This window comes from Blautia sp. AM29-29, assembly GCF_003480555.1.
Taxonomy (GTDB): domain Bacteria; phylum Bacillota; class Clostridia; order Lachnospirales; family Lachnospiraceae; genus Fusicatenibacter; species Fusicatenibacter saccharivorans.
The window spans coordinates 56,532-167,662 of the sequence record NZ_QUJD01000009.1 but is presented as its reverse complement, the minus strand read 5'-3'; the positions used below and the strand labels follow the sequence as shown (position 1 = coordinate 167,662).

The following is a 111,131-nucleotide window of genomic DNA, read 5'->3' as shown; positions in this document are numbered from 1 at the left end:
ACAGGTTCGGTCAGCGCCGAACAGTTTAATTACGCGACCTCGTGTCGCGCATAGGCCAGCGGATTGTAGTGCATGGATTTTGAAAAGTCGATACTGTTGAACACCCGCACCCTGTATTTCTCCCGTTGCAGAAACCGCCCGCACTGGTCGAGGGTGCCGCCCTTCGGGTCTACCACCACATACGAGGAATGGGCTTGAAGGAGCTGCGGGGTCAACCAGAACCTTGTCTTTCCCGAGCCGGACGAGCCGATGACACAGGTGTTTAGGTTCCGGGCATTGGCAGGTATCTTCGGACGGGTGTTCATGGTAAGGAACTCCGTCCCGGTCAGAATGACATTGTTCTGAAATTTAGGGTCTACAAACGGCTTTATATCCTCCTTTGTTCCAAAGCGGGCGGTGCCGTATTCCGCATCCCGCCGGAATTTTTTCGCCTGCCTGATCTTTGACTGTATCAGCAGATACACCCCAGCCGCACCGGCAAGGCCCACCAGCAGGTCAATACCGCCAAGCCCCGGCCAGTAGGTTTCAAAGGCTTTGGGGAAGGTATCGAGCATCCCCATGAGCTTTGTCCCGAAGTCTGTGCCGGGGGCGATCCGGTAGGCCGTCCCGATTTTGGAGAAAAACCAGAACACAAAGAGGTACGGCAGGTTTGGGAGCACATATTTTCTGATCTTGTCACTCAACGTCCGTCCTTCACCGCCTCTCTGGTCCGCTGCTTTTCCTTTGCCTGCGTCCTAATCTGCTCCGTGAATTTCCGAAGCTGACCGAGGATGGAAGCCTTGTCCTGCTCTTTGTTCAGCACCTTTGCGCTGTACTTCTGGAAGGCCGCCGTGATAGCGTCCGCCTGATTGGCTTTGAAAAACAGCAGGTAATGACCGGGGCTCACTTTATGGAAAGCGTAGTCCACATGGAACTCCTTCGCGATCCGGTCAAAATCCTTTGGAGCTCCCACATAGGGCATGGCACTTTTGCCGCCATAGTGGTTCATCAGCTTTTTCACGCTCTGACGTCCCTGCGGGGTCAGCGCCTTCTGGTGGTGCTTTTGCAGCGCCCGAACCACCTTGCCAAGAGCGGCAGCCAGCACTTTTCCTGTGAGCTTCGTTGTCCTGATCGAAAGGGCAACCGTTTTTTGGTTTACTTCTTCCTGCATAAAACCTCCTTTCCGTCGGGGTTCCCGCTATCCGGGAGGCCCCCGTACAATCTCGGGGAACAGAAATCCTCGGGCCAATGTGGCCCGAGGTTTACCGCTCGGCATCCCTGCCGGACGGAGCTTTCTTTTCCGGCTCCGTCTGGACTTTTTCGCCCTGTTCCCGCATGGTCTGCAAGATAGAGGGCTTCTTTTGAAGCTGGGAGGGCTTTTCGCCGGACAGCGGCTTGATACATTCCAGTCGGTCAGCCGCCCGGATGGCGTTGTCCGTGAGCTGCCTCTGCCATGCGCCTACGCTGGGAGCCCAACGAAAGCCGCTGCTTTTCAGCTCGGCCCGGGTGTCCGCGTCAGGCTTTCCATCAAAGAATACCTGCAAGCGGTTGTCCTCCCGGTTCATCTCCACACGACCCCCATCGAACTCCCAGCCGGAAAATTCCTGCTGTGCCTGTTTGGAAAGCTGTTCGATACGGGCCTTTACCCGGCGAATCTCCGCATTGTTGTTGGTAAGCTGGTAGCTTTCAAAGGGCCTCGGGTCGCTCCGCCAGCTTGCCGCCATGCTTGCTTTCAGCTTTTCGATCTGGTCCGGCGACAGCAGCGCACAGCCATCCAGCTTGCCATGCTTGCGGTAATAGGCGTTGACCTCCTTCATAATGAGCTGGGAGCGTTCCAGCCCGTCCAGCTTCTTCTGGAGCTTTTCAATCGCTGCTGGGTCATCGGCGCTGATCCCGCCCATGCCGGTACTGCGTATCTTATCCAGCAGCCCTTGAATATACCGCCATTCCTCCATGTTGCTGTCCCGGGCCCGGTTCTGTTTTTCCTTCTTTCCCACCGGGAAATTGGCAGGTCCGGCGATCATCACAGAGGGAACCCTTGCGTCAATGGCAAAGCCCTGGTTCATGTTTTCGGCCAGCTTGCGGGCGTAGGTGTCTAACAGATGGTCGATCTTCTCATGGTACATGGGGTCCACCCGGGATTTCTGCTTTTCCGCTATGGCGGCGGCCTTGTCCACCATTGCCCGGTATTCCGCCGTTGCGCTCCCTTCCTTGTAGTCGGAAAAGCTGTTCATTTCTTTTGCCCGGCGGGCGGCTCCTTCATTGATAGGGTAATAGTTGATGGTATGCACCTCCTTTATGCTTCGGGCCATGCTGGCCCGAAGTCCTACCGTTCTTCATGGGAAGGCCCCGCCTTGTCCTTTTTCGGAGCGGGTGGGGCTTCTTGAAACTGTTTGAGTGTAGCGAGGATGGAGTGGACAGGCTCGGCCTTTTCAGGATAGGCAAATATCCGGTGTTCCGGCGGAATGTCCTGCGGCCCGTGGTAATACTCCTTGAAGCCCTCCGGGACTGCCGACACATACCCACCGGGAGCGAATACGCCGCCCTCGTTGATACGCACATCCCGTCCGTATGCTTCATAATCGAAGTAGTTCTGAATGTGCTCCGGTATGTCGATGGTCCCAAGCTCGTCGGCGTAAAGACGGCCCAGCCCTTCATCATCGGAAATATCCGGGTAAAAGCGGTAAAGGTCAAGGTTCTGCGTCAGGTTTATCAAATCCTTCACGCTCCTTGTGTGGTTTCCCAAGACAAGAGCGGCTTCAAAGGTTTCCAGTCCGCCCTTATCCCGCACTTCCAGCAGGGCGTGGCCCAGCTCGTTCAGCTCGTCGATGTTCTCACATTCGTAGAGATGATCGTAGAGCCCCAGCACATCACTGTCAAAGCTGGTAAAGAACACTTCGCTGTACCGTTTCCCGTCTATCCCGATTTTGGCAAGGGCGGCCTGCAACTCCTGTGTCGTCATGGGGAAATGTACCGTTGTCCCTACCTCAATCCCCATTAAGGGGTATAGGGCTGTATTGGTTATATAGGCTTCAAACATGGGCTCATTCCTCCTTTCCGGACCGATCAGCCAGCACCTCATAAATCCCGGCCATAATGTAATCGGCACAAGGGAGGGCAATCGCGTTTCCCAGCGCCTTGTAGCGTTGCAGAGGCCGGATCTCCACGCCGTCCGCCCCGTACTTTGTCCAGCCCTCCGGCAGCCCCATCAGCCGTTCGCTTTCCGTTTCCGTCAGAAAACGGATACAGCCGCCCTCCGGGTCGCCCTCATACCAGAAGGCAAAGGGCGTTACATCACTGGCTAAAAGAGTGGGAAAAGGGTCAGTTGGTAATCCGAAGCTGTTTCGGAAGGCCGTTTCTTCCTGCCTTTTTGCCGCTCCCCGCATACGGAAGCACTGAAAGGGGTGGATGACTGGTATCTGCCGCCCTGTTTCAAAAGAAGCTGTTCGATCTCCTTCGGCGGCGGCCCGCCCGCCCTCTCCGCAAGGCGGAGAAAGTGGGAGCACTGGACGGGGCTTAAATAGTATGTCTGCGGCACGTCTGCCTCCAAAATCCGCCACGACGAAAATCCGCTGCCTTCGTGCCAGCCTTCGGGTGCCTGCCCAATACTGGGCGTCCATGAGCCGCCAGCACACATCAGGCGTTCCCCCTCGCACCATTCCGGCGTTTCCCCATCTTCCCGAAGGAGGCATTGGAACTTCGGTGTCCGAGAAGGCGGATAGGACGGCTCTAAAGTCCATCCGGTCATTTGTAGAAAACGCTCCCATGACGTTTTCCCAAACAGCGATAGCTGGATATAGGTTATCAGTAGCATCCCTCATTTCCTGTATGATACGAAACGCCTGATAGAACAGGCTTGATTTTGCCCCGGCAAGGCCGGAGCGGTTGCCGATCAGAGAAAGGTTCTGACAGGGGGAACCGAAGGTAATTATATGGACAGGTGGGATTTTCCCGCCGTCCACCTTCGTAATATCCCCCAAATGCACCATGTCGGGAAAGTGCCTTTTGGTTATGGAGATGGGCGCTTTTTCAATCTCGCTGGCCCATACCGGACGGATACCGCACCGGGAAGCAGCCAGAGGGAACACGCCGATCCCGTCGAAAAGGCTTCCCAGCTTAATGTCCGGCATGGCCCGGGGTACCATGTCCCTTCACGGCAAGCACCCCCTCCAGTGTGGTCGCCGCAATGCCCAGCCGCCCGGCAACCGCAATATCGTTTTTTACATCCTCGTCCACAACGCTGCCACAGACGATCAGGGTATGGGAGCGCCGCAGCATATCCCGGCGCATATCAATCCCGGCCTTATGTTCCTCGGGAACGCTGTCATTCAAAAACAGCGGCAGGTACAAGAGCGGGCAGATCGGGGAAAAGCCCGCCTCATAAGCAAGGCGGCAGTAGTGGGCCGCCAGCTCCATATCAACATCCGGCTCGCCGCTCCATGCGGCGGTCAGGTATGCTAAAGGTCGTTTCATTGGTTGAGCCTCCATTTCTGTTTTGGTTTAGGGAAAAGCAAGGTATCGCCCAACCCCTCCGCCCCTTCCCCCGGGAAGGGGAACGGCTCTGGAGAATTTATATCCCCGTCGCTTGACCGGGAAAAAGCATAACCGGGAGAAATCCGTCAAGGGTGCCTCTGGCACCGCCTGCGGCGGCGCTGCCCTTGACTGATTTTCCCGGCTATACTACGGAATAACTGGCGACGGGGAATAATTTATATCTCCAGAGCTTCGGGGCGCGGGGCAGAGCCCCGCAATCCTCGGGCCATGCTGACCCGAAGTTTCGGCTTACTTTTCCTGTTCGGTTTTCTTCTCCGGCTTTTCATGTTCCTTCTGCTGACCCTTCCAGTCGTCCAGCAGCTTGATGATCTGGTCCTTCATTTCCCTCGGCGTAGTTTCCTTGCCGAAATACTTGCTCAGTTCCGCACCTGTCAAAATCACTTTGTCTACCTCCTTTTTGTCCTCCATCATAATGCCGTCGATCACATCCCCGTTGAGCAGTTTCTTTTCGTCCAACTCACGCATACGCTTTGCCTGCGCCTGTGAAGGCGAGGACTGCTGGCTGTCAATGGCGACGGCGATATAGTTCTGGTTCTTCTTGCCGATATAGGAAAGCTCCACCGCCGTAGTAAAGCCCAGCTTTTTTTCATCCATCAGCTTCATCAGGTCGGGAACCAGCTCATTGAGACGGATATACCGCTGCACCTGCTTGACCGCCATCTTATTGCGCTCGGCCACAATTTCGTTGGAGCGTTTGCCTGCGTCCTTCGGGTCAATCTGGCCCGAAGTGCGGGAGCCCTGGTGCTTGATGGCTTCAAGCTGCATTTTCAAGGCTTTGGCCCGCTCACTGGGGAGGATTTCTTCACGCTGGTTCAGATTGTCCTCCACCATCTGCGTGATGGCTTCATCATCCGTCAGGTTTCGGACGATACAGGGCATATCCGCATATCCGGCAAGCTCGCTGGCTTTCTGGCGGCGGTGGCCGGACACGATCTCATAGCCGCCATCCTCACGGGGACGGACAATAGCGGGCTGGGTCACGCCCTTGTCCTTAACGCTGGACACCATAGCCCGCATTTCTTCATCGTCTCGGACTTCAAAAGGATGGTTCTTGAAGGCGTGGAGCTCGTTCAGCTTGATATAGACGATCTGCTCCTTGCCCCGGCGTGGTGCATCCTTCGGCTTTTCGGATTCCTTCGGAGCGGGAGCAGCCTGTACCGTTGGAGCCGTTTTTTTCTCCGGTTCCTTTTTGACCGCCTTTTCCGGTTTCTGTGCAGGAGCTTTGGGCTTCAGGGCTGCGGCCTTGTCCTTATCTTCTTTCGGGGGACGGCCCCGGCGCTTCGGCTGTTCCGGCTCTTTGGGTTTTTCCTCCGCTTTCTTCGGAGCCTCCGGCTGCTTTTCCGGTTTCTCCGCTTTTGTCGGGTCAGGCTTTTCCCCGCTGGAAGTTGCCGCCCGTTCCTCGGCTTTCTTTTCCTTCATAATTTCAGCGAAGTTATAGACGGAAACCTGCGGGTTCTTTACCTCCGGTTCCGTCTTTTTTTCCGGCTCCGGGGAAACGGAAACCTTCTCCGGCTCTTTTGGGGGAGTAGGCGGTGTTTCTTTGCCCGGTCCGGTATCCGTTACCGGCTGTTCCGGCGTTTTTGTGGTTTTATCATCTGCCATAAGCATTTACCTCCTGTTTTTTGGCATGAAAAAAGGGGCTCAACTTTTCAGTCAAGCCCCCGTGGGAAGTTCCTCCTTTCTCCGCCATGATACAAAAATACCGCCCGTAGTCTCATTTGGGCGGTACTTTGTGTAAGATTGGCAGTCCATTATTAAGTTTTTTATTATGTTCCCTTTGTACACCGTTGCAAAACATGTCTGATAAATATTTTACCGTTAATATTCGGGCATATTTGTATAAAGACGAACCGACATATATCGGAGAGGAAAGTCTTTACGACTTACTCTCCGATTTTTCTTGTCCCAAAAATCCCGATGTGGAATACTTTTTATTACATAATGCGATTGAGTTTACCAAAAAAGATCAATCTATCACTTATCTGGTATTTGATGCTGAAGATGCTTCACTGGTTGGTTATTTTTCACTTACAGTAAAACCAATCTCTGTCCGTGCTTCAAATATCAGCAAGACAATGGCAAAAAAGCTGTCCCGTATCAGTATTTTGGATGAAGAAACACAATCCTATACTACCGCAGCTTACCTGATTGCCCAGTTGGGAAAGAACTATTCTCTTCCAAAGAATAAACGAATCCCTGGAAATATTCTACTGGGATTTGCACTGGAAACCATATCCAGTCTCAAATATTCCGTAGGCGGCGTTATGGAGTTTCTTGAATGCGAAGATAATGAATTTCTTCTGAGCTTTTATACACAGAATCATTTCAAGCCATTTGATACTCGTATTACCGCTTCCCAGAATAATGAGCCACACACTCTGCATCAGCTTTTAAAATTTATTTGATTTAAAAATACACGAAAAAAGCGACAGTATGATTTACATTTTGTATTTCAGAAAACTGCCGCTTCTTTTTCTTGCTTATTCTGTTTTTCTTCCTCCAACTCCCGGAGGACTTCTTCGCCGTACTTATCAATCATCCGTACCAGAAAATCAATGCACCGCTCAAATTCAATATTCTGTTGCATAAGCTCCTCCCGTCATTGTTTTGATCTGAGCTTATTTTACAGAACCTGCCGAAAAACCACATTGAATAGAAATTGATTGTAAATTGACACAATCAATTTAAAAATATCCGCATTTTCTTGAATCGAATATACGTTCGTGTATATGATAGATATACTCAATCTTAACTACGAAAGGGGAATTTCTATTGAATCGATGCGATTTTTCTTCTATTAGCACTTGCTTAAAAAATCATATCAGCGAAAATAATCAAATGAGTCAGCCTGATTTTTTATACGAATTATTTGAAGATTTTATGGATGATCCGGCAAATCAGGATTTTTCAATGGACAACGGTCTGGTTTGCCGCTGGATGACCGGTCAGGCTAAAATCAGTCCTAAAATATCCGCTTACTATTCCAAACCCAGTAATCAGAAAAAGCTGGCAGAAACCATTCACCAAAATCTGCTTCCATTGATGTCTGACTGCAATATGGCTATGCAGGATATATACACATTATTTATACAAGATGACACCATCTCCGATGCCAAAAAGAAAAATCTGGCTTCTCTGTACAAACCAGCCAGCTCACGTCTGCTTTTTCTTGCAAAGCTGGTTTCTTTTGGCATGGAGCGACAATTTATCAAACGTGATACTAAAAATCAAAAATTAATTGCCGGAGGTGCCCTGTCCCCCATTGTGCTGGATTATATTATGGACAGTGAGGTTCCGAAACCATGCCGTCATTTTATCGGAAGAGATAAAGAACTGGAAGAATTATATACCATGCTTGAGGAAAACCGTCATGTTTTTCTTTGCGGAATCGCCGGCATCGGAAAAAGTGAACTTGCCAAAGCCTACGCAAAGCGATACATAAAGCATTACACCAATATCCTTTATGTAGAATATACCGGCAATCTCCATCAGGATATTACTGACATGGATTTTATTGATGATCCACCAGAAATCAGCGAACAGGAACGGTTTCAAAGACATAACCGTTTTCTGCGTTCTCTGAAATCTGATACTCTGCTTATCATAGATAATTTTAATGTCACTGCCACACAGGACAGCTTTCTGTCAGTAGTATTAAACTATCGCTGCCAGATTTTGTTTACAACCAGAAGCAAACTGGATGAATACTGTACTCTGCCATTAAAAGAAATAGAGGACATGAACGCTCTCCTCCAGCTGGCATCAGCATTTTATTCAGAGGCAGACACGTACCGGACAACAGTTGAAAAGATCATCGAAACTGTTCACTCTCATACTCTTGCCGTGGAACTGGCAGCAAAACTTCTGGAAAACGGAATCTCGACTCCAGACCAGTTATTAACAAGACTTCAGGTGGAAAAAGCATCTTTCCATAACGAAGATAAAATTAAAATAATCAAAGATGGACAAAGCAGCAAAGCCACCTATTACAGTCATATCCATACGCTGTTTTCTTTATACACTTTATCTCTTAAACAGCAGGATATCATGTGTAATATGTGCTTTCTTCCTTCCACCGGTATTTCTGCCCGTATATTTGCCAAATGGCTGGAACTGTCCACACTAAATGAAATCAACGATTTAATTGAGACTGGTTTCGTTCAGACAACAACACGTCGCACTATCTCTCTGCATCCGATGATTCAGGAAATCACTCTTTCAGAGACAAAACCATCTGTAAGTAGTTGCCACACATTGCTGGATTCTTTACAGCACATATGTTTAATGCATGGAATGGAAGTAGATTATTACAAAAAGCTATTTCAAACAATCGGAAATATCATAGAATTGATTGAAAAAGATGATATGCCAAAGTATCTGCTTTTTCTGGAAAATGCATTTCCATAGATGGATAACTATAACTATCACAAAGGTATGAAGGGAATCATTCAGGAACTGAAGGTGCTGTTAAAGACAAAAAGCATTGGCACCAACTCTGACCGGGCGTTATTACTGGATTTTCAAGCAGCCCTTGAAACCAAACCTGAAAAAGCAATAAAACTGGAAAAGGATGCACTTGCCCAGATAGAAAATATTACTGCTGACAATGCTCGTCTTGTTTCCAACCTTCATGCCAATCTCGGTGGACTTTACCGCATGAACGGTCATCCCGATCTTGCAAGAGAACACATGGAAAAAAGTATCTCACTGCTTGACCAATTTAACCTGCTTCATATAAATGACAGCATACCTCAGATTGCCAATTATGCAATGTTCCTGACAGAACAGCAGGAACCCGAAAGAGGGATCTCCGAATTGCAAAAATTATCCGGCATCATCAAGGAATACCATTCCGATGAATGTCTGGATTATGCCAAAGTACAGGAAACCCTTGGAACCATTTATCTGATGACCGCCAATCTTTCACACGCCAAAACACATTTTAAAAAAGCTTTCAAAATATATGAAAAGATCTGGGCTGATGAGCCTGAAATGATTGAAGCAAAATATCGGGAGATTCAGGAGTTATATCCACAGATTGGATTTTCCATTGGAAAAACTCTATCCGGTCTTTTAACAAAATAAGTACAATTTACGGCGGGCAACTTGCCCGCCGTTATATTCAACTATTCGTCAAATAAATATATGCATCTTCCAAAGTGATATCATTATCCGGGGCGCAATTCTCATTTGGCTTTCCTTTGCTTAATACTTTCATATGAATTCCATTTTCTACATACTGCTTAGATGAAATAGAATAATTGGCTTCTAACAAACGGGCTTCTTCTGCATTTTGTACCGTACAATTCCAAACACAACCCTTTGCATTTTCCAGCAACCCACTCACGCTTCCGGAATATAAAAAACTTCCTTTTTTCATAATGGCAAGCTGTGTACAGGTTGCTGCTAAATCTTCTACTACATGAGTGGAAAACAGCACAGTTCTATCCTTTGAAAAATCAACCAGAAGATTGCGGATCCTAATCCTTTCTTCCGGATCTAACCCAGTGGTAGGTTCATCAATAATCAAAAAATCCGGATTATTAAGAAGTGCCTGTATGAGTCCGACACGTCTCTTCATACCACCAGATAATTGCCGCATTTTTTTATTCTGATGCTCTGTAAGAGAAGTCTTTTCCAGATAATAGGTAATTCTTTGTTCGAGGTCATTTCTGGATACTCCTGACAGTCCCCCCATATATACAAGACATTCTTTCACCGTAAGATTCGGATATAAGTCGATTTCCTGTGGAAGATAACCAATCTTTTTCTGTATTTTCTCATAATTTCCCTCGTTATACAGAATTCCATCAAGGGAAACCATTCCTTCCGTTTGTTTTAAAACAGTTGTAAGAACCCTCATCAAAGTGGTTTTTCCAGCACCATTCTCACCCAAAAGTCCGTAAATTCCCTTAGGTATTTCAAGAGATGCCTTATTTACTGCAACTACACCATTTTTAAATCTAACTGTTAAATCATTTATTCTAATACTCATAATCTATCCTCTTTTCTTTAAAGTAATTGGTAATACTGCAAATAAAAACAGCCCCGCTATAAAAGACACAAGCGTTCCATAAATCCAACTCTCGGACATTAATTGAGTAGGTTCACAAAAGCTGAAAGAAAACAATCCCAGATTTCCGAAAAATGAACTTCCCGCTTTTGATATAAGTCCAATGACAATTCCAAATAAACATCCAATACCTGCCCACATATTTCGAAGCAATGTACACAAAATCACAGAGCATATACTCCAAAACCAGATAGTTCCAAACATTGCAATGAAATATAAAAGAAATATCTGAATACCCGAAATGCCTTCGTTTACACTGCCCGGTTTTTGCCAGAAAAACAAAACATATCCAACACAAGAAAGTATTAATAAATATAATATTTGAACGCTCACTCTCTGCGATATTACTTTTAACTGCTTTTTTGGGTCATACAAATGAAATACATCGGCACGCTTACTTTTTACTTCCATCAAATATGTGTCACTACAAAAAATAATTGTTAAAAATGCTATTGGAGACTGAATTGCTGAACCGATTTCTTCATAGTATATAATCGGATGAATAACACACAATATCAGTATAAAGGCACATGAATAAAAAATCTTATATAACGACAGGCAGTTTTTGAGTTCCGTTTTCAATGAACCCTCCTCCTTTTCCAGATTGTAACAGAAATACATACTAATATAACAGATGCGATCACAAGCATAATCTGATTTATATTTGACATTTTGGCTGCATGTGTTTCAAAAAACCTGCCAGGAAATCGCACCATAATAGAGAACGGTCTCATATAATAAATATCATTCTTCTCGGTCAGCATATTTGAATATATAATGTGTAAAAACAAAACTGGTGCTGCCGGAAGCGGATTTTTAAATATTAATGCTGTAATTGTATAGACACAACATATCATCAAAAGATTCGGCACAATATAGATCAGAGAATTCACGCAAAAATCAATTGGTGTTACCGGAAATCCCGATTCTAAAGACGTTTTCAAACACAGCATAAAGAATATAACATTCAAAATCACTAATACTCCCAGCATACTAATGAATCCGCTTATTACTTTCCCACATATATATTGGATTGCCGTAACAGGCTTTGTATGTAATAATTCATAGGTACTTTTTCGTGTATCCTGAATAAATAAAAATGATAGCAAGACTGTTGCAAAAAAGGCCATATGCAATCCTGCAAAATCCGTGAACTTTTTGGCAAAGTACCAGGAAAAAGAATGTTCGGATAATTTCCGCTCGATATAATGATTGATTTCTTCTGCTGTCCCCTTATGAATTTCAAGGTCCTCATAAGCATATATTGCATTATAATAGCCATATTGGGATTCCAAAAACTCAGAAGCAGTCTTTACATCCATATTCTGAATTTCTTTCATTACATGATCCGCTTCCTGCCTGCTAAATCCAAAACCATTTTGGGAGGTGTCCATTAACGTCTCTTTGATCGTATCTTCCCACTCCCTTCTTCTTTCTTTATCATCAGATGTGGGAATGTACCCATCCATGACATCGGCATCTTCCAATTCTACATCATTTTGTGTGACCTGTTCATTCTGTTTGATATAATGAATTTGCAAATACGGTGACAGACATTGATACATACTGGCAACTATAATAATCAAGCCAATCCACAAAACAGGGTTCTTTAAATAATCAAGTATACTTCTTTTTATGATTGTTTTCATTGTATCTCTTCCTTTCTTTATTTCTTTAACAACATCATACAAATCAATTCTCAATAAATTCACAACAAAAAAGACTAAAACCACTTTATTTGTGATTTCAGCCTTATAAAGTATTTTTATTCAGCTTTGAAAAGAGCTTCTACATGAGCACCGCCTTGTCTGGCATTATATATTTTCAAATTTCCTCCATGCTTTTCACAGAAAATACGAGAAATATACATACCAAGGCCAAAATGCTTTAAATCATCTTGTGGATTCTTATGATAAAATGGTTCTGTTACTTTTTCCTCAGTATCCACAAATCCTATTCCATCATCTTCAACAGAAATTATAAGAAAACCATCCTTTTTCTTTATCTGCAAAGCAATACTTTTTTGTGCATATCGAACCGCATTTTCCAGTAAGTTGTCTGTCACTTCCATGACAAGTTCCTCATCCACTTTCACAATGTTTTGTTCCTGCACTCTTTCTACCTTACATAATTTACTTTCCTTCTTGGACAGCATGGCAGCTTCTGCCTCAATCTTTTTTGCCAGTTCCGATAATTCTATCTCTGAGCATTGCAGTTCCCTCTGTTCTAAATGGGACATTTTTCTCATGTTTTCCGTGAAATGCTCTATACGGTCAATCTGATACATGCCTGTTTGTAAGATATCAATAACATCCTCTGTTTTTATACTCTCAGCAGAAACAAACTCTAAGAGCATTTCCTGATACCCACGCAATATGGAAAGTGGAGAACGTATATCATGTGCAATTGCATTCCGCAAAGCCTTCTCGTCATCAATCATTCGCCACATCTTTCTGTTGTTATCTGATAAATCACTTCGCATCCTTTCAAATTCTTTACACAAAGTTCCCATCTCATCTTTATTTTCATAGGACACATGAAAATCCAGTTCATTATCTGCAATCATTTGTGAGGCATCTTTTAGTTCCTGTAGAGGTGTCTTTAACTTATTTTTATAAAAAAAGAATACCGCAACAACACTCCCAACAATCGAAAAAATCAGTACCGAATATGTTCCCATAAAGTCACACATTTCCGAAAGATGATGGTCCAAACGATTCATCTGTGATTGATTAGGTCTTGATATCTCAATCTCGTATTTCTTTCCATATTGCTGAAACACGTCCGTATAATCTGCATAATCAATATATTTTTCCCATATTTTATTCTGCATATTTCTTGCAAAATGAACTGTAAATCCAGATAACAGAAATGCTGCCGTTAAGCTGATCACAAAATAAAGCAGAATTGTTTTTTTCAGTGACAAGTTTCTTATTTTTTCCATCGGTATCCAATCCCCCATACAGTTTCTATGTATTCTTTTTCTGAATAATCCGCTATTTTTTTCCTTATACGCCGTACTAATTCCGTTATCGTTCTACTGTCCCCTTCCGCATCATATCCACAGACTTGTGCATATATACGTTCTTTATCAAACACCTGCCCTGGATGCATGGATAAGAATTCAATAATCTGATATTCAATTTTTGTGAACTCCATCCTGTGTCCAGCTATAGCTACTATTTTTTCAGAATAATCAATCAGCATTTCATCCATGAAACGGTATTCCGTTTTTTGTTGATGCCTTTCTTCTCTCTTTATGTTTGTAACAATCCTCGCTTCCAACTCCCGAAGACTAAATGGTTTCGTAATATAATCATCCCCACCTGAAAGCAACCCATTAATTTTATCATCTTCGTCAACTCTTGCTGTTAGAAATAAAATTGGACATAACACTTTACTGCGTATCAGACGACATACTTCAATCCCATCCATGCGTGGCATATTGATATCCAACAAAATAATATCCGGTTTCATTTTTATTTTATTTAATGCTTCCATTCCATCTGTAGCCGTAATGGTTTCATATTGTTTCATATTAAAATAACTACAAAGCATTTTCACCAATTCTTTATCATCATCGACAACTAAAATCTTGTATTTCATCCAAACCACCTCCAGTATCCATATTATACGATAAAAAACAATGAAATCACAACAAGAGTACATGAAGAACGTAAGCACAATATATCTTTTTTCTCAATTCCTGCTCAATTTCCCCTCAATGCCTTTTTCCTCCGATCTTCGTATGCTTATCTCACAGCAGAGCAGTACCACACCGGTACGACCTGCTGAATCAATCAATACGAAAACGGAGGTATTTTTTATGCGAGAACTCAGAAACACAAAAATCATTGCTGTAGATCATGGCTACGGCAATATGAAAACAGCAAACATCGTCACACCAACCGGCATCAAAGCCTATGAAACCGAACCAATCTTCACCGGGAATATTCTGGAATATAACGGCATTTACTACCGGATTGGCGAAGGACACAAAGAATTTATCCCGGATAAAGCTATGGACGAAGAATATTATCTTCTGACGCTAATGGCTATTGCAAGGGAACTGAATGTCTTTTCCATCCGTGAAGCAGATGTTCATCTGGCTGCCGGACTTCCTCTGACATGGATCAGAAATCAAAGAGAAGCTTTTCGTTCCTATCTGCTCCAGAATCCAGAAGTCCATTATCGTTTCAACGGCAAAGAATATCATCTCCACTTTGTGGGATGTAGCCTTTACCCACAGGGATATCCGGCTATCATAAACCAACTAGGAAATTTCAAGGGAACCAATCTCCTTGCAGATATCGGAAACGGAACCATGAACATTCTGTATGTCAACAATAAGAAAGCTCAGGAAAGCCGATGCTGGACAGAAAAACTTGGTGTAAACCAATGCATGATTGCTGCAAAGAACGCTGTTCTGGACAAGTTTGGAGTGAAGATTGAAGAATCCACAGTAGAACAGATTCTGCGGTTTGGAACAGCTGACATTTCAGCACCATATCTGGATTGTATCAGTTCTATTGCCAGACAGTATGTGGCAGAACTTTTTTCCACACTCCGCAAATATGAATACAATCCTGACCTAATGCGCCTGTATGTAGTTGGCGGCGGTGGATGTCTGATCCGTAACTTCGGAACTTATGACAAATCACGAGTCACTATCATTGATGACATCTGTGCCACCGCCAAAGGTTATGAATCTCTTGCTTATATGAGCCTGAAAAGGAGGGGATAAACCATGCAGAACAATATCCGCAACACAAACCTGCGTTTTAATCTGGACAAAGAACAGCAGCGGAGAGCCTGGGAATATTTACAGACAATGGACAGGCAGGATTTTAAATCTTACAGTCAGGTAATCTCTCTTGCACTGGTAGATTATTTTGACCGCTACTACCGCACACGGGCTGATCCTTATCTGGAAACAAGAGAACGGGAAGAACTTTTTGTGAAACAGATTGTAGATGCAGTGGAAAACAGTCTGAAACAGGCATTGCCACTTTTTCTTTCCGGACTGACTGCAGGCATGGCGCAAAGGGAGCCCCAAATCAGGTAATGTCATGATGCCAAGGTCAAAAGGTCTAAATCCACATGAGCTTGCTCATAAGTGGATGAAAGGCCTTGGGACCCGCCCCAATATGAGCCTAAAAGTGGGATGACAATCCCACGATATGCGAGAGGCTCGTCCGATAACATAACGGAGAGGATCCCCAACCGCTCAATTCCCACCGTATTCCAGAAATCCGCCCCGCTGTCCGCCTTTTTCCGCTCAAAGGACACAACGCCCACCGGCCGGAGCATCCTGTGCTTCAGCACAGGCTTTAATTTTTCAGCCTTGCCCAAAAAAGAATCATTGTTTTTTACCTGTCCCATACTGTCATTTCTCCTGTTCTCCCACGCTTTCGGACATGCCGCACCGCGGCACAAACAACAGTTGAAATCCGTGAAGAGCAAATCAACATTTCCGATGCTCCTCCCAGAATGCGACTGCATCCCGCAGCCAGCCCTCTGCCGCAGTATCTATCCCCAGGCCAAAGCCATGACCCAGCTTATCATACATGACGATATCGACATTTTCCTGCCCCAGCGCTTTCCTGATGTCCGGGATGATCTTCTCCACGGCCGCAAAACCGGTAGGGTCATCCCGCCCGACCCTGGAAAATATAGCAAGCCCCTTGTCCTCCTCGTGAACCTTAAGCTCCCAGTGCAGGCCATAGATGGGGAAGATGGCGGCGGGCCTTGGCAGATTATGTTTATGGCAGCAGTCCTTATAATCAGAAAATGCGTAGGCTGTCGTCATCAGGCCTCCAGCGGAGAACCCGAACATACCAAAGCCGTCCATCGTATAGCCGTACTCTGCCTGATGCCCTATCAGATACCTTACCGCCGGCAGCACATCCTTGGATGCCTCCCCGCCCTTGGCCTGCGGTTCGGTTTCATGCAGCTCCACATTCACACGGTAGACCAGCACAAACGCACTGTATCCCCTCCTGTGCAGCTCCATGGCTGCCGGGATGCTCTCCAAATAAGAGGCTACGCCGTCAAACCCGCCGCCCGCAATCAGCACAGCCACGGGCTTCCCTGGCTCCCCCTGGAACAGGATCCCCTGTACCTTTCCCTTGTCGGGATCACGCCTTACCTCATCCTCCGCATAAAGCCCGCTGATGAAATGCACCTTTTTCAGCCCTTTCTGCTCCACGACATAGTTGAAACCATCCACGATGCTCTGCGCCTGTGCGGGCTGCCCGATAAGATTGCACAAACCATGGACGCTCATGCCTGACATGGCATATATTTCCTTTGGCGACCCGGTCTTCATAAAAAGCTCCGGCCTGCCCTCCCATACGGGATGCTGCAGGAAGAACGCAATCTTGTCATTGATCGTAGCCCTGCGGAACCCTCCCGCGACATTGTAAAACTCCGATTCCTTTACCTTCGGCATATGCTTGACGCCTAAGATTGCCGGCCAGAACAGCCCTTTGTACTTACCCATGTTTTTTTCCTCCTTATCTATTTCAGAACGGTCTCGGAAACTCCATAAAACCCGAATCTCCGCTCTTTTTGTACTTGTTACTTTTTTCGTTTCCTCCCATTTTCAGAGAGGGATTTTAAATTTTTTCAGCAAATTTCCAAAAAACTATTGTCATTTCTCGTGAATTGTGCGCCATTCACTACACGTTGATATTCCACTCCTTTTGCGGTTTACCAGTGCCAAAAGACATGATTCTGTCAGTTTTCTGGTAGCTTTCCATGAATTTGAAAAACACATGCCCGACCTGCACATATCAAATATGTGCCTTGATTCTGCCATGGATAACTATCCAACATATAAGCGGACTCTTTCCCCAATAGCGTTTGTTTCAGCTCTCATTCAAGATGGCTGCTTACCATGTCTTTTTTTACTGCAGCTCTTCTAAACATCATCTCCTCCGCTCGCAAACCACTGTATTACTGATTTGCTGGAATACTCTCTGAATTATATCAATTATTTATTGAGTTTCCGAGACTACTCTGCGAATAATTGGGAGGATTGTGGGAGTGCAAAGCACGGAACAATCCGTAGGCATCATAGTTGGGGGCTTTTGACCCCAACATCTTTAAAAAAGGTCAGATGTTTTATAATTTTATAAAACACTTGACCTCTCAAAATTCACTCTTCCTGTTCTTGAAAAAATTATTTCCGATGTGCCTCCCAGAATTCCACTGCCTCTTCAAACCAATGAGGTACTATGGTATTGGAACCAATACCAAATCCATGTCCGAGATTATCGTAAATCCGTACAGACACATTGTCCTCACCCAACACGGATTTCAATTGCGGAAGTCTCTTCTCTACATTTCCGAATCCGTATTCATCCTCGCGCCCTGCGATGGAAAATACCGCCAGTCCCTTATCCTGCTCAAGCGCTTTCACATTCCAGTCCAGACCATACATCGGGAAAATCACTTTCGGTCTCGGCAGTTTTACTTTGTGACAGCAGTCCTCGTAATTTGCGAAGGAATATGCCGTAGTCATCATGCCGCCTGCCGAGAAACCGAATATCGCATAGTCATCCATATCCACAGACAGTTCCTGCTCATGCTCCTTCAGATAACGGATTACCTGCACCAGCTCCCTGACCGCTGCCTGCCCCTGTTTTTCATGTTCCGTTTCTCCCAGCTGTTTGCCAATCGGGTAACTGATTACCAATACGGAGTACCCCAACTTGTGTAATTTCATTGCCACGGGATATCCCTCGCAGTCCGTCACATTACTGATAAATCCACCTCCGGGAACGACCACCGCCAACGGTTTTCCTTGCTTTCCTTTGTAAAACATTCCGGTCAAATGAGACTGATATGGATTCTGTTCTATCATTTCTTTCGAGTTAATATCGGAAATCAACTGCGCCTCTCCACTTTCCACAAGCCGGGTCAGGTAATTAAAAGCCTCCAGTGCATTTTCCATCTGATCACTTCTGCCCTGCGCTTTTAGAAAATCTGCATATTTTGCCGGGGCAATCGCTTTTAACACGTTATCCTCAACATTAAAAAACATATGCTTATAGCCGCCAAACACCGGATGCTGCATAAAAAATGCCATTTTATCATCTTTTTCCGCTTTCCGGAATGTTCCGTCTGCCTGATAATAATCTTTCTTTTTTATATTCGGAAAACCGCCGATGCCAAACAGTGCCGGCAGAAACATCGCATTTTTCTTATAAACATACCCCACAAAGCCGACTGCTAAAATGAGCAGCACGAGCATTATCATTGCCAGAATTTTCATATGTTCTTTTCCTCCTTATCTCTTGCCCAAAATTGTCCTGCGTGCGCCACTGCCGTAAAATCTTCCGGCTTTACCGGAGCATCACATATCACTCTCACATAGCGGAAACCATGATATGTAAAATGCGGTCTGTACTCTGCGGGTTTCCCGTTAGATATATATACATCCGTCTGTGTATGACCTGTCATGTCAGCACCAGCTATATTATTAAAATAATTCCCCTGAGAATCCTTGGTCTCAAAGTGATCTAGTATCAACTTTGTTCCTGCGGGCAAATCCACCTTTACCCGCAGTACACCTGCCAGATTCTGACCGAAATCGATAATGGTCTCTCCCTTTGGGCTTACCTCCATACCGACCGCCTCCACTTCTTTCACCGGCCGCACAGGTTCACCATACTGTACCATCGGCAACTTTCAACTTATCGTCAGAGAGAACTGTCTCAAATGTGCCGTCTTCATACTCAATTCTCGTTTCAAACAACACTGCGCACTCCACTCCCTTTTCATAAAACCTGTTTCAAAGGAGGATGTGGCGGTGGCGGTATCACCGGTGTTATCCGTCGCTGTGGTTGTTTACTTTTAATCTTGACAGTTCCATCGCATTCTCCTTCAATATGTTACTTATTGCTGCGCGCTGCGATTGCCGTGTGCATTTCCTCTACTGCTTTTTTATCCAACGTATACTGTGTACCAAAAAGAATCGCCCCTGCGGCAGTCAGGATAGTCGGAAGTATCAGTACGCAGAGGATAATTCCTGTATTGATACTCTCCGGCTGGGCAACCGAGCCGGTAACAAAACCTGTAGCTGCCAATACATACCCCGGAATCGCTCCTCCGAGTCCCTGCGCCACTTTTGTAATAAAAGATGTAAGCGATGCGATCGCCGCTTCTGCACGTTTTCCGGTTTTATACTGCACGTAAGTAGTATTATCTGCCTGTATACTGGTTGTCAGCGGTGCTATACATCCGCCTGCCACACCTCCTGCCACTGTACTAATATAGATCAAAAGCATAGATCTCACATCAATCAAACGCAGTGCGGAAAACAGGATGGATACGACGATTGCCATTACAAAAATCTGTTTCTTTCCAAACCGGTTTGCCAGAATTGGTCCAAGGAAAATTCCCACCAGAGCAGTTATCATTGAAACAAGTGACACCCCTGACATAAGCGTCATATCACCCAATATATATGTGTAAAAATAAGCGCCGGCTCCTCCTGCTATATTACTGCCCACCCCGACTACCAGTGCCACTAAAAACAGTGCCCAGACAGGTTTATACCGCAAAAACTGTAACAATTCCCTGAATGTATAACTTTCTTCTTTTTTTCCTTCAAAAGCTACTCTTTCCTTTACACAAAGAGCCCCTGCAATAGATAAAACCAACACCATGGCCATGGAACCGAAAATTAACACGTAATAGTTCTGTAACGTTCCTTCCGCCACAAGAATCGGTGCTGCCACAGCCAGTACCGCGCTACCTATCATTGTTCCCAACGCGTTGAAAAGTGACAAACTGTTTCTCTCCTTGTCATCCGCGCTCATGACCGGGAGCAAACTGTTCTTGGAGATATCCATAATATCAAACGTCCAGCCCAGCAGCAGATACGTCACATACACAATCACATATTTTCCGACCGGAATCCAGACTGCGCCAAACCACAGTAAAATATAATTTATAACACAGATGATTGTTCCCAGAATAATCATAGGGCGAAATTTTCCCATTTTTGTTACCGGAAATTTGTCCAGAAAATATCCCATAATCGGGTCGCTGATTCCATCCACCACCTTGGATATTAAAAACAGGGTCGCCAGTGCTGCCGGTTCCAGACCAACCACATTCGTATAGTAAATCATAAAGAATCCTGACAATAATCCCATCAGTGGAATATTTCCCGCACATACCATAAATAAGCCCATTTTTTCCACGATACTAACCTTTTGTTTTTTACTCTTCTCACTCATTTGTTCTCTCCTCGTTAATATTGTGATAATGCTGTATTCAACATCTCTGTCTGCCCTTCATCCATCGGTCCGGAAAACATCTCCGCCACCTGTCGAAACGACAGTCCATAGACCGCATCCGGTATCATATCCACCTCGGTCATCGTCGACAAAAATGCCCGTATCTGCGGATGGTTCAGCAAATCTTCCAGCTTTGACTCCACGCTGTATATTTTCTTTAACTTCTCAGTTGCCTCATATACGACTTCATAGTTTCCTGCAGTGATATAACAAATACCGTTCACCACTGTTGCGAATAGTGGATTTGTCTTATCTTCAAACAGAATCTCCGGAGCATGCGGCAATCGCACCTCGCCTTCTCCGCCAAACGGAATCGTAATTTTGATTCTAATCCTGTTATCCTCCATAATTTCCCAGCTGCATGCATACTGTCCGACGGCCGAATCATACACTGCCTCTGCCCTTCTCAAATCATAATGGACATTCGGACAAATTGCAATCCTTCTTCCTCCCGGAGATTCTTCCAAAAGATGGATTCCTCCCACATGGCGGAACATCCATTCCAGAATCGCCCCGTAAGAATAATGGTTGAGACTGTTCATTCCGGTACTGGATATCTTACCGTCTTCATCCAGTGAATTCCATCGTTCCCAGACTGTGGTGGCTCCCAGTTTCACTTCGTGCAGCCACCCCGGATACTCCTCGTTCAAAAGCAGGCGGTAGGCGGTATCCGTCATTCCGTTATCGGTCAACACATTGCACAAAAGAGAGGTTCCCACAAATCCGGTATTCAATTTGTTTCTGCTCTCGCGGAAAAGTTTCTTTAACATCTCTCTGGTCAGCTCTTCGTCCTCTGACAAATGATATTTCAGAGCCAGCAGAAGACCCGTCTGTGTCTTTTCCGCGCATCTTCCGGTCGGGGTAAAATATTCTTCTTTTACCACACGCCATTGTTTTTCGGCGATTTCCCGATATTGTTTTTCCTCTTCCTTTCGCCCGAGAACCGCCGCTGCCTTCGCTGTAAGCTCCGCGCTTGCCGCATAATAAATATCCGCAATATAGCCTTCATCGGTCGCTCCGTATACATTTCCCGCCGCGGCTCCCACCCGGTCAAGCGCCAGCCAGTCTCCGTAATGGAAGGAATGTCTCCATCCGTGGTGCTCTCCGTCCACCTTACGGATATAGTCCACCCAAGCCTTCATACTGTCAAACTGCTGTTCCAATATGGCAGCATCCCCGCTGAACAGATAGACATTCCACGGAACGATACAGGCCGCATCGCCCCATGCACAGGAACATTTCGACGGACCGAAGGTCGGCACCACCTCCGGAACCATCCCTCCGGCAATCAGCTGTTCCTTATACAAATCGTACAGATATTTTCTGTAAAATGCATAGGTATCCGCCAGATAACATGCCGTACCCGAAAACACCTGTGTGTCGCCTGTCCATCCCATGCGCTCATCTCTCTGCGGACAGTCTGTCGGCACATCTAAGAAATTATCCTTCATGCCCCATTCCACATTGGAAATCAACTGATTTACCAGTTCATTTCCTGTCTGTATACTACCGGTACCTTCGTAATCACTGTAGAGTGCCATTCCCGTAAAATCTTCACAGGAGACATTGGTTACCCCGCTGATTTTTACATACCGGTATCCGTAAAATGTAAAATGCGGAACAATGTCTTTTTCTTCCCCGTCAGAGATATACACATATTCCGACAAAGCGGTTCTTAAGTTTTCGTTATAAAAACATCCGTCCTGCAGGATTTCGCCTGTCTGGATTCTGATTTCTTTTCCTTTCGGCTCATGGACATGAAGTTTGAAAATCCCGGTAATCTCCTGCCCTAAGTCAAACACCCATTCATCCTTCGGGGTGTGAATCAGTTCCTTCGGTGTAAACTGTTCATGCACAGTCACCGGAAGGGACAGCCGCTCCGTCAGTCGCCCCTGCGGCGCCTCCGCAAGCTGCGCGCTGACAGGTTCGACAGGTTCCAAGGTATCATCCCGTTTCTCCCCGTCATATATATTGGAAAAAAACAGATTGCTCCTTGTCACTTCCCATGTGTCATCCGTGCCGATTATCTCTTGTGTGCCATCCTCATATTCCAGATGCACCTCTACCAGCAGTTTCCACTCGTCGCCGTAAAATCCTTTCTGTTCTGTCTGATTGAGCCCGAACCTCCCTTTGTACCACCCATTCCCCAAAAGAACGGACAACACACCTTCGCGCTGCATCTGCGCGGTCACATCATACGTCTGATACTGTAACCACTGATTGTAGTTATTGCAGTACGGGGTCAGATATTCTTCCCCAATTTTCGCGGATTTTAAAATATCTGTTTCGGTTTTCTCTCCATCCGTAAAATATGCCTCATAAAGCCCCAGTCCGCAGAGATAGAGACGGGCTTTTTTTACCTTTCCACGGGGAATGATTCGCTTTGAGAAAATGGGATGGCGTTCCATCCTGCTGTCGCAGGTAATCCATTTTCCCACCCACGGCTCGTCCCTCTTTGCCGTCTCAAAGAACTGTACGTCGGACTCCAGCACTTCGTCTGCGTCCGTAGTAACGATTACCTTCCAGTAATATCTGGTACAAGGCTCCAGATTCATCTCCGCTTTTACAGCCAGACTGTCGAGCTTTGCCTCCCCGGTGTCCCAAAGAACATCCGCGAAGGTTTCATCCTTTGCCACAAGGATTCTGGCACATCTCTGGTTCTTTCCCCTGCATTCTCTGACCTTCCACGAAAAAACCACCGGATTCAGTAAAAATCCCACCGGATTCGTGATATGATTTGTTTTTGCTGCGTAAATCTGATTCATATTGCCGTTTTCCAAGCTCCTTCCTTTTTTCATTGTGTACACTGTAATTCGAGTATAATGGATTTGCCTCATAAAATCATTTACGGAATTTCATCATTTTACCTACCAAGCTTAAGATTTCAGCTCTTTGTTTACCTGTAAATCAATTCTTTCAACACAATCTCTTCTGCCATATTACGAATACCATTTACCGCTACCTCATCCTCAATTATCCTATTGTGCAAGTAAACAATTCAGCTGCCCGATCAGCTGTTCCACCTGCTCTCCCGGCATCTGCCCCAGCAGAGATTTCAGCGGCATTTCCCGGATAACTTGCTCTCCCAGCTTCTTGTATTCGTCACTCATCCCTTCTGCTGATGCGGCCGCTGCTGCCAAAGGCGCCAGCAGTTCCGTAATAACGGGAGCGGTTTTCGTATGATCCAATAATTCTCCGAACGTTGTTGTGAAATCTACGCGAAGGGGCAATTTTTTCTTTGTTTCAAACACAACATCAGCATGTAAGCGGATGTCATCAGAAGCATGGCCGATCAGGATCCGATATGTTCCGGATGGCGCATACCAGTCCCCAAGACGTTCTTCATAATAGGATAGATTCCTCGCCGAAATTTCCATCGACACCGTTTTCTCCTCTCCCGGCAGGAGATGAACTTTGGCAAATCCTTTCAATTCCTTGACCGGTCTCTCCGATATGCCGCACAGGTCAGCCACGTACAACTGTACGACTTCTTTTCCTTCTGTCTTTCCTGAATTTTTCACCTTGAGAGAGACTGTCAGTATATCCTCATCCGTCATTTGAGCCGATGACAAAGTCAGGTCCCCATAAGTAAATTCCGTGTAAGACAGCCCATGTCCGAATGCATACCGCACCGGAACCTTCTTTGTATCATAATAACGGTATCCGACAAAGATATCCTCGCCATATAACACCCGCTTTCCATTTCCCGGAAAATGAAGGAAGCTCGGATTATCTTCCAGCCGGTACGGGAATGTCTCTGCCAGCCTGCCGGACGGATTTGCTTCCCCGAATAACAGCCGGTCGCAGGCTTCGCCAACGCCCTGACCTCCTAGATACATTTCAAGGATCGCGCTTACCCGGTCTGCCCATGGCAGTTCTACCGGACTTCCATTGTGGAGTACCACTACAACATTAGGCTGTACTTTCAACACTTCTTCGATCAGCCGGTCCTGGCATTTTGGCAGCTTCATGGATGTTCTGTCATACCCTTCCGACTCAAATATCTCAGGCAGCCCGGCAAAGATTACCGCGACGTCTGCTTCTGCAGCAGTCCGAAGCGCTTTTTCCAGCTCTTGTTCCGTCATCGAGTCATTTTCGTTAGAAAATCCTTTTGCATAAGTCACGCTACGCCCTTTTTCTCCGGCAGCATCCAATGCCGAAACAACCCTGAACGGATTGATATGGCTGGAGCCGCCGCCCTGATACCGCGGCTTTTCGGCAAATTCCCCTATATAGGCAACCTTTCTGTCTGTATTCAGCGGAAGTATACCGTTATTTTCCAGCAGGACCGCACATTCCGTCTCAATATCAGCTGCTTTTTTATGATCTGTTTCCTTATCAGATATATCTTCCGGACGATGCTGCTCTTCACCGGCAAACACAACATTCAATACCCGCTCCACCGCTTCATCCAGCACAGCTTCGTCCAGTCTTCCCTCCTGTACTGCTTTCACAATCTGTCTGTCATTGTATCCTCCGGAATAAGGCATCTCCAGATCCAGTCCGGCCTGCAGTCCTTTCACACGGTTATTTACAGCGCCCCAGTCACTGACGACGCAGCCTTTGTATCCCCATTCTTTTCTCAGGATATCTGTCAGAAGATATCTGTTTTCCGAAGCATATTCTCCATTTATTTTGTTGTAGCTACACATGACGGTTCTTGGAGCTGATTCTTTCACCGCTTCCTCAAACGCAGGCAGGTAGATTTCCCTGAGCGCACGTTCTGACACTTCGGAAGATATCGTCATACGGAGTGTTTCCTGGTTATTCAGTGCGAAGTGCTTAATGCTTGTCCCCACGCCCTGACTCTGTACTCCGCGGATATATGCCGATGCCATCCTACCTGCCAGATATGGATCCTCCGACAGATACTCAAAGTTCCGCCCACATAACGGGCTCCTTTTAATATTCACCGCCGGGCCAAGCAGTATGCTTACATTCTCGGCCTGACACTCCGCTCCCAGCGTCTCTCCCATCCGTTCCATCAGGTCAACATCAAAGCTGGAGGCTGTTGCACAGGCTGCCGGGAAACAAACGGCCTTCACACTTTCATTCAATCCCAGATGATCCGTTTCCCCTTCCTGCTTTCTCAGTCCGTGAGGGCCGTCCACCATCATAACTGACGGAATGTTCAGTCGTTTGATTTCTTTCGTATGCCAGTTATCAGCGCCCGAGCAGAGACTTGCCTTCTCTTCCAGCGTCATTTTTGAAATCAGTTCCTTTATTCTGTCCATCGCAAAAGTCCTCCTTTCTTTTCTTAATACTGATTGATCATCTGTGCCTCTGCTTCTTCACGGCTGATCTCACCATTATTGCATTTTGCCATCAGCTGGACATCATGGTCATTAAGCTTGTAAAGACGAAGTATAAGCAGAGTGCAAATACCCCCGATAATGCTGCCAAGACAGCTGAATGTCCATAATTTATCGGCAAATCCTGCCGCCTGAACAACGCCTTCTCCCTCTCGGAAGCCGATTATAGTTAACGCAAACACACTGACTGCTGTTGCGATCGCTCCACTTAATTTTGTAAAAAATGTCTGCGCCGCAAACGTTACACCACGCATTTTTAATCCTGTCTTGTACTGTCCATACTCGTAGCAGTCCGGCGTAAACTGATACTGCAGTATAACTGCTATTCCCAGCGGAATTCCTCCTAAGGCATTTAAAATCACATACACCATCATATTCTCATACCCGGCTATGAATCTTACAATTCCCAGAAGTAACGCGAAAATATATGAAATATAGAAGACTTTAAATTTATCATATTTTTTGCATAATTCTACTGCCATAACCGCACCGATTAAGGTCGGAATAATTACCGCCATCGAAACATATGAGGCAGCTTCTTCACCGCCAAGGCAGTACCGGGCAACGTATAAGCCCCAATTTGCACCAACATTAAGCAGGCTGCTGATGAGCGGAGCCGCAAAGAAAAGCAATAAATATTTGTTCTTCCGCAGACATTCTACCATATCTCGCAATGTATAACTTTCTTCTGCCCCGTCATTCTGGACTCTTTCTTTTTCAATTACTCTCTCCCTTGCGAACAGACAAATCGGAATCATCATAACACATGACAAAAGAGATAACACAATTACTGTTGTCGCCCAGCCGCCTAACCGCTGCCGTACCAACGGCAGGACAATTCCTGTAACAATACCTGCAAAAATAACAAACATTCTTCCTATACTGTTTAGTGAAATACGTTCCTTCTGGTCTATTGTCATCGTGGTAACAATACCAAAAATCGGCACATCGCAAAGGGTATAGGCTGTATCCCATAACATATAAGCAAGTGTTGCCCATATGATTTTAGCCATCATCGGAATCCCGGTAGGTATTGTAAAAAGAAGAATGGTCGCCACCGGAATCGCTATGACAGATATTCGAAGCCACGGCAGGAATTTCCCTTTCTTAAAATTTACCTTATCCATGATCATACCGAAGATCGGATCGTTGATGGCATCCCACACTTTCGTGATCAGCGCCACGATCGCAACCAATGCTGCCGTTATGCCGATATCTGTAAAATATGTAGTCATATATCCTATCAGTCCATAGAATACATTCTGTCCCATAAAATACAAACCATAACTGATTTTTTCTCTTTTTGTAACTGCATTTTCCATTTCGTTATCCGTCCTTTCATTGTTTGATTTAATTATAAATAATCCCAAAGGGCAAATCATCAACGATATATAAGCATTTTACCGACGAAACTTAATATAATAATCATCTTTCTAAAAACTGATATAAGTATTCTTCCATCTTAGGCGTCCACCATTCCAGATATCCTGCCTGCGTCGGATGAACCGGATCTGCCATATAAACTTCATATTCTTTTTCAGAAACGTCATTCATCTCCTCGTCATTCCAAAGGTCGATCACGCCTATTCCATATTTATCCTGAAGCTCAAACAATACATCTACCATCTGCTGATACTGTTTACTGTCATATTTTGTTCCGGTATAAAAGATCACGGGACAATTCCATGCCTGCTTTGCATATACAATGATATATTCCATTGCTCCTGTTATTGTCTGTGTATCAAAATCCTCCAGATTTTCTGAACTGCTGAGTTCTCCCATCGGCATTTCCTTCGACGCGTCATTCGTGGAAAGCTGGCAGACAAACGCATCGAATTTCTCATCTGTACCGATATTATTTTTCATTCTTTGGATATAAGACGTCTTTCCGTTATCCACTAAAGTAGTGCCGCTGACGGCTTCTTTTACATACTCACAGCCATTTCTGTAAGAGATATAATCTGCAAAAGAAACATCCATTGAGTACAGACCCAAGGTTACAGATGATCCAAGGTAGCAGATGCGCTTCCCTCCAAGAGGGCTGTTTTCTAACGGTTCTATATTTTCCAGACTGTATTTTTCTGCGTTTCCCGCCATTTTTTTCAGCTTGTTCTTCCAGACAAAATCAAACGGTCCTCCACCGCCTGCCGCTCCTACTAAATATGTCAGGCCGATTCCCGCAGCCAGAATCAGAATTAAAACGATACTTAAGGTGATCTTCAATATTTTCTTTTTCATAATCCTTAACTCCTTATTATTTTCAACTTTCATATTAAGAGAACTGGCCGTCTGTATTTACCGGTCAGTTCTCGCAAATACTGTCATTTTGTTTTCTTTGATTCTTTATTCAAACTGATACATTCCGCTTCCTACCTTGTATAATCTGCCATCCGGCATCTTTACAACGGCAGTCGTGTTGCAGGGAATTTTTACTTTCAGCTTAAATTTCCCTTTATCCATACTCCACCCGACTGCGATCTCCCCGCACTCGCTCATATAAGTACGCTTTGCACTGGTAAACGCATTGTCCGGCTCCGGCGCGATCACAATCTTCTTAAATCCGGGAGCAGCCATATCAATGCCGCTTATCTTCCGGAACATCCAGTCGTCCACGCATCCAAAGGCATAATGGTTCAGGCTTGTCATAACCGGAGACCCGTCCTCCTTGTAAGAAATATAATTTTCCCAGATTGTTGTCGCTCCCTGATTCACCTCATAAAGCCATGACGGGCACTTTGTCTGGAGCAGGACTTTATATGCCTTGTCCATCCTGCCGATCTTACAGAGTGCATCCAGCAGATACGGCGTCGTCAGGAACCCTGTATCCAGACAATCCCCGTTTTCTTCTATCTTGCGGATCAAATGTCCGGCGATACTTTCTTTCTTCCTTTCAGGAGCAAGATCAAATGCGATTGCCAGCACATAACTGCCCATAAAATCAAGAGGCATCTTCCCGTCATCATCGATCAGTCCTTTTTGAATGGCAGATTTCATTCTAGACGCAATGTCATCATAGTATAATTCGTCTGATGTATGCCCGAGGAGCGCTGCTGTATCTGCCATGATCCGGCAGGAATTCCATCCAAAGATTGGCGCACAGTATGCAGAAGTATTGACAGGTTTTGCAGCGCTTTGGTCTGCTCCGTCTACTGTCTGGCTCGGTATGAGCCACTCCCCGTACTGATGTCCTGTATTCCACAGATACTGGTCAATTTCTTTTGGATGTTTCATCTTGCCTCTACGCTTCTTTGCGGTGTTGATGATATAGTCGCACCACTTTTTCATTGTGTCATACTGTTCTCTCAGTATCCTTATATTTCCTGTAAGTTGATACATGCTCCACGGTACGATACAGGCGGCATCTCCCCATCCCGCTTCTCCCACCGGTTCAAAATTGCGGTATACGATCCGATTCAGTTTCTCCAGTAATTCATAGATTCCGGTAAGGGGGATCACATTGGGGATCGCCCCGTTTTTCTGCTGACTGCAGGTCATATTACGCAGCCATCTTGTCAGAAACGGGGTTACATTTTCGTTGAGCATGGCTGTTCTTGCATAAATCTGGATATCTCCGGTCCATCCGCCTTTTTCTCTCTGCGGGCAGTCCGTGGGGATTGAGAACAGATTCGACCGCTGAGACCATCTTGTATTTTCGTAAAGCCGGTTTATATCTTCGTTGGACGTCTCAAAAGTTCCCAGATCCTCATTGTCAGAAGACAGGACGATCGCTGTGAAATCCTCCGGGCTCACCGGCTGATCGCATGTCACTCTCACATAGCGGAAACCGTGATATGTAAAATGCGGTATATACTCTGTAAATTTCCCGTTTGAAATATAAATATCGCTTTGCTTGTGCCCTGTTTTCTCTGACATGAAAATATTATTGAAATAGTTTCCATATTGATCCAGAGTTTCAAAATGATCTAATACCATTTTTGTTCCGGCAGGCAGTTTCACTTTTACGCGCAGAACCCCCGCCAGATTCTGCCCGAAGTCAATGATCGTCTCGCCTTTCGGGCTGACTGTCATTCCGACTGCCGGTACTTCCTTTACCGGGCGCACCGGTTCCCCGTACTGAGCCGCCAGGTTTGCGTAAGATTTTCCACATGGGATACCTGCTTTCCAGCTGCTGTCATCGAATCCCCAGCAGTTCCACCTCTCCTGTTCCATCCGTGCGTCATAGAGTTCACCTGCAAACAGATCGGAAGATCGAACCGGACTTTCCGAAACTTTCACCGCATCATCGGACAGAACCATTTCACTCGCTCCGTCTTCATAATCAATCTTTATCTGAAATAGCACAGAATGTTCGGCTTTAAACTTCCTGCTTCTCGGTTTAAAGTTCGCGCTGTCATACCAGCCGTCCCCCACCAGCATTCCTATGACATTTCCTCCCTCTCTCAAAAACGGAGTCACATCATAAGTCTGGTAGCACAGATATTTAGAATAGACGGTAAATTCCGGCGCAAACTCTCTGTCGTCCGGACGTATTCCGTTCACGCTGAGCTGATATGCTCCGTGGCATGTGGCATAGACGCGTGCCCGTTTTACACCGTCTCGTGCATCAAATTCTTTGCGGAAATATTCTGCCGGATTCTGTCCGCCGGTTCCGGGTTTTACCTTTTTCATCGGGAACGGAGATTTCACCCACTCGGCCGTCCATTCTTTCTTCATAAATCCTGTCTCAAAGGATGAGGATGCCGCTGCCTTTTCTCCGTTATTAACCGTCACTTCCACTGTCCAGCTATAGTCACTGAGACTTTTCAATGGTTTTCCGTTGTACTCTACAAAAGTACTTTTATCACTTTCTACCACCCCGGAATCCCACACCACTTCTCCCAGACCTGTCACTGTAATATGATAGGATGTCTGCATCACATTCTTTTTGTCACTGGTAATCACCCATGAAAAATAAGGTGCTTCGTCCACGCATGGTCTGTATTGACTGTTTACCTTAAGTCTTGTAAGCTCCATAGCAGCCTTCCTGATCAGAATTTCGCAAGCGCCGTATCCAGCATCTGCGCCTCATCTTTTTTTATCTCTCCTGCGAATGTTCTCGCGACATCTCTAAGCGAAAGTCCATATGCAATATCGGGAATCATATCCACTTCCATCATTTGAGAAAGGAACGCGCGAATCTGCGGATGGTTCAGCAGTTCTTCCATTGTCGAGTCTATGCTGTATTTCCTCTTTAAAGGCTGTGACGCCTCATAAGCGACTTCATATTCTCCAGCTCTCACACGGCAGATTCCATTTTCTACCTCTTCAAATAATGGATTTTCTTTATCTTCATATACAGATTCCGACGCATATGGAAGAACCACTTCTGCACTTCCGCCGAACGGAACCGTAACAGTGACCGTAATTTTATTATCTTCTGATATCTCCCAGCCGCACTGATAGCATCCGCTTGCCGAATCATAAACAGCTTTTACATATTTGAGTCCATTATTCACTTTAGGACTGATCCGCATCACCCTGCCTCCCGGGCTCTGTTCCGTCATATCAATCCCGGCCGCATGACGGAAGATCCATTCCAATACAGCGCCGTAGGAATAATGATTCAGACTGTTCATCCCCGTGCTGGAGACATGTCCGCTCTCATCCAGTGAATTCCAACGCTCCCACACCGTCGTTGCTCCCAGCTTCACTTCATGGAGCCAGCCCGGGTATTCCTCATTCAGGAGCAGCCGGTATGCCGCGTCTGTCATTCCATGATCAGTTAGGACATTGCACAGAAGCGGGGTTCCTACAAATCCGGTATTTAATTTATTTTTATTGTCCCTGAGAAGCTTTTGCAGCATCTGCTTTGTCAGTTCTTCATTTTCAGACAGATGATATTTTAGTGCAAGGATAAGCCCTGTCTGCGTCTTCACCGCACATCTGCCGGTGGCAGTAAAATATTCTTCTTTCACGACCTGCCACTGACGGTCTGCGATTTTCTGATATTCCTGTCTCGTTTCTTCCAGTCCAAGCACTTCTGCTGCTTTTGCAACAGTCTGCGCACTTGCCGCGTAGTAGATGTCTGCAATATATGCTTCATCAGTCGCTCCATACACGCTGTTCGCGGCGGCGCCTGTACGGTCAAGAGCAAGCCAGTCCCCATAATGGAAAACCTGTCTCCATCCATGATGGTCTCCGTCAATTCTCCGGATATAATCGACCCACGCTTTCATGCTCTCAATCTGGTTTTCGAGTATTGTTTTGTCCCCGCTGAACAGATATACGTTCCAAGGAATGATACATGCGGCGTCTCCCCATGCGCAGGAACATTTTGTCGGTCCGAATGTGGGGACAATCTCCGGAACCATTCCGTCCGCCAGAAGCTGTTCCTGATACAAATCGTATAAATATTTTCGGTAAAACGCATAGGTATCAGCCAGATAGCTTGCAGTCGCGGAAAATACCTGTGTATCCCCTGTCCAGCCCATCCTCTCATCTCTTTGCGGACAGTCTGTAGGCACATCCAGAAAGTTCCCTTTCATTCCCCATTCGATATTGGAGATCAATTTGTTCACAAGATCATTCCCTGTCTCAATTGCCCCGATGCTCTCATAATCGCTGTAAAGAACAAGCGCCGTAAAATCCTCACACGAAAGGTCCCTAACCCCGGTCACTTTCACATATCGATAACCATAATATGTAAAATGAGGAGTGATCACCTTTTCCGTACCATCAGAAATATAGACATACTCCGACAGCGCAGTTCTCAAATTCTCATTATAAAAACACCCATTCTGAAGCACCTCGCCTGTCTGGATCCTGATAGCTGTCCCTGCCGGCTCATGCACCCGCAGCCGGAAGATCCCCGTGATCTCCTGCCCCAGATCAAATACCTCTTCTCCGGCAGGAGTATGAATCAGCTCTGCCGGCTTCCTCTCCTCCTGTACCTTAACAGGAAGAGATAACCGTTCCATAAGCCGGCCTTTCGGAGCCTTTGCGATCCGCGCAGGAGACTCCTCAACCGGCGGCAGCGTATCATCTCTTCTCTCACCGTCATAGATATTGGAAAACCACAAATTGCTTCTTGTAACTGACCAGGTTTCATCAGAACTGATCACATCTTTCGTTCCGTCTTTATACTCTATGTGAACCTCCGCAATCAGCTTCCACTCGTCACCGTAATATGCTTCCCGTTCCGGATCATTGAAACCGAACCTGCCTTTATACCAGCCGTTTCCGAGAAGAACAGACAGCACACCGCCTTGTTCTGCCTGTTTCGTGATGTCATACGTCTGATACTGGATCCACCGGTCATAATTATTGCAGTACGGAGTCAGATACTCATCACCGATTTTCTCAGGATTATCTTTGTTTTCCCCCAGAAAATATGCTTCATACAATCCCAGGCCGCAAATGTACAGTCTTGCGTTTTTCACTTCTTTTGCCGGACGAATCCTCTTTGAGAAAATCGGATGCCGTTCCTGACTGCTGTCACAGGTAATCCACCTGCCCGTCCACGGTTCATCCATTTTGGCGGTCTCAAAGAACTGCGCGTCTGATTCGATCACTTCTTCTGCATCTGTTGTCACAATAACTTTCCAGTAATATCTTGTATACGGCTGCGGTTCAAATTCCACTCTTGCAGCGAGACTGTCCAACTCTGCCTCCCCCGTGTCGTGACAGATATCTGTGAAGGTTTTGTTCTTGCTGATCACAATCCTTGCATGTTTCTGTTCCTGTCCTCTGCCGCCTTTCACTTTCCATGAAAATACCAACGGTTTCAGATAAAACCCTAAAGGGTTTGTGATATGATTTGTTTTTGCCGCATAAATCTTGCCCATAATTCTTCCTCATTTTCATGCTGATACTTTTTCATCCAATAATAAGCCAACCGTTCCTCCCACTACTGACACAGAGCATTTAACTCCACGATCATCTGCTCGATCGCTTCGCCCGGAATAACGCTTAAAAATGATTTCAGCGGCATCTGCGCAATAATTTCCGGAGTCACAAGCTGTACCTCCCCATCTTCTTTCTTAGGTTCTTCTCCCTGTGATATCCCCTCAAGATACTCCATCATTTTCCCTGCTGTCTTCGGGTGGTTCATCAATTCCCCCATTGTAGTGGTCATATCCACAGTGAACGGCAGCAGCACATCAGTAGTAAATGTAAGTTCTGCAGCCTCTCTGATCTCATCGCTGGCATGCCCGATCTGGATCTCATATGTACCTGACGGAGTGTACCAGTCGTGAATCTTTGTCTCGTAGTAAGCAAAATCTCTCGCGCAAAGTTCCATTGTAACCGTCTTCTTCTCACCCGGATTCAGAAATACTTTCGCAAACCCTTTTAGTTCTTTCACTGCTCTTGGCACCGTGCTGTCCTTGTCACTGACATAGAGTTGAACCACTTCACTTCCTGCCCTCTTCCCTGTATTCTCCACATCAATGCTCACCTTCAGAATATCTCCATCTTTCATTTCCGCAGAAGAGAGTTTCATATTGCTGTAGCTGAATTCCGTATATGACAGTCCATGGCCGAATGCCCAGCGCACCGGTACTTTCTTCGCATCATAGTAACGGTATCCGACAAAGATATCTTCTCCATAGAGAACAGTCCTGCCGTCTCCAGGGAAATTCAGGTAACTCGGGTTGTCTTCCAGACGATATGGGAACGTCTCCGCCAGACGTCCTCCTGGATTTGCCTCCCCAAATAACAGCCGGTCGCTGGCCTCCCCAATGCCTTCTCCTCCCAGATACATCTCCAGAATGGCATTTACAGACTCCGCCCATGGAGTTTCTACGGGACTTCCGTTATGAAGAACCACTACCACATTTTTCTGTATCTCAGCCACAGCCTCTATAAGGCGATTCTGACACTTTGGCAGTTCCATGGATGTTCTGTCATATCCTTCCGACTCAAAGCTGTCCGGCAGTCCGGCAAAGATTACAACTACATCTGCGCCCGCTGCCGCTTCACACGCCTGTTTCAGATCCTCTTCTGTCATCTCGTCACGCTCTGACGAGAAGCCTTTCACGTACTCCACTGCCCTGCCTTTTCTCACCGCAGTTTCCAGAGCCGACACTACGCTGTCCGTATTGATGTGACTCGATCCCCCGCCCTGGTATCGCGGTTTCTTTGCAAATTCCCCGATATAGACTACTTTCTGTTCTTTTTTCAGCGGCAGCACTCCCCTGTTTTCCAGAAGTACGGCGCACTCTGTTTCGATATCTGCCGCTGCTTTGTGATCCTTTTCCCTGTCAAATACAGTCTCCGCTTTCCTGTTATCTGTGTAGGAGAAGACTACTTTCAGTATGCGTTCCACCGTTCTGTCAAGAATTTCTTCCTCCAGTTCTCCATTCTCCACTGCCTGAATAATCTTTCTTGTATTATATCCTCCTGATCCCGGCATCTCCAAGTCAAGACCGGCTTTCAGTCCTTTCACCCGGTCATTTACAGCTCCCCAGTCACTGACCACATATCCTTCAAATCCCCACTCATCCCGCAGGATATCTGTCAGAAGCTTCTTATTCTCTGAAGAAAATACTCCGTTGATCTTATTGTAGCTGCACATCACAGTCTTTGGCTGCGCTTTCTTCACCGCCTCCTCAAAAGCCGGCAGATAAATTTCCCGGAAAGCCCGTTCCGATACTTCCGACGATATCTGCATACGGTCTGTTTCCTGATTATTCGCGGCGAAGTGTTTCATACTGGTTCCGATGCCTTTCGACTGTACGCCCCGGATATATGCTGACGCCATCTTTCCTGTCAGATATGGATCTTCGGACATATATTCAAAATTCCTTCCGCAGAGAGGACTGCGTTTGATATTAACTGCAGGGCCGAGGAGCATGCCCACGTTCTCAGCCTGACACTCGTCCCCAAGGATCTGTCCCATACATTCCATCAGTTCCACGTCAAAGCTGGATGCCGTGGCGCAGGCTGCCGGAAAGCAGACTGCATTCACACTTTTATTCAGGCCGAGATGATCTGCCGCGCCTTCCTGTTTGCGCAAGCCGTGCGGGCCGTCTGTCATCATAACGGAAGGAATCCCTAACCTTTCGATTCCCATCGTGTTCCAGAAATCCGCTCCCGAACATAGTCCTGCTTTTTCCTCCAGTGTCATCTGTCTGATCAATTCTTTCAGGTTTCTGCTCATTATGAAATCCTCCTTAAATAAATTCTTATCTGTTCCTATCTGTGGGCTTCCCAGAAGATGACTGCTTCCTGAAGCCAGTTTTTCACTTTTGTTTCATTTCCTATTCCAAATCCATGTCCCAGTCCGTCAACGATTCTGACCGACACATTTTCTTTGCCCAGTACCTTCTCTAATTCCGGCAGTTTATCTTCCACATTTGCAAAACCGAACTCATCATCCCGCCCTACGATAGAAAATACCGCCAGTCCCTTGTCCTCCTGCAAAGCTTTGATATTCCAGTCCAGACCATACATAGGGAAGATCACCTTCGGTCTTGGCAGATGATTCTTGTGGCAGCAGTCCTCATAATTGGCAAATGAATACGCCGTGGTCATAAGTCCTCCTGCTGAAAAACCAAAGATGGCATAATCATCCATGTTTACAGAAAACTGTTTTTGATGCTCCGTCAGATATCGAATCACTTGTGTCAGTTCCCTCGCGGCAGCCTGTCCCTGCTTTACCTGTTCTGTCTCACCCAGCTGTCTGCCGACCGGATAACTTACGACGAAAACAGAATATCCCATTTTATGCAGCTTCATCGCCACAGGATACCCCTCGCAATCAGTTACATTACTGATAAATCCGCCTCCCGGAACTACAATGGCAAGTGGTTTTCCCTGTTGTCCCTGATAAAACATTCCCGTCAGATGTGACCTGTACGGATGACCCTTCACTGCTTCCGCAGGATACAGATCCGACACCAGCCTTGCCTGACCTTTCTCAACAAGTCCGGTTAGATAATTGAAAGATTCCAAGGCTGCATCCAATTGTTCCTCACGGCCCGGCGCCTTTAAAAAATCCTTATACTTTACAGGCGCAATAGCTTTCAGCACGTTGTCCTCCACATTGAAAAACATATGTTTAAAACCGCCGAATACCGGATGCTGCATGAAAAATCCAACTTTGTCCTCCCCCGTTCCCGGACGGAAATGTCCGTTTTCATCGTAATAGCTGCTTTCCTTTATTTTTGGAAATCCGCAGATGCCAAGAAGTGCCGGCAAAAACATGGCACTTTTTTTATAGACATATAATGTCGCACCGATTACAAATAATAAAACAATCACCACTACTGCAAAAAATATCTTCATCCTAACCTATGCCTCCTTTTCTTACTGACATCTTACTTTATACAGACTAAAATTACATCAACGAAACATAAGTGATTTACCGACCAAACTTAATAAATATCCGAGATTACTCTGTACACCTTTGCCCCCAATATGGTATATTTTAGACAGGTTAAATAAACTGCTGATGACTATAATCACAGTTCATTCATATCTCGAAAAGGAGAGATTATATATGATGACATTATCTGCATTGAATCAATTTCTGAAGCAGCACACTACCGAAGAAACCCAGCATCTGAATGGTGTAAAGAAAGATTATTCACAATTTCCTGTTGCCAGAGGTAAGTTTGATACACCCTGTTACCGTTTTGATACGAACCTTGAAGATCTGCGTTCTTTATTTCTTTCAAAGAAAGTGCTTCCGAGTTATTACAACTTCGCTGTTGTAAAACAGGATCGTTTTGAAAACGTACCTCTGCATATCCATGAGTGGCTGGAGTTGAGTTATATTTATTCTGGTTCCTGCACAATGACGATAAATAAGACTACATTCAGGCTAAAAGCCGGGCAGATGGTTCTGATCAGCCAGAATGCACCTCATTCTGTCAAAAGATGTTCAGAAAATGATATTATCATCAATTTTCTGCTGACGCGCGAATATCTGAACGGTACTTTTTTTGAACGCCTGTCTCAGGATAATTACCTTACACACTTTTTCATTGAGGCTCTGAACACCACGATGCAGGAAAGCATGTATATTGTCTTTTCCCCGGAACAAAAACAAAACCGGCTGGCAGATCTTGCCAACCAGTTTCTCTGTGAATTTTATTCTCCGTCCGTAACATCCGGACCTTTTTTAGACAGTCTTTTTACGCTGATTACCTGCGAGATGATCAATCTGTTCCAGCACGGTATGGTTCTAGATCACGCCTCTGTGGATCAGATTTATACCATACTCCGATATATCGAAACAAACTTTGCGGACTGTACCCTTTCTTCTACAGCTGAGTTTTTTAATATGCACCCAAACTATCTCTCTGCCTACATACGCCAGCATACCGGAACCACTTACAAAGAGCTGGTCCAGACACACCGGCTCTCTCAGGCGGCAAAATTGTTAAGGAGCACCGCACTTTCCACAAATGATATCAGCCTTGCCGTCGGATATCAGAATACCAGCTTTTTCTTTCAGCTGTTCCGCAAGAAATACGGATGTACGCCTATGGAATATCGAAACATGCTTCATGCTTCTGATACGCCAAATATGTGATATGTACATTATTTGCCATATAGAAACTTTTCCGGTAAAGTTACTTTAAAATCTTTCGCCAAATCTCTGAAATTCTGAGGTGAGATTGTCTGTCTTTTATCCGGTCTCATGGACAGCATCTTTACAAGGATTTCCGCGGATTTCTCTACGGTGTGCATTAATCCGAATGTAAGATCAAAGTCTTCCCCTGAGCAGAACATGCCGTGATGCGCCCAGATTGCCACATCATATTCTTTCATCAGGGCACTTGTCGCCACTGCGATCTCACGGCCGCCCGGCACCATCCATCCTACTACACCGATTCCGGAAGGAAATACAACCGGGCACTCGGTCGCCATCTCCCAGAGTTCTCTAGTAAATACTTTATCCTCCAACGGCAGTACAAATGTCAGTGCGATCACATTCGTGGTATGTGCATGATAAACATTGGTAACGCCTTTTTTCACTTCATGGTTCATCAGGTGACTCGGCAGCTCACTGGTCGGTCTGCCTCCGTTTACCAGACCCCAAAGGATGCGGTAATTCTCTCCTTTTTCATCCAATTCGATGATATTTTGCATAGACTACCACTTCGAAGATGCAAAATTGTCACTATGTAGTTACACAGATGCTATCAGATTCACTAATAGCATCGCCTTACTTTATCGCCCTCTATTCCTGCTAATCGGAATTACGTCCCCAAAATACTTACTATCCTTCACCGCTACAAGTTCCACCTCAACACACTTCTGCTGCCATTCCTTACAAGCCTCTTCATACCTTTGCCTCTCCTCACGAACCATGAATAGCTCGGTATAAAACTCCGAAGCATTTGCATAGTCTGCATCCTGAAGCACATTTGAAAGCTCTGATTTCATCCTCCCTGCTTTTCTATCCAATACAGCAATCTGCTCCTGCAACTCTTTCTTTCACTTCTAATGCCAATGTGAGTGGACATATAGGTGTCCGTTTACGAACCCACCGCCGTATCCGGCGTGATAGCCCCCTGCAAGGGCGAAATACACAGAGTACAAAACGAAGTTTTGTGCGATGGGTGTATTTCGCTCTGCGAGGCTTAGCCCTCGCATAAATGCACGAGGGCTGGTTAAAAAATCTATCCTCAGCGCAAAAAGGAAAAAGCCACATACCTTCGCAAAGATACATGGCTTCAATTACGCTGATAACTGTATTTAATTGGCTACAATTCGTGCCGTATCCGGCACCACTTTTTTCTTCTAAAATTGAGGCTACAATTCCTTCCATAAATGATGCCATAACACTTCCATTTATAAATGTTTTGTAGCCTTCTGCTGTCATTCCCCGCAAAAACTGAAATCCAGCAACTCATTGATATCAGGATCCATCTGATACTTCTTCACATCCTCCTCTGTGTAATCCATATTCCCAGAAGCACCCTTATCGTCAGGCACAGGTTGTTCCTGTCCAACCGCCTGAATAGGCATTTCTGTATGCCCTGATGATTGCATAAGCGCTGAGTTCTTTGCGGTGGTGATATCATATCCAAGAAATCTTGCTTTATCTTGACTATGTGTTATCTTGGTCTTTTTTTCGGACATCTCAAGATGCAGAGTATCCTCGAGAAATACTCTGAATTTTTCCTTGATTTCAGATGCATCCTCAAATGAACCTATGGCTAGCTTGCATTGATTATCACGCAGATTGCAGACAGCAAAATACTAATCTGCCAATACATCACCGTAACATCTTCCCTTCGGTGCGGAGATGGTTAGCTCTAGCCTCTGACTTTCCTTCAAGCAGTTTAGCTTTCATCCTCATATAGTACCTTTCACCTCGACACTCAGTCGCAACTTGGAAGCTTTGTTGACTTGTGCCTTTACAAACGTGCTGTTGTCCCCTTTATGTTTCCATTCAAGGTTAGTTGTTGGCGATAAGACTGTGTTCTTCACACTTGATAATTTTTCTTATTGTTTTCTCAAAACAAAATCATAATGACCCACGTCGCTTGGGTGTCCACCCCAAACGCCTTACGGGCGCACAGAATCTACCATCGCCACTATCGCCTGATCATCATCCAATTCTCTTATAACTGCCGGAACCTCCGCAAGACCAGCCCAGCCGGCATCTGCCTTTCGTCTGTGTCCTGCAATCACTTCATAACCTTCTCCGTCAGGATTCGGTCTTACAAGCAAAGGTACAATCACACCCTCATCTTCAATACTTTTCATAAGGGCACACAGCTCTATGTCCTGCTGCACATGAAAAGGATGGTTCTTAAAGTCCTTTAACTCGCTTATTCTGATACTCTTTATCTCTTCCATTACAACCTCCGTTCTTCCGGTAGAATAACTTCTACTCAGTTACGTCAATGTTATCTGCAAACAGAAAAAGACCGCTCATCTCCAATTACTTGAAAATGAACGGTCTTTCACGCTTCGTATTCTATTGAATAACTTCAAAATATTAATTGTACTTTTATGTGTTTCCACACCCCACATCCAATACGACTGAGACATTCACACCGTCTGAAATTGCTTTTTTGTAGGTTTTTCTATCACTCTGTGAGAACATCATATGTCGCTCAAAGTGCCGGAAGTCGAGAAGTTTTACAAACTTCCCGACTCGCGGGCAGTCGTCGAATTCCGCATAAACACTGGCTTTACAGCCAGTTATTTCTTCGGAACTCTCCTCGTTGCCTTCGCGCAAATCAAGGATTCTTACATATCGACCCGATGTAGTGCAACCACGCACTCCACATGGCACGTCATCGGGAATTGGTCAACCCCTCGGACTTTCTTTACTTCATACCCCAGCTCCCCAAGCACCTTCACATCTCGTGCCAGCGTTGCGGAATCGCAGGATACATACACGATGCGGTCCGGCTGCATGCTGGCCATGGTGTGGAGGAGGTTTTCTTCGCAGCCTTTTCTCGGCGGATCGACGACGATGACGTCCGCGTGGGCGTGTTCGCCCGGGTGGTCTTTGGCGTACTGTTCGTAGTAGGCCGGAAGAATCTCTTCCGATTTTCCAACGAAAAATTCAGCGTTTTCGATCTCGTTAATTTTCGCATTGTTCTTCGCATCCGCGATTGCCTCCGGGACGATTTCGACACCGTAGACTTTTTTGGCTTTCTGCGCGAGGAACAGGGAAATCGTTCCGATGCCGCAGTAGAGATCCCAGACCGTCTCATTTCCGGTGAGGTCTGCGTATTCCAGGGCAAGACCGTACAGTTTTTCCGTCTGCGCCGGGTTGACCTGGTAGAAGGACAGCGGGGAGATCCGATATTTTACGGTTCCAATATAGTCGGTGATATACCCCTGTCCCCACAGGCAGCGGATTTCTTTTCCCATGATCACATTGGTCCGCTCACGGTTTACGCTTAGGGTAATGCTTGTCATGCCTTCGAGTTCTGTCAGCGATTTGATGAGTTTCTCCTCGGCCGGCAGTTTCTTTCCGTTCACAACGAGACAGACCATAATCTCTTTCGTCATAAATCCAAACCGGATCAGCACATGGCGCACCAGGCCTTTGCCGGTCTCCTCGTTGTATGCCGGAACGCCGTTCTCCTCCATCCAGGCAAGAATGCGGTTCAGAATCTCCTCGTTCTGCTCCACGCCGAGATAACAGTTCCGGTTTTCCATGATCTGATGCGTTCTTCCCGCATAAAATCCCGTAATCAGCTTTCCATTTCTATCCTGCCCGATCGGAAACTGGGCTTTGTTTCGATAGCGGAACGGATTTTCCATCCCCACGATCGGCTCCATCGGGATCTCCGCCATGCCGCCGATGCGCTGGAGATTTCCGGCGATTTTCTTCTCCTTAAAGCGAAGCTGCTCCGCATAGTCGAGCATCTGCAACTGGCATCCGCCGCACGGACGTGCAACCGGGCAGACCGGCTCGACGCGGTGCGCGGACGGCTCGATCAGGCGCATCAGGCGCGCGTAGCCGTAATTTTTCTTTGCTTTGATCACTTTTACCTCGGCAAGATCGCCGATGACGGTGTCCTTGACAAAGAGGGTATAGCCCTCGCATTTGCCTATACCCTCTCCGTCGTGTCCCATATCTTCAATTTTCACCGTCAGTACATCATTTTTCTGATAGTTCATGAAAAGTCTCCTGTTCTGCGGATGTTGGACTCAAAAAACCGGTTGTAGCCAAGCCACTCATTGCCGGCCGGCGCTGCGTCAAACAGCTCGGTCAGGGTTTCCATTTTGGCATCGGCATTGTCCGCCAGGTTCAGCGCTACCGCCTCTACCATTGCCGGTTTTTTCGGGGAACCGTATTCCAGCTCGCCGTGGTGCGCCAGAATGCAGTGCTTTAACTGATTCTCGAGTTCCTGTGGGAAACCGTCGATCTTCTGCGCCGCATCGTGTACCATCTCCGCACCGATCATGATGTGGCCGAGCAGCTGTCCGTCATTGGTGTAATCGTTCTGCGGGAATAAGGAGAGTTCTTTCGTCTTTCCGATATCGTGCAGAATTGCTGCCGTAATCAGCAGATCGCGGTTCAGAATCGGATACGATTTTACCATAAAATCGCAGAAACGGGTGACACTTAACGTATGCTCTAAAAGGCCGCCGACGAATCCGTGATGCACGCTTTTTGCTGCAGAGCTCATGCGGAACCGTTTTGCGGTCTCCTGATCCTGGATAAAATAATACGTCAGCAGTTCGGAGAGATACTGATTTTTCACCGTTCCGATCCAGGAGAGCAGCTCCTGATACATCGTATTGATGTCGTAACGGCTCGTCGGCAGATAGTCCGCCGGATTATATTCGCCCTCTTCCGCTTTTCTTGCATTTTTAATGGAAACCTGAAGTGCTCCATTGAAACTGGAAACATCTCCCATAATATCTACATAATCCAGTGCTTCAAATTCACGGATTCCCATAGAATTCGGATCCCAGATTTTCGCATCGATCGTACCGGTTTTATCCTGTAAGATCACGTTTTCGTACTGTTTTCCGTTTTTGGTAACAGCCGACTGTTTATGTTTGCAGAGATAAATTCCGGAAATGCGGTTTCCTTCCCGGAGTTCGTTGATATACTTCATAAAAATAAATCCTCTTTTTCTAAAATAAATGCGGACACAGTGTTCCGTTTTTGTTTCTATGATGCCGTTTTTATGATGCAAAGCCTGTGCTCCTGCATGCCTTACCAATTCTACCAGATTTTCCTGCAGAATGCACGTATTTTTTCATCCGCCAGTGGAAAACCATTCGAAAAGAAAAGCTTCCGGAAGCCCCACCGGCTAAAACCGGCTTTTTCTGCTCCCGAAAGCCTCTGTTTTTTATACTTCCCCCATCGTCACATCAAACGTCATCTCCGCATACCCTTCGGCGCCTTTCCGCATCGCCGTCACGGTAACCACGTCTCCTGTGCTGTATTTGCCAAGCTGTTCATGGTACTGTTTGATCGTCTCAACCTTGTGCTCTCCGAGCTTTACAATCACATCGTACTCTTTCATGCCCGCCATCATCGCCGGAGAATCGTCTGCGACGCGGCTGATGAGAACGCCTTTTGGAATGCCGGTTTTATCGGAAAGTTCTTCTGTGACATCCTGTCCGCGGATGCCGATATACGCGCGGCTCACGTTGTTGGAAAGATTTTCGATCAGCTTTTTGATCTGGGAAATCGCAATGCCCGTCACCACGTTGTTTCCCTTGGCACTGTAACTCTGCGCAATAATGCCGACGATTTCGCCGTCAAGATTTACCAGAATGCCGCTGCCGTCCGTGCTGCCGAGGATGTCGGTGGTCAGCAGATTGTACTCATTGTCCAACGCGGAAATCTTGTTCGTAACCGAAGTCACCACACCGTACGCAATCGAATCGCTGTAGCCGACCGGGCTTCCGACAGCCACGACCGGGTCACCCTGGCTGACGAGATACGAACTGCCGAGCGGCGCAACCGCAAGACCGTCCCGTGTTTCCTCATCCAGCTTCGATTCATCCACCTTCACAATCGTAAGGCCAGTGCTCGGATCGTGGCGCTGGTATGTGGCATCCACCATCGTCTCGTCCCAGAAGGTGACCTGAATCCGCTCCACATTTTCCACGATGCGGTATTCCGTCAGAATAAAGAGATCCTGCCCGTTGTCCGCAACAATCAGACCGGAAATCTGCTGCTGGTTTTCATAGTTCTGGTTAAAATAGTCCATCTGATTGGTAATGCCGATGACGGTAACCAGCGCTCGTTTTGGTTTTTCCGTTACTTCCAGCATATCCTGGTAGAGCGCTTCATAATTTTTCAGGCTGCTGTCCTTTTCCTCCGCATCCGTTTCCCCATCGACACTGGAAACCTCGCTGCCCTCCTCCGGCTCTTCGGAAGTGCTGCTTTCCGTTCCCTCTGTGCTTTCGGAAACCGTACTTTCGGATACACTGCTTTCTGAAGTACTGCTATCCACTGTAGAACTGCTGATTTCCGAACCGGAGCCGCTGCTGTCTACCGACGCACTCGCCGAAGATGCGGTAATTGTCTCATCCGGCTCCTGTCCGCTGTTTGGATCCTCATCTCCCGGGATATCCACTTTCGCCGGCAGCTCTTCCCTGGTAACTGCTTCTGCAATCTTTGGCTCTGTCACCGCAAATACCGCGGCCGCAACCAGACCGCCAAGCGCCGCAAGTGTCAGCCATCCGGCAATCAGAAGAACAATCTTTTTCCAGTCGGGCGGCTGCTTTTTGATGCTCTCTTTCATGAATTTGTAAGGTTTTGGGTCATTTTCCATACATTTCTTTCTCCATACATCTGTATTCCATACCGAACTGCTCTGCGCATATGCGCTTCCGCAATCTTCACATATATAAAAAACTTTACCAGATAGATATGAACATTTTATGAAGACTGTTACATTTTTTTCTCATTTGCGCAACATCCTGCATTTTCTCGTTCTTGGGGTTTCTTTCTTTTCTTTTTTAAGGTATAATTGGGAGAGTGGAAAAACCTGTGACCCACATTCCACTTCCGGTCTGTACTTCCCGTGCAGATATATGATCAGATCGCTACTGTTCACTCAGCAGTGAAACACTTGCTGTTTCGCTGCGTAAGAAAGTGATTCAGGTGTGAGCAGCCCTCCTTTTGCGAAGCAAAACTTTAAATGAGGGCTGCGAATGTTACAGTTCGCAGGGTACCTGTGAACTGTAACATCAGATCCGTGCGGTATTGCATCAAAAATACCGCGTTATCTGTAGACAATGACTGAATTATGAATTACGAAAAGGTAAGTATTATGAATCAGAAAGCATTAAAAACGCTCGAATACGACAAAATTATCGAACAGCTGGCTTCGTATGCCAGTTCTCCGCTGGGCCGGAAGAAATGTCTGGAACTCGTTCCTTCCTCTTCCCTCTCCCAGATTACGCGGATGCAGCACGAGACACACGACGCGCTCACCCGGCTCTTTAAAAAAGGCCACATTTCCTTTGGTGATGCCAAAGATATCCGCGGCGCATTAAAGCGTCTCGAAATCGGCAGCTCCATGAACATCACGGAGCTTCTGCAGACCGCCGCACTTCTGGAAAACACGGCACGCGTCAAAGCGTACGGCCGCCGCGAAAATGCGGACCAGACGCCGGACAGCCTCGAAGATCTCTTCGAAACACTGGAGCCTCTGACGCTGCTTTCCACGGAAATCCGCCGCTGTATTCTCTCCGAGGATGAAATCAGCGATGATGCAAGCCCGAATCTACGCCGTATCCGTCGTTCCATCAAATCGTGTGAGGAAAAAATCCACAGCCAGTTAATCTCGCTCGTCAACGGTTCCTACCGCACGTATCTGCAGGATGCCGTCATCACGATGCGCGACGGCCGCTACTGTATCCCGATCAAATCCGAGTACAAAGGCCAGGTTCCTGGCATGGTACATGACCAGTCCTCGACCGGTTCCACCTTCTTTGTCGAGCCGATGGCCGTTGTCAAACTGAACAACGATATCCGTGAGCTGGAAATTGAAGAAGCAAAAGAAATCGAGGTCATCCTCTCTACGTTGAGTGCCCAGGCAGACCTGCACCGCGATGAGATCCGTTACGACCTCGAAAACATGGTAGAGCTTGACTTCATCTTCGCGCGCGCCGCTCTTGCAATGGAGCAGAACGCCAATGAGCCGATCTTCAACACCGAAGGTAAAATCCACCTGCGCAAGGCACGCCACCCGCTGATCAATGCGAAAAAAGTCGTTCCGATTGATCTGTCGCTCGGCGAAGATTTCGACCTTCTGATCGTCACAGGACCGAATACCGGCGGTAAAACGGTTTCCTTAAAGACGGTCGGACTCTTAACACTGATGGGCCAGTCCGGACTTCACATTCCGGCACTCGACCGCTCCTCCCTTTCCGTTTTCGACGAGGTTTACGCCGATATCGGTGATGAGCAGAGCATCGAGCAGTCGTTGAGTACCTTCTCCTCCCACATGACGAATGTGGTTTCCTTCCTCGACAAGGCAGACCGCAATTCCCTCGTCCTGTTCGATGAGCTCGGCGCCGGTACCGACCCGACAGAGGGCGCGGCGCTTGCCATCGCGATCCTCTCTACGCTCCACGAGCGCGGCATCCGCACCATGGCAACGACACACTACAGTGAACTGAAAATCTATGCCTTATCCACACCGGGCGTGGAGAATGCCTGCTGTGAATTCGATGTCGAGACTTTAAGCCCGACATACCGCCTGCTCGTCGGCGTTCCTGGAAAGAGTAATGCGTTTGCGATTTCCAGCAAACTCGGCCTGCCGGACTACATCATCAACAAGGCAAAAGACGAAATCAGCGAGCAGGATGAATCGTTTGAAGACGTTCTGACCACTCTCGAGCAGAACCGGATCACGCTGGAACGCGAAAAAGAAGAGCTTGCCCGCACCCGCGCGGAAGTCGAATCCCTGAAGCAGAGCCTTGCCAAGAATCAGGAACAGATCGACGCAAGAAAAGAAAAGATGATCTCCGATGCAACCGAGGAGGCACAGAGAATTCTCCGCGAGGCGAAGGAATACGCCGACCAGACGATGCGCGATTTCCAGAAATTTGGAAAAGAGAATGTTTCCGTCCGCGAAATGGAGCAGAAACGTACCGCTCTGCGTGAAAAAATGAACAAGCTCGATAAGAAAAAGGCGAAGGAAGTGCCGAAGCGCACCGGAAATCTCCGCCCGCAGGATCTTCATCTCGGCGATGCCGTCAAAGTCTTAAGCATGAATCTCAAAGGTACTGTCAGCACCCGCCCGGATTCGAAGGGAAATCTCTTCGTCCAGATGGGTATCATGCGGACCAAAGTGCATATCTCCGACCTTGTGCTGATCGACGAGGCTGTCATCACCGGCCCGTCCATCTCCCGCACAAGCAGCGGAAAATCGAAGCTTTCCAAGGCTGCCACGATTTCTACCGAGATCAATCTGCTCGGAACAACGGTGGATGAAGCGGTTGCCGAACTCGACAAATATCTCGATGACGCTTATCTCTCCCATCTGCCGAGTGTCCGCGTTGTCCACGGAAAAGGAACGGGCGCACTGCGGAAAGGCATTCACAATTATCTGCGTCGCCAGAAACACGTAGCGGACTTCCATTTAGCGGAATTTGGCGAGGGCGATGCCGGCGTTACGATTGTTACGTTTAAGAAATAAAAACTCAGGAAAATATGGGACGGAACGCATACTGTATGCGGTTCCGTCCTGTCCCCAGTGAAGGAGAATCTTTTATGGCTTCCAAACAGAAAATTCTGATCGTCGATGACGATAACAATATCGCAGAACTGATTTCTCTCTATCTGACCAAGGAATGCTATGACACAAAAATTGTAAACGATGGAGAAGAGGCTGTCCGGGAGTTTCACTCCTTCCAGCCGAACCTGATTCTGCTCGACCTGATGCTGCCCGGCATGGACGGCTACCAGGTCTGCCGCGAAATCCGGCACGATTCCGATGTTCCGATCATCATGCTCTCGGCAAAGGGCGAGGTGTTCGACAAAGTCCTCGGCCTGGAACTCGGCGCGGATGACTACATCATCAAACCATTTGATTCCAAGGAGCTCGTTGCCCGTGTGAAAGCAGTGCTGCGGAGATTTCAGCCATCACGCACGATGCCGGTGTCCGCGACCGCAGGAAAATGTGTCGAGTACCCGGATCTTATCATCAACCAGACGAACTATTCCGTCATTTACCAGGGCCGCACCGTCGATATGCCGCCGAAGGAACTGGAGCTTCTCTACTTCCTTGCTTCCTCACCAAACCAGGTCTTTACGCGAGAACAGCTCCTCGACCATATCTGGGGCTATGAGTACATCGGCGATACCCGCACGGTAGACGTTCATATCAAACGTCTCCGCGAAAAAATCAAGGACCATGCCTCCTGGGCCATCACGACGGTCTGGGGCATCGGTTACAAGTTTGAGGTTAAAAAATAATGCGACGCACGCTTTACCGGAAATTAATTCTCATTTATGTCATTCTCGCCATTGCCGGCTTTACGCTGATCTCAACGGTCGGCTCCCGCATGGTGGAGGACAGTCTGGTCTCCAGCGCGAGCACCAGTCTGTACCGGGAGGCCACGCAGATCGCTTCCAAACAGGGCGACCTTTATTACCACAGTGAGCGTTCCCTGACGGATCTTTACAATTCGCTCAGTGCACTGGCTTCCTATCACAATTCCCAGATCTGGCTCATCAGCGCAGACGGGGAAATTCTGCTGAACACGGCAGCTGCACTCGATGAGGAAAACCCGGAGATCATCGACGGTTTTGATCCGGTTGCGCTCGGCAGCGAGTATTACAGCACGGGAACGTTTTTCGGCTATTTCGAAGACAAGATGCTGAGCGTCATGGTTCCCGTCACCTCCGATTTCCGGATCAATGGCTATGTCGCCATCCACCTTCCGCTGCAGGACGTCTATCAGCAGAGGGAAAGTCTGCTGGCACGGATTGATTTTCTGTTCCTGCTCGTGTTCGGACTCTCGTTTGTGATTCTGATCTTTTTCTCCCTCGTCGTGTACCGGCCGCTGAAAAAGATCATCAACGGTGCAAAGGAGTATGCCTCCGGCAACCTGACCCACAAAATTGATGTTAAATCTCACGATGAGATGGGGTATCTCGCTTCCACGCTGAACTACATGTCCGGCGAGCTGAACAAGACCGGCGAATACCAGCGGAAATTTGTGGCGAACGTCTCTCACGACTTCCGCTCACCGCTGACCTCGATCAAAGGCTACGTGGAGGCAATCCTAGACGGAACGATTCCGCCGGAAATGCAGGAAAAATATCTGAAAATCGTTCTGTTTGAGACAGAACGGCTGCACAAGCTGACGCAGAGCCTGCTGACGCTGAACGACATCGACGATAAAGGGAATATGCTCGATCTGACCTCGTTTGACATCAACGCCGTCATCAAGGATACCGCCGCTTCGTTTGAGGGAACCTGCACAAAAAAACGGATTTCCATTTCACTAATCCTCGCATCGCGCACCTTATACGTCTGCGCCGATATGGGAAAAATCCAGCAGGTGCTGTACAATCTCATTGATAATGCAATCAAATTCAGCAACAACGATTCCACCATCACAGTTGAGACAACGGAGAAGCACGGTAAAGTCTTCGTCTCCGTCAAGGACACCGGCTGCGGCATTCCAAAGGCAAGCATCACGAAAATCTGGGAGCGCTTCTACAAGCTCGACGCCTCCCGCGGCAAGGACCGCAAAGGAACGGGACTTGGGCTTTCGATCGTCAAAGAGATCATCACTGCGCATAACCAGAATATCAATGTCATCAGTACAGAGGGCGTTGGTACCGAATTTATCTTTACACTCGCCAAAGGCGAAGCACCAAAATAAGCCCCTCCGCCGAGGGGCTTTTTTGCCAGACATATCAAACTAACTCTGGAGGTAATTTTCACTATGAACCCAAACACCATTGATTCCATCATCAAACAGCTCATTGCATCCCACACCACCATTTCCACCATGGAAAGCTGCACTTCCGGCCTGATCGCCTCCCTGATCACTGACACCGAAGGCGCCTCCGCCATTTTCCCCGGCGGCTACGTCACGTATCTGAACGAAACCAAAGTCCTCGTCGGCGTCGACCCTTCCGTCATCGAAATCCACGGCGTCTACTCCCCCGAATGCGCCGAAGCCATGGCCCGCACAGTACAAGAAAACCTGCACACCGCCATCGCCATCGGAATCACCGGCACAACCGGAAATCTCGACCCCAACAACGCTGACAGCGTACAGGGCGTCGTCTACTTCTGTATTTTATACAAAGCCCAAGCCCACACCTTCACCTTCCAGACCAACGTCTCCGGCATGACCCGCCACGAAATCAAACAGCTTTACGCCGAGCAGGTCTTCGCCGAATTGGAAATGATCTTAACTTCTTCCTTATAAAAAGAATGCAGCTTCGTCTACGATCACCAGAGTCCCGTCCGTCTACCTCCACTCATGCGTCCGCAAATGCCCCGCGAGCTGCATATGATCAAAGTTATTCTGCCGCAGTGCCTCGTACAGTACGATCGCCACGGAATTTGAAAGGTTCAGCGACCGAATATCATTAATCATCGGAATCCGCACCGCCGTCTCCTGATTATCGTACAGAATATCCTCCGGAATCCCCGCGCTTTCCTTTCCGAACATGATAAAGCAGTCCTCTTCATACTGCACATCCACATACGTCTGCGGCCCCTTCGTCGTCGCATAGTAAATCTTCGCCCCCGGATTTTTCTCCAGAAAATCCTCGTAACTCTCATACACTGTCACATCCAGCTTCGACCAGTAATCCAGCCCCGCGCGCCTGACCGCCTTGTCCGAAATATCAAACCCCAGCGGCTTAATCAGATGCAGCCTCGTCCCCGTCGCCACACACGTCCGTCCGATATTACCTGTATTTGCTGGAATCTCCGGCTCATGAAGAACAATATTCAAATGTGCCATTTTACCAATCACTCCTGTCGTATATTTAAGCCTTATCTGCCAACCCGGTACATCTCATCCATCTGCGGCTTATCCAGATACCGGACCTCTTCCCCGTTCCGGAGAATCCTCTCCTTCCCGGATGTCGTCCGCCCAATCACCGCCGATGGAATCCCTTCGAGTGCCATTTTCTGCACCAGCCCCTCGCCGTCCGCCGCCGCAATCAGCAGCGCCCCCGTCGAAAGCATCTGATACGGATTCACCCCGAAAAATTCACAGATCTCCACCGTCTCCTGCTGGATCGGAATCCTCTTCAGCGCCACATCAAGCCCGATACCCGCGCCGTCCGCCATCTCCCAGAGCGCCCCGAAAATCCCGCCCTCCGAGAGATCCTGCATCGCAGCCGCACCGTGCTCGATCGCAATCTCCGCCTCACGGCAGACAGAGTAATCCTCCGAAAAATCCGCCGCTCCATGGATAAATCCCGGAGAAAATCTCGTCAGAAGCTCATCCCTTCTTGTCTTTGCCAGATAAGACACCGCGCCAAGCGCAATCCCCTTCGTCACGACAAGATCCAAATCCGCTGTCACACACGACGGATCAAACAGCCCCGCACGCGTTGTCCCGCCTGCCGCCGTCACGGTAAGCACCGGATACAAAACCCCGTCCGTCACCTCCGTATGCCCGCCGATCACCGCAGTTCCATACCGCACACACGCACCGTCAACCGCCCGCATCAGCTCCTTTAAATCCTTTTCTTCCATCGCCTCCGGCAGCATCAGCGACACCAGCACTCCTTTTGCCGATGCCCCCGCCGCGGCCACACTGTTGCACACCCGGCAGACCGCGAGCACCGCGTCCTCCGGATCCTTCACCAGCACCGGCGCACACGAAAACACCTGCGTCTCCTTTTCTCCTGCAAATGCCGATACCCCACGTCCGACCGCCGGCCCTGCTGCGTCCTCTCTTTTCTGCCCCAGCATCTTAAACACCGAGCGCACCAGCACGCTCTGCTGTAATTTACCCTTTCGCATCCCTTGTCCTCCTCGAACTTCCTGTTTCAAACGAAAAAGCAGACGTCATGTTCTTACGCAACGAAACAGCAAGTGTTTCACTGCTAAGTGAACAGTAACCAGAAAACGCCTAGTCCTCATCGTCCTCCGTTTTCTCTGTATCGCTGCTGTCTTCCTTCTTCTCCGAAGAACTCGATGACGAACTGCTCTGGCTGTATTTCGCTGCAACTTCCTTTGCTTTTGCAAGATCATTTGCCGCAATCGCCGCCTGCATTTCCGCACGCGCCGCTGCATTGTCCGTCTTTGTTCCCACGGTATAGACATCCGATGTCATGCGGTAAGTGCTGGAATTCACCTGCTCCTTCGTCTCATTTCCATTGTCATTCACAATCTTCCACAGCCGCGCCGTCGAACCCTGATAGCCGTACGATGTCTGTTCAATTGTTCCAAACGATGCATTCGCATCTTCCGTCAGGCTCGGCGTCGGATCCTCCGTGTTTGTCGTCTCACTCTCATAGCGGACTGTGCGGTTCGGATCTCTCGTCTCATGGCCGTAGATGGCAAAATGCAGGGTGCTTCCGTCCGCGCTCGCCTCAATATAAATCGGCGCATCCGTATTGTTGATGAATTTCAGGTCTTTCAATCCCTCTGCAATCGCCGCATCCATCGACGGATCCACATAGTGGACAATCATGGAATGGCTGTACCGCTCCGTCACCTCAAGCTCTGCTTTTAAGACAGCAACATACAGCGTTGTGGAAACCTGGCAGATACCGCCGCCGTACGAATCGACGACCTTGCCCATCTCATACGATGCTGCAAGTGCATAACCATTTTCCGCATCAAACGGCACAACGACCGCCTCTACGGAAAATTCCTCGCCCGGCTGTACCAGCGCTCCGTTAATCTTCTCTGCGCCGACTGCGACATTCTGTTTTCTGCCGCTCGTACCGTTGCCATACTCCGTCGTACCCTCGCCGAGCAGATCCTTGACAAGTGCAAGCTGCTCCGGATTGCCGCCTGCCGGTGTTTCTTCTGTTACCAGTTCTACGCCGCCGATGCCGCCCCGCCAGCTTGTCGTCAGGTAATTGACAACCTTCGCCGTGGACTCGTCCACGTTGACGCTACATCCGGTCTGGCCCGGATTGACGATAAATTCGCCGTCTTCGCGGGTCAGCGTTGCATCTGTTGCCTCGCGGTTCAGCACGGCCGTGTTGTTTTCTACCGCCTGGCGCGCTGCCTCGCCATCGACTGTATATTTTAGGGAAAACGTCACCGTCTCTCCATTTTTGAGCCGGTTCTGTGTCAGGAACCGCTTCAGTACATTGCCTTCCTGCCCGATTGTGACGGCTTCTCTTGCCACCTCCGGGTTGGCGCAGGAAAGTCCGAGATCCCCTGCTGTCACCTGTGCATTCTGCTCTCCGGCAGACAGATTGATAACCGAGGGTTTTAACTGTTCAATTTTGTCGTTTACTGCCTGTGTGATCTGCTCTTCGGTCATACCGCTGACGGAAATGTCTTCTACATAGATTCCGTCCAGCGCTGTCCGGTCATCCGCTTTGACTGGTTCTGCCAGAAAGCAGAATGCGAATGCGATAAGCATCACCAGCAGGCCTCTCATTTTTCTGCTGTTTTTCATACTGTGCCTCTTCTTGATCCGTTTCCCATTTCAATCTGTCTTTTACAGAATCTCTTTACACCAGCCATAAAAGTGCTGGAAGAACCATACCAAGCACCATAACCACTGCAAGAATCAATGCCAGCATCTTTGCTGCATTTCTCTTCTTTGCCAGCGGATCTTTCTTCTTTTTCTGTGCCTCTGTCGGGGCTTTTCGATTGACTTTATTACTCATCGTTCCATCCTTTCTTTTTCTCTTCTATTTTTTCTCAGTTTTCTGTCGTTTTTCCATTCTTCCATGCGCCAGAATAATCTGATCAATCATGCGGGATGCACGGCTTTTTGTGAGTGCTCCCCACTCCGGTTCGAGATCCAGCTCATGGTACCGGATCAGATCCGCCAGATATTTTTTCTGTGCCTCCGTCGCCGGAACCTCACGTTTCATTTTGGCCTTCAGAGGCGCTGCGGCAAACCATTCCGGGTGATCTTCCGAAAATCCTTCTTCCAGTTTTCGGAACAGTGCCAGCGTTTCCAGCACATCGTCCATTGCACGGTGTGCGTGTTCCCGCGGGATCTGATAGTAGCCGCAGAGTGCTTCAAGGCTTCTGCTCTCCAGATCCGGGAGGGCTTTCCGTGCAATTTTCAACGTATCCCACGCTTCTTTTTCAAAGTCCAGACGGGCATTTATCGCTGCCTGCTTGATGAAGCTGTAATCGAACAGAATATTGTGCCCCAGAAGCGGCAGGCCGCCGCAGAAATCCAGAAAGCCGCGGACAGCAGTCTCCACATCGGGCGCATTCGCAATCATCTCATCCCGGATTCCGGTGAGTTCCGTGATCCGCTCCGGCACTTTTCTGCCCGGATTGACGAAAGTCTCATACGATGCCGTGACCTCTCCGCCCTGCACTTTTACTGCACCGATCTCCAGAATCTGGTCTTCCTTTACAGAAAGACCCGTTGTCTCAAGATCGAGCACTACAAAATCTTGTATTTTCATCTTTTATTACCTTTTCTAGTATCTCATGTTCTTTTGAAATGTCAAGCGTAAAAAAGCTCACTGCAGTCGATCATCTCCGCATTTCCCGTCAGCGGATCGCGCTTCTGATAATCAAACAGGAGTACCGTACGCGCCTTTTCCCCGTTTCCGAGCACATCGTAATCAAAAACTTCCACATGCGTCATGCGCTGCAGCTGCTTCCAATCGTATGTCGTATACGATGGCAGAAGCGTTCTCGTTTCGGCTTCTTTCTGATAAAAGTCACGCGACTCGTTTTTCCATTCGGACGGATCTTTTGCAAAGCGCGGCCGTGTCTTCATATTTTCACGCGCATACAGATCGAGCACCATCATCTGACGGAAGAATGCTTCGTCCTGCTGTTTTTCGTCCTGCAAAAACCCGAGCAGAATTTCATACCGCTGAATCCGGTTATGTGCCGCCTCACTGTAGCCCTTTGCCCGGTAGAAATCGCCGAGCTCCTGAAAGAAATCGAACGGGTTCTCATACAGACGCTCGATCATCGGCAGTGTGTGGACGAACTGGCCGCTGTTGTAGTAGACTTCCACCATCTCCTCCACGTCTTTGAGCTTCAGCACATCGTCATACGGCAGCCATTTCGTGTACAGCACCTCATATGGTTCGCGCTCCTGATAATGACAGTCATATTCCTCGGTATGCTCATACATGAAAGAACCGCGCAGCACTTTCAAAAATCCCAGCTGTAACTGCTGCGGACGCAGTGCATAGACATCCGCAAACGAACGGCGGAAACTGTCATAATCCTCATACGGCAGGCCCGCGATCAGGTCGAGATGCTGATGGATGTTTCTTCCCTTCGCAATCCGGTTTACAATCTCTGTGACTCTTCCAAAATCCATCTTCCGGTGGATCGCCTCGATCGTCTGCGGATTCGTAGACTGAACGCCGATCTCAAGCTGTACCAGCCCCGGGCGCAGGGTATTTAAGAGTTCCAGTTCCTCCTCAGTAATCAGATCAGCGGCAATCTCAAAGTGGAAATTCGTCACGCCGTTGTCATGCTCCGCAATGAATTTCCAGATCGCCATTGCATGGTCTTTCTTGCAGTTGAACGTACGGTCCACAAATTTGACCTGCGGTACTTTCTGTTCCAGGAAAAAGGCGAGTTCCTTTTTGACCAGATCCAGATTTCGGAACCGAAGCCGCTTATCAATAGAAGAAAGACAGTAACTGCATGAAAACGGGCAACCGCGGCTTGACTCATAATAAATGATGCGGTTCTCGAATTTTTTCAGATTCGCATACGGAAAATCCACCTCGGACAGATCCATGACCGGACGCCACGGGTTGCTTTTGATGGCTCCTTCTGCATCACGGTATGTAATGCCGTGGATCTCTTCAAGCGTTTTCCCCTCCGTGCCGTTCTCCTGATTCTGGTAATACACTGCCAGTTCACGGAAGGTAATTTCGCCCTCACCCTTCATGATTCCGTCAAGGAACGGATACTGCTCCAGCATCTCCTCCGCGTGGTACGACACCTCCGGCCCGCCAAGCCAGATCTTCGTTTCCGGGCTGATTTTGTGATATTCTGTAATCAAATCTTCCACAATAGATATGTTCCAGATATAACACGACACACAGACGACATCCGCATGCGCCAGAAACAGACTCCGCAGCATGGAATCTTTTGACTGGTTGATCGTAAACTCACGGATCTCCGGGAACACACCGGCTTTCTCCGCGCTCGCCTGCAGCGTGTAAACTGCGAGATTGGAATGAATATATTTTGCGTTGACCGCAGTCAGAATCATTTTCATACTATTTTTACCATTTCTCCTTTGTTCCTCTCTGTACTCTCGGAGCCTTTCTGTGCTTGATTTTGAGAGATGATTTTTGCAGAAAGATTCCGAGAGTACATCTCTTTGCATACCCTTTATACTACCACATTCTCGAACGAAAATACACCGCCATTCCTCCAAAAGCACAATTTTTTCGAGATTTTCGATAAAACAGTTGCAATTTTCGCGAATCCATGTTATATTAACAAAGGTTTCCAACAGGAAATCAAAATGCCCAGATAGCTCAGTTGGTAGAGCAGAGGACTGAAAATCCTCGTGTCGCTGGTTCGATTCCGGCTCTGGGCATTTTTTGCTGCACAAAAGCAGGATTCACATTTTTTTGCCACAGCAAAATCCGGCAGAATCTCCTGTCTCCCTATCGAAAAAAAACTCTGCACCGCATCCCCGGAAATTCCCGGATGGATACGGTACAGAGTTTTTTTCGTCGCATAACTGCCCAAGAAAACATTTCGTTTTTACAGATTTTTGATTACCTCCCATGCTTCATCATCAAATTTTCTATCTCTGAAATAGTACTGTTTATCTTCTTCGGTAATCTTCCGAATGACTTTACACGGATTTCCTGCTGCAATCGACCAGTCCGGAATGTCCTTTGTTACAACACTTCCGCCGCCGATAACAACGTTATCTCCGATATGTACACCTGGTAAAATAACGGTATTTCCGCCAATCCAGACATTATCTCCGATGGTAACTTCAATGCCGTATTCATACGCACTGTTTCTTGCCGCCGGATGCACCGGATGACCTGCAGTATAGATGGCAACGTTCGGCGCCATCTGGCAGTTGTCTCCGATTTTTACCTTTGCCACATCGAGAATGGTGCAGTTATAATTTGCAAAGAAATTTTTTCCAACCTCAATATGAAAGCCATAGTCACAGTAAAATGGCGGATTGACAAATGCACCCTCGGATTTTCCAAACAGTTCTTTTACAATGGCTGCGATTCCGTCAAAATCCGAACGGTCGATGGTGTTCAGTTTCTGCGTCAGTCTTCTCGCATTCATCTGCTGCTCCATGACCTCTGCATCGGAAATGTACGGTAACTGTCTGTCTCTTCTCTCTACGTTTTTCATTATTCTGTATCCTCCCTGGTAATATTATTCACCCACTGATATTTTTTATAGTGTCTGTAAACGGCAGGAAGCTTAATCATTTCATCCAGATTCAGCAGGAAATAAACGACCATGACCGTTGTTCCGATCGTAATCGCCGCATAAAAGAGATTCAGGACAAAAGAAATCTGTGTGGCAAGCGAAACTGCAGACAGGGAATTCTGGTCCAGCGTACCGACCATTAACGCATCGGACGCACTTACCAGTGCATTCATCAGATTCTGTACAACCATCGGGATCAGCAGTGCAAGAAGTTTCCGGTAGAATTCTGGATCTTTTTTCTTGATTTCCCTCTGATTTTTCATTTCTTTTTCCTTTTTTCTGTTTTATTCCATACACGTATATGTTATAATCATATTATCTTAGGTTTTGCGTTTTTTCTACGACAATATTCCTTATTTTTTATAATAATTGTACTTTTTCACGGAGGTTTTTATGATAAATGACCCAATTACAAAAGTCATGCAGGACGCATCCGAGATCGTCCGCTACGATGAAGTCGGCATTCCGCTTTATATCCGGGAAGGACTGCTTTCTTCCTATCCAGATCACCGGGCGCTCTGCCACTGGCATGAGGATATCGAATGGGTACAGATCCGCTCCGGTCAGATGAACTACTATATCAATGGAAAAAGAGTCCTTTTAAACGCCGGGGAGGCGATTATCGTCAATTCCCGCCAGATGCACTACGGATATTCTGAAAACGGCCAGGAATGTGACTTTATCTGTATCCTGTGCCATCCGAAAATCCTCACCGCGAACAGCGTTCTGTACCAGTCTTATATTACGCCGGTTCTTTCGAATCCGGCTCTGGAATATCTTCATCTGAAGCCGGAAAATCCGGAAGATACTGAAGCGCTGCAGACCCTCCCGGAAATTCTCCGGCTGAAGAAGGAACAGCCGACCGCCTACGAAATCGAGGCTGCTGCTCTGCTTTCCCTTTTGTGGTGCCGTCTTTTGCGCACGCATCCGATGATGCCGGACGGCAACACCGCCGTCTCACAGGATCCAGATCTTCTGATCCAGCGCGATATGGTTTCCTATATTTACAGCCACTACAGTGAATCCATCAATCTGGAAGAGATCGCCGCCGCCGGAAAAGTCTGCCGCAATAAATGCTGTCAGATTTTCCGCCGCTATCTTTGCCAGAGCCCGATTGATTTTCTGAATCATTACCGTCTGGAAGTGAGCTGTCATCTGCTAAACACAACCAAAATGTCCATCGCGGAAATCTGTACCGCATGCGGTTTCAATCATCAGAGTTATTATTCCAAAATCTTTCTGCGTACTTACCATTGTACTCCGAGAGATTTCCGAAAACGCGCAGAAGTCCTGCCAACATAACCGGATTTTTTTCTGTACACGTTTTTTTGTTAAAAAAAAGGAAGAATTTTGCTAGACATTTTTCCGATCCCTGTTATAATAAAATCACAAAGGTGTTGCGCTAAACCTAACCAAAACACTATATTTTCCATTTATTTTACAAGGAGGATGACATGGTAAAAAAATTTGTCTACGGAACCCCATTTGAAACCGAAGCTGTCGTAAAAGAGATCCCCTCTTCCGAAGGAAACCCGGATTACGGTACCTTCTCCACCGAGAACGGCTTCTCCTTCACTACAAAGCTTGCTGACGAGGACATGGTATTCGGACTTGGCGAAGCCAACCGCGGCATCAACAAACGCGGTTTTCTTTACATCAGTGACTGCGCTGATGATCCAAACCACGTAGAGAGCAAAACCTCTCTGTATGCAGCACACAACTTCATCATCATCTCCGGCAAGACACACGTAGGATTCTTCTTCGATTATCCGGGCACCCTGCGTTTCGATATCGGCTACACGACTTCCGATACAATGACTGTTTCCTGCGAAAACGCAGATCTCTACGTTTACATGATCACCGGTGATTCCGATCTTGATATCGTAAAACAGTTCCGCGGCATCATCGGACGCAGCTACATTGCTCCGAAGTTTGCTTTCGGTTACGGTCAGAGCCGCTGGGGCTACAAAACAGAGGATGATTTCCGCACGGTAGTGAAAAAATACCGCGAAAACCATGTGCCGCTCGATATGGTTTACATGGATATTGACTACATGCAGGATTACAAGGACTTCACCGTAAATGAAGAACGTTTCCCGGATTTCGAGGGATTTGTACAGGATATGAAAAAAGAAAAGATCCATCTCGTTCCGATCATCGATGCCGGTGTGAAAGTCGAAGAGGGTTATGACATTTACGAAGAGGGCTGTGAAAAAGGCTACTTCTGCCGCCGTGAGGATGGCTCCTACTTCGAAGCTACTGTATGGCCAGGCTGGACTCATTTCCCGGATGTCTTAAATGCAGATGCCAGAAAATGGTTTGGCGACAAATACGATGTTCTCGTTTCCAAAGGAATCGATGCCTTCTGGAATGACATGAACGAGCCATCCATCTTCTATTCTCAGGAAGGCCTTGCTGATTTCAAAGAGACTGCAAAGAAATACGTGGAGGGTGACCCGGAAGTTCCGCACTACATGGTAGGTGGAAAGCTTCAGGCACTGGCAAACAACCATGAGGACTATAAACGCTTCTATCACAACGTAAACGGCGAACAGGTCCGCCATGACAAGGTACACAATCTGTTTGGCTACAACATGACCCGTTCTGCCGGTGAAGCTTTTGAACGAATTTCCCCGGATAAGCGAATCCTGATGTTCTCCCGTTCTTCCTACATCGGCATGCACCGTTACGGCGGAATCTGGACCGGAGACAACTGCTCGTGGTGGTCACACATCCTGCTGAACCTGAAGATGATGCCGTCCCTCAATATGTGCGGTTTCCTTTATACCGGAGCCGACCTCGGCGGATTCGGTGCAAATACCACAAGAGACCTGCTGCTCCGCTGGCTGGCACTTGGTGTTTTCACTCCTCTGATGAGAAACCATGCTGCACTCGGAACACGTGAGCAGGAACCTTACCAGTTTGAGCATATCGAGGACTTCCGCAACGTCATCGGCGTCCGCTACCGCCTCGTTCCGTATCTGTACAGCGAGTACATGAAGGCTGCTTTAAACGACGATATGTACTTCAAACCGCTTGCCTTCGTTTATCCGGACGACAAACTGGCAAGAAATACAGAAGATCAGTTGATGATCGGTAATGAGATCATGATCGCACCGGTTTACACCCAGAATGCCATCGGCCGTTACGTATATCTGCCGGAAGAAATGATGTTTGTAAAATTCCTCGGCAATGGAAACATGTTCCAGGAGGTTCTTCCAAAAGGTATCCACTATGTAGAAGTTACCCTGAATGAGGTTCCGCTCTTCATCCGCAAAGGCTGCGCAATCCCGGTTGCTGATTTTGCAGAATCCATACCGGATATCAAAGAGGAAAGCATCCGCATGGTCGGATACGAAGGCGCTTCCTACGAGCGTTATACCGATGACGGAGTTTCCCGTATCTGATACAGAAAACAGTTTTTGAATCATCTCCCCCTTTGCAGGAGCTTCCCGGAGCCATCAGGTTCCGGAAGCTCCTGCAGTTTTTTCACGCAAAAAGGCGGGAACCCTCTATGTTTCTCCGGGTTCCCGCCTTTTTTCTTTTCGCTTTATTCTGTTTTAGGCAGCCGCACCTCTACGACGGCTCCGTAATTTTCATCCATATTGGAGCACGTAATGCTCGCCCGTTCGCCGTACATCAGCGCCAGGCGGCGTTTTATATTGGAGATGCCGACATGGTGACGGCCGTGGTAGATGATAGGCGTGTCGTTTTCGATTGCATCCAGTGCCTCTTTCGAAAATCCGTTTCCGGTGTCGGAAATACAGATGTAGAGGTACTCACCGTCCTCGTACGTCTCGTTTGTGAGATATAGGGAAATCTCACTCTTCCGGTCCAGGGATACACCGTGTACTACGGAGTTTTCCACCAGTGTCTGCAGCAGAAGAGACGGAACCTTCCATTCTCCGATATCACCATCCGTCGTTGCTTCAAAGGAAAAGGCTTCTTCTCCGTACCGCAGCTTCTGGATGCGGATATATGCCTCAATGTGTTCCAGCTCTTCCTCCACATCGCGCTGCTTCTTGGAATCCTGGAAAATGTAGCGCATATAGTCGGACAGCACCGTTGTGATCTCAACGATCTCGCCTTCGTTATTCTTATCCGCAATGCCATGGATCAGGCTCAGGCAGTTCAGAAAGAAGTGTGGCTTGATCTGTTCCTGCGTGTATTCCAGCTCGGCTTTCTGTTCGGCAAGCTCTTTTTCGTAGATCGCAATTTTCAATCCCTGTATTTTCCGCAGCAGCTCCTTGAATTTGCCGCTCACAGACTCCAGCTCTAACAGATTGTTGCTTCCATCGTCATTCAGACTCTGCTCTTTTTCCAGCTCCTCCAGTTTTTGTCCGAATTTTTCCAGCGGTTCCAGAATCCGGTGGTAATATGCTGTAATTTCCAATGCGCAGACAATCAGAAGAACCGCGATCAGGACGACAAATGCAATCTGCATAATCAGTACATTCTCAAGAATACCTCCTCCCGGCAGAACCATAAGATTGATTTTTCCGACCGTGCCAAGCTGGTAGGAATAGACCGTCGCATTTTTCTTCTTTCCCGCTTTGGAAAAATCGATAATCTCATTCTTATATTTTTCCGATGTGTCTGCCTGCGTCATCACGCGTCCTCTGGCATCTACCATAAACGGAATGACATCATACTCCTCTGTTTTGGCGCGGATGGTCCGGAAAATCAGATTCAGATTGATGACACAGCCGATGACTTTTTTGTTTTTCGCGTACCAGCCGACAATATAGTCGTCGTCGCCAAACGTAATCACAGTCCATTGTGTGCTGATCGAATCCTTTGATGTCATAATCTGCAGATATGACATCAGCATCTGATTCAGTGTTGTCATTCCCTTACTCTCGGTAAACATAGTTCCGCTGTCCGTAATCAGAACATTGGCTTTCTGACCGTAGACAAAGAAGGTCTGTACCTCATGATAACGGATTTTCAGTACACGGTTTCGCTCTCGCAGCGTCTGCTCCATTTCATAATACTGAGCATCTGTCGATGTTATCTGATCCGGGATTTCTTTGATATTGCTGTCAGAATCCAGCAGATAGATCAGTTCACTGTTGATCTGCGACATATCACGGTTGATCTGATCAACATAGAGCTTTGCCGTATCGGCAATGTATTTATCTGCCAGCTTACGGTTTTCCCAAATGCCCCAGAGCAGGCAGACAACAAGCCCCATCAAAACCAGAAAAACCGGAGTTCCAAGCCGCAGTGACGTATCCTTCATACTGCGTATTCGAACGCTATGCAGCATCCTTCGTTTTCCTTTCTGCCAGAGATTCATAAGCACATCCACCCCTCTTTTTTTCTACAGAGCAACTGCCGGACGCCGCACCTTACCGCGCAGCTCCGGCAGTCATTTTACACTCACGGAATATATTTGCAGCTATGTTCTTTGTAACACAGCCCATTATATCACATTTTTTCGCTTTGTCCATGCAAAGTCCGTGTTTCACATGGCAAGAACAGGATTTTTTGTTACCGTTCGCCTGCTACCGGTGAGCGGTAACATTCTCTTATTCAGAAAAAATGTTCAGCAGATGTTCTGTATCTGCTCCTTCCCTTACGAATACCGGAATGATATCCATCGGTGCAGCAACCGTTACGTTCTGTCCTCCCTCATACTTTTCTCCGGTCCATGCGTTAAACCATGCCGTTCCATCCGGGAGATAAACCTCGCGCTCCGTTACGTGATCCTCCGTCACAGGTGCAACATAAAGATCCGGTCCGAACAGATAGGCATCCTCCACATTCCAGCTTTCCTGATCTGTCGGGAAATCATAGAAAACAGGCCGCATCATCGGAGTTCCGTCCTCATGTGCTTTCTTCATCTGTGTCCGGATATAATCTCTCAGGCGCTCACGCAGGAAAATGTATTTCTTTGAAATTTCATATGCCGTATCGCCAAAGCTCCAGATCTCATTATCGCTGCCGGAGCCGATCTGCTCTGCGCCGTAGCCCTCCTGTGGATTGCGGTTTCCATGCAGACGCATGACAGGACAGAAGCATCCGTACTCAAACCAGCGGATGTACAGACGATGGAAATCCGGGTCATCGGTTCTGGCACCGTGGAAACCGCCAATATCGGTGGTCCACCACGGAATACCGGCAATCGCCATGTTAAGCCCTGCCTGTACCTGGCGCCGGAAACACTCAAAGGTACTTACAATATCGCCTGACCATACGAGTGCACCATATTTCGCGCTGCCTGCCCAGGCAGAACGGATCAGGCTGATTGGCATGGTATCGCCTTCTGCCGTCATGCCGTCATAGAATGCTTTCAGATAATATTTCGGATAAATATTTCCGACCTCCTGTACGCTTCCGAGCTGATAGCGGTAGTTCTTGAAATCGTAAACGCTGTATTCCGGCTCTGCCACATCCAGCCAGAAGAGTTTTGCACCCTGATCGTAATAATTTTTCTTAATTTTTTCCCATACATATGTTCTTGCATCCGGGTTGGTTGCATCGAAAAAGACTTCATTTCCACCGCAGAGCATCGTCAGCGGTACGCCGTGCTCCGTGCGAACCAGATAGCCCTTCTCTTTCATCTCCTCGAAGTTTTCGGAATAAATGTCAACGGTCGGCCATACCGACACAACAACCTGAATTCCCATCTCCTTTAATTCGCGGCACATGCCCGGCACATCCGGCCAGTATTTCGGATCAAATTTGAACTCGCCCTGCTTCGTCCAGTGGAAGAAATCGACGACAATCACATCAAGCGGCACACCGAGTTCTTTGTATTTTCTTGCTACAGACAGAAGCTGTTCCTGATTCCAGTAGCGGAGCTTACACTGCCAGAAGCCCATGCCATATTCCGGCATCATCGGCGGTTTTCCGGTCAGCGTCATATAATTCTCCTCGATCTCGGCAGGCGTATCACCTGCAATCACAAGATAATCGATTTCTTTCCCGGATTCCGTTACCCATTCCGTTCCATTGTTTGCAAACATCACCTGTCCGACGCCCGGGTTGTTCCATAAGAAGCCGTAGCCGATACTGGAAAGATAGAAAGGAACACTGACCTGAGAGTTTCTTTGTGCCAGCTCCAGCATACAGCCCTTCAGATCCAGCTCATGCTGCTGATACTGTCCCATTCCGAAGATTTTCTCACCTTTTCTTGCTACAAACCGCGCTACAATACGGAAATTATCCCCGACGCCGTTGCTGTACTCGCGTCCCATGATGTTGAGCGGCATGCTTTCCTCATCGCGCAGACGGCGGAAATGCTCCTTTAACAGAACTCTTCCATCCTCATGATAGAACGTAATGACGCTGCCAGAATCAATCACTGCATGAAGCTTTCCATTTGTGATTTTTCCGTAGGAAGTATCCGTTCCCTCATACATATTGGCAAAGGCTCCGCCTTTTGCTGATGGATCCTCAAAGATTTCAACCTCTCCCGCATGCGCGTCCTTTGCTTCCAGCGCCCAGTCGCGGCCGGTAAAGCTTCGATTTTTTGTCGCGCGTACACGCAGTGCATCTTTTCCCCACGCTTCGATGCAGACGGTCTCGCCATCGTAAGAATAAATTAACTTACCCTCTTTTTCCCAAAACATGTAAAAATCCTCCTTTTGTCAAAAACGGCAGGTCATTTCTGGCCTGCCGTTTCTCCTGCTGTTTGGCACTTCAGACATTGACCCGCCGGATCAACGCCTGCTTCTTACAGGTAATATTTTTTTCTGTTTATTTTGCCAGATTTTCTTTGTATGCATTGTAAGCATCTGTCTGAATCTGAAGGAACTCGTCAATGCCCATAGCTTTCAGCTGATCGATGTAGGAATCCCACTCATCATCAATGCCGCCGTCTACTACCCAGTGCGCATACTGTGCTTCTACATATTTATAGATATCGGTTCCGATTGCCGTGATTCTGGAAAGGTCTTCGTCGGTATACTGAACCATCGGGAATCCACAGTTTTTCTCAGTATCAACGTATTTCTCATTGATCGCATCATCGGCCAGTTTGACACCGTCGCCCTGATCCTCCGGAAGAGAAACTTTGTCATAGAAATCCTCGTTCATGTATTTTGGTCCGAAGTCACGTAAGGAGTTGGACCATGCGGAAGTATCCAGAGAAGATCCATCGCTTGGCACATCTACATTGTAGGTTCCGTCGCCATTGTCTGTGATCTGGCTTCCGATCGTACCATAGAAGGTCTGTAACGATGCAAGATCGGTGTAAAATTCATCCGCCCATTTCAGCAGGGTGTCAGGATCTTTACAGTCTTTGGAGATCATGAGCTCACGGTCGGAGATATCAAGGTAATTGGTTGCTGCTTCTACGTAGTGGTTTCCATCGTAGCCTTCTACTGCCTCAAGAGTCTTAAACTGATTTACGTTCGGACCAACCTGGGCGTCTGCAGTCCATCCAAAGATAAGACCTACCTGAGAACCGCCATCAGCCTGCTGTTTTGCTGTCTGCATAGAGCCATCCTGTGTGAAGTACTCTGGGTCAACAACGCCCTCTTCCCATAACTGACGCATCCATTTTACTGCTTCTTTGTAATTTTCTTCCATCGGCATGAAGACCGGTTTTCCTTCGCCATTCAGTCCCATGTAGTTTCCGTCACGGCTTACCATGGTTCCGAACGGGGAAAGGATGTGGCGCAGATCGCCACTTAACAGTCCGCTGCTTGCCGCATTTGTGATACCGATCTCGTTGGTCGGATCGCCGTCGCCGTCAGCATCTTCTGTCGCAAATTTAACAAGAACCTCTTCCAGTTCTTTATAGGTCTTCGGAGTTTCCAGTCCTAAGTTATCCAGCCATTCCTGGTTGATGCACATAACATCGCCGCAAACCTTCGGACGAAGCGGAAGCTTCTTCGGTAAGCTGTAGATTCTTCCGTCACGGCTGGTGCAGACTGCTTTCAGTTCCGGATCAGCCTCAAAGGCTGCTTTCAGGTTTGGCATATCTTTTTCGATCAGATCTGTCAGATCCAGGAATGCCGATTTGTTCTGTGCCATATCTGCCTGTGTTAAGCAGATGGAGCCAAGGAATGCATCCGGGAGGTCTCCGGAAGCCAGCAGCAGAGATTTCTGCTCGGACCAGTCACTGTTGTAATAAACCTGCCAGTCGATGTTGATATTCATCTTGTCCTCGATTTCTTTCATGACGCCTTCATGCAGGAAATCGGTCGGCCAGGTATCGGTCCATCTTACCGTTGCAATTTTGTAGGTTGGGCGGTCACTGGTATCTGTCGTGTCACTGGCAGAAGATTCTGTCTTGGCAGAGCTTGCTGCAGTGCTTCCACTCGTACTTTCCGTTCCTCCATTGCTTCCACATCCTGCAAGCAGTCCGGCTGCCATTGCGGCCGAAAGAGCAACGCTCCAGGCCATTTTTGTTTTCTTTCGCATCATCATCTCTCCTTTATGATTTTTATTTGCAATACTTCTCTCCTATCCGCAGGATCAGCCTTTCAGTGATCCGAGCATAACACCCTGATTGAAGTATTTCTGCACTAACGGGTACATACACATGATCGGCGCGGAGGAAACCACGATGATCGCGTATTTGATAAGATCGGCCATCTGCTTTGCCTCAACGGCTGCAGCGCCGGTACTCATGGCACTCATGGTCTGATTGCCGACCAGAATGCTTCGAAGGACAATCTGCAGCGGCTGCAGACTTTCGCTTCGGATATAAATCAATGCATTAAAGTAGGAGTTCCACTGTCCTACTGCTGCCCACAGGGCAATAACAGCGATAACGGCTTTGGAAAGCGGAAGCACAATCTTGAAGAAGAATCCAAGGTATCCACATCCATCCAGCTGCGCCGCCTCCCAGAGATCCTCCGGGATACTGTTGTTGAAGAACGTTCGTCCTACGATGATGTAATACGTTACAACGGAGAACGGAACAACCATAACCCAGAAAGTGTCCAGCAGATGAAATCTCTGTACTGCCAGGTAGGTTGGGATCAGACCGCCGGTGAAGAACATCGGGATCAGGTAAAATGCTGTGAAAAATCTTCTTCCATACAAATGCTTTCTGGAAAGCGCGTAGGAAGCCGGAACATTGACAACGAGTGTCACAAGCGTTCCCATAATTACGTAAGCAATCGTATTACGGTAGCCGGTCCACAGCTTTGCATAGCTCGCCAGCTGTTTGTATCCTTTGAAGTTAACTCCTTTCGGAAGGAACATAATCTGTCCGTTGGATACGGCTGCCGGATCACTGAACGACGCAATGATGATGAAGTACATCGGATACAGGGTGATGATGATCAGAAGCACGCCGATCGTATACAGGATGATATCGAAAATCCAGTCTTCTCTGGATTTCTTTACTTTATTTGTTGATACTGCTTTTGCTTTACTCATATCTTTGCTCTCCATTCCTATGTAGGCTCAAAATTCTGTCAGATCAGTGAGGTATCACTCATTTTACTGGAAATAAAGTTGACTGCCAGAAGAAGAATCAGGTTGATAATGTTGTTGAACAGGCCAATTGCAGCGGAAAGGCTGTACTGGCTGCTCACAAGACCCATCTTATACACATAGGTGGAAATGATCTCACTTGAGGTACTGTTCAGTGTATTCTGCAGCAGGTAAACCTTCTCAAATCCAACGCTCATGACGCTTCCCATTCTCATGATAAACATGATGGTTGCCGTCGGCAGCAGAGCCGGAACATCGATGTGGATCATTTTATGCCATTTGTTGGCGCCGTCCATCGTTGCCGCTTCATACAGGGTCGGGTCTACAGAGGAAAGTGTTGCGATATAGAGGATACTGTCCCATCCTACATGCTGCCATGCCTCAGACCATACATAAATGTGTGGGAATGCTTTTGCACTTCCCATCAGGTTCGGGAGCTTGAATCCAAGCAGTCCGACCAGCTTTGCGATAATACCTGTACTCGGGGAGAGGAACAGGATCAGCATTCCGGCCATAACAACGGTGGAGATAAAGTGCGGCAGGTAGGTTGATACCTGGAAGAATTTTTTAAACTTCTGTGCCTTCATCTGGTTAACCAGCAGTCCCATGATAACCGGGAGCGGGAATGTTACCGCGATGGTGTAAAGACTGATGATAATTGTGTTTTTAATGGTCAGACCGAACTGATAGGAGTTAAAGTACTGTTTGAAGTATTTCAGTCCAGCCCAGCTGCTTCCCATAATTCCATCCGCAGGTGTAAAGTTTTTAAATGCAATCACAATTCCGTACATCGGGTAGTACGTAAACAGTGCAAAAATGATAATGGAAGGAAGCATCAGTAAATATAATGGCCTGCTTCTTCTCACTCCCTCTACAAATCCTATGGAACTCTTCTTTTTGGTTTTACTATGGTTGGCGCTCACATATCATCCCTTCTTTCCTTTAGATTTCTTTTTCTCGTCTCAACCGATGAACATATTATACAAAAACTCGCCTCATTTTTCTAACATTTTCCGGCAGTCTGTATATTAAAAAAAAGACGTTTTCGCAACGTCTTTTTTTAAGTAAAATCTGTTTTTTGTTATCTATCACGTTTTTTTGTTATTGACACCATTTTTTTGTTATTTCTGACGGCTCCGGTATTCATTTGGCGTACATCCAACCAGCTCCCGGAACGTTTTACTGAAATAGGAAAAATTTCCGTACCCGACTTCCATCGCAATTTTGCTAATCGGCAGGGATGATGTGCGCAAATATTCTTTTGCCCGTTCAATTCTGCGCTCGGCGATATAATTTGGCAACGACATTCCCGTCGTTTTCATAAAAAGTTTGGAAACATAATCTTCCGAAAGAAAGACTTTTCCTGCCAGCACCGGCCGTGAGAGATCTTCTCCCAGATTCTGTTCAATATATGTTTTCAGCTGATCCACCACATTGTCGCTGTGTGTTTCGCTCTTTTTCTGTCCCTCCAGTACAGCAAACAGATATTCGATAAATTCCCGGCTTCCAACTACAGAAAGACAGGCTTCTCGTCTTCTGTGCTCGAATTCTTCTCTTTCAAAAATCTGTTCAAAAGCGATTCCACGGTCTTTTAAATAGCCATAAACCGTCTGAACCAGTTCTCCGATAAAACGAACGGTAAAATCTTTTCGCATTCCACCCGCAGCCCGGCGCTGTGTAATATAGCCCTGCAGAGATTTCCTTACCTGCTGCACAGAGTCCGTCTGCTCCATTTCTGCAAGATACGTTTTCCAGGATGGCTTTTGATATTCACGTTCCACAAAGTACCAGCGGTCTTCGTACAAAATTCCTGTCTCATCCGGCACGGCGTATTTTTCGATTTCTTCCAGTTTATCCCGGCTTTTTGGAATCTCTTCCAGCGTAACGGGTTTTCCCATATAGGTACAGAATCTTGCCGGAACCGCACCGGAAAGACACTTTCTCCATTCCTCCAGCTTTTCTTCATCCCCTGCATTTCGGATCACGTTCCGCAGTACAATCGCCCACTCCAGATCACTGGCATGGACAATGGCTTCCACACGCCGCCCTCTTGTTTCAAAAAATTCTGTCGTGACATTCTCAATCACAAAATTCTCCAGACTGATTTCTTTTTTATAATATTCTTTCGAAGGAATCTCCAGAACACGCAGCTGGATCAGGCAGAATTTTTCTTCCGGATCGTCATATTTCTTTTTTGCCTGCTCGATCCAGTATTCTTCCTGCATACACTGGATCAGAAGATCTTCCCATAGTTTCTTTTCTTTCTGTTCTGTATTTTCCTGTGCTTTTGTCTTCTGCTGTTTTTCCTTTACAATCTCGACCAAACGAAGAAGCGCGATTTCCAGATCTGTATTGGAAATCGGTTTCAGAAGATACTCTCTGGATGAAAGTTTCAGCGCCATCTGTGCATAGGCAAAATTTGCATAACTGCTCAGGAAGGCACATTCGATATCCAGTTTTTTATATCGGATCCATTCGAGCAGTTCCAGCCCGTTTCCCTGTGGCATGTCGATGTCACACAAAAGCATTTCGATTGGATATTCTTCCAGCAGTTTTTGCGCCTGGCGGATATTGTTTGCCGTAAAAACCATATCGATTCCGATTTTACTCCAGTTCACAGTCTCTTCCAGCTTATCGACCAGCAGCTTATCATCATCCACGATCAGAATAGTAATTGCCATAAAAAAGCCCCCAATATTTTTTAAGGCCAGCCGGCAGATTCCACTTACATAGAATATTCTGCCAGTTGGCCTGCTTAAAAACTATTATATCCTTTTTATTCTTTTCCGTCAAAGCAATAGGTACACATTTTGCACTTCGGCAGTCCAATGGATTCTACCAGATCATCGAGGCGGTGATACCGGAGGCTGGTAAAGTTCTGACGGCGGCAGATTTCCTGGCACATGGATTCGTAGCGGTCGCTCTTCGGATCTGCATATTCCTCCAGTGTTTTTTCTGCATTTTCTCCTTCTTTTTCGAGGATGATCCGTCTGGTAATCAGATCAAGCTCGGATTTGGAACGGGAAAAGTTCAGGAACTTGCATCCATACAGCAGCGGCGGGCATGCCGGGCGGACATGAACTTCTTTTGCACCGCTCTGATACAGAAACTCAGTCGTCTCCCGAAGCTGTGTACCGCGCACAATGGAATCATCAATCAAAAGCAGCTTTTTCTGATCGATCAGTGCCTGTACCGGAATCAGTTTCATGCGTGCGATCAGGTTTCTCTGCTCCTGATTGGTCGGCATAAAGGAACGCGGCCAGGTCGGAGTGTATTTGATAAACGGTCTTGCAAATGGAATTTTAGACTCATTGGCGTAGCCAATCGCATGGGCGATACCGGAATCCGGCACACCGGCAATGAGATCCGGGTGAACATCACTTCCCGCATCACGTTTTGCAAGCATGGCACCACAGTGATATCGCATCTCCTCGACGTTAATCCCCTCGTACGATGCTGTCGGATAGCCGTAGTAAACCCACAGGAAAGAGCAGATTTTCATCTCCTCCTGCGGCGGAACAAGCATCTCCACGCTCTCCGGTGTGATAAAGTCGATCTCTCCAGGTCCCAGTTCATGATAATCGGTATAGCCAAGATTCAGGTAAGCAAAATTTTCAAAGGAGGCACAGTAAGCGCCCTCTTTTTTACCAATGACAAGTGGCGTACGGCCTTTTTTATCACGGGCGGCGTAAATTCCGTCTTTCGTCATTAAAAGCAGCGTCATGGAGCCATCCACCACATCCTGCAGATGACGAATACCTTCCGTAATCGTTTTTTCGCTGCAGATCAGAGATGCTGCCAGCTCTGTGGCATTGATCTGTCCGGTGCTCATTTCCTGGAAATGCGTCCGTCCGTTTCCATAAACATTCTCCAGGAGCTTGTCCATGTTGTTAATCTTTCCAACGGTTGTAATCGCAAAGCTTCCAAGATGTGACTGGATCAGGAGCGGCTGCGGTTCATAGTCGGAAATGCATCCGATACCAAGATGGCCTTCCATCTCTGCTACATCGCGCTCAAATTTTGTACGAAACGGGGAATTTTCTATATTGTGGATTGCACGGCTGAAACCATTTGCTCCATAGGTCGCCATTCCTCCTCGTCTTGTACCGAGATGAGAATGATAATCTACTCCATAAAACAGTTCCAGCGTACAGTCTTCTCTTGATGCAACTCCAAAAAAGCCTCCCATTTGTCGTTTACCTCTCTTTTGTATTTTTTCTCCCTTGTGATGCGAAACGTATCGGTAATTCGGGCCATGGTCCTTTTACACCGTTTCGATTTGCACATACTTTCTTTTCTGTTATAGTGTAACACGATTTTTCCCGGATTGTAAAGTTTTTCTAATAAATTAGCTCACGAAAATAACTCACGTTAATAAATCATTTTCTGGCTGTTTTCACAAATTTTCCCGGATATGGTCGATAAACTTCGTTGCGGCAAGGCTGAATGGCTGTTCTCTTTTCCAGGTAAAAACACTGCGGCAGATGATCGGCGGATCTAAGAATCGTCCGACAATCTCGTCTTCCTTCCATAGTTCGGAGACTCCCTGCACCGTAATGAGATACCCGAGTCCCTTCCGAACCATTTTTGCTCCATTCGTCGGCATATTACAGGTAAATCGAACATTCAGCTTCTGATAATATGCTCCGAACCAGTTGGTAATCTCATTTTGCACATCCTGTCTTCTTGGCAGGATCAACGGAAGATCTTTTAAATCTTCCGGATGTACGACTTCTTTTTGTGCCAGCGGATCATCCGGGCGCATCAGCACCTGCTGCCGCTCTCCTTCTTTCAGACGCACAAACTCATATTTTCCCACATCAACCGGCTCCAGAAGCAGTGCAACATCCATCAGACCACGATCCATCTGCTCTTTCAATACATCTGCTGTTCCCGTCACCAGATCAAACGTCACGTTCGGATATTTTTGGCTGAAGGTTTCGATCAGATCTGCCAGAACATTCACAGACCTTGTCTCTCCGCATCCGATTGTCACATGTCCGTCGATCAGTGCTTCCTGCTCTGCCAGTTCTTTTTCTGTCTTATCAATCAGCCCGATAATTTCTTCTGCCCTGCGGCGCAGCAGGATTCCCGCATCCGTCAGCCGGATTCTCCTTGTTCCCCTTTCAAACAGGATCACTCCCAGTTCTTCTTCCATCTGGGACAGCTGACGGCTTAAGGTTGGCTGCGTAATATGCAGCATCTCTGCCGCACGGCTGATGTTTTCTTCCCGTGCTACGGCAAGAAAATAGCGAAGTACTCTTGTTTCCATATGTCTCCCTCTCGTTTTTCTCTCATTTTATTTCTGGCCTTTGTTTTATTTTGCTCTTTATTTCTTTTCCTTCCTGTTTTTCAGAAAGAATTTTCTTTCTTCTACTATATCGCTTTTTTTGTTTTCTGAAAAGAAAGTATTGATTCTTTTTTTCAAGTATGATACTTTGAAATTGTTGCGTACAGAGGTTCTGCGTTAAACTTAACGCAAATTTTCTGTACCTGTTTGCTATCCACAGAAATCAGAAACACGCGCATTTTTCTCTGATTTCCTATGATAATTTTTTGTATCAGGAGGGTTTTACTATGGTTTCACTTTTGCTGCCTGTCATTTATCTGGCATTCATCAGTCTTGGACTGCCGGATTCTCTGCTTGGCTCTGCGTGGCCGGTCATGTACCAGGAACTTGGAACTTCCGTTTCCGCAGCCGGTATCATTTCCATGATTATCTCTGCCGGAACAATTGTTTCCAGTCTGAACAGTGACCGGCTGAACACACGGTTTGGCACCGGAAAGGTCACCGCTGTCAGTGTTCTGACAACCGCTGTGGCACTGTTTGGTTTTTCCATCAGCCATTCTTTCTGGGCCCTGTGCCTCTGGGGAATTCCCTACGGTCTCGGCGCCGGAAGCGTCGATGCCGCTTTGAATAACTACGTTGCGCTTCATTATAAGGCGCGCCATATGAGCTGGCTGCACTGCATGTGGGGTGTTGGCTGCAGTACCGGCCCTGTTGTGATGAGCTGGGCAATCAGTCACCTGAACTGGAACAAAGGATATCTCATCATTTCCATTTTCCAGATTGTGCTGACATTGGTTTTGTTCTTAAGCCTTCCTCTTTGGCAGAAACCTGCCGGAGCTGCCGAAGAGGATACCTCTGTTCCGGCGGAGCGGAGTTTTTCCAGTCTGATCCGTGTTCCTGGTGTCAAAGAGGTGCTGATCTGCTTTTTCTGTTACTGTGCAGTGGAATCTACTGCTGGCATGTGGGCTGCAAGTTATTGTACGCTGTTCCGCGGTATTGATGCACAGCGTGCCGCAAGCTGGGCCAGCCTGTTTTACATTGGTATTACCATCGGACGTTTTATCTGCGGTTTCGTTACCATGAAGCTGAACGATCAGAATATGATTCGTCTGGGACAGTTTTTCATCGCCGTTGGTGCGGTTCTGATGCTGCTGCCGTTTGGCGATTCCCTTCTTTTTATCGGCCTGATCCTGATCGGACTTGGCTGTGCGCCGATTTATCCTTCCATCATTCACGAGACACCGGCAAACTTCGGTGCTGACTTAAGCCAGGGAATCATCGGCATCCAGATGGCCTTTGCTTACGTCGGAACCTGCCTGATGCCGCCGGTTTTCGGTGTTCTCGGCCAGCATATTTCCTTCGGACTGTATCCGGTATTCCTGATGGCCATTTTGATTCTGATGGTTGTAATGGCAGAGCGGATGCACCGCGTAACGGCGGAAAAGAGAAATTCTTATAAAGCCAACTATTAATCCAATTATTCTGCAGCAGAATGGTCCCCTTGGATCAAACTCTGGTATACTGGTACATCTGATCAGGTTACTCCCTGATCAGATGTACTTTTTGTAAATTTCGGAAATTTTTTCAAGCACGCTCCGCTTCAAACTCTTTCACCAAATCCTCCAGCAGGTTTCTGATCTGCAGGTGCTGCAGACATACTTTCTCACATTTTCCGCATTTCACGCAGTCTGATGCCTTTCTGCCCGGTGCAGTATATACAAGATTGTGATAAGAAATACTGATACATCACGCCAATTTTCCTGTTTCATTCCTCAATCATGCCAAAGACATCTTCAATCTCGCCCATATACAGATAATGGAGATCGCCATCTTTATATAAAGTATCGCGCGTAAATTCCGGCAGATCTTCTTTCTCCATTCTGACCGCATAGATTTTTTTGCAGACAAAGGTCAGCTCTGCCTCTTCAAATCCAACCGCATTTCCCAGCATCTTCGGTGTCAGACTGGTCAGACTGATCTTATCCGGCACATCATTTCCCGATTTTGATCCCAGGATTCCAAGATCCTTCCGATATTTCTCTGAAAAAAAGCAGACCGTAAACTCGTCTTCCTTCTGCAGAATCTGATGCGTCCGGCGGCTTTCCCGGATAAATACGGTAATGATCTGCTTTCCTTTCTTTGGCGGTCCCCAGATCGTCCCCATCGTACCCCATCCGATCGTCATCGTATTATACTCCCTTGGCGTACCCGCAGTACACAAACCCCAGCGGTCATCAAAAATAGAAAACACATCATACTTTGCGGTTTTAAAATTCTCCATCGTAATGTTCATACTACATTCCCCTTTCGCTGATTTGCTTTGTTATCCTTAGCATACCGTACGGTAGTAACTACCGGGCAAGAACTTTTTTTCGAAGCCTTGAATTTTTATAAAAACAGGGAATTTTTTTATTTTAGAAATAAGAATTGTATGTTATACTAATGAACGTTGCCACTCCCAGACAGGCAGAGAAGGGAGGGTTGACAGTGCAAGAACTATTCATTTCATTTTTTCTTTCCGTTATGGCAAGTATAGTAGCCTACTATATCTGCAAATGGCTGGACGGTAAGAAATAACTGGCAGCCAGCCTAAGGTTTAAGCCGCCTTGCCCAAAAGGCACAGAAAGCCCCACGAGTTGCAGCTCGTGGGGCTTTTGTTGACTTTGCAAGCCATTCATTTCATTGCCTATCGGCATTATAGCATATGAAAATTTAAAATGCAATATTCTTAAGTTTTAAAAATAAGATTTCTTTTTCATCTATTTTTCCACAACGCAAAAACCGGAATGCTTACACATTCCGGTTTCCAGCAGAGCGCGAGACGGGATTCGAACCCGCGACCCCAACCTTGGCAAGGTTGTACTCCACCCCTGAGCCACTCGCGCATTTATTAATTTTTATCTTGCTAAGTGCTCGCTGCACCTTACAAATGATACTATACAGGAACTCCCCTCATTTGTCAATACCTATTTTCAATTTTTTTCAAAAAAAATCAAAAGTATCTACGATTCCCTCAATTTTCGCTCTCCATCAGACCCCCGCACAGCTGTCTTCCCCCCACAAATTCACACCGAACCACCCTCCTGACGAATCCAGACTCCTTTCCATCCGTCCTCCCAACCCCACATGCTCACGCCGATCCGCCTCCTGGCGGATCCAGACGCTTTACCCCCGTCCCCACCGTCAGACCTCGCGTGGCTTCGTACCTGCGGTGCAGCGGGCATAGAAAAAGAGGGCAAGAACTGTGAGCGCAGAAGGGGCCCGGAAAAATGGGATGACCTCTGGTGCACAACACCAGAGGTCAAAACGCACTGAGTCGGGAAACCATCAGGTTTCCTGACGAATTGCGTTGATTCCCATTTTTCCGGGCCCCTTCCGCGCCACAAGTTCCGCCCTCTTTTTCTCGCCCGCTGCACCGCAGGTACGAAGCCGCACGAGGTCGTCCGTATTCACCTCTACGCCTTCAGAATCGCGCTCAGCACATACTGATTATTTGAGAAGTTTTTCTGCGAAATATCCCCGAGTCTGATCAGGTCAACATCCAGCCACAGCTCCTCTGCTGCCACCATCATATTTGCAAACATAATCCCGAAATTCACCTCATCCCACTTCCGAAGCTTCTCCACACTGTGCTTCTTCGAGAAAATATGAATCCTGTTATCATACACCACAAATCTCCACGGCTGGCTGTTCATACTGGATGGCGACAGTCTCGCCGCTTCCAGCATCTGCGTCATCCACTGCCGCGGCACCTCTTTGAACACACAAAGATCCTCCAGCGGCAGTCTCTTTGCTTCACTTTGCCGTCTCGTATGCGAACCATGACTCTTACCAAAAGCGACGATCCCCACCAGCCGCTTTCCGTTCTTCTCAAGCTCCGCCTTTTTCACACGATTACTTCCGATAAAGCAGGTTCCCAGTCCGATACTGCACAGATACAGCACCATCTGTTCCATAATATAACCCACGTTCATCAGATATCGTTCTGACTCCTCCGAATAAAAAGCCATATAATACGGCGCCTTCACACTGAACATACTGAGCATTCTCTCCTGCCCTTTTCTGTTGTCCAGAATCGCCATATCCACACCGATGCCCGAAAACAGTGCCGGCATCTCCTTATAATGCTCCCAAATCTTATCCAAAGTCTGCGGCGGAAGCGTATCAAAACAATAATTCCTTACTGATTTTCTAACAAAAATAGCCTCATATAAATTCATACTCTCACCCTTACTTCATCTGCTATCCGTCTGTTTTTGTTACAGTTCACTGCTGAATGAACAGTAATATTTCTTTCATAGCCGGCCGCGGCCCGCTCCCCATTTTTACAGGAGCAAAGCCGCATTCCGAAAAATTTACGTTTAATCTTCCGCATTCGACAGAAATACGGAAATTCTCCCTCTTAATCGCAAATATTTTTCAATTTCCAGCTCATCCATTTTTACTCTGTAATAATATTGTAACATATCCAAAAACTTTTTCAAGGGAAAAACGCGCCAAATTTTGTATATTTTTCACACATATTTCCCATCAAATTTATGCAACTTTAAAACCTGTGCTTACGCTTCCGCGGTCAGCTTCTCCAGCTCCTCCACATAAGAAGCAAACACATCCAGCGCCTCTTCCACCGGCTCCGGCTTCGTCATATCGACGCCGCAGATCTTCAAAAGGTCAATCGGATCCATCGAGCAGCCGCCGCTTAAGAACTGTTTGTACTTCTCCACGATACCCGGCTCCCCTGCCAGGATCTTGCTGCTGATCGCAATCGCCGCCGAAAATCCCGTTGCATACTGATATACATAGAACGGTGTATAAAAATGCGGAATTCTCGCCCATTCCAGCGCGATCTGCGGATCCGAAATCATATCCGGTCCGAAATACTCCTTGTTGATCGACAGATACAGCTCCGAAATACCGTCCGCCGTCAGCGTGCCTTCCTCTGCCATCTTCTCATGAATCCGCTTCTCAAACTCCGCAAACATCGTCTGGCGGAACACCGTTCCCTTAAACTGATCCAGGAAATAATTCAGCAGGAAAATCTTCTCCTCTTTTTCTTTCGCATGCTTCAGCAGATAGCGGATCAGCAGTGCCTCGTTGCAGGTTGATGCCACCTCAGCGACAAAGAGGCGGTACTCCGCATACGTAAACGGCTGCGTATGGTTCGAATACCAGGAATGCAGCGAATGGCCCATCTCATGCGCCAGTGTGAAGACCGAATCGATATTTCCGTTAAAGCTCATCAGCACATACGGATGGGAATCGTAAGAACCCCAGGAGTAAGCACCGCTCTTTTTTCCTTCGTTCTCATAAACATCCACCCAGCGCTCCGAAAAGCCCTTGTCCAGCAGTGCCACATAATCATCCCCGAGCACGGCAAGCGCTTTCTTCACGATCTCGATCGCCTGCTCATACGTATATTTCTGCTCGTACTCTTTCGTCAGAGAAACGTAAACATCATACATATGAAGTTCATCCACACCGAGCAGCTTTTTACGCAGTGCCACGTAGCGGTACATCGCCGGCATTTTTGCATGAATCGCCTCGAGCAGCTTGTCGTAAACCGAAACCGGGATATTTCCGCCATCCAGCGATGCAGCCAGTGCAGATGGATATTTTCTTACATCTGCAAAGAATGCGGCCTGTTTCAGATTGGCACCGAACGTTGCGGCGAGCATGTTTTTGTGTTTTTCATACTCCGCATAATACTTCTCAAACGCTTCTTTTCTGACCCGGCGGTCCTTCGACTGTAAAAATCCGACGAAGGTGCCGTGGCTCAGTGGAACCTGATTTTCCTCTTCATCCGTGACCGGCTGGAATCTGAGGTCTGCGTTCGAAAATGCCGAGAAAATCTGATCCGGGCTGGATGCCATCTCTCCGGCTTTTGCAAGAACCGCCTCCATCTCCGGCGAGAGAATGTGCTCTTTCTTGCGGAAGTTTTCTTTTAATATGCGATCGTACAGACGGAGCGGCTCATATGCTTTTTCAAATTCTGTAACCGTCTCCTCGTCAAGCTCCAGGATCTCCGGCTCTACGAAAGAAGAGGCATCCGCAAGAACAGCCATCATGCTGTCCATCTTTCCGGCATAGCCCTGATACTTCTGATTTCCCATATCCTGGTGATATTTCTGGCTTGCATAGACATACAGGCTGGAAAAGACACGGCTGATGTCATCCAGACCGGAAAGAACGTCATACAGCGCTTCTGCACTCTCTTTCATTGTTCCCTGTTTTGCGCGGAACGCTTCTATTTTCTTCGCAAGCTCCTGCTCTGTTTTCTCAAATTCTTCATCACTACCAAACAAACTCGAAAGATCCCAGCAGTACGCCGGATCCATCTCTTCTCTTTTTTTCAGTTTAATTTCTGCCATATTTCTCCCTTCATCCATCTTTTTAGACGGAACTATTTCTGCGGTTTTTCTTCTAATACTAATGTGCCGCACTTACGTTTAGTTTACCACAATTTAACCTCTAAATCTAAAATTTTTTCTTAATTTTCTTGACAAATCCATAAACCGATTGTATGATTGTACTATCAAATTAATACAGTAGTACAAAAGGAGTGAATGCCATATGCCATGGAATCTTGATTCCTCGCGGCCGATCTATCTGCAGATCATCGAGCGGGTACAGATGGACATCATCACCGGGCGCTATCAGCCGGGCGATAAGCTTCCGTCCGTCCGCGATCTTGCGCAGGAGGCCGCCGTCAACCCGAACACAATGCAGAAAGCGCTTTCCGAACTGGAACGCAGCGGACTGATCTATTCCCAGCGGACCAGCGGACGCTTTATTACCGAAGATAAGGAGTTGATTCATCAGATGAAAAAAGAACTTGCCGCCGCAGAAGTATCTGCTTTTGTTGCCCACATGAAACAGCTCGGCATAACCCCGGAGGAAATCCGGCAGCTACTTGCCGAAACGATTGAGGAGGAAGAAAATCATGAGTGAACTTATAACGTGTAAAGACCTGACGAAGCGCTTCGGAAACCACACCGCGCTCGATCATCTCAACCTTTCCCTGGATTCCGGGAAAATTATCGGACTGCTGGGGCCCAACGGAAGCGGAAAGACGACGCTCTTAAAGCTGCTGAACGGACTGCTGACCCCGAGTGAGGGTGAAGTCCTCATCGCCGGAAATCATCCCGGTATTGAGACAAAACGGATCGTCTCCTATCTGCCGGATAAAATGTATCTCGGCAGCTGGATGCGCGTCTCGGATCTTTTAACGTATTACAGCGATTTCTTTGAGGACTTTGACATGTCCCGCGCCAATGCCATGCTGGAATCCTTAAAAATCAGCCCGAAGGACCGTTTGAAAACGATGTCGAAGGGAACGAAAGAGAAAGTCCAGCTCATCCTCACGATGAGCCGCCGCGCAAAGCTCTACTGCCTCGACGAGCCGATTGCAGGCGTCGATCCGGCAGCACGCGATTACATTTTATCTACGATTTTAAACAACTACGAACCAGACGCATCCATCCTCATCTCAACACATCTGATTTCCGATGTCGAAAATATTCTCGATGAGGTCATCTTTATCCAGGAGGGCCAGTTAAAACTGCACGCCTCGGTTGAGGATATCCGGATGCAGGAGGGTGAATCGATTGATTCTTATTTCAGGGAGGTATTCAAATGTTAAAAAAATGTCTGAAACATGAGTGGAAAGCATGCTGGAAAAACATGGCGCTGCTGAACGGTGCCGCCATTTTCATGGGCGCTCTCGGAGGCTTCGGATTCCTCTTTTCCCAGCTTTCTGAGCTGCCGGATCTGCTGATCGTCCTCTATCTGTTTGCGTACGTTTTGATTGTGATCGCCGCATCCGTCATGACACAGGTGCTGATGATCCAGCGCTACTATAAAAATCTTTTTACCGACGAAGGGTATCTGACCAACGTCCTTCCGGTATCGGCAACGGATCATATTCTCTCCAAAATGCTGGTTTTCGGCGCATGGAGCATCTTAAACGCACTTTCCGTTCTCGCTTCCTTCGCTTTTTTGCTTCTGCCGTCCGCAATCCGGTATTTTACCGCAAACACCCTGCTTTTTTACAACAAGACCATGACCTTTTCCGATTTTCTGTCCTATCTCTGGGCACAGATTACCGGTGTTGCCGATGCTGCTTTTTCCCTGATCGGCATCACGAACCACATCAGTATGGCACTGTTTTCCATCGTTGGCTTCTTCGCTTCGCTGTTCTTTGGCATTCTTCTGTTCTATGCCGCCATCAGCATCGGAAGCCTGGTATCCAGCCACAAAATTCTGACGGCTGTCCTCTCTTACATCGGCATGACTACCGTGATCCAGATCTTCGGCGGAATCAGCATCGTCCGTGTTTTCCAGGACTCCACACCGACTGCTGTGGTTACCACATCCTCGGTTTCCACCCTTATCATCACCGTGGTGCTCTGCGTTGTTCTGTTCCTGATCTGCCGCTATATCTTAAGCAGACGGCTGAATCTTTCATAAAAATTGCATTAAAAAACGCCGCCGCGGACGAACCGAATCGTCTGCGGCGGCGTTTTGTATGCATGTTCTGCACTTATGCCAGATGCCAGATATCCTCGTTATACTGTGCAATGGTACGGTCGGAGGAGAAGAAGCCTGCTTTTGCGATGTTGATCAGGCACTTCTTGTTCCATGCATCTTTGTTCTCGTAGTCTTTGTATACTCTTTCTTTTGTCTTGATGTACTCTTTCAGGTCGAGCAGCGTCATGAACCAGTCTTTGTTCAGGATCTCTTTGTAGAGTCTCTCCAGGCAAACCTTGTCGCCGATAGCAAGAAGCTCATCGCTGACGATGAAATCAACCAGCTTTGCAATCTCCGGATCTTCGTCATAGATGTCTTTTGAGCAGTAAGCAGCATCTGCGTACAGGTCGATGACATCCTGCGGTTTCTTTCCGAAGATGTAGATGTTCTCTTTTCCGACAAGATCGCCAATCTCAACGTTTGCACCGTCTTCTGTTCCAAGAGTCAGGGCACCGTTCAGCATGAATTTCATGTTTCCGGTTCCGGAAGCCTCTTTGGATGCCAGGGAGATCTGCTCGGAGATATCTGCTGCCGGGATCACCTTTGCAGCTTTTGATACGTTGTAGTTCTCAAGCATAATCACTTTGAAGTACGGGCTTACCTCAGGATCGTTATCAATCAGCTCCTGCAGGCACAGGATCAGATGGATGATATCTTTTGCGATGATATAAGCCGGTGCAGCCTTTGCACCGAATACCATGGTGATCGGGGTTTTCGGCTTGTTGCCGCTCTTGATATCCATGTATTTGTAAATAGCGTACAGGGCGTTCATCTGCTGGCGTTTGTACTCATGAAGACGTTTTACCTGTACATCGATGATGGAATTTTCATCCAGCGCGATATTCTGTGTCTCATACAGGAACTGTTTGAGATCCAGTTTTCGGTTGTGTTTGATCTCCTCAAGTTTTGCAAGAACCTTCTTGTTGTCTTTGTATTTGAGCAGTTTTTCCAGCTCGTCGGCATCTTTTTTGAATCCCGGTCCGATCAGGCTCTCGATATACTGTGCCAGTTCACGGTTGCAGTGCAGCAGCCAGCGGCGGAAAGTGATTCCGTTTGTCTTGTTGTTGAATTTCTCCGGATAAATATCGTAGAACGGTTTCAGCTCGGAGTTTTTCAGGATCTCGGTGTGCAGTGCTGCAACGCCGTTAACAGAAAATCCGTAGTGGATATCCATGTGTGCCATGTGGACGCGCTGATCCTTGTCGATGATCGCTACTTTCTCATCTTTGTATTTCTTCTTTGCCTGTGCGTCCAGCTCGTGGATAATCGGCATCAGGTGCGGAATAACCTCCTCGAGGTAATCGATCGGCCATTTTTCCAGTGCCTCTGCCAGGATGGTGTGGTTGGTGTAAGCACAGGTCTTGCTTACAACATCGATGGCTTCCTGCATGGTAAAGCCTCTCTCCTGCAGCAGACGGATCAGCTCCGGAATGACCATGGACGGATGGGTATCGTTGATCTGGATCACAACGTGATCATACAGCTTGTGCAGATCGTAGCCCTTCTGCTCGCACTCCATGAGGATAAACTGTGCGCCGTTGCTGACCATGAAATACTGCTGGTAGATACGAAGCAGCTGTCCGGCACGGTCGCTGTCATCCGGGTAGAGGAACAGTGTCAGGTTTTTCTGGATCTGATGCTTGTCAAAGTTGATGCTGTCTGATGGAACGATACTCTCGTCTACCGTATCTACATCGAACAGATGCAGACGGTTACAGCCATTGTTGTAACCCGGTACGTCGATATCATACAGGGTAGAATGCATCGTGAAGTTTTTATACGGAACTGCAAAGGATACCGGCTGTCTGACGAGCCAGCTCTCATTTGTGATCCATGGATTTTTCACTTCTTTCTGTTTGTGGTCGACCAGAAGCTGGCGGAACAGACCGAAGTGATAATTAAGGCCGATACCGTCTCCCGGCAATCCAAGTGTTGCGATAGAATCAAGGAAGCATGCTGCCAGACGGCCAAGGCCTCCGTTTCCAAGGGACGGCTCCATTTCCATTTCCTCGATCTCCGTCAGTTCTCTTCCGTGAGAAGCGAGTGCTTTTTCTACTTCCTCATACATGCCAAGGTTGATCAGGTTATTGGACAGCAGTTTTCCGATCAGAAACTCTGCTGAGATATAATACAGCTTCTTATTTCCGGTGTTTCTTTTGCGACCTGCCATCTCCTGTTTTGTGATGACCATCAGGGCTTCAAAGATTTCGCTCTTTGTGCAGTTGTCCAGATCTCTTCCAAAACGCTCTTTTAAGATTGCCTGAATTCTTTCTTCCATTCTTTTTTCTCCTCGTGTTGCTGTGGAAAATTCCCACAGTGTAATTTGGTTGCGCTGCCGTTCCGGATTTTCTGCGATCGGCAGCTTTCACAGCTCCATGCAAAGCTTTTCCTTGAATGGGACTGTTCACTTCTGAATCACTTTTTTGCGGCAGCGAAACTGCAAGGGTTTTACTGCTGCGCGATCCGCGACTTTGTGGATTCCCTTACGACGAGTTCCCCATCGTATACTTTGCTGCAGGGTTCTTCTTTTCCTGAAATTAAGGAAAACAGCATCTTTGCCGTCTCTGCAGCAAGCTGCTCCACCGGCTGGCGGATCGTTGTGATACTGGGTATATAATACTCTCCCGCATCAATTCCGTCAAATCCTGCAACGGAAATATCATCCGGCACGGTAAGCCCGGCCTCTTTTAAGGCACGGCACGCACCGATTGCCAGCGTATCCGCGGTGGCATACAGCGCGGAAAACTCCGTCTTTTTTTCCAGAATTTCTTTTGTTATCTTGTACCCTGTGGCGAAAGAATACGTGTCGTCCTTCGTCATATGAAATACCAGATCAGGGTCATAAGGTATCCCATGATCCAGTAAAGCCTGGCGGTACGCATTCAGACGGAGGCGTCCGATACTGATGTCGTCCTCGCAGGCGGTAATGATGGCAATGCGCCGGTGCCCGAGACCACAGAGATAATCTACCATCTTATAGCTTTCCCTGTAGTCATCGACCGATACGCTCGCGCACGGTTTTCCTCCGTCTGAAACCGCCCCGATTGTACTGATCACGTACGGAACCGGGATCTGCGCCATTTTCTCATGCGGATGCGTAAAGTTTCCGCCGAGGAAAATGATGCCGCGCAGCCGTTTTTCTTTGACGATCTCGATCGCGGAGTCTACCTCATTTGCCTTTTCCTCTACTCGCTCAATAATGCAGGCGTATTTCTTTTTTCGCACAACCTCTTCAATCACACTGATCATGTTGTTGAAGAACATGTTGTCCATGCCTTTTACCAGAATGGCAATCGCTTTGGCATTCGACCGCTTCAGATTTCTGGCACTGTTGTTCGGTACGTAATTCGATTCGGCAATCACCTTTAAAATCATCTCTTTTGTTTCCGGGTTGATGTCCGGATGATTATTCATCGCTCTCGATACAGTACTCACGCCTACCTTACATTTGCGGGCAATGTCCCTGATTGTTACCTGTTCCATATTCTGCAGGCCTCTCCTTTAAACTCTGTACCTGTTCTGCCGGAATCTCTTCCGGCTTGTTTTCCCGGCCTGTTTTGCTTTCTCTCCGGCGCGTATTTTTATTTTGCAATACGTGCTGTAATCTGTGTCAGCCGGTGAATTCTCTTTGCCATTTCCGGTGTAAACTGTCCCGGAAGCAGGCGCCATTTCCAGTTATTTCCAAGTGTAGACGGATAGTTAATTCTCGCTTCCGTTCCAAGACCTAAAAATTCCTGCATCGGAGTGACAGCCAGATTTGCCACGCTCTCCATTGACATGCGAATGAAATCCCACGGGAGTTCCTCGTCGGTACTCTTTGCATTTCCCATATACTCTTTGGAGAATTCGCGGTCTTCCTCACTCATGACATAATACCATCCAAGAATGGTATCATTGTCGTGTGTTCCGGTGTAGACAACACAGTTTCTCTCGTAATTGTGCGGCAGATAATCACTCTCCTCACGGGAGTCAAAAGCAAACTGCAGCACCTTCATACCCGGATAGCCGGATTCTTTCACCATTTCGATCACGCTCTCGGTAAGATATCCCAGGTCTTCTGCGATGACATCCACATCGCCGAGCTTTTCTTTGACGGTGTTGAACAGATCCATGCCCGGTCCTTTTTCCCAGTGGCCGCGCTCTGCCGTCTGATCACCGAACGGGATGGAATAATATTCATCAAATCCGCGGAAATGGTCGATGCGGACAGTATCGTACAGTTTAAACACGTGAGCCAGACGTAACAGCCACCATGCATAACCTGTGCTCTTATGATAGTCCCATTTGTATAACGGGTTGCCCCAGAGCTGTCCGGTTGCGGAGAACGCATCCGGCGGGCATCCGGCAACTGCTTTTGGCTGGTTGTCCTCATCAAACTGGAACAGAACCGGATTTGCCCAGGTATCGGCACTGTCAAATGCAACATAAATCGGAATATCACCGATGATACGGATACCCTTTTCATTTGCGTATGCCTTCAGTGCTTTCCACTGTTTCAGGAACATAAACTGCTGGAATTTGTAAAATGCAATCTCCTCGGCAAGTTCTTCCCGTTTCTGATTCAGTGCTGCTTCTTCTCTGTCCTTTAATTCTGCCGGCCACTCACTCCAGCTGATTCCGCCGAGTGCATCCTTAATCGCCATATACAGCGCATAATCTTCCAGCCAGTAACCATTTTCCGATACAAATGCATCATATACGTCATCTGCCGCAAATCTTTCAAATGCTTTTCTGAGTACTTTGAAACGGGACAGATAAATCTTTTCGTAATCAATATACTCTGCATTGTCGCCGAAATCGCACGCATCACACTCTTCTTCTGTCAGAAGTCCCTCTTTTACCAGGGTCTCCAGATCAATAAAATATGGATTTCCTGCAAAAGTAGAGAACGACTGGTACGGCGAATCTCCATATCCCGTCGGTCCAAGTGGAAGAATCTGCCAGTAGCTCTGGCCGGCCTCCTCCAGGCGATCCACAAATTCATACGCTTCTTTCGAAAAACATCCGATACCATATCGGGACGGCAGCGAAGCTACCGGAAGTAAAATACCACTTGCTCTCATTTTTAAACCCTTTCTCCTTGTCGTTTTTTCTATCCATCCGACCCCACAAATACATAATTCCTGTTCACGGATACGCAGCAAATTGTAACTTATACAGCCCTTCTAACCAGCTCATTTTGTTTCGTAAAAACAGGGCTGTCGGTATCTCGTCTGCATTTCCGGAAACGGTGTCGGTAACGTTTCCGGAACTCGTTATATTTACAATACCATACTCTGCATCAAAAAACAACCCCCAACCCCCTTATCATATTTACCAAATATTGAATACTCTGTTTATTCAAAACAACGAATTTGCATTTTTGTAACGATGCAAAGCCATACATAAAAAGACAGCATGCGGGGACGGAACCGCTTTGGTCACTTAAAAATCATGAATTTTTCAAGCCTCCCATATAGGTTCTGTCCCCGCATGCTGTCTTTTGCGGTATCTGTTTTTCACTTAAAACTCCAGAATTATCTTTGTTCCAGTTCCAAGTGTACTCTCAATTTTAATCTTCGCATCATGAAGAATCGCTCCATGCTTCACAATGGAAAGTCCAAGTCCCGTACCTCCCGTTTCACGGGAATGACTCTTATCTACACGATAGAACCGTTCAAAGATCCGCTCCTGATCTTCCTTTGCAATTCCGATTCCGGTATCTGCCACAGATACCACTGCCCGTCCGTTTCTTCCGCGGGAAACCGTCACTTCGACCTCACCGTCCCTGCGGTTGTACTTGATCGCATTGTCGCAGAGATTGTAGATCATCTCATAAAGAACCTGCCGTGCACCTTTGATCCGGCAGCTCTCTCCTCTCAGTGTCATCTTCACCTGCTGCTCCTTTGCCCGTATGGAAAGATGTCCCTCGACATCACGGCAGATCTGCATCAGATCCACTTCCTCCATCGGGATCGACTGGTCGTTCTCGTCCAGTCTGGACAGCTTGATAATATCCTCGACAAGAGAGCTTAACCTGCTCGCCTCACTGTGGATTCTTCCCGCAAATTTTGGAATATCCTCCGGTTTCACCATGTTATTTTCTATGATCTCCGCATATCCGGAAATTGACATCAGTGGTGTTTTCAGCTCATGTGACACATTGGCAGAAAACTCACGGCGCATCACCTCCGCTTTCTGTTTTTCTGTCACATCCAGCACCAGGATGACCGCACCGGATACAACATTGTCCACACGCACCGGATTAGCAAGAAGCTGATAGACTCTTCCGTTTAATTCCAGCATCCGCTCCTCGGAACTGCCCTCCAGAGCATGATCCAGCGCCTCCTTCAGCTGCTCATTGCGGCTGACTGTCACAATATTGTGATTGATGCACTCCTCTGCCGTCACATCAAACAAATTCTGTGCCGAGCGGTTGATGGAGAGTACAACCGACTGGTTTGTCACGATCAGACCATCCTTCATATATTCCGTGATGGCAAGATACTCCTCCTGATTATGGCGGAGCTCCTCCATCTGCTGCTGGATCTGCTTCTGCTGCTGATGAATTCTGCCAAGCAGCGGACTCAATTCCTCATACGCTTTGTTGTCCAGCGGATGATTCAGATCAATCTCATTGATCGGCTTTACGAGTGCCTTTGTCATATGGCTGACCATCATCAGCTCTACGACAAGAACTGCCGCAATCAGCACAGCCACAAGCCATATATTCCGCAGCATCACACCGAACACACTGTCTGTTGTCAGGGAAACGCGGATGATTTTTCCATTGTCCAGGCGCAATGCCGTATAATATGTTTTGCTCCGCAGGGTCTCGGAATAACGGGAAATATTGCTTTCCCCGGTCTTTTCCGCCTCAATCACCTCCGGCCGCCCGGAATGGTTTCCCATCATGTTCTCATCCTCGACCGAATCAAACAGAACGGTTCCGTCCGTGTCAATCAGGGTAACCCGGCTTGCCGTAATCTTGCCGGCCGGTTTATCCAGACTGTCATCACCCATCTTGTCCAGAAAATACCTGTAATACTCACATTCATTTCTCACCGAAACACGAAGCTGCTCCGCCGTATTGTTGTACATTGCCCAGCTCATGGTGAAAAAGGTCAGGATAATCGCTGCGATAATCAACGCTCCCGCATGTTGAAAGACTTTTTTACGCATCTTACTTCCTCAGCCTCCTATCCGGTATCCCACGCCGCGGACCGTCTCGATCAGCTCGCCGCATTCGCCCAGCTTCTGGCGGAGTGTACGCACATGAACGTCTACCGTACGGGTTTCTCCGTCAAAATCATAGCCCCAGACATGGCCGAGCAGACGGTCTCTCGTAAGGACAATTCCTTTATTTTCCATTAAAAATTTCAGCAGTTCAAACTCTTTTAAGGTCAGGGTAACCTTCTCCCCTTTGGCCAGAACCTGATGCTGTTTCACCTGGATCTGCAGATCCCCGGTCTCCAGCACATCGTTTTCCTTCTCTTCTTTTCCGGCACGGCGCAGCACGGCACGTACCCTTGCGATAAATTCCATCATGCCGAACGGCTTGGTAATATAGTCATCGGCTCCGCAGTCAAGGCCCATGACCTTATCATACTCAGCGCCCTTTGCCGTTACCATAATGACCGGAATTTCTTTTGTTACTTCCGATGCCTTGAGGCGTGAAAGAATTTCAAGACCATCCTCTCCCGGAAGCATGATATCCAGGAGAATCAGATCCGGAAGCTGTTCTGCAATAGCTGCATTCAGCTCTTTTCCGCTTTCCAGGCCTCTTGCGGTAAAACCGCTCGATTCCAGTGTGTATACGATCAGTTCCCGTATATTTCTTTCATCTTCCACGCAGTAAATCATCTGTTATTCCCCTTTATGGTGACCGTTAATGGAATACACAACCCATTCCGCAATGTTTGTTGCATGGTCACCGATTCTTTCATAATATTTTGCAATCATCAGATAGTCCAGAGACTGGACATCTGTGGTAATTCCCTTTCGCATACCCTGCAGAATTTCATCCTTTACCTCGTCAAAAAGATCATCCACGATATCATCGGAATCGATAACCTCCCGTGCAAGCTTCAGATCCTGCTTAACGTATGCATCGATGCATTTTGTTACCATAGAAGCTGTTGCTTTCGCCATATCCTTCAGACGGATGCTTGCATCCGGCACATCAAGACTCGTTACTTTTACGATATCCGCAATATCTGCTGCCTGGTCTCCGATCCGCTCCATATCGGTAATCATTTTTAATGCCGCAGATACCTGACGCAGATCACGTGCTACCGGCTGCTGCTGTAAAATGATGCGGAAGCAGAGATCCTCGATCTCCCGTTCTTTCGCATCGACAACCTGGTCTTTTTTGATAATCTCTTCTGCCGCTCTCTGGTTTCCCTCCAGCAGAACCTCATATGTCCGTCCGATTGCCTGCTCGCAGAGTGCGCCAAGCTCAATCAGCTCCGTGTGCAGAATTTCCATCTGCTGCTCAAATCTTTCCCTCATATCAGCCAAACCTCCCTGTAATGTAATCCTCTGTCCGTTTATCCTTCGGCATGGAGAAGATCTGTTCGGTCTCGCCGTATTCTACTACCTCGCCTAACAGGAAAAATGCGGTTTTGTCGGAAATTCTGGCTGCCTGCTGCATATTGTGGGTTACCATGACAATAGTATAATCTTTTTTCAATTCTACCGCAAGATCTTCGATTTTGGAAGTAGAAATCGGATCCAGTGCTGAGGTTGGTTCGTCCATCAGAAGAACCTCCGGCTGTACGGCAAGGGCACGCGCAATGCAGAGACGCTGCTGCTGTCCGCCGGACATGCCAAGTGCGCTTTTCTTCAAACGTTCCTTCACCTCATCCCAGATTGCTGCCTGTCGAAGAGACTGCTCCACAATATCATCCAGCTTCGCTTTGGAACGGACACCATGTGTTCTCGGTCCATAGGCAATGTTGTCGTAAATGCTCATCGGAAACGGATTTGGCTTCTGAAATACCATGCCGACCCGTTTGCGGAGTCCGTTGACATCCATTTTTCCGCCATAGATGTTTTCTCCGTCCAACAGCATTTCACCGGTGATCCGACAGCCCGGAACGAGATCATTCATTCTGTTGATGGATTTTAACAGGGTCGATTTACCACAGCCGGAAGGTCCGATAAAAGCCGTCACCTCATTGGCATCAATGCTAAGATTGATATTTTTTAAGGCATGAAAGTCTCCGTAATAAAGATCCATATTGGATACATCTATTTTACTCATGTTTTTTCCTCGTCTCTCTTTTATTTCTTTGCAATTTTCTTCGCAATCATTCCGGAACAGCCGTTGATCAGAAGGACAATCAGCATCAGGATGACGCCGGTTGCATACATCTGATTCATATAGAGGCCTTCACTGGAAAGTGCATACATATGAACGGCAAGGGTACGGCCGGAATCCATAAGGCCTGCCACCTTTGCAATCGTTCCTGCTGTGAAAAGAAGCGCTGCCGTCTCTCCTACGACACGGCCTGTCGCAAGAATGACACCGGAAAGAATGCCGGGTACGGCAGATGGAAGAACAATTTTAAAAATCGTACGAAGCTTTCCGGCTCCCAGTCCAAAGCTTGCTTCCCGATAGGAATCCGGAACTGATTTTAAGGCTTCTTCTGCTGTTCGCATAATCAGCGGAAGAATCATGATGGCAAGGGTACAGGCACCGGACATCATCGAGTATCCCATTTTCAGGGTTTTCGTAAAAAACAGCATACCGAACAAACCGTAAACGATCGACGGAATACCGGAAAGGGTCTCTGCCGTAATCCGGATCAGGCCAACCAGTTTTCCGCGTTTATTGGCATATTCAACCAGATAAATCGCCGAGAAAATGCCGAGGGGCGCAGCAAGCAGCAGGGAAAGTACTGTCATCGTAACAGTGTTGATGATCGCCGGAAGCATCGTAACATTCTCTGTATTATAGGTCCATGCAAACTGCTCCAGTGTCAGGTTTTTCACACCGTGGATCAGAATAAATCCAACCAGAAAAACCAGAACGGCAAGCGCAAGAATAGCTGCTCCCCAGGTAATTCCGGTCAGCACGGAGGAAAAAACACTTTTGTGATACGTAACCTTTGTTCTTTCTTTTTCTTTTGTATTTATTTTTACAGCTTCCATTGTATTTACAGCTCCATTTCCTTTAATCACCATAATGTACCCTCCGGTTCAGCATAGACACCGATAAATTGATCAGCAGGATAAAGACAAACAGCACAACACCCGTTGCAATCAGCGCTTCCCGGTGAAGTCCGGATGCATATCCCATCTCCAGTACAATATTGGCTGTCATGGTACGAAGGCCTTCTGTGATTCCTTTTGGCATACGAGGCTGGTTTCCGGCAATCATAATCACTGCCATCGTCTCTCCGATGGCACGTCCGATGCCAAGCACGATGCCGGCCAGGATTCCGGATTTTGCCGCCGGGACAACTGCAAAGAAAACGCTCTGGGAATGCGTGGCACCAAGGCCAAGGCTTGCTTCATAGTAGGATTCCGGAACGCTTGTAATGGCGGATTCTGTTACACCGACCACGGTCGGAAGAATCATAACGGCCAGAAGAATAGATGCCGTCAGCATTGTGTTTCCGTTTTTGCCTGTCAGCTGTGCCATCAACGGGACGATCACAACCAGTCCGAAAAATCCATATACGATAGACGGAATACCGGCCATCAGGTTAATGCCTGATTTGCAGATGCCGTAAAACTTTTTCGGACAGTAACGGGAAAGAAACACCGAAGTAAGAATGGCAACCGGCACACCCATCAGGATTGCAAGGCCGGTCACGCAGATACTGCCGACAATCATCGGCAGGATACCGAAAATATTGTTTCCCGGTTTCCACACGGTACCGGTCAAAAATTTCAGCGGTCCGATTTTAAAAATGGCAGGAACACCATTCATGAACAGGAAAATGCAGATCAGTGCAACAGCCAGTACGGAGCAGCACGCCGCAATCAGGAATACAAGTTTCATGATCGTTTCTCTTAGTTTCATAAGATAAATCCTTTCCTTTCATTGTTTCGCGGAGCGTGTTTGAAAAAGACTTTCGTTTTTTTCCTTACGAACTGCTTTTTCAAGCACGTTCCGAAAGACAGCTTCTTTTTCTGAACATTTTCGGATACGGAAGTAAGAGCGATTTTCCATTGTTCGCCCTTACTTCTTTTTCCATTGCTTTATACATTCTTTATTTTACATCTGCCCAGTCGGTTGTGTCGCCAACATAGATGCTCTTTACCTGATCGCTGGTCAGCCCGTCGGTCGGGTTCTCTTTGTTTACGATGACAGCAATACCGTCGGTTGCGATTACGGTTGCGGTAAGCCCTGAGGATTTCTCCTCATCCTTTAAGTCACGGGATGCCATACCGATGTCGCAGAGACCGTCGCTTGCGGAAGTGATACCTGTTGTGGAATCGCTCTGCTGTACTTCGATGTTAGCGTTTGAATTTACTTTTGTATAAGCCTCTTTTAATTTTTCCATCAGTGGTGTTACAGAGGAAGATCCTGCTACCACAACCTTTTCACCGCTGCAGTTTCCTTCGTAGGCTTTGGTATCTTTGATTGCAATATATCCGTCATCTGAAACAACCTGCTGTCCGTCGGTGCTTAAGATGTAGTCCATGAAATCCTGCGCATCTGCGGAAAGACCGTCTTTTGTTACAATGTTGAACGGACGGCTTACTTTATAGGAACCGTTTTCTACGTTCTCTGCGCTTGCCTCTGCTCCGTCGATTTTCAGTGCTTTGACTTCATCATTTAAGGATCCAAGGGAGATATAACCGATTGCGTGCTGGTTACCTGCCACTGTGCTCATCATAACGGAAGTATTGTTGGTGATCTGTGCATCAACGGTGGTATTATCCACTTTCTCACCTGCATCGTTTTTCTCTTCTACACCGAACAGCTCGATGAATGCACCTCTGGTACCGGAACCATCCTCACGGGAGATCACGCTGATCTGTCCGGAAAAATCTCCGCCTGCTGCGGTGCTGTCACCGTCTGTGCTGCCATCTGCCTCTGTTGCAGAAGCCTCTTTTGTAGTGTCTGCTGTGGAAGAACTGCTGCTATCGCTGCTTCCACATCCTGCAAGCATTCCTGCAGCCATCATTGCGGTTAAGGTGATTGCAATTACTTTTCTCTTCATAATATTCTTTTCTCCTCTTTTCACACGGGATTTTTGTGATTTCTATTTTGTAAAATCGCAATCCCGACGTTTTTTACATTTCGTTTTTACAGGTTTCATCATAACAACGGCGTGTAAAATGCAAAATCTCAGAGATGTTAAGTTTATGTAAAACATGAGTTTTTTCTTTTTTACATTCCATTTTTCCGGTCGTAAACCGCTCCGTCACATCTCTCGCAAGTGGCACATTTTTTCCGCGCAGTGCAATCCTGCCCAAAGGATCTTTTTCTCCGCAGGAAATTCCAACAAGATTTCCCATAGAAAAAAAAGGCTCCCCGGAATACTCTTTTTTCAGAGTATTCCGGGGAGCCTTTTTCTAAAGCATATGCAAAAGCGGATATTCGCAATCCTCTTATTCCGTCACCGGCACGTCAAGCTTTTCGGACGCTTTTTTTAACAGGTCAATGATCGGCAGATGCTGCGGGCATACACTCTCACACTGACCGCACTGCACGCAGTCTTCTGCTTTTCCCGATGTTTCCAGCAGCTTTTTATAATAATTTTTCGCGCGGTCTTCTTCTCCATACAGGCGGATGGTATTCAATGCCTTGAACACATCCGGAATCGCGATTCCCATCGGACATCCGTCGCAGCAGTAACGACAGGCGGTACATGGAACCGCCGGACTCTTTTTCAGCGCTTCCTGTGCTTTGGCGATCACTGCTTTTTCTTCCTCGTTTAACGGTACAAAATTTCGGAAGGTTTTGATATTATCCTCCATCTGTTCCTCGTTTGACATACCGGAGAGCACGGTTGCAACACCCGGGAGGGAAGCCGCAAAGCGGAGTGCCCAGGACGCAATTGATGCATCCGGATGAACGCGTTTCATCTCTGCTTCAATCTCTTTGCCTGCTGATGCAAGGGAACCGCCCTTTACCGGCTCCATAACAAGGAACGGCATATCGTATTTCCGAAGCACCTCATACAGACGTCCGGACTGGATCAGCGGATTGTCCCAGTCAGCATAGTTCATCTGGATCTGGACAATTTCGACCTCCGGATGCTCGGAGAGAATCTTGTCAAGCAGCTCCGGCGTTCCGTGGAAGGAGAAACCAAAGTGTTTGATCAATCCCTCTTCTTTTTTCTTCTTGGCCCAGTTGAAACAGTCGTATTTCACATAGCCTTCATAGTTTGCGCCGTCTTCTACGCTATGCAACAGGTAATAATCAAAGTAGCCTGCTCCGGTGCGCGCGAGCTGATCGTTGAAAATGCGGTCACGACCTTCGATGCCCTCGTCCATCATCCACTGCGGGAGTTTTGTCGTCAGAGTAAAGCTTTCTCTCGGATGACGCTCTACCAGCGCTTTTTTCACGATGCTCTCCGATTTTCCGCCGCAGTACATATAGGCGGTGTCAAAATAGTTCATTCCGGAGGCAAGGTACGCATCGACCATTTTACAGATCTGCTCCAGATCCAGTTCTCCGTCCTTCTCCGGAAGGCGCATCATGCCAAATCCTAATTTCGGCATTTTTGTTACATCTACACTCATGATAAAATCCCCTTTCTTTTCCGCGGAAAACCTTCGTTTCCTCAGTATTGTTGAAAAAATTGTAGCATTAAAGTATACTTGAAAGTCAATAGTTTTTTTTATTTTTGTCAAAATTTTTCTTTGACTTTTTCCGTTTCCGGTGGTATTCTGGTAAAAAATTATGATTACAAAAGGAGTAGCACTATGATCTGGAAAAACCAGTTTCTTCACCTCACAAATGGCGATGTTTCAGCTGTTTATGGGGATAGTGCGCTCTTTTTTAAGTAAACTTCACTTTTTGAGTTCTTAAAATTCTATAGAAAACGCACATATCTCCCAATCAAAATTTTACTATATTTTGACAAGGAGATTTTTTTATGTCTGAGAAAACTATTAGAAAACAAATACGAACTTTATATCTTATGACCACGGTCGGCTATTTTCAGATTGCGGCGGCTTCGTGGGTTGCACTGCTCGCACTCCGTGGATTTTCGCTGCTGCAGATCGGGATGCTCGAAAGTATTTTCCATATCGTGAGCCTCTGCTTTGAACTCCCCTCCGGCGTTGTCGCCGATGTTTTCGGGCGGCGGAAAACGCTGATTGCAAGCCAGATGACCTCCCTGATTTCCGGTACGCTGATGATTTTTTCCACCGGCTTTGCTACAACGGCGCTTGCGCTTGGATGCAGTGCGCTCAGCTATAACCTTGCATCCGGCACACGGGAGGCACTTGCGTATGACAGTCTGAAGCAGAACGGGGACGAAGGATTTTATGCCCGTTTTTCTTCTACCGAAATGATGCTGTACCGTATCACCAATTCCACCGCAACGCTCTGCGCAGGTCTTGCCCTGTGGCTGGGATACCGGCGCGCGTATGCGATTGATCTCTTCTTCGGGCTGATTGCGCTTGGCGTTTCATTCCGCCTTGTGGAAATAAAAACGGACGAAACACCAGTTCATTATCCTGTTGGACAGGAAATCGTTTCGGTTGTGCAGGAAAGCTGGCAGTTTCTTGTCCGTGAGAAAAAAGCAAGAAATATTATGCTGGTGAACGCACTCATCGGTGCCGTTTCCACGCTGGTTCTCTTCTTTTTACAGGCGAAGCTGCCACTCACCGGCATGAACAGCGCGCTGCTTGGACCTGCCCTCTTCGTGATGGGACTCGGCGCGGCACTGGGATCGCGGATGACGGCATACTTTCACAAATACCGCTACCGCGCGATTCTGCTGTTTGGCACGATCGGTGTACTTTTCGCCTTTCTTATGAGCTTTACCGGACTGCCGGCCCTTATGGTCTTCGGCGGATTTGTCGGATCCTTTTCCGATGATTTTCTTGAAGTCCGGACCGATATTCTGCTCAATGACATGATCCCGTCCAGGCAGCGGGCGACGCTGATGTCGGTGAACTCGTTTGTCTTTTCCATGATTATGATCGTCCTTTCCACCGTATTTGGATGGATCATGTGATCGTCAAAAATTTACTTACATTGAAAAAAACGCTCATCAGTTTTTTTGCTGATGAGCGTTTTTTTCAAAAAATGATCAAACACCGCCGCTCCCTGCCAGAGCGCCGTCTGGGGTCTGCGGGGGTGTGCTTCCCCCCTCCACATTCTCCACCACTTTTTCTTTCTTCAACCACTTCCAGACATCGCCATATACGCGGTACTTCTCTTTCTCGTTCAGTATTTCATGCCGCATTCCCGGATACAGCTTTCCTCTGACATTGCGGTACCCGATCAGCCGCATATGGTCAATGGATTTTTTAAAGCGCCGCACATTCACATAACACGGATCATCCCCGCCGGACAAAAACAGCACCGGCAGCTTCCGGTTTGTGCAATGCCATCCATGGAATCCATACGTCTCCTTCAGCAGATCATTCAGCGCAAAAAAAGCATCATCCGAAAACGTAAAGCCACAGAGTGGATTTTCTTCATACTCCCGCACCACCTCCGGGTCCGAACAGCACCAGGCGAACCGGCTCTTCTCATCCGCAAACCGCGCCGCAAACGATCCAAACGACATTGCCTCCAGAAGATTGCTCCGATGCTCGTCCCCGAGCACCGCCGCTTCCGCGTGTCCCACAGCCGCACCCAGCGGCCGCAGATAATTCTTGCTCGGTGAACCGCACACAATCAGCGCATCCAGCTCCTGGTCGTGTTCCTTCGCGTATGCGCGCACAACCAGGGAGCCCATACTGTGTCCCATCAGAACAAACGGAAGATCCGGGTACTCCTTCTTTGCCCACTTCGTGACAAGAAACAGATCCTCCACAAGTCCTGCGCCGCCTGCGCCGTACATAAATCCGAGGTCCTGCTCCGACTTCACACTCTTTCCGTGCCCGCGGTGATCATGAATCACACACACTACACCGTGTTCCGCCATAAACTCCATAAACGGCAGATACCGCTCCTTGTATTCGCTCATTCCATGGCTGAGCTGCAGAAGTGCCGTCCGCTGTACGCCCTCCTCCGGCTCCACTACAAGTCCGTCAAGAACCAGCCCATCCACCTTCGACTGAATCGTAAATTCTCTCCTCATTAGCTATTTCCCCTTTCTGCCGAAAACGAGTCGAAACGACTAAGCCTTTTCAGGCACGTTCTAACCTTCCATATCCTCCGAAATCTTCGGCGGAACCGCAAACGATGCCGTAATCCGATCGTAACACTCCTCGCACAGATCAAACTCATGCTTTTCCAGGTCCTTCCCGGAAAAGTACCCCCACGTCGTGTCGACCGAGCAGATCCCCTCCAGCAGCATTCCATTCTGTATTTTCATGCTTTTTCCGCAGCAGTTACACACCGCCGCTTCCAGCTCATTTGTGTTTTTGTTGTATTTCCGCATTTTTCTTCCTCCCGTGTATCAAAAAACGTTTCTTTCTTCGTTCCTGACACAAAACAGAAATCAGATTCTCCTGTGTCCTGTCGATTGTAACACATCTTTCCCGCCATTCCTACTGGGAATGAAAGGAAAGTCCTGTGCGTTAAATGCGTATACAATAACAATTTCTCTCTACCTCTTCGGAACCGATTCATCCGTCCGGCTCATCAGCACCGCATCCTCCTTGGGGAGATCGTAATACCCCTTCCTGAGGCCGTCCTGCACAAAGCCAAGACTCTCATACAGATTCCGTGCCGGCGTATTGCCGATGCGCACATCCAGATGAATCACGCGCACCTTTCTCTCCTGCATCCGACGGAACAGCTCTTCCATCAGTGCACGGCCGATGCCGCGTCTTCTCGCTTTTTCTGCCACGCAGACATTTGTGATCTCACTTTCATCAAAGGAAATCAGGATTCCGAGATATCCTAAAATTTCACCGTCCTCCTCTGCTACAAGAAACAGTGCGTCGTCACGGATCAGAAAGGTAAAAAATCCAGTTTCTGTCCATGGAATCGAAAAGTTGGCCTCCTCAATCGGCATCACCTGCTCCAGATCGTCGATCTGCATTTCCCGGATTGTGATCATTCGCTCTTCTCTCCGTTTTTCTGTTTTTTCAGCACATCGGCATGCTTCACAGATTCCCGTTCGGCTCTTTCCCGCTCCGCCTGCGATTTTCTCAGGTATTCCGGCTCATGCTCCTCGGCCGTCTGAATCTTTCCTTCTTTATAATAAACCTCAGCCAGTGCTGCGACTGCGGCCGCTCTCTGGCGGTTCACGTGCGCCGGTGCAAACGAAAACGGAATCGTAAGAAGCTCCTGCAATTTTTCCCGGTAAACCGCAACGCCGTCCCCGAGGAAAATCACTTCGTGGTCGAGGCAGTTCAGGCCCTCCGCCAGTGCCTCAATGCTCATCGTATCCTGTTCCCAGACCGTATCGAGACGATGATCCGTGTAGCAGTAAACTCCGGTATAGACCTGGTTTCTTCTCGCATCCATGATCGGGCAGACAAATTTGTTAGTATCCCATATATTGTACGCGATTGCCGCCGTCGTTGGAATGGAAATCAGTGGTTTTTCAAGTGCCAGACCAAGTCCCTTGGCTGTTGCAGAACCGATGCGAAGACCGGTAAACGAGCCCGGACCTCCGGCAACTGCAATCGCATCGATCGTCGAAAGATCCAGCTCTGTCATGTTCGAGATTTCATCCAGCATCGGAAGCAGAGTCTGGGAATGTGTTTTTTTATAATTTACGGTGTATTCCGCAAGCAGTGTGTCATTTTCAACAACAGCCACCGAAGCCACCAGGCCGGAGCTGTCCAGTGCAAGTATTTTCATAATTTTTTGTTTCCTTTCCGATATTTCCTTCCTGTGCAACTCATTTTGGCAGTCTGCCGGAAACAGGAATCTTTACGATTTCCTTTTGTTTTTCCACCACATTCAGGATTTTTTCTTTTATTCCACCGTAATTTTCCGGTAATCAAACCCTTTTTCGAGGTCTTTTTCTATCGTAATCGAAATCGCACCCTCCGGGATCAGCTCTTCAATCAGTTCTGCCCATTCGATCAGGCAGACACCCTCACCGAAAAAGTAATCATCGTATCCGATTTCTTCCATTTCTTCTATATCACCGATCCGGTAAACATCGAAATGATAAAATGGCAGACGTCCCTCAGTATATTCCTGAATAATGGTAAATGTGGGACTGTTGACTGCCTCTGTGATGCCAAGTCCTTTTGCAAAGCCCTGCGTCAGAACGGTTTTTCCAACACCAAGGTCTCCGTTTAATGTATAAATCTGGCCAGGCTTCGCCGCTTTTCCCAGCTTTTCGCCAAGGGCAAGCGTCTCCGACGCAGAATTTGTTTCTATGATCATATGCTTTCTTCTCCTCTTTTTCTGCCTATCATTTTAACACAAACAAAAAGGTAATACAACCGCAGAACGAAACCGCTTTTCCTTGTGCTTTTCCTTGCTTTTTCTATCTGTTTTCGCTATACTATGTATCAGAGTTTCGCGGCCCAAAAACGTCCCACTCCTGTTTTTTCGGCCCGGAAAACGCGGTAAAACACGCTCTGCGCTTTTGTCCGCGTAAATCAAAAAGGAAAGAGATCAAAACTGTTATGCTGACTGTAATGAAATTTGGCGGAAGCTCCGTCGCAGATCTTGCGCACATCCGCAATGTAGCACAGCGCTGCATCGAAAAACAGCAGGCCGGAAGCCAGGTCGTTGTCGTTCTCTCCGCGATGGGAAAAACGACGGACGGACTGATTGCAACCGCAAAACAGATTACGGAAAAACCGTCCCGCCGCGAGATGGATATGCTTCTTGCCACCGGTGAACAGGTTTCCGTTTCCCTGATGGCCATAACCATGATTCAGATGGGCGTCAGTGCTGTTTCTTTAAATGCCTGGCAGGTACCGATGCACACGACCTCCGATTATCAGAACGCGCGCTTCAAACGGATCGACACCGAGCGCATCCGTAAAGAGCTGGATGACAACAAAATTGTCATTGTCACCGGCTTCCAGGGGATCAACAAATACGATGATATCACAACGCTCGGACGCGGCGGCTCCGATACGACTGCGGTTGCCCTCGCTGCAGAGCTGCACGCGGATGTCTGTGAAATCTACACGGATGTAGACGGCGTCTACACCGCAGATCCGCGGATTGTACCGAATGCGCGCAAGATGGAAGAGGTAACTTACGATGAAATGCTGGAGATGGCTTCGCTCGGCGCAAAAGTCCTTCACAGCAGATGCGTGGAAATCGCAAAAAAATACGGCGTGGAACTTCTGGTCTGCTCCAGTCTGAACCGGAATTCCGGAACGATGGTAAGGGAGAAAACCAAAATGGAAAAAATGTTAATCAGCGGCGTGGCTGCCGACAAAAATGTGGCAAAAATCCGTGTTGCAGGCCTTGGCAACGATCCGGAGAGCACGTTCCGCCTCTTAAATTTACTGGATCGGAACAATCTGAACATCGATGTCATGATCCAGTCACTCGGAAAGGACGGCACAAAGTCCGTTTCCTTTACCGTTGCAAAGCCGGATATGCTGCGCACGATCGATGTGCTGAACGACAACAAGGATTTGCTCGGCATCAAAAAGCTGGATTATGATGAGAACGTGGCAAAGATTTCCGTCATCGGAGCCGGTGTCCGCTCCCATTCGGGCGTGGCTGCCAAAATGTTCGGCGCGCTCGCCAATGCAGGAATCAATACCGAGATGGTTACCACCTCAGAAATCCGCATCACTGCCCTGATCGACGAAGCATACGCAGATCAGGCAATGCGTGCGCTCCATGAGACATTCCTGGAGCGTGTCTGAAAAAAAGGGGGGACCCCTTTGATACCAGATTGCTACGTGCTTTGCACTCCGGCAATCATCAAAAACATTCGTAATCCGCTCATTTTCTTCGAAAAATGGCTGCTTACGTCTTATCAAAAAATCGTTTAAAAATCAGGAGGAAAACAATGATGTCTAACCCAATCGTTACAATTACTATGGAAAACGGCGATGTGATGAAAGCAGAGCTTTACCCGGAAATCGCCCCGAACACCGTGAACAACTTCATCAGTCTGGCAAAAAAAGGCTTCTATGACGGTCTGACCTTCCACCGTGTCATCCCGGGATTCATGATCCAGGGCGGAGATCCGGCAGGCACAGGCGCCGGCGGCCCGGATTACTGCATCAAGGGTGAGTTCTCCCAGAACGGATTTGAGAACAACCTCGCACACACCCCAGGCGTTCTCTCCATGGCACGTACCATGTTCCCGGACAGCGCAGGAAGCCAGTTCTTCATCATGCACAAAGCTGCTCCGCATCTGGACGGCGCATACGCTGCTTTCGGAAAAGTAACAGAAGGCCTGGAAGTCGTAGATAAAATCGCATCTGTCAACACCGACTACAGCGACAAACCGCTGCAGCCGCAGAGAATGGCTACCGTTACCGTTGAGACCTTCGGCGTCGAGTATCCGGAACCGGAGAAATGCTAAGGATGAACGATGAACTGATGTTAGTTGAACCGTCGGAGGAATACTTCGCCGAGCTCGCCGCCTACCGGAACGATTTTCTGGAAAACAGCGATTCCATGGACGGCTGCGGACCGCTTCGCCGGTTTGATGATATGAAGGCGTATCTTGAAGATACCATGCGGTATACCAGAGAGGAGACTCTGCCGGAGGGCATGGTTCTCGCAACACAGTTTCTGTGCATCCGCAAATCAGACAACCGCCTTGTCGGCATGATTCAGGTGCGCCACTACCTGAACGATTTTCTGCGCACCTTTGGCGGCCATATCGGCTACTCCGTCCGCCCGTCGGAACGCAGAAAAGGCTATGCCTCCTGGATGCTGAAAAATGTGCAGCCGTACTGCAAAAGCCTCGGCCTTTCCGAAATTCTGGTCTGCTGCCTGGATACCAACGAGGGAAGCCGCAGAACGATCCTGAAAAATGGCGGCCGGTTCGACGGCACCGCTTATCGTGCCGATGAAAACAAAACACTGGAGCGTTACTGGATCACCCTGTGATTTTTAATCTTCCATTTCGCATAGCTCTGAATAGTTTCACAAATTTTTCTTGACATCCATGTCATTTCACTTTATAATTTGGAACTGCAAGCGAACAATTCTGTTCTTATGCAAAATATATGCCCCTGGTAAAAAACCGACGGACAGGCAGGGGTAGTTGCCGAGCGTGGTTAAGAGCCACATTATTGATTGCGTTAAAAGCGCAAATTTTATGAGTTGATTACTTTATAATCGATGCTCTACGACGAGCACATCATCTTATGAAACGGTCAATAAGAGTACGTGACTATATATTTCTGCATAGGAAAACAGGGAGAAGCCTGGATTTTTGTCCATCCCCTGAAGTTTGCACAATACGATCATGTATAAATTTCGATTTTTAGACAGATGATGCACGTCATCTGTCTTTTTTTCGTGCTTATAGCCAAAGATGAACCCAACACCATTTTCTGAAAAAGGAGAACCAAACAATGTCAAAAGTTATGATCATCGGATGCGGCGGTGTTGCATCCGTAGCCATTCACAAATGCTGCCAGAACAGTGAAGTATTTTCTGAAATTATGATTGCAAGCCGCACCCTTTCCAAGTGCGATGCTTTAAAAGAAAAGCTGGCTCCGACCACAAAAACCATTATCACAACAGCAAAGGTGGATGCCGACTGCACAGAAGAATTAATTGCCTTAATCAAACAGTATCAGCCGGATGCCGTATTAAATCTGGCTCTTCCTTATCAGGATCTTACCATTATGGATGCCTGCCTTGCATGTAAGGTTCCTTACATTGATACTGCAAACTACGAAGCAGAAAACACGGATGATCCGGCATGGCGTGCGATCTACGAAAAGAGATGCGAAGAGCTTGGCTTTTCTGCTTACTTTGATTACTCCTGGCAGTGGGCTTATATGGACCGTTTCAAGGAAGCCGGCATCACCGGTCTTCTCGGAACCGGCTTTGACCCTGGTGTCACCAGCGTTTTTGCAGCCTATGCACAGAAACACTATTTCGATGAAATTCACACGATTGATATTCTGGACTGCAACGGCGGCGATCATGGATATCCGTTTGCAACCAACTTCAATCCGGAAATCAACCTCCGCGAGGTATCCGCTCCCGGTTCTTACTGGGAAAACGGCCACTGGGTGGAAATTCCGCCAATGTCGATCAAACGGGAATATAACTTCGATGAGGTAGGCGAGAAGGATATGTATCTTCTTCATCATGAAGAAATTGAGGCTCTTGCCAAAAACATCCCGGGCGTAAAAAGAATCCGCTTTTTCATGACCTTCGGCCAGAGCTATCTGACTCATATGAAATGTCTGGAGAATGTAGGACTTCTCTCTACCACTCCGATTACCTTCAACGGGCAGCAGATTGTACCGATCCAGTTTTTAAAAGAGCTTCTCCCGGATCCTTCCACTCTTGGCCCGCGCACCGTGGGTAAAACCAACATCGGCTGTATTTTTACCGGTATCAAGGATGGAAAAGAAAGAAGCATTTACATTTACAATGTCTGTGACCACCAGGAATGCTACCGGGAAGTAGAGTCTCAGGCGATTTCCTACACAACCGGCGTTCCGGCCATGATCGGAACCATGATGGTCGTGAACGGCCTCTGGAACAAGCCGGGTGTCTACACCACAGATGAATTCGATCCGGATCCGTACATGGAAGCACTCAACAAGTGGGGTCTTCCGTGGAAGGTCGTAGAAAATCCTGTTTTAGTAGATTAAGCCTATGTATAAGATAAACGAACTGCCAACTCCCTGTTTTGTCATTGATGAAGGCAAACTGGAAGAAAACTTAAAGATCCTGCACCAGGTAGAAGAACGCACCGGTGCAAAAATTCTGCTGGCTCAGAAATGCTTTTCCTGTTTTTCGGAATATCCGCTGATTGGAAAATATATCAGCGGAACAACTGCCAGCGGACTCTATGAGGCGCGGCTTGGAAAGGAAGAAATGGGGCTGGAGAATCATGTGTATTCTCCGGCCTACCGCCCGCAGGATATGGAAGAGCTCGCACAGATCTGCGATCACATTATTTTCAATTCAGAAAAGCAGCTCCGAACGTACCTCCCTGTACTTAAGGCTTCCGGAACCGCAAAAGCCGGACTTCGCATCAACCCGGAATGCTCCACGCAGGAAGGCCATGCGATTTATGATCCCTGTGCGCCCGGCTCCCGCATGGGCATCCGCGCCTGCGATTTTACAGACGAACTGGCTGATCTTGTGGACGGTCTTCATTTTCATACCCTCTGTGAACAGAATTCGGATGATCTGGAAACCACGCTGCGCGCCGTGGAAGAAAAATTCGGCAAGTGGCTTTTTAAAATGAACTGGCTTAACATGGGAGGCGGACATCATATCACCCGTGAGGATTACGATATCGAACGCCTGATTTCCTGTATCAACCATATGAAAGAAACGTATGGTCTTCAGATTTACCTGGAGCCCGGGGAAGCAGTTGCCTTAAACGCAGGCTACAATGTCACGGAAGTTCTCGATATTGTTGAAAATAACGGAAAAATTTTAATTCTTGACACTTCCGCTGCCTGCCATATGCCGGATGTGCTTGAGATGCCGTACCGCCCTCCGCTCAAAGGCAGCGGACTGCCTGGGGAAAAGCCTTATACCTACCGCCTTTCCTGCAATACCTGCCTGGCGGGCGACGTAATCGGCGAATATTCCTTCGATTCCCAAATCCGGATCGGTGACAGACTGTATTTTGAAGATATGGCGATTTATTCGATGGTAAAAACCAATACCTTTAACGGAATCCCACTCCCTTCCATCGCGGTGATGGACAAAGCTGGAAACTGCCGAATGATAAAGGAGTTTGGATATGAAGATTTCAAAAACCGATTGTCTTAGAACCCCAAAAGCCGATGGCTTTTACATGCCGGGCGAATTTGAGCCCCACGAAGGCACGCTGATGATCTGGCCGTGGCGTCCCGGTTCCTGGAATTACGGGGCAAAAGCGGCAAGAACGGCATTTGCAGAAATTGCAGAAGCAATTGCCGCTTATGAACAGGTTTATCTTTTCGTCCGGCCACAGGATAAAGCATCGGCACAGGAACTGCTTTCCTCCGACCGGATTCATCTGATCGAAGCCCAAACAGAGGATGCCTGGGCAAGAGATACCGGCGCTACGTTTGTGGTCAACGATCAGGGCGGGCGAAGAGGCATTCAATGGGAATTCAACGCCTGGGGCGGCCAGTATGATGGTCTGTACTCCCACTTTGAACATGACCGTGAGGTTCCTGAACGAATCTGTAGTTTTCTCGGAGATTCCTTCTATAATGCCCGCCCCTTTGTTCTGGAAGGCGGCTCCATCCATGTTGACGGGGAAGGAACCCTGCTTACGACCGAAGAATGTCTGCTGAGTCCGGGGCGCAATCCTTCTCTTACAAGAGCGGAAATTGAAGAAAAGCTGCGTCAGTATCTTTCGGTCGAGAAAATCATCTGGCTTCCTTTTGGTATTTACAACGATGAAACCAACGGCCATATCGATAATATGTGCTGCTTTGTAAAGCCAGGAGAAGTACTTCTTGCCTGGACAGATGACGAAAACGATCCTCAGTATGCCAGAAGCAGGGCCGCTTTTGATCTTCTCTCCCATACCGTTGACGCGAAGGGACGAAGCTTTGTGATTCACAAGCTGCCCATTCCGAAGCATCCCATCTGTATTACAGAAGAAGATCTTCTCGGCTATGATTTTGAAGCTGGCGAAGACCAGCGGGAAGCCGGCGAACGTCTTGCCGCCAGTTATATCAATTTTTACCTTGCCAATCACTGTGTCCTTCTTCCCCGGTTCGGCGATGAAAACGACACCGTGGCTGCAGAAATTCTCGGAAAATGCTTCCCGGATCGACGAATCCTCCCTGTCGATGCACGCGTCATTCTGACCGGCGGAGGCAACATTCACTGTATTACCCAGCAGATTCCGGCAAAGAAAAGAGGAAACAGATTATGCGAAATATAAAAATTGCCGCACTGCAGTTTTCGTGCTGCAGTCAGGTACAGGAAAATATAGACAAAGCAGAGACTCTGGTCCGTGAAGCCGCTTCCAACGGCGCCAATCTCATCCTTCTTCCTGAATTATTTGAAAGACCGTATTTTTGTCAGGAAAAGCGATACGATTATTATGATTATGCCCTGCCTTTGACAGAAAATCCCGCTGTCCGGCGTTTTCAGGCCGTTGCCGGAGAACTTGGGGTCGTGATTCCGGTCAGCTTTTATGAAAGGGATGTTCAGCGCCTGTTTAATTCCATTGCCATGATCGATGCAGACGGATCCATTCTTGGTGTTTACCGCAAGACCCATATCCCGGACGATCATTTTTATCAGGAAAAATTCTATTTCACTCCGGGAGATACGGGATTCAAAGTCTTTGAAACACGTTTTGGAACCATCGGCGTCGGCATCTGCTGGGATCAGTGGTTTCCGGAAACAGCACGATGTATGGCTGTGCAGGGGGCTGAAATCCTGCTCTATCCTACCGCGATCGGAAGTGAGCCGATCCTGAATGTAGACAGCAGCGGGCACTGGCGGCGCGTCATGCAGGGACATGCTGCCGCAAATCTTGTTCCGGTTGCTGCTGCAAACCGGATTGGTACCGAAACCGTAACGCCCTGTGAAGAAAATGGCGGCCAGTCCTCTTCTCTTACTTTCTACGGTTCTTCCTTTATTGCCGATGCAACCGGTGAGCTTGTGGCATCTGCCGGAAGAGATACCGAGGAAATCCTGTACGCCTCCTTCGATCTGGATGCCCTGCGCGAAGAACGTTTTTCCTGGGGGCTTTTCCGTGACCGGCGGCCGGAAACTTATCGTATCATGACGAAACAGTAAAGCTCTGTCTCTTCCTGTTGTAACTCTTCCTACAGCGGTGCGCTGCATCACATATTCTAACTACAAAGGAGAACCGCTATGCAATATGGAGTTTTATGTCTGCTGCCGCCTGCGGCGATGCTGATTTTTGCATTAAAAACGAAAAAATCTTTCGAAGCTCTGATTTTCGGAACCCTGGTTGCCTATCTCATCATGTACAAAGCGGCTTTTATCGGACCCTGGTGCGATCTGCTGCTTTCGGAGATCAGCAACGCAGATAACCAGTATATTCTTCTTCTCTGCGGACTGTTCGGAGGCTTCATCTTCCTGCTCCGCGAGGCAAAAGGAACACTTGGTTTTTCCAACCTGTTAAGCCGTTTCTGTAAAAATGAACGGATCACCATGATGATGTCGGTATTTCTCGGAATCATTATTTTTGTCGATGATTATCTCAACATCATGACCGTTGGAACCTGTATGAAGGATGTCTGTGATAAACGAAAAGTCCCACGCCAGGCCCTTGCCTATATCATTGACTCAACCGGTGCACCTGTCTGTGCACTGATTCCCTTTTCCACCTGGGTAGTTTTTTATTCCGGTGTTTTTATTCAGGAACCGGGCATTCTCAATATGGGCTTTTCCACCGGTATGAGTGTTTACTTAAAAGTGCTTCCTTATATGTTTTATCCCATGGCTGCACTTCTGGTTGTCATTCTGTTTGCCTGCAAACTGATGCCAAAGCTCGGAAAAATGAAAGATGCCTATACCGATCTGGAAAAGAAAGAGCAGACACCGGAGCATCCCAAAATGCACAATGCCCCTTCCGTTGACATTGCCATGGCCGGAATGAGCGTTGATTACCCGCCCGAAAATACCAATCCCGGAAATATACTGGATTTTCTGATCCCCATCGGTATTCTGATCGGTGTGACAGTAGCCACACAGGATATGATGCAGGCGATTATTCTTGCTCTTGCTTCCTGTATGATTCTTTATCTTCCGCGGAAGAAAATGACCTTTACGCGGTACGTGGAACTGTTTTTTGCCGGCTTTGCAGATATTCTTCCGGTTCTCGCCATTCTTCTTGCATCCTTTATGATCAAGACTGCCTGCGGCGAAATGGGACTCTCGGAATACGTCATCAACCTGTGTGTTCCGTATATGAATGCCAAAACACTGGCAGCTATTATTTTTGTTGTCATTGCAGTTCTGACCTTTGTCACCAGCTCTTTCTGGGGAATTGAGGCCGTAGCCGTTTCCATCGTTGTTCCGCTTGCCATCGCCCTTGATGCTAATGTACTTCTGGCGCTTGGCGCTGTCGTATCCGGCGGTGTTTTCGGAAGCCATGCATGCTTCTATTCCGACGCAACGGTTCTTTCCTCCGCGACCTGCGAGATTGACAATATGTCACATGCCGTGTCGCAGTTTCCTTACGTCCTGATCAGTGCTGCTCTCGCCGTAGCAGGATTCTTAATCTGCGGAATTTTTGCTCTTTAAAAAGCACCCTTAAAATAAAAAAAGTCTTCGACGATCGGATTTTTCCAGATTCATCGAAGGCTTTTTTTTGTTTTTTTATTCTTTTACACTCAACCGCACCAGCGCACGCTGCAGCTTGGCTTCGGCAATACGGTATTCTTTATCTGTCAGACCGCCGTTTGCCAGCGCCTGCTCGGCCCTGTGTTTGGCAGCCTCGGCGCGCTCTGCATCAATATCCTCTTCCCACTCCCAGGTTGTTGCCAGGACACGGCAGACCCCGTTCATCATGGAAAGCATTCCGCCGATGCAGGCGGCATTTCTTCTCTTTCCGTCCTCCAGCACAATATGCGCCTCGCCCATACCGAGTGCAGTGCAGTAATTGCAGTGCCCAGGCAGAATTGCCAGGTCGCCGCTGATGGTTCTGCAGACAACGCGCGCTACGTCACCCTCATAGAGAAGTCCGTCCGGCGTGCCGACACGTAAAGGAAATGTACTCATACGTCATTCCTCCTTTACTGATTCAGTGCTTTTGCTTTTTCAAATACCTCGTCGATGGTACCTGCAAACAGGAAGCAGCTCTCCGGAAGATCGTCGCACTCGCCGTCAAGGATCATGCGGAATCCGCGCAGAGTTTCTTTTAACGGCACATATTTTCCTTCCATACCGGTAAACTGCTCCGCTACCGAGAAGCTCTGGGACAGGAAACGCTGTACCTTACGGGCACGGCTGACCGTCAGCTTATCCTCCTCGGACAGTTCATCCATACCCATGATGGCGATGATATCCTGCAGCTCTTTGTATCTCTGCAGCACCTGCTGTACGGCACGTGCTACCTCATAGTGCTCATGGCCTACGATTTCCGGTGTCAGGATACGGCTGGTAGAATCGAGCGGATCAACAGCCGGGTAAATACCCTGGCTGGAGATTTCACGGGAAAGTACCGTCGTGGCATCCAGATGGGTAAACGTTGTTGCCGGAGCCGGGTCGGTCAGGTCATCGGCCGGCACGTAAACAGCCTGTACCGATGTGATGGATCCCTTTCTTGTGGAAGTAATACGCTCCTGCAGTGCGCCCATCTCGGTTGCCAGCGTCGGCTGGTATCCTACTGCGGACGGCATACGGCCAAGCAGAGCCGAAACCTCGGAACCTGCCTGCGTAAATCGGAAAATATTATCGATGAACAGCAGCACATCCTGATTTTTCACATCACGGAAGTATTCTGCCATGGTAAGGCCGGAAAGTCCGACACGCATACGCGCTCCCGGCGGCTCGTTCATCTGTCCATAGACCAGTGCTGTTTTATCGATAACACCGCTCTCTTTCATCTCGTTGTAAAGGTCATTTCCTTCACGGGTACGCTCTCCGACACCGGTGAAAACGGA

92 protein-coding genes, 2 tRNA genes and 3 pseudogenes (1 of these 97 only partly in view) are annotated in these 111,131 nt (G+C 47.5%); 25 read left to right on the top strand and 72 right to left on the bottom strand.

Annotated elements, in window-relative coordinates; genetic code table 11:
• Positions 1–38: 38 nt before the first annotated feature.
• From DW769_RS08690 to DW769_RS08660, 7 genes and pseudogenes are all read right to left on the bottom strand, one after another.
• Positions 39–683: pseudogene (locus DW769_RS08690) on the bottom strand (type IV secretory system conjugative DNA transfer family protein); the annotation flags it as partial.
• A complete protein-coding gene (locus DW769_RS08685; protein ID WP_025543433.1) occupies positions 680–1,150 on the bottom strand; it encodes a PcfB family protein in 471 nt (156 codons plus the stop codon). The pseudogene DW769_RS08690 and the gene DW769_RS08685, both read right to left, overlap by 4 nt.
• Before the next feature lie 91 nt (positions 1,151–1,241).
• Positions 1,242–2,291 (bottom strand): hypothetical protein, encoded by a 1,050-nt coding sequence (locus DW769_RS08680; RefSeq protein ID WP_117482860.1) that lies wholly within the window; start codon positions 2,289–2,291, stop codon positions 1,242–1,244.
• Between the two features lie 14 nt (positions 2,292–2,305).
• On the bottom strand, positions 2,306–3,019 hold the full coding sequence (locus DW769_RS08675) for an antirestriction protein ArdA (protein ID WP_117482861.1): 714 nt from the start codon (positions 3,017–3,019) through the stop codon (positions 2,306–2,308).
• 4 nt (positions 3,020–3,023) lie between these two features.
• Positions 3,024–4,109 carry a DNA cytosine methyltransferase gene (locus tag DW769_RS08670; RefSeq protein WP_117861102.1) on the bottom strand — a complete coding sequence of 362 codons (1,086 nt, stop codon included), beginning with the start codon at positions 4,107–4,109 and terminating at the stop codon, positions 3,024–3,026.
• Positions 4,096–4,452 (bottom strand): DUF7768 domain-containing protein, encoded by a 357-nt coding sequence (locus tag DW769_RS08665; RefSeq protein WP_009901612.1) that lies wholly within the window; start codon positions 4,450–4,452, stop codon positions 4,096–4,098. Before DW769_RS08665 ends, DW769_RS08670 begins: the two co-directional genes overlap by 14 nt.
• 309 nt (positions 4,453–4,761) lie before the next feature.
• Positions 4,762–6,135, bottom strand: a complete 1,374-nt coding sequence (locus tag DW769_RS08660; RefSeq protein ID WP_330425670.1) for a ParB/RepB/Spo0J family partition protein — start codon at positions 6,133–6,135, stop codon at positions 4,762–4,764.
• Positions 6,136–6,329: 194 nt separating this feature from the next.
• On the opposite strand from DW769_RS08660, the gene DW769_RS08655 reads away from it, so the two are divergent.
• Positions 6,330–6,938 (top strand): GNAT family acetyltransferase, encoded by a 609-nt coding sequence (locus tag DW769_RS08655; RefSeq protein ID WP_118750257.1) that lies wholly within the window; start codon positions 6,330–6,332, stop codon positions 6,936–6,938.
• Between the two features lie 47 nt (positions 6,939–6,985).
• On the opposite strand, the gene DW769_RS17050 is transcribed toward DW769_RS08655, so the two are convergent.
• Positions 6,986–7,120 carry a hypothetical protein gene (locus DW769_RS17050; protein ID WP_199669434.1) on the bottom strand — a complete coding sequence of 45 codons (135 nt, stop codon included), beginning with the start codon at positions 7,118–7,120 and terminating at the stop codon, positions 6,986–6,988.
• A 251-nt stretch (positions 7,121–7,371) separates the two neighbouring features.
• On the opposite strand from DW769_RS17050, the pseudogene DW769_RS08650 reads away from it, so the two are divergent.
• A pseudogene (locus DW769_RS08650) lies at positions 7,372–9,618 on the top strand (tetratricopeptide repeat protein).
• Positions 9,619–9,655: 37 nt separating this feature from the next.
• Here DW769_RS08650 and DW769_RS08645 read toward each other — a convergent pair.
• From DW769_RS08645 to DW769_RS08625, 5 genes are all read right to left on the bottom strand, one after another.
• Positions 9,656–10,528, bottom strand: coding sequence for an ATP-binding cassette domain-containing protein (locus tag DW769_RS08645; RefSeq protein ID WP_117509305.1), 873 nt, complete (start codon positions 10,526–10,528; stop codon positions 9,656–9,658).
• Positions 10,529–10,531: 3 nt separating this feature from the next.
• Positions 10,532–11,188 carry a transporter gene (locus DW769_RS08640; protein ID WP_243038177.1) on the bottom strand — a complete coding sequence of 219 codons (657 nt, stop codon included), beginning with the start codon at positions 11,186–11,188 and terminating at the stop codon, positions 10,532–10,534.
• The gene (locus tag DW769_RS08635; RefSeq protein ID WP_117509306.1) at positions 11,185–12,255 is read right to left on the bottom strand and encodes an ABC transporter permease subunit; all 1,071 of its coding nucleotides are present in this window, start codon (positions 12,253–12,255) and stop codon (positions 11,185–11,187) included. The genes DW769_RS08640 and DW769_RS08635 overlap by 4 nt, the downstream gene beginning before the upstream one ends.
• A 116-nt stretch (positions 12,256–12,371) precedes the next feature.
• Positions 12,372–13,550, bottom strand: a complete 1,179-nt coding sequence (locus DW769_RS08630; RefSeq protein WP_118750256.1) for a sensor histidine kinase — start codon at positions 13,548–13,550, stop codon at positions 12,372–12,374.
• Positions 13,538–14,212 carry a response regulator transcription factor gene (locus tag DW769_RS08625; RefSeq protein ID WP_014080778.1) on the bottom strand — a complete coding sequence of 225 codons (675 nt, stop codon included), beginning with the start codon at positions 14,210–14,212 and terminating at the stop codon, positions 13,538–13,540. Before DW769_RS08625 ends, DW769_RS08630 begins: the two co-directional genes overlap by 13 nt.
• Before the next feature lie 220 nt (positions 14,213–14,432).
• Between DW769_RS08625 and DW769_RS08620 the strand changes: the two genes are divergently transcribed.
• Positions 14,433–15,350 (top strand): ParM/StbA family protein, encoded by a 918-nt coding sequence (locus DW769_RS08620; protein ID WP_118750255.1) that lies wholly within the window; start codon positions 14,433–14,435, stop codon positions 15,348–15,350.
• A gap of 3 nt (positions 15,351–15,353) precedes the next feature.
• A complete protein-coding gene (locus DW769_RS08615) occupies positions 15,354–15,671 on the top strand; it encodes a hypothetical protein (protein WP_010782300.1) in 318 nt (105 codons plus the stop codon).
• 2 nt (positions 15,672–15,673) lie between these two features.
• On the opposite strand, the gene DW769_RS16415 is transcribed toward DW769_RS08615, so the two are convergent.
• From DW769_RS16415 to DW769_RS08550, 13 genes are all read right to left on the bottom strand, one after another.
• The gene (locus tag DW769_RS16415; RefSeq protein ID WP_010782299.1) at positions 15,674–15,988 is read right to left on the bottom strand and encodes a hypothetical protein; all 315 of its coding nucleotides are present in this window, start codon (positions 15,986–15,988) and stop codon (positions 15,674–15,676) included.
• Positions 15,989–16,070: 82 nt separating this feature from the next.
• Complete coding sequence (locus tag DW769_RS08610) at positions 16,071–16,901, bottom strand: alpha/beta hydrolase (protein ID WP_147326096.1); 831 nt, start codon at positions 16,899–16,901, stop codon at positions 16,071–16,073.
• A gap of 888 nt (positions 16,902–17,789) precedes the next feature.
• Positions 17,790–18,884, bottom strand: a complete 1,095-nt coding sequence (locus tag DW769_RS08600; protein ID WP_055267539.1) for an alpha/beta hydrolase — start codon at positions 18,882–18,884, stop codon at positions 17,790–17,792.
• Positions 18,881–19,237: a family 78 glycoside hydrolase catalytic domain gene (locus DW769_RS08595; RefSeq protein WP_010782296.1), complete on the bottom strand. Its 357-nt coding sequence runs from the start codon at positions 19,235–19,237 to the stop codon at positions 18,881–18,883. Before DW769_RS08595 ends, DW769_RS08600 begins: the two co-directional genes overlap by 4 nt.
• Positions 19,238–19,503: 266 nt before the next feature.
• Positions 19,504–20,856, bottom strand: a complete 1,353-nt coding sequence (locus DW769_RS08590) for an MFS transporter (protein WP_055267537.1) — start codon at positions 20,854–20,856, stop codon at positions 19,504–19,506.
• Between the two features lie 14 nt (positions 20,857–20,870).
• Positions 20,871–23,681, bottom strand: a complete 2,811-nt coding sequence (locus DW769_RS08585) for an alpha-L-rhamnosidase (RefSeq protein WP_055267552.1) — start codon at positions 23,679–23,681, stop codon at positions 20,871–20,873.
• Positions 23,682–23,894: 213 nt separating this feature from the next.
• Positions 23,895–26,150: a beta-glucosidase gene (locus DW769_RS08580; RefSeq protein WP_118700806.1), complete on the bottom strand. Its 2,256-nt coding sequence runs from the start codon at positions 26,148–26,150 to the stop codon at positions 23,895–23,897.
• A gap of 23 nt (positions 26,151–26,173) precedes the next feature.
• Complete coding sequence (locus DW769_RS08575; protein WP_158579812.1) at positions 26,174–27,550, bottom strand: MFS transporter; 1,377 nt, start codon at positions 27,548–27,550, stop codon at positions 26,174–26,176.
• 103 nt (positions 27,551–27,653) lie between these two features.
• Positions 27,654–28,466, bottom strand: coding sequence for an SGNH/GDSL hydrolase family protein (locus DW769_RS08570; RefSeq protein WP_242953300.1), 813 nt, complete (start codon positions 28,464–28,466; stop codon positions 27,654–27,656).
• Between the two features lie 105 nt (positions 28,467–28,571).
• The gene (locus tag DW769_RS08565; RefSeq protein ID WP_118750253.1) at positions 28,572–31,202 is read right to left on the bottom strand and encodes an alpha-L-rhamnosidase; all 2,631 of its coding nucleotides are present in this window, start codon (positions 31,200–31,202) and stop codon (positions 28,572–28,574) included.
• 14 nt (positions 31,203–31,216) lie between these two features.
• On the bottom strand, positions 31,217–34,012 hold the full coding sequence (locus DW769_RS08560) for an alpha-L-rhamnosidase (RefSeq protein ID WP_118750252.1): 2,796 nt from the start codon (positions 34,010–34,012) through the stop codon (positions 31,217–31,219).
• A 62-nt stretch (positions 34,013–34,074) separates the two neighbouring features.
• Positions 34,075–36,327 carry a glycoside hydrolase family 3 C-terminal domain-containing protein gene (locus tag DW769_RS08555; protein WP_117802661.1) on the bottom strand — a complete coding sequence of 751 codons (2,253 nt, stop codon included), beginning with the start codon at positions 36,325–36,327 and terminating at the stop codon, positions 34,075–34,077.
• 35 nt (positions 36,328–36,362) lie between these two features.
• The gene (locus tag DW769_RS08550) at positions 36,363–37,454 is read right to left on the bottom strand and encodes an alpha/beta hydrolase (RefSeq protein WP_055267525.1); all 1,092 of its coding nucleotides are present in this window, start codon (positions 37,452–37,454) and stop codon (positions 36,363–36,365) included.
• A 214-nt stretch (positions 37,455–37,668) separates the two neighbouring features.
• Between DW769_RS08550 and DW769_RS08545 the strand changes: the two genes are divergently transcribed.
• Positions 37,669–38,706, top strand: a complete 1,038-nt coding sequence (locus tag DW769_RS08545) for an AraC family transcriptional regulator (RefSeq protein WP_158554969.1) — start codon at positions 37,669–37,671, stop codon at positions 38,704–38,706.
• A gap of 8 nt (positions 38,707–38,714) precedes the next feature.
• On the opposite strand, the pseudogene rhaD reads toward DW769_RS08545, so the two are convergent.
• The 7 genes and pseudogenes from rhaD to DW769_RS08505 all read right to left on the bottom strand — a co-directional run.
• A pseudogene (rhaD, locus tag DW769_RS08540) lies at positions 38,715–39,257 on the bottom strand (rhamnulose-1-phosphate aldolase); the annotation flags it as partial.
• Positions 39,258–39,347: 90 nt separating this feature from the next.
• Positions 39,348–39,584: a hypothetical protein gene (locus DW769_RS08535; RefSeq protein WP_118700810.1), complete on the bottom strand. Its 237-nt coding sequence runs from the start codon at positions 39,582–39,584 to the stop codon at positions 39,348–39,350.
• Positions 39,585–39,998: 414 nt separating this feature from the next.
• Entirely contained in the window at positions 39,999–40,262 is a 264-nt protein-coding gene (locus tag DW769_RS16860) for a hypothetical protein (protein WP_055267519.1), read from the bottom strand.
• A 429-nt stretch (positions 40,263–40,691) separates the two neighbouring features.
• Complete coding sequence (locus DW769_RS08525; RefSeq protein ID WP_055267517.1) at positions 40,692–40,985, bottom strand: ParB N-terminal domain-containing protein; 294 nt, start codon at positions 40,983–40,985, stop codon at positions 40,692–40,694.
• 396 nt (positions 40,986–41,381) lie between these two features.
• Positions 41,382–42,770, bottom strand: coding sequence for a 23S rRNA (uracil(1939)-C(5))-methyltransferase RlmD (gene rlmD / locus DW769_RS08515; RefSeq protein ID WP_117813813.1), 1,389 nt, complete (start codon positions 42,768–42,770; stop codon positions 41,382–41,384).
• The gene (locus DW769_RS08510) at positions 42,767–43,717 is read right to left on the bottom strand and encodes a 3'-5' exoribonuclease YhaM family protein (RefSeq protein ID WP_055228015.1); all 951 of its coding nucleotides are present in this window, start codon (positions 43,715–43,717) and stop codon (positions 42,767–42,769) included. Before DW769_RS08510 ends, rlmD begins: the two co-directional genes overlap by 4 nt.
• A 237-nt stretch (positions 43,718–43,954) precedes the next feature.
• On the bottom strand, positions 43,955–45,391 hold the full coding sequence (locus tag DW769_RS08505; RefSeq protein WP_118750251.1) for a S1C family serine protease: 1,437 nt from the start codon (positions 45,389–45,391) through the stop codon (positions 43,955–43,957).
• 501 nt (positions 45,392–45,892) lie between these two features.
• Between DW769_RS08505 and DW769_RS08500 the strand changes: the two genes are divergently transcribed.
• From DW769_RS08500 to DW769_RS08485, 4 genes are all read left to right on the top strand, one after another.
• Positions 45,893–48,268, top strand: coding sequence for an endonuclease MutS2 (locus DW769_RS08500; protein WP_118750250.1), 2,376 nt, complete (start codon positions 45,893–45,895; stop codon positions 48,266–48,268).
• A 74-nt stretch (positions 48,269–48,342) separates the two neighbouring features.
• Positions 48,343–49,047 carry a response regulator transcription factor gene (locus DW769_RS08495; protein WP_118750249.1) on the top strand — a complete coding sequence of 235 codons (705 nt, stop codon included), beginning with the start codon at positions 48,343–48,345 and terminating at the stop codon, positions 49,045–49,047.
• Positions 49,047–50,465: a sensor histidine kinase gene (locus tag DW769_RS08490; RefSeq protein ID WP_022461606.1), complete on the top strand. Its 1,419-nt coding sequence runs from the start codon at positions 49,047–49,049 to the stop codon at positions 50,463–50,465. Before DW769_RS08495 ends, DW769_RS08490 begins: the two co-directional genes overlap by 1 nt.
• 63 nt (positions 50,466–50,528) lie before the next feature.
• Positions 50,529–51,020 carry a CinA family protein gene (locus DW769_RS08485; RefSeq protein WP_022461605.1) on the top strand — a complete coding sequence of 164 codons (492 nt, stop codon included), beginning with the start codon at positions 50,529–50,531 and terminating at the stop codon, positions 51,018–51,020.
• Between the two features lie 42 nt (positions 51,021–51,062).
• Here DW769_RS08485 and trmL read toward each other — a convergent pair whose 3' ends face one another.
• The 6 genes from trmL to DW769_RS08460 all read right to left on the bottom strand — a co-directional run bounded on the left by trmL (position 51,063) and on the right by DW769_RS08460 (position 56,963).
• Positions 51,063–51,563 carry a tRNA (uridine(34)/cytosine(34)/5-carboxymethylaminomethyluridine(34)-2'-O)-methyltransferase TrmL gene (gene trmL, locus DW769_RS08480; RefSeq protein ID WP_117509323.1) on the bottom strand — a complete coding sequence of 167 codons (501 nt, stop codon included), beginning with the start codon at positions 51,561–51,563 and terminating at the stop codon, positions 51,063–51,065.
• 32 nt (positions 51,564–51,595) lie between these two features.
• Positions 51,596–52,576: an AIR synthase-related protein gene (locus tag DW769_RS08475; RefSeq protein WP_118666573.1), complete on the bottom strand. Its 981-nt coding sequence runs from the start codon at positions 52,574–52,576 to the stop codon at positions 51,596–51,598.
• A 109-nt stretch (positions 52,577–52,685) separates the two neighbouring features.
• Positions 52,686–54,194: a VanW family protein gene (locus DW769_RS08470; protein WP_118750248.1), complete on the bottom strand. Its 1,509-nt coding sequence runs from the start codon at positions 54,192–54,194 to the stop codon at positions 52,686–52,688.
• 55 nt (positions 54,195–54,249) lie between these two features.
• The gene (locus DW769_RS16410; protein ID WP_156327578.1) at positions 54,250–54,408 is read right to left on the bottom strand and encodes a hypothetical protein; all 159 of its coding nucleotides are present in this window, start codon (positions 54,406–54,408) and stop codon (positions 54,250–54,252) included.
• Positions 54,409–54,432: 24 nt separating this feature from the next.
• The gene (locus DW769_RS08465) at positions 54,433–55,170 is read right to left on the bottom strand and encodes a 3'-5' exonuclease (protein WP_118750247.1); all 738 of its coding nucleotides are present in this window, start codon (positions 55,168–55,170) and stop codon (positions 54,433–54,435) included.
• A 41-nt stretch (positions 55,171–55,211) separates the two neighbouring features.
• Positions 55,212–56,963 carry a B12-binding domain-containing radical SAM protein gene (locus DW769_RS08460; protein WP_118697658.1) on the bottom strand — a complete coding sequence of 584 codons (1,752 nt, stop codon included), beginning with the start codon at positions 56,961–56,963 and terminating at the stop codon, positions 55,212–55,214.
• A gap of 254 nt (positions 56,964–57,217) precedes the next feature.
• Between DW769_RS08460 and DW769_RS08455 the strand changes: the two genes are divergently transcribed.
• Positions 57,218–57,290 (top strand) — tRNA-Phe (locus DW769_RS08455).
• 170 nt (positions 57,291–57,460) lie between these two features.
• Here the strand turns inward: DW769_RS08455 and DW769_RS08450 are convergent.
• Positions 57,461–58,081, bottom strand: a complete 621-nt coding sequence (locus tag DW769_RS08450; protein ID WP_022462409.1) for a sugar O-acetyltransferase — start codon at positions 58,079–58,081, stop codon at positions 57,461–57,463.
• A complete protein-coding gene (locus DW769_RS08445) occupies positions 58,081–58,425 on the bottom strand; it encodes an MATE family efflux transporter (RefSeq protein WP_117509327.1) in 345 nt (114 codons plus the stop codon). Before DW769_RS08445 ends, DW769_RS08450 begins: the two co-directional genes overlap by 1 nt.
• Positions 58,426–58,555: 130 nt before the next feature.
• Here DW769_RS08445 and DW769_RS08440 point away from each other — a divergent pair, with 130 nt between their 5' ends.
• Together DW769_RS08440 and DW769_RS08435 are read left to right on the top strand one after the other, a co-directional pair.
• The gene (locus tag DW769_RS08440) at positions 58,556–59,464 is read left to right on the top strand and encodes an AraC family transcriptional regulator (RefSeq protein ID WP_118750246.1); all 909 of its coding nucleotides are present in this window, start codon (positions 58,556–58,558) and stop codon (positions 59,462–59,464) included.
• A 152-nt stretch (positions 59,465–59,616) separates the two neighbouring features.
• Complete coding sequence (locus DW769_RS08435) at positions 59,617–61,569, top strand: glycoside hydrolase family 31 protein (protein ID WP_118750245.1); 1,953 nt, start codon at positions 59,617–59,619, stop codon at positions 61,567–61,569.
• A gap of 143 nt (positions 61,570–61,712) precedes the next feature.
• Here DW769_RS08435 and DW769_RS08430 read toward each other — a convergent pair whose 3' ends face one another.
• From DW769_RS08430 to DW769_RS08395, 8 genes are all read right to left on the bottom strand, one after another.
• Complete coding sequence (locus DW769_RS08430) at positions 61,713–63,461, bottom strand: sensor histidine kinase (RefSeq protein ID WP_118750244.1); 1,749 nt, start codon at positions 63,459–63,461, stop codon at positions 61,713–61,715.
• Between the two features lie 232 nt (positions 63,462–63,693).
• A complete protein-coding gene (locus tag DW769_RS08425; protein ID WP_118750243.1) occupies positions 63,694–65,739 on the bottom strand; it encodes a glycoside hydrolase family 31 protein in 2,046 nt (681 codons plus the stop codon).
• Positions 65,740–65,866: 127 nt separating this feature from the next.
• Complete coding sequence (locus tag DW769_RS08420; RefSeq protein ID WP_158579811.1) at positions 65,867–67,537, bottom strand: extracellular solute-binding protein; 1,671 nt, start codon at positions 67,535–67,537, stop codon at positions 65,867–65,869.
• A gap of 54 nt (positions 67,538–67,591) precedes the next feature.
• A complete protein-coding gene (locus DW769_RS08415; RefSeq protein ID WP_118666577.1) occupies positions 67,592–68,503 on the bottom strand; it encodes a carbohydrate ABC transporter permease in 912 nt (303 codons plus the stop codon).
• 38 nt (positions 68,504–68,541) lie between these two features.
• On the bottom strand, positions 68,542–69,426 hold the full coding sequence (locus DW769_RS08410; RefSeq protein WP_243105438.1) for an ABC transporter permease: 885 nt from the start codon (positions 69,424–69,426) through the stop codon (positions 68,542–68,544).
• Between the two features lie 255 nt (positions 69,427–69,681).
• Positions 69,682–71,241: a response regulator transcription factor gene (locus DW769_RS08405; RefSeq protein WP_118750242.1), complete on the bottom strand. Its 1,560-nt coding sequence runs from the start codon at positions 71,239–71,241 to the stop codon at positions 69,682–69,684.
• 95 nt (positions 71,242–71,336) lie between these two features.
• Positions 71,337–72,749, bottom strand: coding sequence for an amidophosphoribosyltransferase (locus DW769_RS08400; protein ID WP_117813789.1), 1,413 nt, complete (start codon positions 72,747–72,749; stop codon positions 71,337–71,339).
• 207 nt (positions 72,750–72,956) lie between these two features.
• A complete protein-coding gene (locus DW769_RS08395) occupies positions 72,957–73,832 on the bottom strand; it encodes a LysR family transcriptional regulator (protein WP_117813786.1) in 876 nt (291 codons plus the stop codon).
• 305 nt (positions 73,833–74,137) lie between these two features.
• Here DW769_RS08395 and DW769_RS08390 point away from each other — a divergent pair, with 305 nt between their 5' ends.
• On the top strand, positions 74,138–75,322 hold the full coding sequence (locus DW769_RS08390) for an MFS transporter (protein ID WP_055227985.1): 1,185 nt from the start codon (positions 74,138–74,140) through the stop codon (positions 75,320–75,322).
• 293 nt (positions 75,323–75,615) lie between these two features.
• Here the strand turns inward: DW769_RS08390 and DW769_RS08380 are convergent, their stop codons facing one another.
• The 5 genes from DW769_RS08380 to pepF all read right to left on the bottom strand — a co-directional run bounded on the left by DW769_RS08380 (position 75,616) and on the right by pepF (position 80,218).
• The gene (locus tag DW769_RS08380; RefSeq protein WP_118750241.1) at positions 75,616–76,143 is read right to left on the bottom strand and encodes a flavin reductase family protein; all 528 of its coding nucleotides are present in this window, start codon (positions 76,141–76,143) and stop codon (positions 75,616–75,618) included.
• Positions 76,144–76,663: 520 nt separating this feature from the next.
• A tRNA-Gly gene (locus DW769_RS08370) sits at positions 76,664–76,735 on the bottom strand.
• Positions 76,736–77,177: 442 nt separating this feature from the next.
• Positions 77,178–77,303: a hypothetical protein gene (locus tag DW769_RS17040; protein WP_264466072.1), complete on the bottom strand. Its 126-nt coding sequence runs from the start codon at positions 77,301–77,303 to the stop codon at positions 77,178–77,180.
• 2 nt (positions 77,304–77,305) lie between these two features.
• Entirely contained in the window at positions 77,306–78,070 is a 765-nt protein-coding gene (locus DW769_RS08365; protein WP_022462268.1) for a nitroreductase family protein, read from the bottom strand.
• A gap of 339 nt (positions 78,071–78,409) precedes the next feature.
• On the bottom strand, positions 78,410–80,218 hold the full coding sequence (gene pepF, locus DW769_RS08360) for an oligoendopeptidase F (protein ID WP_226906295.1): 1,809 nt from the start codon (positions 80,216–80,218) through the stop codon (positions 78,410–78,412).
• Positions 80,219–80,420: 202 nt separating this feature from the next.
• Between pepF and DW769_RS08355 the strand changes: the two genes are divergently transcribed.
• From DW769_RS08355 to DW769_RS08345, 3 genes are read left to right on the top strand one after another with little or no spacing between them, the layout of a single operon-like run.
• Positions 80,421–80,798, top strand: coding sequence for a GntR family transcriptional regulator (locus DW769_RS08355; RefSeq protein WP_022462266.1), 378 nt, complete (start codon positions 80,421–80,423; stop codon positions 80,796–80,798).
• A complete protein-coding gene (locus DW769_RS08350) occupies positions 80,791–81,489 on the top strand; it encodes an ATP-binding cassette domain-containing protein (RefSeq protein ID WP_117760691.1) in 699 nt (232 codons plus the stop codon). The genes DW769_RS08355 and DW769_RS08350 overlap by 8 nt, the downstream gene beginning before the upstream one ends.
• Positions 81,483–82,316 carry a hypothetical protein gene (locus DW769_RS08345; protein ID WP_118750240.1) on the top strand — a complete coding sequence of 278 codons (834 nt, stop codon included), beginning with the start codon at positions 81,483–81,485 and terminating at the stop codon, positions 82,314–82,316. Before DW769_RS08350 ends, DW769_RS08345 begins: the two co-directional genes overlap by 7 nt.
• A gap of 73 nt (positions 82,317–82,389) precedes the next feature.
• Here the strand turns inward: DW769_RS08345 and DW769_RS08340 are convergent, their stop codons facing one another.
• The 11 genes from DW769_RS08340 to DW769_RS08285 form a co-directional block, all read right to left on the bottom strand.
• Positions 82,390–84,654 (bottom strand): glycogen/starch/alpha-glucan phosphorylase, encoded by a 2,265-nt coding sequence (locus tag DW769_RS08340; protein ID WP_118750239.1) that lies wholly within the window; start codon positions 84,652–84,654, stop codon positions 82,390–82,392.
• A gap of 170 nt (positions 84,655–84,824) precedes the next feature.
• Positions 84,825–85,859, bottom strand: coding sequence for a LacI family DNA-binding transcriptional regulator (locus DW769_RS08335; RefSeq protein ID WP_117802081.1), 1,035 nt, complete (start codon positions 85,857–85,859; stop codon positions 84,825–84,827).
• 98 nt (positions 85,860–85,957) lie between these two features.
• Positions 85,958–87,439, bottom strand: a complete 1,482-nt coding sequence (malQ, locus tag DW769_RS08330) for a 4-alpha-glucanotransferase (RefSeq protein WP_118659322.1) — start codon at positions 87,437–87,439, stop codon at positions 85,958–85,960.
• Positions 87,440–87,878: 439 nt separating this feature from the next.
• Entirely contained in the window at positions 87,879–89,537 is a 1,659-nt protein-coding gene (locus DW769_RS08325; protein WP_118750238.1) for an ATP-binding protein, read from the bottom strand.
• Between the two features lie 9 nt (positions 89,538–89,546).
• Positions 89,547–90,218: a winged helix-turn-helix domain-containing protein gene (locus DW769_RS08320; protein ID WP_022462258.1), complete on the bottom strand. Its 672-nt coding sequence runs from the start codon at positions 90,216–90,218 to the stop codon at positions 89,547–89,549.
• Between the two features lie 3 nt (positions 90,219–90,221).
• Positions 90,222–90,866: a phosphate signaling complex protein PhoU gene (phoU, locus tag DW769_RS08315; protein ID WP_117804708.1), complete on the bottom strand. Its 645-nt coding sequence runs from the start codon at positions 90,864–90,866 to the stop codon at positions 90,222–90,224.
• A 1-nt stretch (position 90,867) separates the two neighbouring features.
• A complete protein-coding gene (gene pstB, locus DW769_RS08310) occupies positions 90,868–91,620 on the bottom strand; it encodes a phosphate ABC transporter ATP-binding protein PstB (protein ID WP_118750237.1) in 753 nt (250 codons plus the stop codon).
• A gap of 20 nt (positions 91,621–91,640) precedes the next feature.
• A complete protein-coding gene (gene pstA, locus DW769_RS08305) occupies positions 91,641–92,543 on the bottom strand; it encodes a phosphate ABC transporter permease PstA (protein WP_243105437.1) in 903 nt (300 codons plus the stop codon).
• On the bottom strand, positions 92,533–93,387 hold the full coding sequence (gene pstC, locus DW769_RS08300) for a phosphate ABC transporter permease subunit PstC (RefSeq protein ID WP_022462254.1): 855 nt from the start codon (positions 93,385–93,387) through the stop codon (positions 92,533–92,535). The genes pstA and pstC overlap by 11 nt, the downstream gene beginning before the upstream one ends.
• A 190-nt stretch (positions 93,388–93,577) precedes the next feature.
• Entirely contained in the window at positions 93,578–94,534 is a 957-nt protein-coding gene (locus tag DW769_RS08295) for a substrate-binding domain-containing protein (protein WP_118600866.1), read from the bottom strand.
• Positions 94,535–94,925: 391 nt separating this feature from the next.
• Positions 94,926–96,062 (bottom strand): aldo/keto reductase, encoded by a 1,137-nt coding sequence (locus tag DW769_RS08285; protein WP_243105436.1) that lies wholly within the window; start codon positions 96,060–96,062, stop codon positions 94,926–94,928.
• Positions 96,063–96,418: 356 nt separating this feature from the next.
• Between DW769_RS08285 and DW769_RS08280 the strand changes: the two genes are divergently transcribed.
• Positions 96,419–97,507 carry an MFS transporter gene (locus DW769_RS08280; protein ID WP_118750236.1) on the top strand — a complete coding sequence of 363 codons (1,089 nt, stop codon included), beginning with the start codon at positions 96,419–96,421 and terminating at the stop codon, positions 97,505–97,507.
• A 75-nt stretch (positions 97,508–97,582) separates the two neighbouring features.
• Here DW769_RS08280 and DW769_RS08275 read toward each other — a convergent pair whose 3' ends face one another.
• The 5 genes from DW769_RS08275 to tsaE all read right to left on the bottom strand — a co-directional run bounded on the left by DW769_RS08275 (position 97,583) and on the right by tsaE (position 100,794).
• Complete coding sequence (locus DW769_RS08275; RefSeq protein ID WP_070103695.1) at positions 97,583–98,581, bottom strand: alpha/beta fold hydrolase; 999 nt, start codon at positions 98,579–98,581, stop codon at positions 97,583–97,585.
• A 60-nt stretch (positions 98,582–98,641) separates the two neighbouring features.
• The gene (locus tag DW769_RS08270) at positions 98,642–98,884 is read right to left on the bottom strand and encodes a hypothetical protein (RefSeq protein ID WP_117802074.1); all 243 of its coding nucleotides are present in this window, start codon (positions 98,882–98,884) and stop codon (positions 98,642–98,644) included.
• A gap of 168 nt (positions 98,885–99,052) precedes the next feature.
• Positions 99,053–99,508: a ribosomal protein S18-alanine N-acetyltransferase gene (gene rimI / locus DW769_RS08265; RefSeq protein WP_179965869.1), complete on the bottom strand. Its 456-nt coding sequence runs from the start codon at positions 99,506–99,508 to the stop codon at positions 99,053–99,055.
• The gene (gene tsaB / locus DW769_RS08260) at positions 99,505–100,257 is read right to left on the bottom strand and encodes a tRNA (adenosine(37)-N6)-threonylcarbamoyltransferase complex dimerization subunit type 1 TsaB (RefSeq protein ID WP_055220568.1); all 753 of its coding nucleotides are present in this window, start codon (positions 100,255–100,257) and stop codon (positions 99,505–99,507) included. Before tsaB ends, rimI begins: the two co-directional genes overlap by 4 nt.
• Before the next feature lie 117 nt (positions 100,258–100,374).
• Complete coding sequence (gene tsaE, locus DW769_RS08255) at positions 100,375–100,794, bottom strand: tRNA (adenosine(37)-N6)-threonylcarbamoyltransferase complex ATPase subunit type 1 TsaE (protein ID WP_022462246.1); 420 nt, start codon at positions 100,792–100,794, stop codon at positions 100,375–100,377.
• Between the two features lie 245 nt (positions 100,795–101,039).
• Here tsaE and DW769_RS08250 point away from each other — a divergent pair, with 245 nt between their 5' ends.
• From DW769_RS08250 to DW769_RS08215, 8 genes are all read left to right on the top strand, one after another.
• Positions 101,040–102,248: an aspartate kinase gene (locus tag DW769_RS08250; RefSeq protein ID WP_117804714.1), complete on the top strand. Its 1,209-nt coding sequence runs from the start codon at positions 101,040–101,042 to the stop codon at positions 102,246–102,248.
• A gap of 149 nt (positions 102,249–102,397) precedes the next feature.
• Positions 102,398–102,916 (top strand): peptidylprolyl isomerase, encoded by a 519-nt coding sequence (locus tag DW769_RS08245; RefSeq protein WP_117804715.1) that lies wholly within the window; start codon positions 102,398–102,400, stop codon positions 102,914–102,916.
• Positions 102,917–102,918: 2 nt separating this feature from the next.
• Positions 102,919–103,449 (top strand): GNAT family N-acetyltransferase, encoded by a 531-nt coding sequence (locus DW769_RS08240; RefSeq protein WP_022462243.1) that lies wholly within the window; start codon positions 102,919–102,921, stop codon positions 103,447–103,449.
• Positions 103,450–103,919: 470 nt separating this feature from the next.
• Positions 103,920–105,179 carry a saccharopine dehydrogenase family protein gene (locus tag DW769_RS08235; RefSeq protein WP_022462242.1) on the top strand — a complete coding sequence of 420 codons (1,260 nt, stop codon included), beginning with the start codon at positions 103,920–103,922 and terminating at the stop codon, positions 105,177–105,179.
• 4 nt (positions 105,180–105,183) lie between these two features.
• Positions 105,184–106,317 (top strand): carboxynorspermidine decarboxylase, encoded by a 1,134-nt coding sequence (nspC, locus tag DW769_RS08230; protein WP_118750235.1) that lies wholly within the window; start codon positions 105,184–105,186, stop codon positions 106,315–106,317.
• On the top strand, positions 106,289–107,428 hold the full coding sequence (gene aguA, locus DW769_RS08225) for an agmatine deiminase (protein WP_118750234.1): 1,140 nt from the start codon (positions 106,289–106,291) through the stop codon (positions 107,426–107,428). Before nspC ends, aguA begins: the two co-directional genes overlap by 29 nt.
• Positions 107,416–108,294, top strand: coding sequence for an N-carbamoylputrescine amidase (gene aguB / locus DW769_RS08220; RefSeq protein ID WP_118750233.1), 879 nt, complete (start codon positions 107,416–107,418; stop codon positions 108,292–108,294). Before aguA ends, aguB begins: the two co-directional genes overlap by 13 nt.
• A gap of 78 nt (positions 108,295–108,372) precedes the next feature.
• Positions 108,373–109,770, top strand: coding sequence for a Na+/H+ antiporter NhaC family protein (locus DW769_RS08215; RefSeq protein WP_118750232.1), 1,398 nt, complete (start codon positions 108,373–108,375; stop codon positions 109,768–109,770).
• 75 nt (positions 109,771–109,845) lie between these two features.
• On the opposite strand, the gene atpC is transcribed toward DW769_RS08215, so the two are convergent.
• Together atpC and atpD are read right to left on the bottom strand one after the other, a co-directional pair.
• On the bottom strand, positions 109,846–110,247 hold the full coding sequence (atpC, locus tag DW769_RS08210) for an ATP synthase F1 subunit epsilon (RefSeq protein ID WP_118750231.1): 402 nt from the start codon (positions 110,245–110,247) through the stop codon (positions 109,846–109,848).
• Positions 110,248–110,261: 14 nt separating this feature from the next.
• Positions 110,262–111,131, bottom strand: the 3' portion of a protein-coding gene (gene atpD, locus DW769_RS08205) for a F0F1 ATP synthase subunit beta (protein ID WP_022462236.1). The gene runs 531 nt beyond the window's last position; the window shows 870 of its 1,401 coding nt (coding positions 532–1,401); the start codon falls outside the window, past its right edge — the gene reads right to left on this strand; the stop codon is at positions 110,262–110,264.

Excerpts from the sequence above, each read along its gene's own strand:
- DW769_RS08500 (WP_118750250.1), top strand. The coding sequence starts at position 45,893 with ATGAATCAGAAAGCATTAAAAACGCTCGAATACGACAAAATTATCGAA.
- DW769_RS08460 (WP_118697658.1), bottom strand. The coding sequence starts at position 56,963 with ATGAAAATGATTCTGACTGCGGTCAACGCAAAATATATTCATTCCAAT.
- DW769_RS08495 (WP_118750249.1), top strand. The coding sequence starts at position 48,343 with ATGGCTTCCAAACAGAAAATTCTGATCGTCGATGACGATAACAATATC.
- DW769_RS08270 (WP_117802074.1), bottom strand. The coding sequence starts at position 98,884 with ATGCGGAAATACAACAAAAACACAAATGAGCTGGAAGCGGCGGTGTGT.
- DW769_RS08465 (WP_118750247.1), bottom strand. The coding sequence starts at position 55,170 with ATGAAAATACAAGATTTTGTAGTGCTCGATCTTGAGACAACGGGTCTT.
- DW769_RS08560 (WP_118750252.1), bottom strand. The coding sequence starts at position 34,012 with ATGGGCAAGATTTATGCGGCAAAAACAAATCATATCACAAACCCTTTA.
- DW769_RS08415 (WP_118666577.1), bottom strand. The coding sequence starts at position 68,503 with ATGAGTAAAGCAAAAGCAGTATCAACAAATAAAGTAAAGAAATCCAGA.
- DW769_RS08510 (WP_055228015.1), bottom strand. The coding sequence starts at position 43,717 with ATGAAGTATATCAACGAACTCCGGGAAGGAAACCGCATTTCCGGAATT.
- DW769_RS08550 (WP_055267525.1), bottom strand. The coding sequence starts at position 37,454 with ATGAAGATATTTTTTGCAGTAGTGGTGATTGTTTTATTATTTGTAATC.
- DW769_RS08545 (WP_158554969.1), top strand. The coding sequence starts at position 37,669 with ATGATGACATTATCTGCATTGAATCAATTTCTGAAGCAGCACACTACC.
- DW769_RS08670 (WP_117861102.1), bottom strand. The coding sequence starts at position 4,109 with ATGCCGGACATTAAGCTGGGAAGCCTTTTCGACGGGATCGGCGTGTTC.
- DW769_RS08320 (WP_022462258.1), bottom strand. The coding sequence starts at position 90,218 with ATGATTTACTGCGTGGAAGATGAAAGAAATATACGGGAACTGATCGTA.
- tsaE (WP_022462246.1), bottom strand. The coding sequence starts at position 100,794 with ATGATCATAGAAACAAATTCTGCGTCGGAGACGCTTGCCCTTGGCGAA.
- DW769_RS08280 (WP_118750236.1), top strand. The coding sequence starts at position 96,419 with ATGTCTGAGAAAACTATTAGAAAACAAATACGAACTTTATATCTTATG.
- DW769_RS08325 (WP_118750238.1), bottom strand. The coding sequence starts at position 89,537 with ATGCGTAAAAAAGTCTTTCAACATGCGGGAGCGTTGATTATCGCAGCG.
- rlmD (WP_117813813.1), bottom strand. The coding sequence starts at position 42,770 with ATGAACTATCAGAAAAATGATGTACTGACGGTGAAAATTGAAGATATG.
- DW769_RS08275 (WP_070103695.1), bottom strand. The coding sequence starts at position 98,581 with ATGAGGAGAGAATTTACGATTCAGTCGAAGGTGGATGGGCTGGTTCTT.
- pepF (WP_226906295.1), bottom strand. The coding sequence starts at position 80,218 with ATGGCAGAAATTAAACTGAAAAAAAGAGAAGAGATGGATCCGGCGTAC.
- atpC (WP_118750231.1), bottom strand. The coding sequence starts at position 110,247 with ATGAGTACATTTCCTTTACGTGTCGGCACGCCGGACGGACTTCTCTAT.
- DW769_RS08610 (WP_147326096.1), bottom strand. The coding sequence starts at position 16,901 with ATGTCAGGCATGAGCGTCCATGGTTTGTGCAATCTTATCGGGCAGCCC.
- phoU (WP_117804708.1), bottom strand. The coding sequence starts at position 90,866 with ATGAGGGAAAGATTTGAGCAGCAGATGGAAATTCTGCACACGGAGCTG.
- DW769_RS08585 (WP_055267552.1), bottom strand. The coding sequence starts at position 23,681 with ATGAATCAGATTTACGCAGCAAAAACAAATCATATCACGAATCCGGTG.
- DW769_RS08525 (WP_055267517.1), bottom strand. The coding sequence starts at position 40,985 with ATGGAAGAGATAAAGAGTATCAGAATAAGCGAGTTAAAGGACTTTAAG.
- DW769_RS16860 (WP_055267519.1), bottom strand. The coding sequence starts at position 40,262 with ATGTCCGAAAAAAAGACCAAGATAACACATAGTCAAGATAAAGCAAGA.
- DW769_RS08595 (WP_010782296.1), bottom strand. The coding sequence starts at position 19,237 with ATGGAGGTAAGCCCAAAGGGAGAGACCATTATCGATTTCGGTCAGAAT.
- DW769_RS08645 (WP_117509305.1), bottom strand. The coding sequence starts at position 10,528 with ATGAGTATTAGAATAAATGATTTAACAGTTAGATTTAAAAATGGTGTA.
- DW769_RS08350 (WP_117760691.1), top strand. The coding sequence starts at position 80,791 with ATGAGTGAACTTATAACGTGTAAAGACCTGACGAAGCGCTTCGGAAAC.
- DW769_RS08685 (WP_025543433.1), bottom strand. The coding sequence starts at position 1,150 with ATGCAGGAAGAAGTAAACCAAAAAACGGTTGCCCTTTCGATCAGGACA.
- aguA (WP_118750234.1), top strand. The coding sequence starts at position 106,289 with ATGAAGATTTCAAAAACCGATTGTCTTAGAACCCCAAAAGCCGATGGC.
- DW769_RS08575 (WP_158579812.1), bottom strand. The coding sequence starts at position 27,550 with ATGGAAAATGCAGTTACAAAAAGAGAAAAAATCAGTTATGGTTTGTAT.
- DW769_RS08235 (WP_022462242.1), top strand. The coding sequence starts at position 103,920 with ATGTCAAAAGTTATGATCATCGGATGCGGCGGTGTTGCATCCGTAGCC.
- DW769_RS08295 (WP_118600866.1), bottom strand. The coding sequence starts at position 94,534 with ATGAAGAGAAAAGTAATTGCAATCACCTTAACCGCAATGATGGCTGCA.
- DW769_RS08345 (WP_118750240.1), top strand. The coding sequence starts at position 81,483 with ATGTTAAAAAAATGTCTGAAACATGAGTGGAAAGCATGCTGGAAAAAC.
- DW769_RS08395 (WP_117813786.1), bottom strand. The coding sequence starts at position 73,832 with ATGGAAACAAGAGTACTTCGCTATTTTCTTGCCGTAGCACGGGAAGAA.
- DW769_RS08340 (WP_118750239.1), bottom strand. The coding sequence starts at position 84,654 with ATGGAAGAAAGAATTCAGGCAATCTTAAAAGAGCGTTTTGGAAGAGAT.
- DW769_RS17050 (WP_199669434.1), bottom strand. The coding sequence starts at position 7,120 with ATGCAACAGAATATTGAATTTGAGCGGTGCATTGATTTTCTGGTACGG.
- DW769_RS08565 (WP_118750253.1), bottom strand. The coding sequence starts at position 31,202 with ATGGAGCTTACAAGACTTAAGGTAAACAGTCAATACAGACCATGCGTG.
- DW769_RS08430 (WP_118750244.1), bottom strand. The coding sequence starts at position 63,461 with ATGAATCTCTGGCAGAAAGGAAAACGAAGGATGCTGCATAGCGTTCGA.
- nspC (WP_118750235.1), top strand. The coding sequence starts at position 105,184 with ATGTATAAGATAAACGAACTGCCAACTCCCTGTTTTGTCATTGATGAA.
- DW769_RS08400 (WP_117813789.1), bottom strand. The coding sequence starts at position 72,749 with ATGGGAGGCTTTTTTGGAGTTGCATCAAGAGAAGACTGTACGCTGGAA.
- DW769_RS08485 (WP_022461605.1), top strand. The coding sequence starts at position 50,529 with ATGAACCCAAACACCATTGATTCCATCATCAAACAGCTCATTGCATCC.
- DW769_RS08635 (WP_117509306.1), bottom strand. The coding sequence starts at position 12,255 with ATGAAAACAATCATAAAAAGAAGTATACTTGATTATTTAAAGAACCCT.
- DW769_RS08250 (WP_117804714.1), top strand. The coding sequence starts at position 101,040 with ATGCTGACTGTAATGAAATTTGGCGGAAGCTCCGTCGCAGATCTTGCG.
- DW769_RS08620 (WP_118750255.1), top strand. The coding sequence starts at position 14,433 with ATGCGAGAACTCAGAAACACAAAAATCATTGCTGTAGATCATGGCTAC.
- DW769_RS08625 (WP_014080778.1), bottom strand. The coding sequence starts at position 14,212 with ATGAAATACAAGATTTTAGTTGTCGATGATGATAAAGAATTGGTGAAA.
- DW769_RS08380 (WP_118750241.1), bottom strand. The coding sequence starts at position 76,143 with ATGAACATTACGATGGAGAATTTTAAAACCGCAAAGTATGATGTGTTT.
- DW769_RS08660 (WP_330425670.1), bottom strand. The coding sequence starts at position 6,135 with ATGGCAGATGATAAAACCACAAAAACGCCGGAACAGCCGGTAACGGAT.
- aguB (WP_118750233.1), top strand. The coding sequence starts at position 107,416 with ATGCGAAATATAAAAATTGCCGCACTGCAGTTTTCGTGCTGCAGTCAG.
- DW769_RS08355 (WP_022462266.1), top strand. The coding sequence starts at position 80,421 with ATGCCATGGAATCTTGATTCCTCGCGGCCGATCTATCTGCAGATCATC.
- DW769_RS08215 (WP_118750232.1), top strand. The coding sequence starts at position 108,373 with ATGCAATATGGAGTTTTATGTCTGCTGCCGCCTGCGGCGATGCTGATT.
- DW769_RS08420 (WP_158579811.1), bottom strand. The coding sequence starts at position 67,537 with ATGCGAAAGAAAACAAAAATGGCCTGGAGCGTTGCTCTTTCGGCCGCA.
- DW769_RS08555 (WP_117802661.1), bottom strand. The coding sequence starts at position 36,327 with ATGAGCAGAAACCTGAAAGAATTGATCAGACAGATGACACTGGAGGAA.
- DW769_RS08615 (WP_010782300.1), top strand. The coding sequence starts at position 15,354 with ATGCAGAACAATATCCGCAACACAAACCTGCGTTTTAATCTGGACAAA.
- DW769_RS08435 (WP_118750245.1), top strand. The coding sequence starts at position 59,617 with ATGGTAAAAAAATTTGTCTACGGAACCCCATTTGAAACCGAAGCTGTC.
- pstB (WP_118750237.1), bottom strand. The coding sequence starts at position 91,620 with ATGAGTAAAATAGATGTATCCAATATGGATCTTTATTACGGAGACTTT.
- DW769_RS08680 (WP_117482860.1), bottom strand. The coding sequence starts at position 2,291 with ATGGCCCGAAGCATAAAGGAGGTGCATACCATCAACTATTACCCTATC.
- DW769_RS08580 (WP_118700806.1), bottom strand. The coding sequence starts at position 26,150 with ATGGACAGAATAAAGGAACTGATTTCAAAAATGACGCTGGAAGAGAAG.
- pstC (WP_022462254.1), bottom strand. The coding sequence starts at position 93,387 with ATGAAACTAAGAGAAACGATCATGAAACTTGTATTCCTGATTGCGGCG.
- DW769_RS08630 (WP_118750256.1), bottom strand. The coding sequence starts at position 13,550 with ATGGAAAAAATAAGAAACTTGTCACTGAAAAAAACAATTCTGCTTTAT.
- DW769_RS08450 (WP_022462409.1), bottom strand. The coding sequence starts at position 58,081 with ATGAAAAACGTAGAGAGAAGAGACAGACAGTTACCGTACATTTCCGAT.
- trmL (WP_117509323.1), bottom strand. The coding sequence starts at position 51,563 with ATGGCACATTTGAATATTGTTCTTCATGAGCCGGAGATTCCAGCAAAT.
- DW769_RS08365 (WP_022462268.1), bottom strand. The coding sequence starts at position 78,070 with ATGAATTTATATGAGGCTATTTTTGTTAGAAAATCAGTAAGGAATTAT.
- pstA (WP_243105437.1), bottom strand. The coding sequence starts at position 92,543 with ATGGTGATTAAAGGAAATGGAGCTGTAAATACAATGGAAGCTGTAAAA.
- DW769_RS08425 (WP_118750243.1), bottom strand. The coding sequence starts at position 65,739 with ATGTTTTGGGAAAAAGAGGGTAAGTTAATTTATTCTTACGATGGCGAG.
- DW769_RS08675 (WP_117482861.1), bottom strand. The coding sequence starts at position 3,019 with ATGTTTGAAGCCTATATAACCAATACAGCCCTATACCCCTTAATGGGG.
- rimI (WP_179965869.1), bottom strand. The coding sequence starts at position 99,508 with ATGATCACAATCCGGGAAATGCAGATCGACGATCTGGAGCAGGTGATG.
- DW769_RS08475 (WP_118666573.1), bottom strand. The coding sequence starts at position 52,576 with ATGCGAAAGGGTAAATTACAGCAGAGCGTGCTGGTGCGCTCGGTGTTT.
- DW769_RS08285 (WP_243105436.1), bottom strand. The coding sequence starts at position 96,062 with ATGAGTGTAGATGTAACAAAAATGCCGAAATTAGGATTTGGCATGATG.
- DW769_RS08405 (WP_118750242.1), bottom strand. The coding sequence starts at position 71,241 with ATGGCAATTACTATTCTGATCGTGGATGATGATAAGCTGCTGGTCGAT.
- DW769_RS08655 (WP_118750257.1), top strand. The coding sequence starts at position 6,330 with ATGTCTGATAAATATTTTACCGTTAATATTCGGGCATATTTGTATAAA.
- DW769_RS16410 (WP_156327578.1), bottom strand. The coding sequence starts at position 54,408 with ATGAGTAATAAAGTCAATCGAAAAGCCCCGACAGAGGCACAGAAAAAG.
- DW769_RS08445 (WP_117509327.1), bottom strand. The coding sequence starts at position 58,425 with ATGAAAAATCAGAGGGAAATCAAGAAAAAAGATCCAGAATTCTACCGG.
- DW769_RS08440 (WP_118750246.1), top strand. The coding sequence starts at position 58,556 with ATGATAAATGACCCAATTACAAAAGTCATGCAGGACGCATCCGAGATC.
- DW769_RS08665 (WP_009901612.1), bottom strand. The coding sequence starts at position 4,452 with ATGAAACGACCTTTAGCATACCTGACCGCCGCATGGAGCGGCGAGCCG.
- DW769_RS08335 (WP_117802081.1), bottom strand. The coding sequence starts at position 85,859 with ATGGAACAGGTAACAATCAGGGACATTGCCCGCAAATGTAAGGTAGGC.
- DW769_RS08505 (WP_118750251.1), bottom strand. The coding sequence starts at position 45,391 with ATGGAAAATGACCCAAAACCTTACAAATTCATGAAAGAGAGCATCAAA.
- malQ (WP_118659322.1), bottom strand. The coding sequence starts at position 87,439 with ATGAGAGCAAGTGGTATTTTACTTCCGGTAGCTTCGCTGCCGTCCCGA.
- DW769_RS16415 (WP_010782299.1), bottom strand. The coding sequence starts at position 15,988 with ATGGGACAGGTAAAAAACAATGATTCTTTTTTGGGCAAGGCTGAAAAA.
- DW769_RS08245 (WP_117804715.1), top strand. The coding sequence starts at position 102,398 with ATGTCTAACCCAATCGTTACAATTACTATGGAAAACGGCGATGTGATG.
- DW769_RS08390 (WP_055227985.1), top strand. The coding sequence starts at position 74,138 with ATGGTTTCACTTTTGCTGCCTGTCATTTATCTGGCATTCATCAGTCTT.
- DW769_RS08240 (WP_022462243.1), top strand. The coding sequence starts at position 102,919 with ATGAACGATGAACTGATGTTAGTTGAACCGTCGGAGGAATACTTCGCC.
- DW769_RS08600 (WP_055267539.1), bottom strand. The coding sequence starts at position 18,884 with ATGAAAATTCTGGCAATGATAATGCTCGTGCTGCTCATTTTAGCAGTC.
- DW769_RS08570 (WP_242953300.1), bottom strand. The coding sequence starts at position 28,466 with ATGAAAAAGAAAATATTGAAGATCACCTTAAGTATCGTTTTAATTCTG.
- tsaB (WP_055220568.1), bottom strand. The coding sequence starts at position 100,257 with ATGAAAATACTTGCACTGGACAGCTCCGGCCTGGTGGCTTCGGTGGCT.
- DW769_RS08490 (WP_022461606.1), top strand. The coding sequence starts at position 49,047 with ATGCGACGCACGCTTTACCGGAAATTAATTCTCATTTATGTCATTCTC.
- DW769_RS08470 (WP_118750248.1), bottom strand. The coding sequence starts at position 54,194 with ATGAAAAACAGCAGAAAAATGAGAGGCCTGCTGGTGATGCTTATCGCA.
- DW769_RS08590 (WP_055267537.1), bottom strand. The coding sequence starts at position 20,856 with ATGAGTGAGAAGAGTAAAAAACAAAAGGTTAGTATCGTGGAAAAAATG.